Here is a 112987-nt window from a genome sequence, read left to right on the forward strand (position 1 = left end):
GGAGGCGAATTCTACAGCGTTACACGCTGCTGTCAACACCTCTTTTTCTCCGCTTTCGACCGAGAAGATCGAACCGTCAAAAGAGCCAAACATCACCGCTCTTTCAACTCCTTCCAGGCTTCGATGAACTGAAGCGAACCGCTGTCGAAATCTGCGTAACTCATTGAATCTCAAGGAGTTTTCCGTTTCGACTGCGCCGGAAGTGGGGCGAATTATAGACCTCCTGAATCTGCCGTCAACCGTTAATTTCAGTTTTATTGCAAAACCTGCTTTTTAGTCAGCAAGCGCGGAATTCGACGCGCAACGGCAGGCACTCGCAGCAGCAAAAGCGCTGCACCCACAAAGGCATAGATCACCCACTCCTTAAGATCAGCCCGCACAATCCATAACATGTGCAGCAATCCCAGCCCCAGAATCACGTACACCACCCGATGCAGTTTCTTCCAGCGCACACCCAAACGACGCTGACTATAACGATTGGAGGTTACTGCCAGTGCCAACAATCCTAGAAAACCCAGCGTACCCACAATAATGTACGGCCGCTTACGCAACTCCACGCCCAACTGTGACCAGTCGAAACCAAGGATGAACGCCATATAGCTGAACAGGTGCAGAACCACATAAGTAAAACACCAGAGCCCCAACTGACGGCGAACCGCAATCCAGCCCGCCCACCCCGTCAATTTCTGCAACGGCGTCATGCTCAACGTGATCAGCAGCAATACCAGCGTCCCCAGTCCCAGTCGATCAACCAGAACCTTGCCGGGATCCGGACCGAGCAAATCGGCGAACGCCTGATAAAACCAGAGCAGTGGCCAGATCGCCGCCGCAATGAAAACGCCTACACGCCAAAACGGATATCGCATCAGTAGTTCTTCCGCAGATCGAGCCCTGTATATAAAGAAGCGACTTCATCCGAGTAGCCGTTGAACATCTGGGTATCACGTACATTCGGCTTGAACAAACTGTTCGGCAGACGCCGTTCTCTTGCCTGAGTCCAGCGCGGATGATCGACCGTCGGATTCACGTTGGCATAAAATCCGTATTCATCTGCCGCGATACTCTGCCAGGTAGTCTTGGGCTGCTCGCTAACGAGACTGATCCGCACAATGGACTTCACACTCTTGAAGCCATACTTCCACGGCACCACCAGGCGCAGCGGCGCGCCATTCTGATTGGGCAATTCGCGGCCATACATGCCAACCGCCAGAATCGCCAAGGGATTCATCGCCTCATCCAGACGCAAGCCCTCTACATACGGCCAGTCGATCAACGCGAAACCCGAGCGCTGCCCAGGCATGCTCTTGGGATCCTGCAAGGTTTCAAAGCGAATGTACTTGGCGTTAGAGGTCGGTTCGACCTGCTTGAGCAGTGCGGAAATCGGAAAACCAATCCAGGGGATGACCATCGACCACGCTTCAACACAGCGAAGACGATAGATACGCTCCTCCAACTGGTACGGTTTCATGAAGTCTTCGAGTGCGTAACGCCCAGGCTTACCCACCTCCCCATCGACGACCACACTCCACGGCTCGGTTTTCAGCGAGCCGGCATTGGCTGCGGGATCGCCCTTGTCGGTGCCGAACTCATAGAAGTTGTTGTAATGGGTCGCGTCTTTATAAGGCGTGATCGCCTCATCCTTGACGTTGACTGCTCCCCACTTGGTAGAAGAGAGCTTCTCGGCAAACCAGGCAGGCGTCTTGCCTGGCTCGACATCAGCATAGCGCGCCGCGTCCTCGGCACTGGCCCAACGCGGCAGGCTGCTCACGGCGATACCGGCCGCGGTAGCTCCGAGCAGTTGGCGACGGGAGAGATAAATGGACTCAGGCGTGACATCCGACTCATGGCAGTCGGACGCTTTGGGGATTTTGATCAGCATGACAACTCCGCAGCTTTGGAGGACAGATGCACCCATAGACTGCGGAGTATGCGGGAAATTACATCACTCGGCGTTTTTGTGCCGACGAAGATGCAACAGGTATTGCACCGGGCCGGAAGCCGCGTAGGCGAGGAACACCAGCAGCAAAATACGCGGTGGATCGCTGAACACCACAGCGAACACCAGCACCACGGCGAGGATCGCCACGAACGGCACGCGCCCCTTCAGATCCAGCTCCTTGAAGCTGTTGTACTTGATGTTGCTGACCATCAGCATGCCGGCAGCCGCCACCATCAGAGCGACCAGGAACGACATCTTCGACCCCTGAATACCGTAATCGCTGAACGCCCAGACAATCCCCGCCACCACGCCTGCCGCCGCCGGACTGGCCAGACCGATGAAGTAGCGCTTGTCAGCCGTACCAACCTGAGTATTGAAACGCGCCAGACGCAGCGCTGCACCGGCTACATAGATGAAGGCCACCATCCAGCCAACCTTGCCCATGTCGCCCAGCGCCCAGCCGAACGCCAGCAGCGCCGGTGCCACACCGAAAGCGACCATGTCGGACAGCGAGTCATACTCGGCACCGAAGGCACTTTGCGTATTGGTCATGCGCGCTACACGGCCATCAAGACCATCGAGCACCATGGCCACAAAAATCGCGATCGCGGCGAAGGCGAAATACTTGCTCGCATTCGCTGAATCCCCGGCGCTCAAGGCAGCCTGGGCACTCATCGAGTTGATGATGGAATAAAACCCTGCGAACAGGTTCGCAGTGGTGAAAAGGTTCGGCAGCAGATAGATACCACGATGCCGGACTTTACGACCTTCTGCGTCGTGCCCTTCTTCGACATGTTCATCGATGGGCAGCAGGCTTTCGGCGTCAGAAGCCTGGTTCGGCTCTTCGGGACGTTCGCTCATGGACATTACCTTGCAACGGTTTGGAAAGTTTCGACAGGTGCCTGTGACGACGGTTCGGCCACAAACGATGCAGCTTTATACCAGAACCATCGGTTTCAAACGAAAAAACGCGGCCGAGGCCGCGTTTTTCGTACAAGGATGACGACTTAGTTTTTGGCTTTGTCGACGATCTTGTTGGCACCGATCCACGGCATCATGGAGCGCAGTTGCTCGCCGATGATTTCGATACCGTGAGCGGCGTTGTTACGACGCTTGGCGGTCATCGAAGGGTAGCCGGTTGCGCCTTCGCTGATGAACATTTTGGCGTATTCGCCGTCCTGAATACGTTTCAGGGCATTGCGCATGGCCTGACGGGATTCGGCGTTGATCACTTCCGGACCGGTCACGTACTCGCCGTATTCAGCGTTGTTGGAGATCGAGTAGTTCATGTTGGCGATACCGCCTTCGTACATGAGGTCAACGATCAGCTTCAGTTCGTGCAGGCACTCGAAGTAGGCCATTTCCGGCGCGTAGCCAGCTTCAACCAGCGTTTCGAAACCGGCTTTCACCAACTCAACGGTACCGCCGCACAGTACGGCTTGTTCGCCGAACAGGTCGGTTTCGGTCTCGTCCTTGAAGGTGGTTTCGATGATGCCGGTACGACCGCCACCGACGCCGGCGGCGTAGGACAGTGCAACGTTTTTGGCGTTGCCCGAAGCGTCCTGGTAGATCGCGATCAGGTCAGGGATACCGCCGCCCTTCACGAACTCGGAACGTACGGTGTGGCCCGGCGCTTTCGGCGCGATCATGATCACGTCGAGGTCGGCACGTGGAACAACCTGGTTGTAGTGGATCGCGAAGCCGTGGGAGAAGGCCAGGGTGGCGCCTTTCTTGATGTTCGGCTCGATTTCGTTCTTGTACAGCTGGGACTGGAATTCGTCCGGGGTCAGGATCATGACCAGGTCGGCGCCGGCAACAGCAGCAGCCACGTCGGTCACTTTCAGGCCATGGGCTTCGGCTTTGGCAACAGTGGCCGAACCTTTACGCAGACCGACGGTAACGTCGACACCGGAGTCTTTCAGGTTGCATGCCTGGGCGTGGCCCTGGGAACCGTAACCGATGATGGCAACTTTCTTACCCTGGATGATCGACAGGTCGCAGTCTTTATCGTAGAAAACTTTCATGAATTTCCCCTATATATCCAGGCCGTTCAGGCCATTCGCTAATTTGGTTTAGATGCTGAGTACTTTGTCGCCGCGGGCAATGCCGGTCACGCCGCTACGGACGGTTTCCAGAATCGATGCGGTGCCGATGGACTGAATGAAGCTGTCGAGTTTGTCGCTGGTACCGGTCAATTGAACGGTATACACGCTGGCACTGACGTCGACGATCTGTCCACGGTAAATATCGGTGGTGCGTTTGATCTCGGCGCGCTGGGCGCCAGTGGCCTTGACCTTGACCAGCATCAGCTCGCGCTCGATGTGAGCGCTTTCCGACAGGTCCACCAGCTTGACCACTTCGATCAGCTTGTTCAGGTTTTTGGTGATCTGCTCGATGATTTCATCGTGGCCGACAGTGGTCAGCGTCAGACGCGACAGGGTCGGGTCTTCGGTTGGCGCCACTGTCAGGCTTTCAATGTTGTAGTTGCGCTGCGAGAACAGGCCGACTACGCGAGACAAAGCGCCGGGTTCGTTTTCCAGAAGCAGGGAAATAATGTGCCGCATGATTAAGTACGCTCCGTCTTGCTCAGCCACATATCGCGCATGGAGCCGTCTTTGATCTGCATCGGATAGACGTGCTCGCTGGTATCGACCGAAATATCGATCACCACCAGACGATCTTTCATGGCGAACGCCTCTTCCATCTTCGACTTCAAATCCTTCGAATCGGTGATGCGCACGCCGACGTGACCGTAGGCTTCAGCCAGTTTGACGAAGTCAGGCAGCGACTCCATATAAGAGTGCGAGTGACGGCTGCCATAGCTCATGTCCTGCCACTGACGAACCATCCCCAGAACACCGTTGTTCAGGATGACGATTTTCACCGGCAAGCCATATTGCAGGCAGGTCGACAGTTCCTGGATGTTCATCTGGATGCTGCCTTCGCCCGTGACACAGGCAACGTCGTCATCCGGGAAGCTCAGCTTGATGCCCATGGCCGCCGGGAAACCGAAGCCCATGGTGCCCAGGCCACCGGAGTTGATCCAGCGGTTAGGCTTGTTGAACTTGTAGTACTGCGCCGCGAACATCTGGTGCTGGCCCACGTCGGACGTGATGAAGGCATCGCCCTTGGTCACTTCGCACAGGGTCTCGATCACGGTCTGCGGCTTGATCAGGCTGCCGTCGCCCTTTTCATAAGGGAACAGGCCGCGATCACCGCGCCACTCATCGACTTGCTTCCACCAACTGGCCACGGACTCCTTGTTCGGGGTCTCGCCGATTTCCTTGAGGATCGCGACCATTTCGGTCAGGACACTCTCCACCGGACCAACGATTGGCACGTCGGCCTTGATGGTCTTGGAGATCGAAGCCGGGTCGATATCGATGTGGATGATCTTGGCGTTCGGGCAGAACTTCGCCGCGCCGTTGATCACACGGTCATCGAAACGTGCGCCAACAGCCAGGATCACGTCGGCATGGTGCATCGCCAGGTTGGCGGTGTAGCTGCCGTGCATGCCGAGCATGCCGATGAACTGACGATCAGTACCCGGGAAACCACCCAGGCCCATCAAGGTGTTGGTCACTGGCAGGTTGAGCATTTTCGCCAGTTCGGTCAGCGGTGCGGAACCGTTGCCCAGAATCACGCCGCCACCGGAATAGAGCACAGGACGCTTCGCCGCCAGGAGCATTTCTGCCGCCTTGCGGATTTGCCCGGAGTGACCGCGAACGGCCGGGCTGTAGGAGCGCAGCTTGGCTTTTTTTGGGAAAACGTATTCGAACTTCTCGGCCGGGTTGGTCATGTCTTTCGGGATATCGACCACGACCGGGCCCGGACGACCGGATTGCGCCAGGTAGAACGCCTTCTTCATGACTTCCGGGATTTCCGAGGCGTGCTTGATCATGAAGCTGTGCTTCACGATCGGCCGGGAGATACCGATCATGTCGGTTTCCTGGAACGCGTCGGTGCCGACCATGGTGCTTGGCACCTGACCGGAAATGATCACCATTGGAATCGAATCCATATAGGCGGTGGCAATACCGGTGATGGCGTTTGTGGCGCCTGGACCGGAAGTCACCAATACCACGCCGGCTTTACCGGTGGCACGGGCGTAGCCGTCAGCCATATGGGTCGCCGCTTGTTCGTGACGAACCAGGATGTGGGTCACTTCCGGTTCTTTGAACAGGGCATCGTAAACATGCAGGAGAGCACCACCCGGGTACCCGTAGATATATTTGACGCCTTCGTCACGCAAGAAGCGGACGAGCATCTCACCGCCAGATAAAAGCTCCACGTTGTTCACCTCTAAAACGCCAGAATACCGTCCACAAAAAGGGGCGGGTCTTAATAGGTTTACTTCTCGGCAGAGCATGAGCGACGGTGGTCGCCGACTACGTCAGCACTGACTGAGCAAGTATTGGGATCGTCCCAAGTGTTGCGGGCCTTTCCCACCCAGCGCGAGGTAACGCGTTGCGGGTGTAACAGGTCGACGCGGATATGCGCCTCATGATCTGCCGAGTGGGTCTGCTTCTGGCAGTCCCTCTACAGCGGACTTTGGATTCTTCTGTTTCGCCCTCTCCAAGTCAAGCCGTCAATGTGCTTAATTGTGGGTAAGCACATGAGAACGCAAGAAAAAACCTGAAAACAGCTACTCTGTTAGCGTCAATTGCGCAATTTTGCCAAGGAATCAGCATGCGAACGCTTCTGTTAACTCTGCTGATCGGCCTCAGCCCCTGGTGCTCGGCCGCTCAGATCTACAAATGGGTCGACGCCCAAGGCGTCACGCACTTCGATGCGCAGCCGCCGCAAGGGCAACCGGCCAGCACCGTGCAGACGCCCTCCTCGCCCCCAACGAAACCTGCCGCCATGCCTGGCAGTGGTGCGCTGGGCGATCAGAAAGCCATCGACGACAAGGTGAAGAAACAGGTGGCGGAGCAGCAGGCGCAGCTCAAGGCATTTTGCGAGCAGGCACGGACGAACCTGGCGCAATTGCAGAACAATCCGCGATTGAGGGAGGAAGTGGAGGGGCAGCTACGGCGGCTGGATGATGCGCAACGTCAGGAGCGCATTATCGAAGCACAGAAACAGATTGCGCAGAACTGCGAATAAGCACCTGTAGGAACTGGCGAAAGCTTCGATCTTTTGATTCTGTTTTTAAAAGCAAGATCAAAAGATCGCAGCCTGCGGCAGCTCCTACAGTGGCTTAGCGGGAGGCGGTGATCAGCAGATCGAATTCTTTGAGCAGCACCTGCAACTGGCGATCCTTGCCCTGCAGATTGCGTTGGGCAAAGACCATCTCCGCCATTTCCTGAATGCCCGAAGCGTTGGGCAACGCCAGGTCCTGCTCAAGGATCATCTTCATTCGTGGCAGGAAGATCCATTGCAGCCATTGTTCGAAATCCAGCGTATCGACCGAAAACGGCTCGACACTACTAAGGGCTTCGGCCGATGGCTGCACTTCATCCCACCAACCTTGCGCGCGCAGCTCACGCTCGATCAGCAGCAACTGGTCGGCGATTTTCGGGAAACGGGTGTCCATCAGAGCGAAACCTTGGCCTTTTGACGAGCCAGTGCAGCGCCGGCGGAGTCGCCCTGTTTCTCACGGGACTGCGCGATGATTTCCCACAGGTTGGCTTGCAGATCCGGACGGCCGTTGGCCATGGTCAGCGCGCGACGGGCGAACTGTTCCGCCTGCGGCGCATCACCTTGGGCCATGCGCACCTGCGCCAGACGGTAGAGCACTTGCGGCTCACGCGGAGCTACACGCTGAGCGCGCTCCAGACTGGAGGATGCACCGTTGAGGTCGCCGCCGGCCTGCTGCTGTTGCGCAGTGGTCAGCAAGGCGAGTACCGGACCATCCAGTTGCTCATCCGCCGACAGACCTCCGCCACTGCTGGCCGAAGGAATGCCGCTCGGCGTCGAAGGCATGCTGTAGCTGCCGGTGTTGATCGGTGCCGACTCGACCGGCGAAGGATTGTACGGACCCGCCGTAATCCCACCGGACGCCGGACCAGGAACGATCGGCGCCGATGTCACAGCACCGCCACCCGGCACCATCACCACCACACCAGTATCGCCTTGCGGAATGGCCTGGGATTGCGCCTGCCCCTGCACTGGACGTTTGACCGTCGTCTTGCGGAAACCGCCATTGGCCGACAGACGTTCGCTATTGGACACGGCTGTGCCGGAATCCACCACCGGGATCGAACCACGCTGTACGGTAGAGCAGCCGCTGAGCAAAGCCACGGCGGTCACCGCTGGAATCAACCACTTGTTCACTTGAAACCCTCTTTGCTTAATTCATCCAGCCCTTGACCCAATCCATCACCGACTCCGGCGAAGCAGGCGTTTCGCTTGCACACGCGGCACCGGGTGGCGGTTCGCTGCCGCGAATATACGGCATCTGCACGGCTCCGGGACAGTTGGCATCCGAGCCTTGTCCGGTACGCGAATCGACCCACGCCTGAACGATGTTGTCCGGCTGCGGCATATCCAGCGGCAGCGGATCGGCCTTGCGCATGAAACTGGTCCAGACCTGCAGCGCACCGGTCGCCCCGGTGAACGGGGTCTTGCCGTTGTCGTCACGACCGAGCCAGACCACCGCCAGCAGATCCTGACTGAAACCGGCGAACCAACTGTCGCGCGAGTCGTTACTGGTACCGGTCTTGCCGGCCAGCGTCAGGGTCTTGGGCAGCACGTTGTAAACCGAGCTGCCGGTACCTTCACGCATCACCCGCTGCATGGCGTTCTGGATCAGGTAGATGGACGCCGGATCGAAACGCTGCTCGATCTGGAACGGATAACGCTTGAGCGGTTCGCCCTCAGCAGTCAGCACACTGCGAATCCCGCGCATCGGCGTATTGAAACCACCGTTGGCGAGGGTCTGGTACATGGTCGCCACTTCGATCGGGGTCATGCCGCCAGCCCCGAGCAACATCGACGGGAACGCCGGGAATTCCCGGGTTACCCCCAGACGCGCAAGGGTCTTGAGCACATTCGGCACACCGACTTCCAGACCCAGACGCGAGGTCGACAGGTTGTAGGAATGCGCCAGCCCTTGATAGAGAAACACCGTGCCGTGGGAGCGACGGTCATAGTTCTGCGGTTTCCACACCTGGCCGTCCGCGCCTTTGATCGACAGCGGATCATCCGACAGCCAACTGGTCAGCGTGTAATGGCTCGGCTTCTCCAGCGCAGTCAGATAGACAGCCGGTTTTACCAGCGAACCGATTGGCCGCACGGCGTCCAGCGCCCGGTTGAAACCGGCGTAACTGGCCTGACGGCTACCAATCATCGCCTGCACTTCGCCGGTCTCCGGGTTGGTCACGACCATCGCCGCTTCCACATCATCGGAGCCCTTGCGTCCAGCCAGACGTTTAAAGGTGTCGTTAACCGACGCTTCGGCCTTCATCTGCAGAATCGGGTCGAAACTGGTGAAGATCCGCAGGCCTTCTTCGGTCAAGTCCTCGTCACGATAATCTTCACGCAACTGGCGTTTGACCAGATCGATAAAGCCCGGGAACGAGCTGTCGGCGAGCTTGCCGCGGGTGGTCACGCCCAATGGCATTTTCTTCGCCGCTTCGACCTGCTCGGCCGTCGCCACGCCTTGCTGCTCAAGCACATCAAGTACCAGATTACGGCGCTCCAGCGCGCGCTCCGGGTTGCGCCGCGGGTTGTAGTAGGACGGACCCTTGACCATGCCGACCAGCAGTGCAACCTGATGCAGCTTCAGCTCGGACAAAGGCTGACCGAAGAAGAACTGGCTGGCCAGACCGAAACCATGCACGGCACGCTGACCGTCCTGCCCGACGAAGACTTCGTTGAGGTAGGCCTCAAGAATTTCCTTCTTGTCGTAGTGCAGCTCCAGCAGCATCGCCATCATCGCTTCGGTGAGCTTGCGGCTCAGGCTGCGCTCGTTGGTGAGGTAGAAGTTCTTCACCAACTGCTGGGTCAGCGTACTGCCGCCCTGGGTCATCTTGCCGCCAGAGGTGTTGACCCAGATCGCCCGGGCAATCGATTTCGGCGACACGCCCCAGTGGCTGTAGTAGTCGCGATCTTCAACGGCGACCAAAGTATCGAGCAAATACGGCGGCACCTGATCGAGCTTGATCAGAATGCGGTCTTCAAGGTTTTTCGGGTAAATGCCGCCGATCATCAGTGGTTCGAGCCGCACCACGGACAATTTTCCACCATTGAGCCCCGAGAGTTCGGCCACATAGTCGCCGGAGAAGCGCACGCGTACTGGCTGAGGTTTCTCCAGGCCTTCATAGAACTGGAAGCCGCGGGTATTCAGATCAACGGTATTGCCGTTGACGGCGGCAGCGCCGGGGCCATTGCTCACGGCTTCGCGGCGATAGCCCAAGGCGTCGAGTTCGGTGAGGAAATCGTCCTTGCTCAGTTTTTGTCCGACGAACAGCTCGAGCGGACGCGCGTACACCTTGGCCGGGATGGTCCAGCGCTTGCCGGAGAATTTCTCCTGCACCACGGCATCGAGGTAAACGGCGAAGCCGGCCAGCACCACAAGGCCGACCAGACTGAGTTTAATGGCCCACCCCAGCCACGGCCGCAGGCCCTTGGCAGGTGGTTTTTTCTTGGTACGGGGGGATCGAGTTCGAGTCATGGCGGCGGATTATACGCACTTTATTCATCCTCAACAGGAGCGCTCCGAGGTTTGCGTCAGGCTGGCGAGCGGCCATAATGGCGACCTCGAATTTCCCAGTCTCTGAAGGATCGCCCGTGAGCCAGTCACTGATCGCTGCCCTGCAAAACCCGGCCCTCTACCCGCACCCCGTCGACGGGTTCCAGGTCATCGAAACCCATATCTCGTGGGTGATCCTCACCGGGTCGTTTGCTTATAAAGTGAAGAAGCCGGTGAATTTCGGCTTTCTCGACTTCACCAGCCTCCAAGCGCGCGAGCACTTCTGCGCTGAAGAACTGCGTTTGAATCAGCGCCTGACCGAAGATTTGTATCTGGACGTGTTGCCGGTGACCGGCAGCGTCGAAGCGCCGCAACTGGGAGGCGACGGCCCGGTGATCGAATATGTGCTGAAAATGCGTCAATTCCCGCAGACCGGCCTGCTCAGCACCCTGCAGGCCAACGGTGAGCTGACCACCCAGCACATTGATGAAATGGCCGAGCAGATCGCCAGATTCCACCTCAGCGCGCCAAAAGTCCCGGCCGAACACGAGGCGGGGACCCCGGACAGCGTAATGGCCCCGGTGCGCCAGAACTTCGAACAGATCCTGCCATTCCTCAGCGACAAAAACGATCTGCTGCAACTCGAGGCCCTGCAAGCCTGGGCCGAGAGCAGCTTCGACCGTCTCAAGGCACTGTTCAGCCAGCGCAAGGCCGAGGGTTTCACTCGCGAATGCCACGGCGACATTCACTTGGGCAACGCCACTGTGATCAATGGCAAAGTAGTGATCTTCGACTGCATCGAGTTCAACGAGCCGTTCCGCTTCACCGACGTCTGGGCCGACACCGGTTTCCTGGCGATGGACCTTGAAGACCGTGGTCTGAAATCCCTGGCCCGCCGCTTCATCAGCCAATACCTGGAATTGACCGGCGACTATCAAGGCCTGGAAGTGCTGAACTTCTACAAAGCCTACCGAGCACTGGTTCGCGCCAAAGTTGCACTGTTCAGCATGCCGGCGGACGCCACCCCGGTGCAGCGCGCCACTACCCTGCGCCAGTACCGTAACTACGCCAATCTGGCGGAAAGCTACAGCACCATCCCTTCGCGCTTCATGGCGATCACCCACGGAGTATCGGCCGTCGGCAAGAGCCACGTGGCGATGCGCCTGGTCGAAGCATTGGGCGCGATCCGCCTGCGTTCCGATGTCGAGCGCAAGCGTCTGTTCGGCGAGCAAACCGTGGCCAACGACGTGCAGGCCGGGATTTACAGCGCCGACGCCAGCGCTGCCACCTACGCCCGCTTGCATGAGATTGCCGGAGTCATTCTGCACGCCGGTTTCCCGGTCGTCATCGATGCGACCTACCTCAAGCGCGAGCAACGTGACAGCGCGGCGAAAGTCGCCGAGGCGACCGGCACGCCGTTCCTGATTCTCGACTGCAACGCTCCGCAAGCCGTGATCGAAAGCTGGCTGGCGATTCGCCAGGCCGACAAGAAGGATCCTTCCGACGCCACGCTGGCGGTCATCGAGGCCCAACAGGCCAGCCGCGAAGCGCTGACGCCAGAAGAAATTCTGCGCAGCAAACGCGTACAGACCAATGAAAGCGGGACCCTCGACACCGTCGTGGCGCAGATCCGCCAGCGTCTGCCAGGCCTGTAAGAAACTATTTCGACCGTGAAGCCCCCGCTGGCTTCACGGTCGTCAAATAGTGGCACTATACTGGCGTCATAAAACCAACAGGTGATGTGACATGAGCCAGCCGAAACTTCTCGACACCCCGCTTTATGCCCTGCTGCACAAAGACGACATCGCAGGCTTCAACAAGGAACGCCCGAACGACGGCCCGATCGACATGGTCGGTGGCGACTTCCGTGGGCTCGATCTGCGTGAACTGAACGCCGACGGCGTGGATTTCCGCGACGCCTACTTCCGCTCCGCCGATTTGCGCGGCATCGATTTCCGTAATTCCGCCCTGGAAGGCGCGAGCCTGGCCCATGCGCAGATTTCAGGTGCGTACTTCCCACCGGAACTGAGCGCCGACGAGATCCTGATGTCGATGAATTTTGGTACCCGCCTGCGCTATCGCACCCGCTGATATTTATCTTTCTCTGACCCGACGCCTTTCCCGCGTGGGAGCGGGCTTGCTCGCGAAGGCGTGGTGTCAGTCGATACATCTCGTGGCTGACAGGACGCCCTCGCGAGCAAGCTCGCTCCAACATGTGTTTCTTCTCTCCTTTCTGGGTTCGCAGCCCTTTCTTAGTAGCGTTTGCGTCTAATCCGACCAAACAACCACGCTTTTCCTACTGATGGCTACACTCCTGAGAAGATCGCCCACGCACCATTCGGCCGTCGCAAGGAGGCTTGATGAATGATGAACTGCAACACCTGAAGAATCTTGGCAAGACGTCGGCGCAATGGCTGCATGCCGTGGGCATCCACAGCGCCTCGGACTTGCGTCGCCTGGGGGCGGTGGACGCCTATCGGGCCGTGCGTACCCGCGGGTTTCGCGCATCGAAGGTGTTGTTGTACGCGATTGAAGGGGCGCTGATGGATGTGCACTGGAACGATATCCCGGCCGAACGCAAAGACGCCTTGAACAAGCAGCTCGAAGCCATCTCCTCGCGTCACAAGAACTGAACAGGCGCTGACGGCCATGTATCTGCTCGGGGAACAATCGGCACCAGTCGATAAGCTGATCAATCGTTTGCAGAGCTTGCCCGCGCACTGGCTGGAAGGGCTTGCGCCGTGCGGGCCTGCCTTTGAGCCGGAAATCTCTGATGACCTGATGGCGCAGCTCCCACACGATCAGCTGTTTCTGCTGACAGAAGGCGTGATCCACGGCTACATCGGCGGCCGCGCGTTGTTTTACTGGCAGGAAGGCGATCTGATCGGCCTGCAGCAAGGTGACGCCTGGGCCGATTGCCGACTGCGCAGCGACGGATTATTGCGCTTGTTGCCCTATCGGCGAACCGATCTGTTCCGACATTTGTACGCCGAGCCGGAACGGGCTGAGCAATGGCTGGAGTATCTGCTGGGGCAGATGGCGCTGCTGGCACACGCGGTGGCCGAACTAAAGCCACGGGAGTTTCGCAGCACCAATGGCTTTAAACGGGTCGAGAGCGGTGAAGTGTTGATCCAGCAGGGCGATGCTGCCGATCACGTCTTCGTGATCATCGATGGGCATGCCGAAGCGTTTGTTGATGGGCACAAGGTTGGCGACGTGCCCAAGGACGAGATTTTCGGCGCCATGGCAGTGTTCACAGGCGAGCCGCGAAACGCCACGGTCATTGCCCGCGAGCCAAGTACAGTGATGTTGATTCCCGGCGATCAGTTTCTGACCATGACCCGCAACAATCCGAAGATTGCCCAGAGCCTTATCGAGAGCATGGCCCGGCGCATTGGCCAGCTCAACCAGCAAATCACCCAACTGAGCGCGGTGAAAGCTGCGCGTTGAGTCCCCTGTTTCCGGGGCACTCCGGCCATTTGCACGACTAAATCACGCGAATGGAAAAACAGTGGTTGACTCGCTAATGAGAATCGCTATGATTATCACAACTGGTCGCGAGATCAGTCGATATTCTGAAAAGCCCTTGGTTCGGACTCTCAGATTATCTCCTCATCAGGCTAATCACGGTTATTTGACCCGGTTTTTACCGGGTCTTTTTTTTGCCTGTGGAAAAGTCATTGACCGAACTGTTTGCGCATCTGTGCGCAGTAATCCTGCGCAGGCGTGGCCGGGGTGTACCAGACGTAATCGGCCATCGCCGCGCTGACCTCAGCGCCCTGCTCGGCCAGCATCAGCACCGTGGGCGCCTGGGCTGCGCCAAGATCAAGCACATGCAGCGACACGCCAGCATCCTTGCGCGCATGCCAGGCGCCTGCCAACAACATGGCGGGGGTTGGTGCCGCCAGCAAACGTTCGGCCATGCGTCGATCGCGCTGTTGCTGAATCGCGAGCATCGCCGGCATCTGCGATTTGGGCAGCAGGCCGCAATGTGATGCGCTGATCTGCTCAAGCAGCGTGGCTTTTACCGCTGTCGCATTGCTGCGGATACCGCTCAGGGCTGGCGGCTGACGATAGAAAGCACGGATTTCGCTGTCGTCCAGATTGGCTGCCGACAGCGGATAGGTTTGTGTAAGGGCGAAGCGAACGATCGGCCCATAAAGCTTCCAGTCCCAGCCATCCTGCCAGTCCAGAGCAGTGGCAAGATCGGAGGGCGGCGTTGCTGCATGGCGAACCTGATCAACTTTCAGCTGTTGATCAGGCGTAAGCATCTCCAGCAGCAGACTGCCCTGAGGGCGTTGCTCACCCAGCGACTGCAACAGCCACAACTGCGCAGTGTGATGATCGGCATTGTCATGCTGCTCGCCAATGATCACGTGCTGCGCACCGGCCAGACGTGTCAGCAGTTCCTGCGCCGTCAGTACCTGACCGCTGTGCAGATCGCGTATCTCACCGCTGACCGGTGGCGGCGCAGCAACATGCTGACACCCTGCAAGCAGCAACACCGCCAACAACCAGATCCCGCGCATGCCATCACCTCGATGAGAAATCAGCGGGCGATGATCAGCGGATGCCCACGCTCCGGGTGCGGCTGCACCAATACTTCGAGTCCGAACACCGCTTTGAGCGAGTCCGGTCGCAAGACTTGCTGCGGCGTACCCAGCGCCACCGGGCGCCCGCCTTCAAGCAGCAACACCCGATCACAATAGCGCGCCGCCAGATTCAGATCATGCAGGATGACCAGCACCGCCGCGCCACGGTCGGCAAACTCACGTACTGCCTGCAGCGTGGTGTGTTGGTGCAAGGGATCGAGCATCGAGGTCGGCTCATCCAGCAACAGCGTTTGCCCGGCCTGCCCCGGCCATAACTGCGCCAGCACCCGCGCCAGATGCACGCGCTGGCGCTCGCCACCCGACAGCGCCAGATAACTGCGCCCGCTCAGGTGCCCGGCATCCGCAGCGTCCAGCGCTGCCGCGACGATCTCGTCGTCGCGCACCCGACCACTTTGATGCGGCAAGCGGCCCATGCCGACCACTTCCTCCACACGAAAGGCAAAATCCAGCGTCGAGACCTGCGGCAACACCGCCAGACGCTGGGCGCGTTGCGTACCTGTCCAGTGATTCAGTGCCTTGTCGTCGAGTAACACCTCGCCTTTACTCGCCGTCAGCTCACCGCACAAGGCACCGAGCAAGGTGCTTTTGCCGGCACCGTTTGGTCCGAGCACACCCAGCACCTCACCGGGCTCAAGTTGCAGGGTGACGTCGCTGAGGACGGTCTTGCGCCCGCGACGGATGTGCAGATTGTGCGCACGCAGCATCAGGCACGTCCTCGCAGCAGCAGATAAAGGAAGAATGGCGCGCCGATAAACGCCGTGACAATACCGATCGGCAACTCCGCCGGCGCCAGTGCCAGCCGCGCCACCAGATCCGCCAGCAACAGCAGGCTCGCCCCCGCCAGTACCGACGCTGGCAACAGCACGCGGTGATCGGGCCCGGCCAATAAACGCACCAGATGCGGCACCACCAGCCCGACGAAACCGATCATCCCCGCCGCCGCTACCGCTGCGCCAACACCCAACGCGGTGCAGAACACCAGTTCACGCTTGAGCCGTTCGACATCGATCCCCAGATGCCCTGCCTCGGACTCACCCAGCAACAACGCATTCAGCGCCTTGGCACGACGCGGCAACCACAGCGCAACACCGGCGCTGATGATCAGCAACGGCCACAAACGCGCGTAACTGGCACCATTGAGGCTGCCCAGATTCCAGAAAGTCAGCGTGCGCAGGGTCGCGTCATCCGCCAGATAGGTGAACAACCCGACTGCCGAGCTGGCCAGCGCCGTCAGGGCGATCCCAGCCAGCAGCATGGTCGCGACGTTAGTCTGGCCGTTGCGCCGTCCGAGCCGATAGACCAGCGCCGTTACCCCCAACCCGCCGAGAAACGCGCACGCCGACAACAGATACGGCCCGAACCACTCTGGCAAATCGCCAAAAAACGCACCGCCGACAATGGCTACAGCCGCACCAAGCGCCGCACCGCTGGAGACCCCGACCAACCCGGGATCGGCCAGCGGATTGCGAAACAAACCCTGCATCGCCACGCCGGACAGCGCCAGTACACCGCCGACGGCCAGGCCAAGCAAGGTACGCGGTAGCCGAATCTGCCCGAGAATCAGCTCAGCCTGCTCCAGACCGTCCGGCGCCAGCGGCACACCGAGCATGCGCAGAGCCGCGCGCAACGTATCGAACAGCGGCAGGCTCACCGGCCCCAGCGCCAACGACAGCCAGATGGCCAGCAAACACAGGAGCGTCAGCCCGATAAACAGGCTGCGTGGTTTGACCAGTGCGGTCATTGGCCGCTCGCAGTCGGGTAGAGGCCGTCAGACAAACCCTTCAACGCCGCCGGTAAACGCGGCCCGAGCCCGCCGACCAGCAGCGTCGGATCCAGCTCCAGCACCCGTCCGGCCTTGGCCGCACGGCTTGAATTGAGAATGGGGTTTTCCTTGAACAACGCCGCTTTTGCCGCCTCACCGCTCAACGCGCGATCCGCAAACACCAGCACTTCAGGATCAAGCCCGGCCAGCGACTCAACGGAGAACGGTTTGTAACCGGTATGCGTCGCCAGGTTATGTCCGCCAGCCCGTTGCAGCAGCCAGTCGGCGACAGTGTCCTTGCCGGCAATCAACGGTTTGCCGCCGGCATGCCCAATCAGCACCAGCACACCGGGCGCCTTGTGCCTGGTCTGCAATTCGGCGACTCGCGCCTTCTGCATGGCGAGCTGCTGTCGATAACTTGCCAGCAGCTGCGTCGCCTGGGCTTGCGCGCCGAGCAACTGCCCGAGATGCGTGAGGTTTTTTTCCAGCGTCGGCAGATCCGGCTGCGCCGAGAACAGTTTGACCTGCACCTTGGCGCTCCTTACTTGAGCGATCACCGGTGGCGGGCCCATTTCTTCGCTGCCGATAAGGATGTCCGGGCGCAGGCTGAGAATGCCCTCTGCCGACAGGCTGCGTTGATAGCCGATACTTGGCAGTTTCTTCAGCGACTCGGGATGCTGGCTGGTGGTGTCGACGCCGACCAGTTTCGACTCGCCGCCCAATGCACTGACCCACTCCGAAAGCGCGCCACCGGCACTGACCCAACGCTGTGGCAAGTCGGCAGCTGTCACCTGAAGGCTGGCGAACAGTCCGACACACAGCACAGCAACGTGGATAATCAGGCGCATACGCAGCTTTCCTTGAACAGTTTTCCCGGGCAGCGAACCGGCAGGCCAAGTATCCTTGGCGGCAGCCGCGCACAGTGGGCGAAGGCGGCCATTTGATAATTGTTTGCATTTAAACGTCAAGCTCGGACACTTCCTGAAACGAGCCGACAGTTGAGGATAGTCATGAAGTTTTTGTGCGCAGGTGCCGATCTCGCCGAGGCCGGCAGCCGTGGGTTCGACATCCACGGCAACAAACTGTTTGCCGTGCGCCGCAATGGACAGGCCTATGTTTATCTCAACCGTTGCCCGCATCGTGGCGTCGGCCTGGAATGGCACCCCGACCAGTTTCTCGACCCGAGCAACAGCCTGATCCAGTGCGCCACCCACGGCGCACTGTTCCTGATCGAGGACGGCGAATGCGTCGCCGGGCCCTGCGCCGGGCAATCCCTGACCGCCATCCCCTGCCGCGAAGACGCCCAAGGGGTGTGGATCGATGTTTAACCGTTGAGCAACACGTCCAGCCGCCGGTCGATCACCATTTCTTCGTTGTTCAAGCGCACGCCGTAAGCCAGCACTTCAACTCCGCATGCCACCGCCTCGCGCAGGGCATCGGCGTAGGCCGCATCGATTTCCTCGGCCGGACGCACTGCGTCAATCCCGCTGAGATTGACGCAATACAGCTGCACCGCCCGAATGCCGTCACGGGCCAGATGCGCCAGCTCACGCAGATGCTTGGCGCCGCGCTGGGTCACCGCATCGGGAAACGCCGCAACATTCGTTCCGTCGAACCCCAGCGTGACGCTTTTCACTTCCACGTAGGCCGGGCCACTCGGGTACTCGAGACGGAAATCAATGCGGCTCTTTTCCTGGCCGTACGCCACTTCACGTTTAAGCGCCGTAAAGCCGCTCAACTCGACGATGACTCCCGCCTGCAGCGCCTCTTCCACCAGTGCGTTGGCACGGCCGGTGTTCACGCAAAACAGCCGGCCCTGCGGAGTTTCGCCAATTTCCCAGGTGCCGGGCAGCTTGCGTTTCGGGTCGCTGGAGCGACTGAACCACACCTGTCCGCCCTCAACCTGGCAGTTGAGCATCGAACCGGTGTTCGGGCAGTGAAGGGTCAACAGCTCGCCATTGACCGTTTCAACATCAGCCAGAAAACGTTTATAGCGGCGAATCAGCCGCGCCTCTTCCAGAGCCGGATAAAAACGCATCAGGCTTGCCAGCTCTTCAAACCGCGAGCGATGCGTTCCACCGCTTCCTGTAAGCGAGGGAGGTTTTGCGTGTAGGCAAAACGCACATGATGGCCCGCTTGATAACGACCGAAGTCCAGCCCCGGGGTAAAGGCGACGTGCTCGGTTTCGAGGAAATGCCGGCAGAACGCGAAGGCATCGCCGCCGAACTGGCTGATATCGGCATACAAGTAGAACGCACCTTCAGGTTCGACGGCGATGTTGAAACCCAACTCGCGCAACGCCGGCAGGAGGAAGTCGCGACGGCGACCAAATTCGGCGCGGCGCTCTTCGAGAATGCTGATGGTGTCCGGCTCGAAACAGGCCAGTGCGGCGTGCTGCGCCATGCTCGGCGCGCTGATATAGAGATTCTGCGCGAGCTTTTCCAGCTCACTGACGGCCGCATCCGGTGCCACCAGCCAGCCGAGACGCCAACCGGTCATGCCGAAATATTTGGAGAAACTGTTGAGGACAAAGGCGTTGTCATCGACTTCCAGCACACTGGCGGCATCGGTGCCGTAAGTCAGGCCATGATAAATCTCGTCCACCACCAGATGGCCGTGCCGCGCCTTGATCGCTGTGGATAATCCGGCCAGTTCGTCGCGGGTCAGGAGGGTGCCGGTCGGGTTGGCCGGCGACGCCACCAACGCTCCCACGCTGTCGTGATCCCAGTGCCGCGCCACCAGATCCGGGGTCAATTGATACCGCACTTCCGGGCCGACCGGCACCAGTTGCGCCGCGCCTTCGACCAGTCGCAGAAAGTGCCGGTTGCACGGGTAGCCCGGATCCGCCAGCAGCCAGTGTTTGCCCGGATCGACCAGCAAGGCACTGGCCAGCAACAGCGCACCGGAGCCCCCCGGCGTGATCAGGATCCTTCGCGGATCAATGTTCAAACCGTAGCGCGATTGATAAAACCCGGAGATCGCTTCGCGCAACTCAGGAATGCCACGCGCCGCGGTGTAGCGAGTCTTGCCCGCCGTGAGCGCCGCTTGCCCGGCGCGGATGATCGGCTCGGCCGTGGTGAAGTCCGGCTCGCCGATTTCCAGGTGGATCACATCGTGACCTTCGGCCTGCAGTTCATTGGCCCGCGCCAGCAGCGCCATCACATGGAACGGTTCGATCGCGCGACTGCGCGCACTGTAGGGCTGAGCCATGGGTTTTCCTTCGACGGGGAAAAAGAGACGATTCTACCCATCTGCCGGAACGAGCGAGAACCCGTCGCGGTCACAGCCTCAAGAACGCTGGACTGTAACGATATGCGCGTACGCTCCAGGATTGACTAAAATCAGAGATTGATCAGGCCTCCATCACTGTCAGACATGACTTGCCAAACTTCTGCAAGCGCCACCCGCCGGGGCCTCGACATCCGGGAGTAGCGCAGGCCGAATTGATCTGGTAAGTTCGCCCGCTTGCAGCCGCAGGGCCGGCAGGTGTCGGTGATGGAGCAATCCTGCGCAATGGATTACAAGAGTAGAGGCGGTCCATTTCATGCCCACCCAAGCAAAGCAACAGCAGCAAGTGACGATCAGCGGCTTCGAACCTTACGTTCCGAAGGACGGCGAAGAGTACATGGGCGCCCCGATGCGCGCGCACTTCACCAAGATCCTGAACAAGTGGAAACAGGACTTGATGCAGGAAGTCGACCGTACTGTTGATCACATGAAAGACGAAGCGGCCAACTTCCCTGACCCGGCCGACCGTGCCAGCCAGGAAGAAGAATTCGCCCTTGAGCTGCGCGCCCGCGACCGCGAGCGCAAACTGATCAAGAAGATCGACAAGACTCTCGAACTGATCCAGGACGAAGAGTACGGCTGGTGCGAATCCTGCGGCATCGAAATCGGCGTCAAGCGCCTCGAGGCCCGTCCTACCGCCGATCTGTGCATCGACTGCAAGACCCTGGCGGAAATCAAGGAAAAGCAGGTCGGCAAGTAATCTCGACCTGAACGAAAAACGGAGCGTGCGAACGCTCCGTTTTTGTTTCTGCCTTTTGCCTTTTGCCCTTGTGGGAGCGAGCAGTCTCGATTCCACCCGTTGACCTGCGTATCGCCTGAAAAGTAGCTTCGTTTCCATGACAGCCAAAATCTCCCCCGCCTACATCGGCCGCTTCGCCCCCACCCCCAGTGGCCACCTGCACTTCGGCTCGCTGGTGGCTGCCCTCGCCTCCTACCTCGACGCGCGTGCAGTCGGTGGGCGTTGGCTGGTGCGCATGGAAGACCTCGATCCGCCCCGGGAAGAGCCCGGCGCGCAGGCGGCGATTCTCAAGGCGCTGGAAAGCTACGGCTTCGAATGGGACGGCGAGATGGTGCGCCAGAGTGAGCGCCACGCCGCCTACGCCGAAGTGCTCGACAGCCTGTTCAACCATGGTCTGGCCTACGCCTGCACCTGCTCGCGCAAGCAACTGGAGCCGTATCACGGGATTTATCCGGGCTTGTGCCGCAATGCCGGTCATGAACAGCAAGATGCGGCAATCCGCCTGCGTGTGCCGGAACTGGAATATCACTTCATCGATCGGGTGCAGGGCGAGTTCCGCCAGCATCTGGGGCGCGAGGTCGGCGATTTCGTGATTCGCCGCCGCGACGGCCTCTACGCCTATCAACTGGCGGTGGTGCTGGATGACGCCTGGCAAGGCATCACCGACATCGTGCGCGGCGCCGACCTGCTCGACTCCACGCCACGCCAGCTCTACCTGCAAGAACTGCTGGGCCTGCGTCAGCCGCGCTATCTGCACCTGCCACTGATCACGCAGCCGGACGGCAACAAGCTTGGCAAATCCTACCGTTCGCCGCCGCTTGAGGCCGATCAGGCCACGCCACTGCTACTGCGAGCCTTGCGTGCGTTGGGGCAAAACCCCGGTGCCGAACTGGCGCATGCCACCCCCGAGGAATTGCTCAAATGGGGCGCAGCCCACTGGGATGCATCGAAGATCCCGCGCACACTGACGTTGCCCGAGGCGCAACTGCAATGACGACACTTGCAGTGGCGCGCCCATCCGTTACCATCGCCGCACGTTTTCGGGCACGCGCATAAAAAAGAGAGGCCGGGATGTACATCTATCGCTTGGTCCTGCTTCTGGTCGTGGGAATCTATCTGTTTTCGCCAGCCATCATGGATTGGTGGATCGACGCCACGGGCGCCTGGTATCGGCCGTATCTGCTCTGGTTGATCCTGATTGTCGTGACCTTCATCCTGCAGAGCCAAAAAGATGCCGATGAGCTTTAGCCTGACCCAGATGATCCTGATCAGCGCCGCGTACCTGGCGGTGCTGTTCGGCGTTGCCTGGATCAGTGAACGGGGCATGATCCCGCGGGCGATCATTCGCCACCCGCTGACCTACACCTTGTCGCTGGGGGTTTACGCCAGTGCCTGGGCGTTCTACGGCACGGTGGGCCTGGCCTATCAGTATGGCTACGGCTTTCTGTCCAGTTACCTCGGGGTGTCTGGTGCTTTTCTGCTCGCACCGGTACTGCTGTATCCGATCCTGAAAATCACCCGCACCTATCAATTGTCGTCGCTGGCGGACCTGTTCGCGTTCCGCTTTCGCAGCACCTGGGCCGGCGCGCTGACCACGATCTTCATGTTGATCGGCGTGCTGCCGCTGCTGGCGCTGCAGATTCAGGCGGTGGCCGATTCCATCGGCATCCTCACTGGCGAGCCGATCCAGAGCCGCGTCGCGCTGGCGTTCTGTGCGCTGATCATTCTGTTCACGATTTTCTTCGGTTCCCGGCATATCGCCACTCGCGAGAAACATGAAGGGCTGGTGTTCGCGATTGCTTTCGAATCGGTGATCAAACTGATCGCCCTCGGCGGCGTCGGTCTGTATGCGCTGTACGGCGTTTTCGACGGCCCGCAACAACTCGAACTGTGGCTGCTGCAAAACCAGACCGCCCTCGCCGCCCTGCACACGCCCCTGCAGGAAGGACCATGGCGCACGCTGTTACTGGTGTTTTTCGCCTCGGCGATCGTGATGCCGCACATGTATCACATGACCTTCACCGAAAACCTCAACCCGCGCTCGCTGGTCAGCGCCAGCTGGGGCCTGCCGCTGTTCCTGCTGCTGATGAGCCTGGCAGTGCCGCTGATCCTCTGGGCTGGCCTGAAGCTCGGCGCCACCACCGACCCGGAATACTTCACCCTCGGCATCGGCATTGCCGCCAACAGTAAGCCGCTGGCCTTGCTGGCGTACGTCGGCGGGCTATCGGCGGCCAGTGGCCTGATCATCGTCACCACCCTGGCACTGTCGGGCATGGCGCTGAACCACCTGGTGCTGCCGCTCTATCAGCCGCCGGCCGAAGGCAACATCTATCGCTGGCTGAAGTGGACGCGTCGGGCGCTGATCGTCGCGATCATCATGGCCGGCTTCTGCTTCTACCTGATGCTCGGCGCCGGGCAGGATCTGGCCAACCTCGGCATCGTCGCTTTCGTCGCCACGCTGCAGTTCCTGCCCGGCGTGCTTTCGGTGCTGTACTGGCCGACCGCCAACCGGCGCGGCTTTATCGCCGGCCTGCTGGCGGGGATTGTGGTGTGGGTGGTGACCATGCTGTTGCCGCTGGTCGGCAATCTGCAGGGTTTTTACATCCCTCTGCTGAACATGATTTACGTGCTGGACGACACCAGTTGGCACATGGCGGCGATCGCCTCGCTGGCAGCCAACGTATTGATGTTCACCCTGATCTCGCTGTTCACCAACGCCAGCCCCGAAGAAGCCAGCGCCGCCGAAGCCTGCGCGGTGGATAACGTGCGGCGTCCGCAACGCCGTGAACTGCACGCGGCCTCGCCTCAGGAATTCGCCACGCAACTGGCCAAACCGCTGGGCGCCAAGGCGGCGCAGAAAGAAGTCGAGCAAGCCCTGCGCGACCTCTATCTGCCGTTCGACGAACGCCGTCCTTATGCCTTGCGCCGCTTGCGCGACCGCATCGAAGCCAACCTCTCCGGCCTGATGGGCCCGAGCGTGGCGCAGGACATGGTCGAAACCTTCCTGCCGTACAAGGCCGGCGGCGAAAACTATGTGACCGAAGACATCCACTTCATCGAAAGCCGTCTCGAGGATTACCACTCGCGCCTCACCGGGCTGGCCGCCGAACTCGACGCCCTGCGCCGCTACCACCGCCAGACCTTGCAGGAGCTGCCAATGGGCGTCTGCTCGCTGGCCAAGGATCAAGAGATCCTGATGTGGAACAAGGCCATGGAAGAACTCACCGGCATCGCCGCGCAACGGGTGGTCGGTTCGCGCCTGAGCACCATCGCCGATCCGTGGAAGCCATTGCTGCAAGGCTTCATCAACCTGCCCGACGAGCACTTGCACAAGCAGCACCTGGCTCTCGACGGCCAGACCCGCTGGCTCAATCTGCACAAAGCGGCGATCGACGAACCGTTGGCGCCGGGCAACAGTGGTCTGGTGCTGCTGGTGGAAGACCTGACCGAGACGCAGATGCTCGAAGACAAACTGGTGCACTCCGAGCGCCTGGCGAGTATCGGTCGACTGGCTGCGGGTGTGGCCCATGAAATCGGCAACCCGATCACTGGCATCGCCTGTCTGGCACAGAACCTGCGCGAAGAGCGCGAAGAAGACGGCGAACTGACGGAAATCAGCGGGCAGATTCTCGAACAGACCAAGCGCGTGTCGCGCATCGTGCAGTCGCTGATGAGCTTTGCCCACGCCGGCAGCCATCAGCACAGCGACGAACCGGTTTGTCTGGCCGAAGTCGCGCAGGACGCCATCGGTCTGCTGGCGCTGAACCGGCGCAACTTCGAAGTGCAGTTCTACAACCTGTGCGATCCGGATCACTGGGTCGAAGGCGATCCGCAGCGGCTCGCCCAAGTGCTGATCAATCTGCTCTCCAACGCCCGTGATGCCTCGCCTGCGGGCAGCGCCGTGCGGGTCAAGAGTGAAGCCGGCGAACACACGGTCGATCTGATCGTCGAAGACGAAGGCAGTGGTATTCCGCAGAACATCATGGACCGATTGTTCGAACCTTTCTTCACCACCAAGGACCCGGGTGAAGGTACCGGTCTGGGCCTTGCACTGGTCTATTCCATCGTTGAAGAGCATTATGGACAAATCACCATCGACAGCCCGGCTGATGTACAAAGCCAGCGCGGCACCCGTATCCGGGTGACCTTACCGCGCCATGTCGAAGCGACGTCCGCTGTGAACTGAGACCGTCGAGAGTATCGAATCAATGCCGCACATTTTGATCGTCGAAGACGAAACCATTATCCGCTCCGCCTTGCGCCGCCTGCTGGAACGCAACCAGTACCAGGTCAGCGAAGCCGGTTCAGTGCAGGAAGCACAAGAACGCTTCACTATTCCCACATTCGATCTGATCGTCAGCGACCTGCGCCTGCCTGGCGCCCCCGGCACCGAGCTGATCAAGCTCGGCCAGGGCAAGCCGGTGCTGATCATGACCAGCTACGCCAGCCTGCGCTCGGCGGTCGACTCGATGAAGATGGGCGCGGTGGACTACATCGCCAAACCTTTCGATCACGATGAAATGCTTCAGGCCGTCGCGCGGATCCTGCGTGATCACCAGTCTGCACCTGCCGCCGGCGAAGCGCTTGCCGGCAAACCGAGCAATGGTGGCGGCAAATCGTCTGTCGACAACAGCAATGGCGAGATCGGCATCATCGGCTCGTGCCCGCCGATGCAGGACCTGTACAGCAAGATCCGCAAAGTCGCGCCGACCGATTCCAATGTATTGATCCAGGGCGAGTCCGGCACCGGTAAAGAACTGGTGGCCCGCGCCCTGCACAACCTGTCCAAGCGTGCCAAGGCACCGATGATTTCGGTGAACTGCGCGGCCATCCCGGAAAGCCTGATCGAGTCCGAACTGTTCGGCCACGAAAAAGGCGCGTTCACTGGCGCCAGCGCCGGTCGCGCCGGTCTGGTGGAGGCGGCGGACGGCGGCACGCTGTTCCTCGACGAGATCGGCGAACTGCCGCTGGAAGCCCAGGCCCGTCTACTGCGCGTGCTGCAGGAAGGCGAGATTCGCCGCGTGGGTTCGGTGCAGTCGCAAAAGGTCGATGTGCGTTTGATCGCCGCGACCCACCGTGACCTCAAGAGCCTGGCGAAAATCGGCCAGTTCCGTGAAGACCTGTATTACCGTCTGCATGTGATTGCCCTGAAACTGCCGGCGTTGCGCGAACGTGGCGCCGACGTCAACGAAATCGCCACGGCGTTTCTCGCCCGCCAGAGTGCGCGCATCAACCGTACCGACCTGAAATTTGCCGCCGATGCCGAACAAGCCATCCGGCATTATTCCTGGCCGGGTAACGTGCGTGAGCTGGAAAACGCCGTGGAGCGCGCGGTGATCCTGAGCGAAAGCCCGGAAATCTCCGCCGACCTGCTGGGTATCGACATCGAGTTGAGCGACCTGGAAGACGACGAGTTCATCGGCTTGCCCGCGCAAACCGCGGGTAACACCAGCAACAGCAGCCATGAGCCGACGGAAGACCTGTCGCTGGAAGACTATTTCCAGCACTTTGTGCTTGAGCATCAGGATCACATGACCGAAACCGAACTGGCGCGCAAACTGGGCGTCAGCCGCAAGTGTCTGTGGGAACGTCGTCAGCGCCTGGGCATTCCACGGCGCAAGACCGGGGTCACCAGCGAGAGCTGAACGTTACCTGTCGAGTGTGCGGGTAACGCTTGAAGACGTGAAAAAACTGTTACCTCAGCTTTTTCACGTAACAGAAGCCGGGGTTATCGGTAACGAAACCCCGGCTTTTTTTCGCCCCGAGAAAACGGTTATATCGACCTAACCCCTTGTTTTATTGGGCTTCGCAAAAGTTGGCACGGCACCTGCTATATGTTTGGTACAAGAACAATAACAAGCAATGCACAAGACAATAAAAATAAGACGAATCGACTCACGCACAATAAAAACAAGACGGCGAGAGGCGCAGCTAACTGATTCTTTTGGAGAGGCGTTGTATTTGGGGCTAGCCCCACGACCAGGCCGAGAACAACAAAAACTGTCCTAAGACAGAGCCTGTACTGGTTGGATCGCAAGATCACTGCAACACAGCGACCAAAGCAATCCGTTTGCTCTTGGCTCCCGATTGGGAGGGTCATGAAGGAAAAGCTTCATGGCGAGGGCACTCAACAAAAACAAGAAGCCCGAATCAATAATAAAAAGAGCACGCAACTACTTCTTGGGGAGCTTCGGCTCCCCTTGTAGTTTCTGTCTTTCGGCAAAAACCTCCGTTTCGACCCTGCCCGATGCCTGTAGCCTGCGGCTTGCAGCGCAAATCTGCTGCGTCCTACACCATCCCCCGACTAAATGCTAGAATCTGCGCCCATCATGCGGTCATTCTTTGGTATGGCCGAACATTCCTTCAAACAGTGCATCCCATGCTGAAGAAGCTGTTCCAGTCATTCCGAACACCCGTGCGTCGTACGCAACACATCCGCAGCACTCCTGAAGTGCTCAACAGCGGCCAACATTCGCTGCAAAAGGGGCAATTCAGCCGCTATGCGGTGAATATCGTCGAACGCTTGCAGGGCGCCGGTTACCAGGCCTATCTGGTCGGCGGTTGCGTGCGTGACATGCTCCTGGGCATCACGCCCAAGGATTTCGACGTCGCCACCAGCGCCACCCCCGAGCAAGTCCGAGCCGAATTCCGCAATGCGCGGATCATCGGTCGCCGCTTCAAGCTGGTGCATATCCATTTCGGTCGCGAAATCATTGAAGTCGCGACCTTCCGCGCCAATCACCCGGTCAATGAAGACGACGAAGACAGCAACCAGTCTTCGCGTAACGAGAGCGGACGGATTCTGCGCGACAACGTCTACGGCACCCTGGAAGAAGACGCGCAACGTCGCGACTTCACCATCAACGCCCTGTATTACGATCCGGTCAGTGAGCGCATTCTCGATTACGCCAACGGCGTACACGACATCCGTAATCACCTGATCCGTTTGATCGGCGATCCGAAGCAGCGTTACCAGGAAGATCCGGTACGGATGCTGCGGGCCGTGCGTTTCGCCGCCAAGTTGAATTTCGGCATCGAGAAGCACACCGTGCAGCCGATCCGCGACCTGGCGCCGATGCTGCGCGAGATCCCGTCCGCTCGCCTGTTCGAGGAAGTGCTCAAGCTGTTCCTCTCCGGCCACGGCGCGATCACCTTCGAGATGCTGGTCGATCTGCAACTGTTTGCCCCACTGTTCCCGGCCAGTGCCGACGCCCTGGAATACAACCCGGAATACACCCACACGTTGATCAGCGAAGCGCTGACCAACACCGACCTGCGCATAAAACAGAACAAACCGGTCACACCGGCGTTCCTGTTTGCCGCCCTGCTGTGGCCTGCCCTGCCGGCCCGCGTATTGCGCCTGCAAGAGCGTGGCATGCCGCCGATTCCGGCCATGCAGGAAGCCGCGCATGAGCTGATCGCCGAACAGTGTCAGCGCATCGCCATTCCAAAGCGCTTCACCATGCCGATCCGCGAGATCTGGGACATGCAGGAACGTCTGCCACGCCGCAGCGGCAAACGCGCCGACCTGTTGCTGGACAATCCACGTTTCCGCGCCGGTTACGACTTCCTGCTGCTGCGTGAAAGCGCTGGCGAGGAAACCGACGGCCTGGGCGAATGGTGGACGGATTATCAGGACGCCAACGACAGCGAACGTCGCGACATGATCCGCGATCTCAGCGGCAAAGGTGATGACGCCAGCGGTGCGCCACGCAAACGTCGCCGCAGCAGTGGTTCCAAGCGCAAGCGCGCCGGGGCTTCAAGCTCGACGGGCGAATAAGGCATGGAACGCATCTATATCGGTCTGGGCAGCAACCTCGCTGACCCGGCCGAACAATTGCGCAGCGCGCTCAATGCGCTGGGGCAATTGCCGCAGACTTCCCTTGCTGGTGTTTCGGCGTTCTATCAGAGCGATTCACTGCTGCCGGGACAACCGCGTTACACCAACGCGGTCGCTGCCCTCGACAGTGATCTCGCGCCGCTCGACCTGCTCGATGCCCTGCAAGCCATCGAAAACGATCAAGGTCGGGAGCGCCTGGAGCGCTGGGGGCCGCGCACGCTGGATCTGGATATCCTGTTGTTCGGTGATCGCCTGATCGACGAGCCGCGACTGAAAGTCCCGCACTACCAGATTCAGGAGCGGGCATTCGTGCTCTATCCTCTGGCCGAACTGGCTCCCGCCGATCTGCGCCTGGCCGATGGCCGCACGTTGGCTGACCTGCTCGCCGCCTGCCCGTTCGTCGGCCTCGAACGCCTCTCCCACGCCTGACGCAAATCTCCCCCTGTGGATGGGGCCTCTGTGGCGAGGGGATTCATCCCCGATCGGCTGCGCAGCCGTCGCAAAACCGGCTAATACGGTGTGACTGATTAATGCGTACTACCATTTAAGGGCCGCTCCGCAGCCCATCGGGGATAAATCCCCTCGCCACAAAAACGATGTTCCGTGTTCGTTTTTTGTCGGACAAAAAACCTCCCGATCAGTCCCGCCGCACCGCTGAATCGCATCAGTAACGCCGGTAACACTCCCCTCGTAACAATGCGGTAACACACGCAATTGACTTCCTAGGTTCTCCTCACGACTATAGGCGTCCCGCTGCCGCCAACACGGCACATACGGGCGCAATCCAGGCCTTATAAGCACGACAAAAGACCGTGCGCCTGAGTAGACGAAGAATCACGCGCGTTACTCGCAGTAGTTTCCAGAGCGCCTGAACGAGGATTTTTTACATGCCAGCCATCACCCTGACCACGCTCCAGAGCCTCAAGCAGAAAGGTGAAAAGATCACCATGCTGACCTGCTATGACGCGACCTTCGCCCACGCCTGCAACGAGGCCGGTGTCGAAGTGCTGCTGGTGGGCGACTCCCTCGGCATGGTTCTGCAAGGGCACGACAGCACCTTGCCGGTGACCATCGCAGAAATGGCCTATCACACCGCTTGCGTCAAACGCGGCAACACCGACGCCCTGATCCTGGCTGACCTGCCGTTCATGGCCAACGCCACGATCGAGCAAACCCTGACCAACAGCGCCACGCTGATGCAGGCCGGCGCGCACATGATCAAGGTCGAAGGTGCGCTGTGGCTGGCGGAGTCGATCCGCCTGCTGGCCGAACGCGGTGTGCCGGTCTGCGCGCACATGGGCCTGACCCCACAGGCGGTGAACATTCTTGGCGGCTATAAAGTGCAGGGCCGCAACGAGAACCAGGCGCGGCAGATGCGTGCCGATGCGATCTCGCTGGAACAGGCTGGGGCCGCCATGCTGTTGCTCGAATGCGTGCCGAGCGAACTGGCGGCGGAAATCAGCCAGGCCGTGAAGATTCCGGTCATCGGGATTGGCGCCGGTAGCGATACCGACGGTCAGGTACTGGTGCTGCACGACATGCTCGGCCTGTCGATCACCGGTCGCGTGCCGAAATTCGTCAAGAACTTCATGCAGGGTCAGGACAGCATCCAGTCCGCCCTGAAGGCCTACGTCAACGAAGTCAAAGGCGTTACGTTCCCAGGCCTCGAACACGGATTCTCTGCATGAACACTGTCAAAACCGTACGCGAATTGCGTGCCGCCGTGGCCCGCGCCCGCAGTGAAGGCAAGCGCATCGGCTTCGTGCCGACCATGGGCAACCTGCACAGCGGTCACATTGCGTTGATCACCAAAGCCACACAGCGCGTGGACTTCGTGGTTGCCAGCATCTTCGTCAACCCGCTGCAGTTCGGCGCCGGCGAAGACCTCGACAAGTACCCGCGCACCCTGGCGGCGGATCAGGAAAAGCTGCTGCAAGCCGGCTGCCATTTGCTGTTCGCCCCGACAGTCGAAGAGATGTACCCCGACGGCATGACCGGGCAGACCCGGGTCAGCGTGCCGCAACTGTCTGAAGGCCTGTGTGGCGCCAGCCGTCCGGGGCACTTCGAAGGTGTGGCGACGGTGGTCAGCAAGCTGTTCAACATGGTGCAGCCGGACTTGGCGATCTTCGGTCAGAAGGATTTCCAGCAACTGGCGGTGATCCGCGCGCTGGTGCATGACTTGAACATGCCGATCCAGATCATCGGCGAACCGACCGTACGTGCCGCCGACGGCCTGGCGCTGTCATCGCGCAACGGTTTCCTCAGCGAAGACCAACGTGCGGTGGCCCCGGTGGTTTATCGGACCCTGAGCGCAATCGCCGAGTCGATCAAACAAGGCGAGCGCGACTACCCGGCGCTGATCGCCGCTCAGGTGCAACAGCTGGAGGCCGCCGGCCTGCGCCCGGACTATCTGGAAATCCGCCACGCCCTGACCTTGCGTCCGGCGACCGCTGAAGACCGCGATCTGGTGATTCTGGTGGCCGCGTTCCTCGGCACCACGCGGTTGATCGACAACCTGCACCTGAACCTCGATACCCCCGTTTAAAGCAAGATCAAAAGATCGCAGCCTGCGGCAGCTCCTACNAGGAGCTGCCGCAGGCTGCGATCTTTTGCGTTGTATTGCCGCCCCCAAAGCCTTCGGGCACACTGCCAGCCGTTCGCTTCCAACCCGGGAAATCCCTCATGCAAGCCATCATGCTCAAGGCCAAGCTGCACCGCGCCGAAGTCACTCATGCGGTACTCGATTACGAAGGTTCCTGCGCCATTGATGGCGAGTGGCTGGACTTGTCCGGCATCCGTGAATACGAGCAGATCCAGATTTACAACGTCGACAATGGCGAACGCTTCACCACCTACGCGATTCGTGGCGAAGAAGGTTCACGGATGATATCGGTGAACGGCGCAGCCGCGCATAAGGCCAAGGTCGGCGACCGCGTGATCATTTGCGCCTACGCCCATTACAGCGAAGCGGAACTGGTCAATTTCAAACCGCGCATGCTGTACATGGCCCCGGGCAATGAGCTGAGCCACACCAGCAACGCGATTCCGGTTCAGCTCGCCTGAGCCGCTTCGAGACGCCACTCCCCTTCCATTGGTCGGCCCGTTCCCGGTATTGATGTTAAAAAAGTACAGGGAACAGGTCAGAAGAAGTCAAGACAGATCGCAGCGCGAGGTTTACTGTATTCGCCCTGCGTTGAAAAATCGTGTCGACGCATTTGACCCTCGCCCAACCAGGGCGTATCGGTCTGTTCTGTGTTCAAAAGGCCGTTCAAGTAAAAAGGAAAACCGCAGCGATGGCGTACTACCGCACTCCTCATGACGTTACCGCTCTGCCTGCCTGGCAGGCGTTGAAAGATCACCGCCAAGCCATGCAGGATTTCAGCATGCGCGAGGCCTTCAACGCCGATCCGCAGCGCTTCAATCAATTCACGCTCAGCAGCTGCGGCCTGTTTCTCGATTATTCGAAGAACCTGATCAACGCCGAGACCCGCAACCTGCTGGTGGGCCTGGCCAATGAAGTCGATCTGAAAGGCGCGATCAAAGCGCTGTTCGACGGCGAAATCGTCAACGCCTCCGAAGGCCGCCCGGCGCTGCATACCGCCCTGCGCCGCCCGGTGGGCGACAAGCTGTCGGTCAATGGCGTCAACGTGATGCCGGAAGTGCACAAGGTGCTGAACCAGATCACCGATCTGGTTGGCCGCATCCACGACGGTCTGTGGCGTGGTTACACCGAGAAGCCGATCACTGACGTGGTCAACATCGGCATCGGTGGCTCGTTCCTCGGCCCTGAGCTGGTTTCCGAAGCATTGCTGTCCTATGCGCAGAAAGGCGTGCGTTGCCATTACCTGGCGAACATCGACGGCAGTGAGTTCCACGAGCTGACGCAGAAGCTGCGCGCCGAAACCACGCTGTTCATCGTTTCATCGAAATCCTTCAACACCCTCGAGACCCTGAAAAACGCTCAGGCCGCCCGCGCCTGGTATCTGGCTCAGGGTGGTTCGGAAGCCGAGCTGTATCGCCACTTCATCGCGGTATCGAGCAACAACGCGGCGGCCGTTGCGTTCGGCATTCGCGAAGAAAACATCTTCCCGATGTGGGACTGGGTCGGCGGTCGTTACTCGCTGTGGTCGGCCATCGGTCTGCCGATTGCCCTGGCCATCGGCATGTCCAACTTCAAGGAACTGCTGTCCGGTGCCTTCACCATGGACCAGCATTTCCAGAGCGCACCGTTTGAACAGAACATGCCGGTGCTGCTGGCCCTGCTCGGCGTGTGGTACGGCAACTTCTGGGGCGCGCAAAGCCACGCGATCCTGCCGTACGACCACTACCTGCGCAACATCACCAAGCACTTGCAACAGTTGGACATGGAATCCAACGGCAAGAGCGTGCGTCAGGACGGCACCTCGGTGTCGACCGATACCGGCCCGGTGATCTGGGGCGGCGTCGGCTGCAACGGTCAACACGCGTATCACCAGTTGCTGCACCAGGGCACCCAACTGATTCCGGCCGACTTCATCGTGCCGATCGTCAGCTTCAACCCAGTCTCCGATCACCATCAGTGGCTGTACGCCAACTGCCTGTCGCAGAGCCAGGCGCTGATGCTCGGCAAGACCCTGCCGGAAGCCGAGGCCGAACTGCGCGAAAAAGGCATGAGCGAAGAGCAGGTGCGCAAACTCGCGCCGCACAAGGTGATTCCGGGCAACCGCCCGAGCAACACCCTTGTGGTCGAGCGCATCAGCCCGCGTCGTCTTGGCGCGCTGGTCGCCATGTACGAGCACAAAGTGTTCGTGCAGAGCGTGGTCTGGGGCATCAACGCCTTCGACCAGTGGGGCGTGGAACTGGGCAAGGAATTGGGCAAAGGCGTTTACAACCGTCTGGTCGGCAGCGATGAAACCGTTGCTGACGATGCTTCCACCCAAGGCCTGATCAACTACTTCCGCGGTCGTCACCGCGGGTGAGGTGAATGGCTTGCCCACAAATCCTGTGGGCAAGCCATTTCCAATGTGGGAGCGAGCCTGCTCGCGAATTCGGTGTGTCATTCAGCATCTTTGTGGCTGATACAGCGCATTCGCGAGCAGGCTCGCTCCCACAGTTGTTTCAGGGATGACTTGAACCTCCAGGCCGCTCGGCGCATCTTTATTCCTGTCGCACAACAAGAATAAGGAACCGTCATGTTCGATATCAGCACGTTCCCCAAAGCCGATGCCGTCCGCCGGGCTGCGCAGTTGAGTCAGGACGACTACAAGCGCCTGTACCGCGAATCGATTGAACACCCCAGCACCTTCTGGGCCGAACAGGCCACGCGCTTCCTCGACTGGAGCACACCGTGGCAGACCGTTCAGCGCTACGACCTGAAAACCGGTGAAGCTGCCTGGTTTGCTGGCGGCCAACTGAACGTCAGCTACAACTGCATCGACCGCCACCTCGCACAACGCGGCGAGCAGACCGCGATTCTCTGGGAAGGCGACGACCCTGCCGAATCGACGCAGATCACTTACAAAAAACTCCACCATCATGTCTGCCGCCTGGCCAATGTGCTGAAAAGCCGTGGCGTGAAAAAAGGCGACCGGGTGTGCATCTACATGCCGATGATCCCCGAGGCGGCCTACGCGATGCTCGCCTGCGCGCGGATCGGCGCGATTCACTCGGTGGTGTTCGGTGGCTTCTCCCCGGACTCCTTGCGCGACCGCATCCTCGATGCCGACTGCCGCACGGTGATCACCGCCGACGAAGGCGTGCGCGGCGGCAAATTCGTACCGCTCAAGCAAAATGTCGACAAGGCCCTGCACAGTTGCCCGGACGTCAGCACCGTGGTCGTGGTCGAACGCACTCAAGGCAAGGTCGATTGGGTCGAGGGCCGTGACCTCTGGTATCACCAAGCCGTGCGTGACGTCAGCGACGACTGCCCGCCGGAGCCGATGGACGCCGAGGATCCGCTGTTCATCCTTTACACCTCCGGCAGCACCGGCAAACCCAAAGGTGTGCTGCACACCACCGGCGGCTACCTGCTGCAAGCGGCGATGACCTTCAAGTACGTGCTCGATTACCGCGAGGGCGAAGTGTTCTGGTGCACCGCCGACGTCGGCTGGGTCACCGGCCACAGCTACATCGTCTACGGCCCGCTGGCCAATGGCGCGACCACGCTGATTTTCGAAGGCGTGCCGAGCTACCCGAGCACTTCACGCTTCTGGCAGGTGATCGACAAACACCACGTCAACATCTTCTACACCGCGCCGACTGCCCTGCGCGCGTTGATGCGCGAAGGTGCCGGGCCATTGCAGGAAACGTCGCGCCAAAGCCTCAGACTGCTCGGCAGTGTCGGTGAGCCGATCAACCCGGAGGCGTGGGAATGGTACTTCAACGTGGTCGGCGAGCAGCGCTGCCCGATTGTCGATACCTGGTGGCAGACCGAAACCGGCGGCATCATGCTCAGCCCGTTGGTGAGTGCCCAGCGGATCAAACCGGGTTGCGCCACGCAGCCGATGTTCGGCGTGCAACCGGTGCTGCTCGACGAGCACGGCAAGGAAATCAAAGGCGCCGGCAGCGGCGTGCTGGCGATCAAGTCGAGTTGGCCGGCGCAGATCCGCAGCGTCTACGGCGACCCGCAACGGATGGTCGACACTTACTTCAAGCCCTACCCCGGCTATTACTTCACCGGCGATGGCGCACGCCGCGACGAGGACGGCGATTACTGGATCACCGGGCGCATCGATGACGTGATCAATGTCTCCGGCCACCGCATCGGCACCGCCGAAGTGGAAAGTGCGCTGGTGCTGCACGACAGCATCGCCGAGGCCGCCGTGGTCGGTTACCCGCACGACGTCAAAGGCCAGGGCATCTACGCCTTCGTCACCCCCATGAACGGCTTCGAGCCGAGCGATGAGCTGAAGAAAGAGTTGCTCGCCCACGTCAGCAATGAAATCGGCAGCTTCGCCAAACCGGACCTGATCCAGTGGGCGCCGGCCTTGCCGAAAACCCGCTCGGGCAAGATCATGCGGCGCATCTTGCGCAAGATCGCCTGCAACGAACTCGACAGCCTCGGTGACACCTCGACCCTGGCCGATCCGAGCGTGGTGCAAGGTTTGATCGACAAGCGCCTCAATCAGTAACATCCGTGGCGCGGTCACCCGGCCGCGCCCGTTCATCACCTATGAGTTGTCATGGAATTCCTTCGCAGCCGTATCGAAAACCAACTCATGAGCCTGACCGGGCTGTCCCTCGGTCAGCTTGATCTGGAAAACCCCAAGGGCGATCCCGGGCTGTTCGGGCCGGACTCGATCAGTTGGCAGGTACACGGCGATTTCAGCAGCATGCTGATCGGCGGCATCAGCGCGTTGTTGCTGCAAGCCCTGCATCCGCTGGCGCTGGCCGGGGTCTGGGATCATTCCAACTTTCGCCAGGACATGCTCGGGCGTTTGCGCCGCACCAGTCAGTTTGTCTCCGGCACCACGTTCGGCTCGCGCCGCGACGCCGAATGGCTGATCGACAAAGTGCGCACCATTCACCTGCAAGTGGTCGGTACCGCGCCGGACGGCCGGCCGTATGCGGCCAGCGATCCGGACCTGCTGACGTGGGTGCATGTGGCCGAGGTCAGCCATTTTCTTGCCGCGCATTTGCGTTACCGCAACCCGCAATTGTCGGGGGCGGATCAGGATCGCTACTACGCAGAAATCGCCGTGGTCGCCGAGCGCCTGGGTGCGCGGGACGTGCCGAAGTCGCGGCAGGCCGTGGCCGACTATCTGCAACACATGCGCCCGCAACTGCTCTGTGATGAGCGCAGCCGCGAAGTCCTGCGCCTGCTGCTCGACGCCCCGGCCCCAAGCGTGCTGGCCCGACCTTTTGGCGACCTGATGATGAAGGCCGGCATCGATCTGTTGCCGGACTGGGCCAGCGCCATGTTCGGCATACGGCAGAATCCGCTGCAACGCCAGCTGATCCGCGCCAGCGTCAAGCGCAGTGCACCGATGCTGCGCTGGGCGATGCGCAATGGTTCGGTGCAGCGAGCCAAACGACGGATGGGTTTGTTGATCTGATCTATACACAGAACCTGTGGCGAGGGAGCTTGCTCCCGCTGGGTTGCGCAGCGANAGCGCTTCGCACTCGAGCGGGAGCAAGCTCCCTCGCCACAGGTCTGAGCAATGGCTCAGGGCATCTGTAGCTGCACAATGCTAAACTCCCGCGCCCACATTCTCACCAGCAAGGCGCACGCATGTCTTCCTTGAATCAGGCGCTGCGCGCCGCCCTCGATAAACGCCAGGACCTGCTCGCTGAGCTGCACAGCCAGGGCACCGATTGCTATCGGCTGTTCCACGGCAGCCAGGAAGGCGCCGGTGGCCTGACCGTCGACCGCTACGGTCCGCAATTGCTGGTGCAGAGCTTTCACCAGACGCTGGAACGCGACGACCTGCTGCAACTGCACGCCATGGCCAACCAGACGCTGGGGTTTGACACCCTGCTGGTCTACAACGACCGCTCCCGCGGCAACTCGCGGATCGACCGCGAAGACAATGTCTACAAAGCCGATGACGCCGCGCTGGCGGATCTGGTCGGTCACGAATGGGGCCTGAACTATCGCGTGCGCGGGCGGCATGCCGGCCAGGATCCGCTGCTGTTCCTCGACCTGCGCAACACTCGCGGCTGGGTCAAGGATCACGCCAAGGGTAAAAGTGTGCTCAACCTCTTTGCCTACACCTGTGGCGTCGGCCTGAGTGCCGCTGCCGGTGGTGCGCGCGAGGTGTGTAACCTCGACTTCGCCGAAGGCAATCTGGCAGTCGGCCGAGAAAACGGCCTGCTCAACCCGCAATTGCCCGAGATGCAATTTATCCAGTCCGATTATTTCCCGGCGATCCGTCAGCTCGCCGGCCTGCCGATCAGCCAGCGACGCGGGCAGAAGCTGCCGAGCTATCAGCGCCTCGACCAGCGCCAATACGATCTGGTGCTGCTCGACCCGCCTGCTTGGGCCAAGAGCGCCTTCGGCACCGTCGACCTGCTGCGCGACTATCAAAGCCTGCTCAAACCGGCGCTGCTGACCACCGCCGACAACGGCGTGCTGATCTGCTGCAACAACCTGGCGAAAGTCAGCATGGACGACTGGCGTGAGCAGGTGCTGCGCTGCGCCGAGAAGGCCGGCCGCCCGGTCCGCGACTGGAGCGTGATGACCCCGGGCGCCGACTTCCCATCGCTGGATCAACAGCCACCGCTGAAAACCCTGATCCTGCAGTTGTAACCCTCCTCTGCGGCTAACAGCTGCCCACTGTGGGAGCGAGCCTGCTCGCGAAAGCGGTGTATCAGCCACCAGACAGGGTGACTGATAGAACGCCTTCGCGAGCAGGCTCGCTCCCACAGGGTTTTGTGTTGCTACAGAACAATCTGAACAATCCTGTCCCCCACGATGTACTTCGGAACCAGAATCGCGTGCCATACTCCAAGGCACTCCGATTCAGACAGATGAAGCCGCACATGCCCAAAGGATTGATCCGCGCGATTGGCGCCCTGTTGACTGCTCTGGCCCTCTACAGCCTGCTGGGATTTCTGATTTTGCCGGGCATTGCCCTGCGCATTGCCAACCAGCAACTGGCGAACTACGCCACGGTGCCTGCGCACATCCAGCGCATCGAGCTCAATCCGTTCAGCCTTGAAGTCACCCTGTGGGGCCTGGTCGTCGGTGAGCCGGGCAAGGAGCAGGTCGGCTTCGAGCGGCTGTACGCCAACCTGCAACTCGACAGCCTGTGGACCAAAGCGCTGCACTTGGCCGATATCGAGCTGGACAAGCCCAAGACCGAAATCCTCTTCGCCAAGGACGGCCAGCTCAATCTGCTGGGCCTGTTCAAGATTCCCGCCAGCGAACCGACCCCGGCCGATCCGAATGCCAAGCCGTTCCCGCTGCGCATCGATCGCATCCAGCTGGCCGGCGGCAACGTGCATTTCGAGGACGCGCGGCCGAGCGAGCCCATCGAGTTCCTTTACGACAAACTCGACTTCGAACTGAAAAACCTCAGCACCCTCCCCGAAGACAATGCCGACATGACCCTGGTGGCTGCCGGCCCGGCCGGTGGGCAGATCGACTGGAAAGGCAACTTCAGCCTGATCCCGTTCACCTCTGAAGGCACCTTGAAAGTCACCGACGGCAAGATGAAATCCTTCTGGCCCTATGTGCGTGACGCGCTGCCGCTGGTGCTCGAAGACGGCGTGATCAACCTCAGCACCGAGTACAAACTGAATCTGTCGAAAGAAACCGAACTGCTGCTGAACAACGTCGCGGTGAATATTGCGCCGTTCGCAATCAAGGCGCCGGACGGACGTCCGCTGGCCAGACTCGAACGCCTTGATGTCAGCGAGACCTCGCTGGACCTGGCCAAACAGCAGGTAGTGGTCGGCAAGATCCGCAGCAACAAACTGGAAACCTGGGCCGCGCTCGAAGCCGATGGCCAGCTCGATTGGCAGAAACTGTTCGCCAGTCAGCCGTCAAAACCTGCCGCCAAGGCCGCCGCCGAACCCAAGACCACTCCGGCCGCCGCCGACTCGCCGAAAGAGCCGGCCGCGCCGAGCAAGCCCTGGCAGGTGCTGCTCAAGGATGTGCAACTGCGCAACTACACCGTGCATCTCGCCGACCGTTCGGCCAACCCGCCGGTGGCGCTGGATGTGACGCCGCTGAATATCGACCTGCAGGATTTCGACAGCCTCAACGGTTCGCCCTTCAAGGTCAGGCTCGACAGCGGTCTGGGCAAACAAGGCAAGATCAACGCCGACGGCGTGGTCAACCTCGCACCGGTTACCGCCCAGCTCAACGTGAAGACCCAGGACATCGACCTGCGTGTCGCGCAGTCCTACATCAATCCGTTCATTCGCCTGGAATTGCGCAGCGGCATGCTCGGCAGTGACCTCAAGGTCAACCTCAAGAGCACCGAGCCACTGGCACTCAGCGTTACCGGGCGCGCGCAGATCGATCAACTACACACCCTCGACACCCTGAAAACCCGCGACTTCCTCAAATGGCAGCAAGTGGTGGTTGAAGGCATCAACTATCAACACGGTGACAGTGTGTCGATCGACAAGGTCAACCTGTTCCAGCCGTATGTGCGGTTCATGATCAACGATGACCGCACCACCAACATTGATGATTTGCTGATCCCGCAACCTGCCGATTCCGGGGCGAAAACGGCAGCAGCCAAACCCGCCAGTAACTCGAAACCGCTGGGCATTCACATTGGCGGTATCGCGATCAATGACGGCTCGGCCAACTTCGCCGACTTCAGCCTGACCCCTAACTTCGCCACGGCAATCCAGCAACTCAACGGCCAGATCGGCACCATCGACAGCCGTCAGGCGAAACCGGCCAGCGTCGACGTCAAGGGCAAGGTCGACCGCTATGCGCCGGTGACCATCAAAGGTGCGGTCAATCCGTTCGACCCGATGGCCAGCCTCGATATCGCTACCAGTTTCAAACGCGTCGAACTGACCACGCTCACCCCGTATTCCGGCAAATTCGCCGGCTACCGCATCCGCAAGGGTCGGCTCAATCTCGACCTGCACTACCTGATCACCAAGGGCCAGTTGAAGGCTGAAAACAAAGTGGTGGTCGAGCAGCTGCAACTCGGCGAGAAAGTCGACAGCCCGGATGCCGTGAGCCTGCCGTTGAAACTGGCTATTGCCCTGCTCAAGGACGTCGATGGCAAGATTTCCATCGAATTGCCGGTCACCGGCGACCTCAACAACCCGCAATTCAGCGTAATGCCGATCGTCTGGCAGACCCTGCGCAATCTGATCGTCAAAGCGGCTGCCGCGCCGTTCAAGCTGATTGGCGGACTGGTCAGTGGCGGCGGCTCTGAAGACCTCGGCACCGTGTCCTTTGCCCCAGGTTCGAGCGACCTGAGCAAAGACGCCGAATCAGCGCTGGACAAACTGTCCCAGGCGCTCAAGGAACGTCCGACCCTGCGCCTGGAGATCGAAGGCACCGCCGCGCAAAGCAGCGACGGTCCGCTGCTGGCCGAACAGCGTCTGGAACGCGAATACCAGTACAACTACTACAAGATGCTCCAGCGCCGTGGCGACAAGGTGCCAGCCCAGGCTTCCCTGCTGCAAGTGCCGGAGAACGAGAAAGGCCCGTTGCTCGAAGGCATCTACCGCACGCGTCTGAAAACCCAGCCGCCGGCCGAATGGAAGGATCTGGGCAAGGAAGAACGCACGGCGAAAATGCGTGACGGCGTGATCAAGTTCTGGAGCTCCAGCGATGTCCTGCTGCGGCAGTTGGGTCAGGAACGCGCCAGCAGCATCAAGGACTATCTGGTCGACAAAGGCCAGTTGGCAGATGATCGCGTGTACTTCATCGACGCTAACCTTGGCGAGGCCGAAAGCGATGGTCGGGTCGTGACGCAAATGCATCTGGACGCCGAATGATGAAGCGCAAATGGCTGGCTGCGTTGACGCTGCTGCTCGCCGGCAGCCCTGCGCTGGCCTCTGACACGCTGCGTTGCGGCAGCCAGTTGGTCAGTCTCGGCGACCGTGCCAGCGAAGTGCTGCAGAAATGCGGCGAACCGGTCAGCCGCGATGTCCTCGGCTACAAACGCAGCGCCAACCGGCGCGAAGAATTTCAGGTCGAGGAATGGACCTACGGCCCGAACAACGGCATGTATCAATACCTGCGCTTTGAAGGCAGTCGCCTGCGGCAGATCAACAGCAAGCGCGGTAACTGAAAGATCAAAAGATCGCAGCCTCCGGCAGCGCCTACAGGGAAATGCATTCCACTGTAGAAGCTGCCGGAGGCTGCGATCTTTTGCTTCTACCCAATAGAACAGGCCCCGACACAAGTGCCGGGGCCCGTAATGGTCACATCCGTGTGACCGTTCGCATGAACTCTAAAGTTGCGGCAGACGTATTGCTCGGCCCGTCTGTCGCGTCTTCTCCCGGTCCAGGCGAGAAGTCATGCCTTACTCGGCTTTCAGGCCGTCAGCGGAGACCGCTTTGACGCCTTTGATTTTCTTGGTGATGTTCACAGCGGTGGTTTTCTGAGCTTCGGTGACAGCGACGTCAGAAGACAGGGAAACCACACCTTTGTTGGTTTCGACTTTGATGTCGGTACCAGGAATGCCTTTTTCGGTTACCAGGTCGCTTTTGACTTTGGTAGTGATCCAAGTATCGGAAGTAGCTTCTTTAGCCTTGGTCATTTCACCAGCAGCCAGAGTCATTGGAGCCTGAGTAGCCTGGGTGGATTGTGCGAAAGCACCGGAAGCCATGGTCAGGGTCAGCGCGGTAGCAGCAGCGGCAGTGATAGCGAACTTCTTCATACGAGTAACTCCTGTTTTTCTGGAAAGTCTGCTGGTTGTCTTGTCAGCAGGGTTACTGGGTATATTGCGAAGGCTGTGCCAACTTTTCGAAAGACAATAAATCTTTATAAATCAATTAGTTATGAATTAGACAAATTTTCGGAATCATGCAATTTGCATGACGTGTGGATTATCGACATGCAAGTTGCGGTTTTTTGGAAAGTTCCTAAATGGCTGAAATTATTGAAGCTTTTTTTACTGCTCTGGAAATGAAAATGCCCCGAAGATCGGGGCATTTGCCATTCAGGCCCTCGCATCAAGTGCCGCTGGCAGTGCAACCTTTTGGCGAGTAGTCAGGGTTGACGGTGGTTGCGCAGGTCCACACGCCAGAGGTGCTGCCCGTTGCAGCGCCTGAACGGGTGAGCGTGATCGTCTTACCCAATACCGGACCCGGTGCGTTCACCAGTGTGCACGTGATGGTGCCGGCACCGGTCGAGGCCGTCCCAGAGGCCGCCAGTGTGCAGTTCGACGTGGTCGCGGAAGCGCCGCCCGCCACCAGTGTCAGCGTCGGATCCGTACCTTGATTGATGGTGTCTTCAAACGGCACTTTGAGCGCGCTGATTTCTGCCAGACCTGCTGTCACTTTCGAACGGGCCTGGTATTTGGAGTATTGCGGCAGGGCGATGGTCGCCAGAATGCCGATGATCGCCACCACGATCAGCAGCTCGATCAGAGTGAAACCCTTTTGTTTGTTCATAGACAGGCTCTCCATGCATGAGTCGGAATCTCATGATCTGCAAAGGGCTCAGCATAGGCCGTGCCAACCGCTTGCAGACCCCGCACGCTCGGCATAAAGGTGCCGAGTCGCGCTTTCCTACAACCCGTAACCGCACTATCTGACACTTTTTGTCACCTGCACCGAGGGTGTTTGGCGCTGTCACTTGACTAGGCTATAAGTCATGAACTGTCAGCTTCCGGAACTCCCATGAATGACATCGCTCTGAGCGGTCTGGCCAAGCAGTTGGTACAGGCCGAACTGCTCACGGAAAAAAGCGCCCAGCAGGCCTGGCAACAGGCGCAGCGCAATCGGCTGTCGCTGGTCAGCTACCTGGTACAGAACAAACTGGTGAAGAGCTCACAGGTGGCCGAGATCGCTTCAGAGCATTTCGGCATGGCCTTCATGGACCTCAATTGCCTGGACAAGGAAACCCAGCCCAAAGGCCTGGTCAGTGAAAAACTGGTGCGCCAGCACCACGCCCTGCCCTTGTGGCGCCGTGGCAATAAACTGTTCGTGGGCATTTCCGACCCGAGCAATCATCAAGCGATCAATGACATTCAGTTCAGCACCGGGCTGAGCACCGAAGCCATTCTGGTGGAGGACGACAAGCTCACCGAGGCCATCGAGAAATTCTTCGACACCCACGCCAGCGGTCTGGAGGACATGGCCGACGTCGATCTCGACGGCATGGATGTCGAGTCCGTCGACGACAGCCGCCAGGACGCCATCGGCGGGCTCGACGCCGATGACGCGCCGGTCGTGCGCTTCGTGCACAAGATGCTGCTCGACGCGATCAAGAGTGGCTCCTCCGACCTGCACTTCGAACCCTACGAGAAAAACTTCCGGGTGCGGGTGCGCACCGACGGTATCCTGCGCGAGGTGGCCAAACCGCCGATTCAACTGGCCGGGCGGATCGCCGCACGCCTGAAAGTCATGGCCAGCCTCGACATCTCGGAGCGGCGCAAACCGCAGGACGGGCGGATCAAGATGCGCCTGTCGAAGACCAAGTCGATCGACTTCCGGGTCAACACTTTGCCGACCCTGTGGGGCGAAAAAGTGGTGATCCGGATTCTCGACCCGTCCAGCGCGCAGATCGGCATCGATGCATTGGGTTACGAACCGGCGCAGAAAGACCTGTACATGGCGGCGCTCAAGCAGCCGCAGGGCATGATTCTGGTGACCGGGCCGACCGGTTCGGGGAAAACCGTGTCGCTGTACACCGGCCTGAATATTCTCAACACCGTCGACATCAACATTTCCACCGCCGAAGACCCGGTGGAAATCAACATGGAAGGCATCAACCAGGTCAACGTCAATCCGAAACAGGGTCTGGATTTTGCCCAGGCCCTGCGTTCGTTTCTGCGGCAGGACCCGGACGTGATCATGGTCGGCGAGATCCGCGACCTGGAAACTGCCGAAATCGCGATCAAGGCCGCACAGACCGGCCACCTGGTGCTGTCCACGCTGCACACCAACAGCGCCGCCGAAACCCTGACCCGCCTGCACAACATGGGTATTCCCGGGTTCAACATCGCCACCTCGGTAAGCCTGATCATCGCCCAGCGCCTGGCGCGCAAGCTGTGCAACCACTGCAAGAAACCGATCGAAATCCCCCGCGAAACGCTGGTCAAGGAAGGTTTCCCGCCGGAACAGATCGGCAATTTCACGATCTACGAGCCGGTCGGTTGCGATCACTGCAACGGCGGCTACAAGGGACGCGTGGGGATTTATGAAGTGGTGAAAAACACTTCCGAGCTGCAGCGGCTGATCATGGCCGAAGGCAACTCGCTCGAAATCGACAGCCAGATGCGTCGCGACGGCTTCGACGACCTGCGCACCTCGGGCCTGCACAAGGCCATGCAAGGCATCACCAGCCTGGAAGAAATCAACCGGGTCACCAAGGACTGAACATGGCGGTCAAGGCAGCAAAAATCAGCATCTACGCCTGGGAAGGCACTGATCGCAAAGGCAGCAAGGTCACGGGCGAGTTGAGCGGGCAGAACCCTGCGCTGATCAAGGCCCAGCTGCGCAAACAAGGCATCAACCCGGGCAAGGTGCGCAAGAAATCCACCTCCTTGCTCAGCCTCGGCAAACGCATCAAGGCCCAGGACATCGCCCTGTTCACCCGGCAGATGGCAACCATGATGAAGGCTGGCGTGCCGTTGTTGCAGTCGTTCGACATCATTGGCGAAGGCTTCGACAACCCGGCGATGCGCAAACTGGTGGACGAAGTGAAGCAAGAGGTGGCGGCCGGCAACAGCTTCGCCGCCGCCCTGCGCAAGAAGCCGCAGTATTTCGATGAGCTGTATTGCAACCTGGTGGATGCCGGCGAGCAATCCGGTGCACTCGATACGTTGCTCGAACGGGTCGCAACCTATAAGGAAAAAAGCGAAGCGCTCAAGGCCAAGATCAAGAAAGCCATGACTTACCCCACAGCCGTGGTGCTGGTGGCGATGGTGGTCACGGGGATTTTGCTGGTGAAAGTGGTGCCGCAGTTTCAGGCGGTATTTTCCGGTTTTGGCGCTGAACTGCCGGCCTTCACGCTGATGGTGATCAGCATCTCCGAGTTCATGCAGCAATGGTGGTGGGCGGTGCTCGGCGCCCTGATTGCAGCGGTGTTCGGCATCCGTCATGCGCTGAAAAAATCCCAGGCATTGCGCGACCGCAAGGACACCTGGCTGCTGAAGCTGCCGCTGGTGGGCACGCTGATGTACAAATCGGCGGTGGCGCGATTCGCCCGCACCTTGTCGACCACCTTCGCCGCTGGCGTACCGCTGGTGGAGGCACTGGATTCGGTGGCCGGCGCCACCGGCAACGTGGTGTTCAAGCGTGCCGTGCTGCGTATCCGCCAGGACGTCGCCACCGGCATGCAGCTGAATTTTTCCATGCGCAGCACCGGGGTGTTCCCGAACATGGCGGTACAGATGACCGCGATCGGTGAGGAATCGGGCGCGCTGGATGACATGCTCGACAAGGTCGCCGGTTTTTATGAGGACGAAGTGGATAACATGGTCGACAACCTCACCAGCCTGATGGAGCCGTTCATCATGGTGGTGCTCGGGGTCATCGTCGGCGGGTTGGTCGTGGCCATGTACCTGCCGATTTTCCAGCTCGGCTCAGCGATCTGACATGCCTATCGACCAACTCTTCAGTCTGTATCCGCTGGCCTTTGTGTGCACCGCCCTGCTGCTGGGTCTGGTGGTGGGCAGTTTCCTCAACGTGCTGGTCTGGCGTCTGCCGAAAATGCTCGAGCGCGATTGGCGCCAGCAGGCGCAGGACGTCCTCGGCCTGCCGAGCGAAACGCCACTGCCGACCTACAACCTGATGCTGCCGCACTCCCAGTGTCCGCAATGCGGCCACCGGATTCGGCCGTGGGAAAACATTCCGCTGCTCAGCTATCTGTTGCTGCGTGGACGCTGTTCGGCGTGTGCCGCCCCGATCAGCAAACGTTATCCCCTGACCGAACTGGCTTGCGGCCTGCTCTCGGCATTCGTCGCCTGGCATCTGGGGTTCGGCTGGCCGGCCGCCTTGTTGATCGTCCTCACCTGGGGCCTTCTGGCGATGAGCCTGATCGACACCGAACATCAACTGCTGCCCGATGTGCTGGTGTTGCCATTGTTGTGGCTGGGGCTGATCGTCAACAGTTTCGGGCTGTTCGTCTCGCTGCACGCGGCGTTGTGGGGTGCGGTGGCCGGTTACATGGCGCTGTGGTCAGTGTTCTGGCTGTTCAAGCTGCTGACCGGCAAGGACGGCATCGGCCACGGCGATTTCAAGCTGCTGGCGCTGCTCGGGGCCTGGGGCGGCTGGCAGATTCTGCCGCTGACGATTCTGCTGTCGTCGCTGGTGGGAGCGATTGTCGGGGTGATTCTGCTGCGGCTGCGTGAGCAGAAAACCTCGACGCCGATCCCCTTCGGCCCGTATCTGGCAATTGCCGGCTGGATTGCCTTGCTCTGGGGTGGTCAAATAACCGACTTCTATTGGCAGTTTGTCGGTTTGAAATGAATACCCCTGTGGAAAAACCCTGGATTCTCGGCCTGACCGGCGGCATCGGCAGCGGCAAAAGCGCCGCGGCCCAGCACTTCATCGATCTCGGGATCCATGTGGTCGACGCCGATCACGCAGCGCGCTGGGTGGTCGAGCCGGGGCGTCCGGCGCTGGCGAAGATTGCCGAACACTTCGGGCCCGGCGTCCTGCAAGCCGATGGCACGCTGGACCGTGCGGCCCTGCGCAAGTTGATCTTTGAAGTGCCGGAAGAACGCCGCTGGCTCGAAGCCCTGCTGCATCCGTTGATCGCCGAGGAAATCGCTCACCATCTGGCGCTGGCAAAATCGCCTTATGCGATTCTGGTGTCGCCGCTGCTGATCGAATCCGGGCAATACGCGATGACCCAACGCATTCTGGTGATCGACGCCCCGCAACAATTGCAGATCGAACGCACCTTGCAGCGCGACCAGACCAGCGAACAGCAGGTCCAGGCGATCCTCAAGGCCCAGTCGAGCCGCGAAGACCGCCTGAGCCGTGCCGACGATGTGGTGGTCAACGACCGCGACCTCGCCTGGCTGCACAGCGAAGTCGAGCGCCTGCATCACTTTTACCTGACTTTATCCGGAGGCCAAGCATGAGCCCAATCCCAACCGTTGACTGCCCAACCTGCGGCGCCCCCGTGGAATTCACCCCAGAGAACAAATTCCGCCCGTTCTGCTCCGATCGCTGCAAGCTGATCGACCTCGGCGCCTGGGCGTCCGAAGAGCACAAGATTCCGGTCGCTCCGGATGCCGAAGACGAAATGTTCTCCGGTGATTTCGACCCGCGTCACTGATCGCGATCAGGGCCGCATGAAGCCGTAGTCCTGATCGTCGTCGAGGTTTTCCGCGAGAAAGCGCAATTCGTCGGCAAGGTCTTCGGCGTTGCGCACCGTCTTGCTCTGTTGCACCACCGCGCTGAGCAAGGCGCGCAAACTCAGGCCCGGATCGAAGCCGACCTCCAGCGCCATCTCCAGACTCTGCCGCGTTTCCTGCCTCGCCCACTCGTAAACACTCATGCCGCTGCTCCTGAAAGGATTTGATTGAGCATGAAATGCCGCGAGGCTGACGGATTTGATGTGGATCAAGACTTGGGATCGTCGTCCTTCCACGGCGCCGAAAGGTAGCGGGTGCGATTGAAGGTCTCCAGCCACTCGGGACTGAACACCACCAGCGCGCTGATCACCATGCCGTTGATGAAGGCTTCTGGAAAGATCAGCAGCCACAGGTAGCCGATGAAGTCTTCCAGCCATTCCGGCATGGCAAACAGACCGTCGTACCACAGCAGGCTAAGGCTTAACGTCAGGCACAACAAGGCCGACAACGCCGCGGCAAAGAATCCGGAACAGAAGATATACACGAACGGATTTCGCGGCTGGGCACGCTCGACGATGATCGCCACGCACTCAGTGATCAACACCGGCAACAGGATCAGCAACGTACCGTTGACCCCGACTGCCAGCAGATCCTGACGCCCGAGCAACACCAACCCGATCTGCGCCACCAGCCCGCCGACAATCGCCAGCGGCCAGTCCAGCAAAAGTGTCACCGCGGTCATGCCGATGAAGTGATAAGAAACCCCGGTGTCGAAATCCCTGCGCACCATCCACAGCAAAAACACGGCGAACACGGTGCCGAACAGCAGGTGCTGACGGCGACTGTCACTGAACAACTCGACCCACGGCGCACGACAGATCGCCCAGATAAGCACCGGCAGATAGATCAGCCAGCCGACCGTCAGGCTTTGCGGTGACAGCAACTCGGCGCCGATCATGGGCGGGCCTTCTCCAGTGCCTCGTGCAGTTGGGCCGCGTCGGTGTACTCATGCTGCTCGAGCAGTCGGCCGTCCTTGAGTTGCAGCCACAGCACCGAGCCTTCCGCGCCGGGATAACGCGACGCCACCCTGCCTTCACGATCAAGCATGACCCGGTAGCTGTAGTCACGCATCGCCGGAACCGCGAACATCTTCGCGATCAGTGCCGGCATGCGCTGGATGTCAGCGACAAACACGGCGTGACGCGCCTCCAGATAGCCTTTTGGCTGGTCTTTCAACACCTGCTTGATCAGCTTGGCGCCGTCCATGTCGCGCGCCACCAACAGCGTCGTGGTGCGGTTATCGAGGGTGAACGGCTGATCGTATTGATCCAGCAACGTCCAGGGCGCCAGCCGCTCACCGATTTCAAGCGCCTGGGCCCACAGCGGAATCACAGCCAACACCAGCAGCCAGCGAAATTTCACGTTCATCCCCTCGATTTGGCATTAATGGACGGTTTTCCTCAGTCTACACCGCCCATTGCAACCGCCCACTGACACACATTGCCGCGTGGTGCTTTCAGCTTGTCGCAATTGAACGCTAAGCTTGGGCTTATGGATGACTCAGATTATTTACGCCTGCTGACCATCGCGGCCGAGCAAGCCAACGCGTTCCTGTCCAATGCCCGCAAATGGGAGCGTGAGCGTTGGGTCTGCCAGCGCCTGCTGCAAGGCTTGAACATTCCCTACCGCGCCGATGAGTTTGCCCCTGCTGGCGAGCCGCCGGACGTGCTGTTTCGCGATGCCAATTTCGAAGTGTTTTTCGTGCTCGACGAAGGCCGCCGACTCAACGATGAATGGCGCGACGAACTGCAACGCCGGCGCAGTGCATTTTCCCTCAGCCAACTGGTGCGCCGTGAAGCCAAGCCACGGCGGATCCCGGCCAATGAATTCTTGCTGCGGCTGGCGCCGACCTTGCGCAAAAAAGCGCACAACTACAAGGAACGCGGCATGGATCTGGGCGAACTGGACATCATCGCCTTCGCCAGCCTGAAGCGCGAAGTGCTGGACCTCAACAGCCACTTTCCACCGCCCACCGAGTATCTGCGCCAGGGCTGGCGCTCGCTGTCGCTGGTCGGGCCGACCTTCGCCCGGGTGCTGTTCGCGCATCCTGATGCACCGGATTTCCTGCGCAGCAACCTCGGCCGCAGCATCGTCTTCGATGTCGGGATCAGCCTGTGACGCCGCTGCAGCAGTTGATTGCCGACGTCCCGCAGACCGGGCGCGTGCGCTGGATCGGCGTGCGCCCCGAGTCTCGCGGGCCGATGATCGAACTCGACGCGGTGGAAGCACGACTGGAGGCCGGACTGACTGGCGATCACGCCCGCCCGGGTGTGCGCAACGCACGGCAAGTGACGTTGATCCAGTTCGAACACCTGGCCGTGATCAGCACGTTGATGGGCCGGTCACAGGATCATCCGGTCAAGCCTGAAGACCTGCGGCGCAATCTGGTCATCAGCGGTATCAATCTGTTTAGTCTCAAGGGTCGGCGCTTTCGCATCGGTCAGGCAATATTCGAGACCACTGGCTGGTGTCAGCCCTGCGCGCGCCTGCAAAACAACCTCGGCCCCGGCACCTTTCAAGCGGTGCGCGGGCATGGCGGAATTACCGCCCGGGTGTTACAAAGCGGGATCATCCGCCTCGACGACGGTGTTTCTGTCGAACCGGTTCCGGCCAGTGGCTATGCTGCGTTCAACCCGGGATAAAAACCGCTGTAGCGTCTCCACCTTCAGCAACGTCTACCTGACGAGGCCTTTATGACCAGCCGCCTGAACCCCGAAGACCAGAAGCATGTCGAAGAGTACCTGCAGTTGTCCCAACACCGTGTCGAGCGCCGGCCTTTCCGCCCGTGGATGCTCCTGGTGCTGGTGCTGGCAGTGACCATTGGTCTGGGCTTGCTGAGCCGACTTATCAGTTACCTGACGCTATGAGCTGCCTGGCGCTCGCTCGGGTAACCGCACCGATTTCCTTTAAAAACCTTGCGAGTTATCCCTATGTCCCATCGTATTGTCATTGTCGGCGGCGGCGCCGGCGGTCTGGAGCTGGCTACCCGTCTGGGTAAGACTCTGGGCAAGCGCGGCACGGCCAGCGTGATGCTGGTCGACGCGAACCTGACGCACATCTGGAAACCCCTGCTGCACGAAGTGGCCGCCGGATCGCTGAACTCTTCCGAAGACGAACTCAACTATGTTGCCCAGGCGAAATGGAACCACTTCGAGTTCCAGCTGGGGCGCATGAGCGGGCTTGATCGGGCGCAGAAGAAAATCCAGCTGGCCGCCACCTACGACGAGAACGGCGTGGAACTGGTACCGGCGCGTGAAGTGCCTTACGACACGCTGGTGATCAGCGTCGGCAGCACCACCAACGATTTCGGCACCCAGGGCGCGGCGCAGCACTGCCTGTTCCTCGACACCCGCAAACAGGCCGAGCGTTTCCACCAGCAACTGCTCAACCACTATCTGCGCGCGCATGCCGGACAGACCGATGTGGTCGAGCAGATCAGCGTGGCCATCGTCGGGGCCGGCGCCACGGGTGTCGAGCTGGCGGCAGAGCTGCACAACGCGGCGCATGAACTGGCAGCTTATGGTCTGGACCGGATCAAACCGGAGAACATGCACATCACCCTGATCGAAGCCGGCCCGCGAGTGCTGCCAGCCCTGCCCGAACGCATCAGCGCCCCGGTGCACAAGACCCTGGAGAAACTCGGGGTCAATGTGATGACCAATGCGGCGGTCAGCGAAGTGACCGCCGACAGCCTGATCACCGCCGATGGCAACGTGATCAAGGCCAGCCTGAAAGTCTGGGCCGCGGGGATTCGCGCACCGGGTTTCCTCAAGGACATTGACGGTCTGGAAACCAACCGCATCAATCAGCTGCAAGTGCTGCCGACGTTGCAGACCACCCGCGACGAAAACATTTTCGCCTTCGGTGACTGTGCCGCGTGCCCGCAACCGGGTTCGGATCGCAACGTGCCGCCGCGTGCACAAGCCGCACACCAACAGGCATCGTTGCTGGCCAAGTCGCTGAAGCTGCGTATCGAGGGCAAAACCCTGCCGGAGTACAAGTACACCGACTACGGCTCGCTGATCTCGCTGTCGCGTTTTTCCGCTGTGGGTAACTTGATGGGCAACCTGACCGGCAGCGTGATGCTCGAAGGCTGGCTGGCGCGGATGTTCTACGTGTCGCTGTACCGCATGCACCAGATGGCGCTGTACGGACCGTTCCGCACGGCGATGCTGATGCTGGGCAGCAAGATCGGTCGCGGTACCGAGCCACGCCTGAAACTGCACTAAAACCAAAATTTGTGGGAGCTGGCTTGCCAGCGGTAGCGGTCGCTCAGTCGGCGATGATGTCGACTGATCCGCCGCTATCGCGGGCAAGCCACGCTCCCATATTGTTTTGTGCAGCTCACAAAATCAGCAGGCTCATTCCTGCAATCGATCACCGCTCATCAGAGCTGGAAGCGGCGCACCATGCCTTGCAGTGCGTTGGCCAATTGCGACAGTTCTTGGCTCGACGCACGGGTCTGATCGGCACCCGTCGCCGAACGGACCGACAGGTCGCGAATGTTCACCAGATTACGATCCACTTCCCGCGCGACTTGCGCCTGCTCTTCGGCGGCACTGGCGATCACCAGATTACGCTCATGGATCTCATGCACCGAAGCGGTGATGGTTTCCAGCGCTTCCCCGGCGCGCTCGGCCAATGCCAGTGTGGTCGTGGCCCGTGCAGCGCTGGCCTGCATTGAGTCCAGCGCCAGGCTTGAACCACTGCGCATGCCCTGCACCATCTGCTCGATCTCTTGCGTCGATTGCTGGGTGCGATAGGCCAGCGCCCGCACTTCGTCGGCGACCACCGCAAAACCTCGTCCACTTTCCCCTGCACGGGCCGCCTCGATGGCGGCGTTGAGCGCAAGCAGGTTGGTCTGCTCGGCAATGGCACGGATCACATCCAGCACTTTGCCGATGTCCTGTGACTGGTTGGCCAACGATTGCACCAACTCGCCGGTGTGCTGCACGTCGCTGGCCAGCGCATTGATGGCCGATGCGGTATCACTGACCCGCGCCTGCCCCAGTTGCGCCGACTCACTGGATTGGCGGGTGGCATCGGATGTCGACACGGCATTGCGAGCGACTTCTTCAACGGCCGTGGTCATTTCATTGACCGCCGTCGCCGCCTGTTCGATTTCGTTGTTCTGCTGCTGCAGGCCTTGTGTGCTGTCGAGCGTCACCGCGTTGAGCTCATCGGCAGCGGTGGCCAATTGCGTGGCCGAACCGCTGATGCCTTGCAGCGTTTCCCGCAGGTTCTGCTGCATGCTTGCCAGCGCCTTGAGCAAACGGCTGACTTCATCGTTACCGTGGGTTTCGATCGGTCGGGTCAGGTCGCCTTGGGCCACACTTTCGGCAGCGCTGACGGCCGTGCTCAAAGGACGAATGATGCTGCGGGTGAGCAACATCGCCAGCGCCACGGTGGCCAGCGCCGCCAGCGCGATGAACAGACTGACGATGGTGCGTGAGGTCTGGTAGTGGTCAGCGGATTTCTGGCTCTCCGCAGCAACCTGTTTGGCGAACAGATCCGCCAAGTCATTGAGCTGCTTGCCGGAGCCGTCGACCACGGTCTTCATATCAACCAGCAACAGTTTGGTCAGCTCGTCACGCTTGCCTTGATCGGCCAGGGTGAAGGATTGCGCGATGCCGGTGCGATACGCGGCGAAGGTTTTTTTGAACTGGTCATACAGCTGCTGGCCTTCCGGCGTGGTGACCAGTTTGTCGTAGGCGGCGATCTTCTCGCTCAGCTCCTTGTCGCGGGTATCCATCTGGCTGCGGTAAGTCGCGATGTTCTGCGGATCCTGATCAAGGGCCATGCGCAGGGAAATCGTGCGGATCCGCAACATCAGCTCGCGAATCTCGTCACCGCCGCGAATGCTCGGCAACCACTGGCTCTCTACCGCGACCTCACTGTCACGGATGCTCGACATCTGCCCCAAGGCGAATACCCCAAGCAGCGCCACCAGGACCGCGATCAGGGCAAAACCCAATGCGGCACGGGGAGCAATATTCAACTGACGAAGCAACATGACGAACGCCCTTATTCTTGTATTGGCCAGATTGAAGGGGCGAACAGCGGCAGTCCCCTCTCGTTAGCGGGCTATCGGCAAGTTGTACGATGACTTGAAGGGAATTGTCTTTCGCGAGGACAAAAAAAATCCCCGTATCTTTCGATACGAGGATTTTTAATATGGTCGGGGTAAGGGGATTCGAACTCCTGACATCCTGCTCCCAAAGCAGGCGCGCTACCGGACTGCGCTATACCCCGGTAAAAAAAAGGCGACCTTTCAAAGATCGCCTTCTTCGATCAGCGCTTTTGGCCTCTGATCTTAAGATTCGATCCCAGTGTTACCTGGTTTCAAAAATGGTGGGTCGTGTGGGATTCGAACCTACGACCAATTGGTTAAAAGCCAACTGCTCTACCAACTGAGCTAACGACCCAAAAATGGTCGGGGTAAGGGGATTCGAACTCCTGACATCCTGCTCCCAAAGCAGGCGCGCTACCGGACTGCGCTATACCCCGGCTTGAAATTGGCTCCGTGACCAGGACTCGAACCTGGGACCCAATGATTAACAGTCATTTGCTCTACCGACTGAGCTATCACGGAACTACATATTTCAATTTACAACGGTGAAACTTACAGCTCTTAGACGTCGTTCGCATCGCTGCGTTCGTGTGTCTGAGGCGCGCTATTCTACAACCTAGAACACCTCTGTCAACCCCCTAAATCGCTTTCAAGTTAATGATTTGCAACTTATTTCAGATTTCAGCTCAGTGAGCTGAGATGCTGCGGGTGACTGACTGCGGGGCGCACTTTACAAGCCTTTTCCTTAGAGTTCAACAGCCTAACGAAAAAAAGGCCTCGCAAAGCGAGGCCTTCCTTATTTCACTGGCTTTACCGCTCAGTCGAAAACGATTTCGTCGTTCACGACCTTGCCGGTTGCCGTGTCGCCCGGCAGGAAATGCCCTGACAGGATCAACTGCGCCAACGGGTTTTCGATCCAGCGCTGGATCGCACGTTTGAGCGGACGTGCGCCATACACCGGGTCGTAACCCACGGCAATCAGCTTGTCCATCGCTTCCGGGCTCAGTTCCAGCTTCAGCTCGCGCTCGACCAGACGACTGCGCAGACGGCCCAGCTGGATCTCGGTAATGCCGGCGATCTGATCCCGCGCCAATGGCTCGAAGATCACCACTTCGTCGACCCGGTTGATGAACTCGGGACGGAAGTGACTGGTCAGCGCGTCCATCACCGCTGCACGCTGCGCCTCACGGTCACCGACCAGTTCCTGGATCTGCGACGAGCCGAGGTTCGAGGTCATGACAATCACGGTATTACGGAAATCCACCGTACGTCCGTGGCTGTCGGTCAGGCGTCCATCCTCCAGCACTTGCAGCAGGATGTTGAACACGTCCGGGTGCGCCTTCTCGACCTCATCCAGCAGGATCACCGAGTAAGGCTTGCGACGTACCGCTTCGGTCAGGTAACCGCCCTCCTCGTAACCTACGTAGCCTGGTGGTGCCCCGATCAGCCGCGCCACGGAATGTTTCTCCATGAACTCGGACATGTCGATCCGCACCATTGCCTCTTCCGTGTCGAAGAGGAATTCGGCCAGCGCCTTGCACAGCTCGGTTTTACCGACCCCGGTCGGGCCGAGGAACATGAACGAACCGCTCGGACGATTCGGATCCGCCAGCCCGGCACGCGAGCGCCGTACGGCGTTGGCCACCGCGACCACCGCTTCGTCCTGACCGATCACGCGCTGGTGCAACAGGCTTTCCATCTTCATCAGCTTGTCGCGCTCGCCTTCGAGCATTTTCGACACCGGAATACCGGTCCACTTCGAAACGACTTCGGCGATTTCCTCTTCGGTCACCTTGCTGCGCAGCAACTGGTTCTCGCTCTTGCCGTGCTGGTCGACCATTTGCAGGCTGCGCTCCAGATCCGGGATCACCCCGTACTGCAATTCGGCCATGCGGTTGAGGTCGCCTTTACGGCGCGCGGCTTCCAGTTCCTGACGCGATTGCTCGATCTTTTGCTGAATCTGTGCCGAACCCTGTACCTCGGCTTTTTCCGAGTTCCAGATTTCTTCCAGATCCGAGTACTCACGTTCGAGGCGGACAATTTCTTCCTGGAGTTTTTCCAGGCGCTTCATCGCCGCTTCATCGCTTTCTTTCTTCAGTGCCTGGGATTCAACCTTGAGCTGAATCAACCGACGCTCCAGACGATCGAGCACTTCCGGCTTGGAGTCGATCTCCATGCGGATGCGGCTGGCAGCCTCGTCGATCAGGTCGATGGCCTTGTCCGGCAACTGCCGATCAGTGATGTAGCGATGGCTGAGCTTGGCGGCCGCGATGATCGCACCGTCAGTGATCGCCACCTTATGGTGAACCTCATAACGCTCCTTGAGGCCACGCAGGATGGCGATGGTGTCTTCTTCGCTCGGCTCGTCCACCAGCACTTTCTGGAAGCGCCGTTCGAGGGCGGCATCCTTCTCTATATATTGGCGGTACTCGTTGAGCGTGGTTGCGCCGACGCAATGCAACTCGCCGCGAGCCAATGCCGGTTTGAGCATGTTGCCGGCATCCATCGAGCCTTCGCCCTTACCGGCGCCGACCATGGTGTGCAGCTCGTCGATGAACAGAATGATCTGCCCTTCCTGCTTCGACAGTTCGTTGAGCAGTGCTTTGAGGCGCTCTTCGAACTCACCGCGATACTTGGCACCGGCAATCAGCGCGCCCATGTCCAGCGACAACAGGCGTTTGCCCTTGAGCCCGTCCGGCACTTCGCCGTTGATGATGCGCTGGGCCAGACCTTCGGCAATCGCGGTCTTACCCACACCAGGCTCACCGATCAGCACCGGGTTGTTCTTGGTGCGACGTTGCAGCACCTGAATGGTACGGCGGATTTCGTCGTCACGGCCGATCACCGGATCAAGCTTGCCGTCTTCGGCGCGCTTGGTCAGGTCGACGGTGTATTTGTCCAGTGCCTGACGCGACTCTTCGTGGTTGGCGTCATTCACCGCCTCACCACCGCGCAGGTTGTTGATTGCGTTCTCCAGGGCTTTCTTGCTCACGCCCTGGCCGAGCAGCAGTTTGCCGAGCTTGCTGTTTTCGTCCATCGCGGCGAGCAGCACCAGCTCGCTGGAAATGAACTGGTCGCCCTTCTGCTGGGCCAGACGATCAGCCTGATTGAGCAGGCGCGCCAGATCCTGCGACATGTTGACGTCGCCGGTCGGGTTCTGGATTTTCGGCAATTGATCGAGCTCTTTGGTCAGCTCTTTGCGCAGGCTGTTGACGTCGAAGCCCACTTGCATGAGCAGGGGTTTGATCGAACCACCCTGCTGTTCAAGCATGGCTTGCATCAAGTGCGCCGGCTCGATGGCCGGATGATCGTGGCCAACGGCCAGGGATTGGGCGTCGGACAACGCCAACTGTAATTTGCTGGTTAAACGGTCTATACGCATGGGGTCACCTTCCTTTTGAGCAGGTCGGACCTAAAAACCATCCTGAATAAAGAAACCTGCCAGATACCACTGTAGATGCGGTCGATTCTGGGAGATTCAAGCGTCGGGAGATTGATGTAGATCAGACAAGCTTAGCGGGTGAGCCAGACAAGTGAGGCAAAGCGCCCCGTGCGCGACGCACGGCGGTAAGAAAAGAAGCGCGGATCGGTCACCGTGCAGAAACCGCCACCATAAACCGCCGTGACACCTTTGGCCGCCAGACGCAGGCGCGCCAGCAGATAGATGTCAGCCATGAACTTGCCAGCATTGCGGCTGGGCACGAAGGCGGCTGCCGCTTCCGGCAGTTGCTTGACGAAGACTTCGCGTACTTCCGGGCCGACCTCAAAGGCTTTCGGGCCGATGGCCGGGCCGAGCCAGACCAGCACGTCCGCCGCAGCGGTGTCGAGATGATCGAGGGTGGCTTCCAGTACGCCGGCCGCCAACCCGCGCCAACCGGCGTGAGCCGCCGCGACGCGAGTGCCGGCACGGTTGCAGAACAATGCCGGCAGACAATCTGCGGTCATCGCCGTGCAGGCAATCCCGGGAGTTGCCGTCCAACTGGCATCGGCGGTGGCCACCACGTCCGGCTCAGCATGAGCCACGACAATGCCGTGCACTTGCTGCAACCAGGCAGGCTTTATAGAGAAATGTTCGGTCAGACGCCGACGATTCTCGGCGACTGCGTCCGGGCGATCATCGACATGATCGCCCAGATTGAGGCTGTCAAACGGCGCCTCGCTGACACCTCCCTCGCGGGTGGTGACACAGGCCCTGACGCTGGCCGGCGCAGGCCAGTCCGGCGTCAGCCAGTTCATCCGACGAAGGCCTCGCGATCCTGCTTGAGCAAGGTCAGCAGCCAGACGAAATCTTCCGGCAACGGCGATTCCCAGCTCATGCGTTCACCGGTGGTCGGATGATCCAGCTCAAGGAAACGCGCGTGCAGCGCCTGACGCGGGAAGTGCTTGAGCGACTCGACCATGGTCGGGTTCGCCGCCGGCGGAATGCGGAAACGCCCGCCGTACGCCGGGTCGCCGACCAACGGGAAGTTGATGTGCGCCATGTGCACACGGATCTGGTGGGTCCGGCCGGTTTCCAGCTTGACCCGCACGTGCGTGTGGGACCGGAAACGCTCCAGCACGCGGTAGTGACTGACAGCCGGCTTGCCGCCCTCCATCACCGCCATGCGCTGGCGCTGCTGACCATGGCGACCGATCGGGGCGTTGATCTTGCCCCCGGCGGTCACCACACCGATCACGATGCACTCGTAGATCCGGCTGACGCTGCGGCTCTGCAGCTGGGCAACGAGCTTGGTCTGCGCCTGAATGGTCTTGGCCACCACCATCAGACCGGTGGTGTCCTTGTCCAGCCGATGCACGATACCGGCACGCGGGACATTGATGATGTCCGGCACGTGGTGCAGCAAGGCATTGAGCAAGGTGCCATCGGCGTGGCCGGCAGCCGGGTGCACCACCAGGCCCGCAGGCTTGTTGATCACCAGGATGTCGTCGTCTTCATAGACGATGTCGAGCTCGATGTCCTGGGCGATCCACTCGCCCTGGGCTTCCTGCTCGGCAGTCAGCTCAAGGACGGCACCGCCATGCACGATGTCGCGCGGGCGGATGACCGCCCCGTCCACAGTCAGGCGACCTTCTTTGATCCAGGCGGAAAGGCGCGAGCGTGAGTGCTCAGCGAAGAGTTGGGCGGCGACTTGATCGAGGCGTTGGCCGCCCAAATCGGACGGCACCTCTGCGCGAAGTTCAATTTTATCGGACATGCTCTGACTGGGCGTCGGCACAGCCTTTGGTTTCGGCTGCGCGCTTGTGGTTAAATACGGCGTCTTTTGCCCCGAGGCTTTTCAACGGGGCGCTCATCATAACAGGACGGCCCCGCCCAAGACAGCGGCCGTCATAGGGACGCAAGCCGCCATGCAAGTGAAACACCTGCTGCTGATCGCCATCCTCGCATTGACCGCTGCTTGCTCATCGAAGGAAGTCGTCGACGAAAACCTGAGCGAAGCCGAGCTGTACCAGCAGGCTCAGACCGACCTGGACAACAACAGCTACACCAGCGCCACGGCCAAGCTGAAGGCTCTGGAGTCGCGTTATCCGTTCGGTCGCTACGCGGATCAGGCACAGCTTGAACTGATTTATGCCAACTATAAAAACGCCGAGCCGGAAGCTGCCAAGTCCGCCGCCGAACGTTTTATCCGTTTGCACCCACAGCACCCGAACGTGGACTATGCCTATTACCTCAAGGGCCTGACCTCGTTCGACCAGGACGTCGGCCTGCTGGCGCGCTTCCTGCCGCTGGACATGACCAAGCGTGACCCTGGCGCTGCCCGCGACTCGTACAACGAGTTCGCCCAACTGACCAGCCGCTACCCGAACAGCCGCTACGCGCCGGACGCCAAGCAGCGCATGATCTACCTGCGCAACCTGCTGGCCGCCTACGAAATCCACGTAGCCGACTACTACCTGACCCGTCAGGCCTACGTCGCTGCCGCCAACCGTGGCCGTTATGTAGTGGAAAACTTCCAGGAAACTCCATCGGTCGGCGACGGCCTGGCGGTGATGACCGAGGCTTACCAGCGTCTGCACCTGGACGAACTGGCCGCTACCAGTCTGGAAACCCTGAAACTCAACTACCCGAATCATCCGAGTCTGCAGGACGGTCAGTTCGTGCCATCGGTTGCCGAAGCCGACAACCGCTCGTTCCTGAGCAAGGCGACTTTGGGCCTGATCGAGTCGCGTCCACCGCTGCCGCCGGGAGAAACCCGCGCCAACCAGGACGTGCAGAAACAGTTCCAGGACGCGAAAGACGCGATCCCGAACGAGCTCAAGCCTAAAGACGAAAACGGCGACGTGATCGAGGAAGAGCGTCATGAAGCCGAAGGCAACAACGAAGATCGTTCGTGGTTCAGCTACATGACCTTCGGCGTGTTCGACTGATCACATCGGTTACATGAAAAGGGAGATCTGCGGATCTCCCTTTTTTGTGGCGGCGCGTTAATAGTCTGTGCGCCTGCCGGCTCCTTGGCTAAACTGCCGAATCATTAGCCGAAAAGCCGCCCATCATGCTTCGTTTACTGTTCTGGATTGTCCTGATTTTCGCCGCGGTATGGCTGTGGCGCAAATTCAAGGCGCCCGCCTCGTCTGCTCAATCGCCCCGCGAGCAAGACGCCGCACCGATGGTGCGCTGCGCCCACTGCGGCGTGCATCTGCCCCGCGACCGCGCGCTGAACCTTCAGCAACAATGGTATTGCAGCCAGGCTCATCTTGAGCAAGGCCCGGGTGCCAGTGATCGCTGAGGCCGCCAACGCCGACCGTAAACAGGCGCAGCGCCTGCTGCGCCTTTATCATCTTTACCGTTTGAGTGTCGGCATCACGCTGGTGCTGCTGATCTCCAGCAATATGGACAATCGCCTGCTGACGTCGGCCGACGACGATCTGCTGCGCAGTGGCAGCTGGTTGTATCTGGTGCTGAACATCCTGCTGGTGGTGTTTCTGGAAAATACCCGGCGGCCCTCGCAGTTGTTCAGTCTGGCGCTGGTGGATGTGCTGCTGTTGTGCGGTTTGTTCTACGCGGCGGGCGGGGTGGCCAGCGCGATCGGCAACCTGCTGATTGTCTCGGTGGCGATCAGCAACACCTTGCTGCGCCGGCGCATTGGCCTGCTGATTGCCGCCATCGGCGCACTTGGCATTGTCGGCTCAAGCTTCCTGCTGAGCTTGAGCCATCCCCTGAGCGCCAATGACTATCTGCAAGCCGGAACCTTGGGCGCCTTGTGTTTTGCCGCATCGCTGCTGGTCCAGGGCCTGATCCGGCGCCTGGAAGTCAGCGAAAATCTCGCCGAACAGCGCGCCAGCGAAGTCACCAGCCTTGAAGCCCTCAACGCTCTGATTCTGCAACGCATGCGTACCGGCATTCTGGTGCTCGACGAGCAGCGCCGGGTACAGCTGGCCAACCACAGTGCGAAGACGCTGTTGGCCCAGTCGCATCTTGAAGGCCATTTGATCAGCGACTATTCGCCGGCATTGGTCGAGCGCCTGCAACTGTGGCTGAGCAACCCGACCCTGCGCCCGCAGAGTCTGAAGATTCCCGGCAACGGCCTGGAACTGCAACCGAACTTCATCGCCCTCGATCAGAGCCCCAACCAGCAAACCCTGGTGTTCCTCGAAGATCTGGCGCAAGTCGCGCAGCAGGCCCAGCAACTCAAGCTCGCCGCGCTCGGGCGCCTGACCGCCGGCATCTCCCATGAAATCCGCAATCCACTGGGCGCCATCAGTCACGCCGCGCAGCTGCTGGGCGAGTCCGAGGAACTCGATGGTGCGGATCGGCGTCTGACGCAGATCATTCAAGACCACTCCCAGCGCATGAACCGAGTCATCGAAAACGTCCTGCAACTGTCGCGCCGCCAGCAGAGCGCCCCTCAGCGCCTGGATCTCAAGCCATGGCTGGAGCACTTCGTTGCCGAGAGCCGCGAACAGGCGAGCGAGCGGCAGTCGATTCATTTGCGGATCAATTCCGGGGACTTCATCACGTTGATGGATCCGGATCAGCTCACGCAGATTCTCGACAATCTGTTACGTAACGGCTGGCGCCACAGCGCCCTGCTGCACGAGCAGGCCGAGGTCTGGCTGGCGCTGTTCATCGACCCCGAGAGCCAGCTGGCGGTGCTTGAAGTCCAGGACAATGGCCCCGGTGTGCCGCTTGATCAACAACCGCATCTGTTCGAACCCTTCTTCACCACCAGCAGCCAGGGCACCGGTCTTGGGCTTTATCTGTCCCGTGAGCTGTGCGAAAGCAATCAGGCGCGCCTAGACTTCAAACCACGCCAAGGCGGCGGCTGCTTTCGCATCACCTTTGCTCACGGACGGAAACAAAGTTGAACACGAGCCCACGGCAAAAAATCCTCATCGTCGACGACGAGCCGGATATCCGCGAACTCCTGGAAATCACCCTGGGACGGATGAAACTCGACACCTTCAGTGCTCGCAACCTCGGCGAAGCCCAGGCGCTGTTGCAATGCAATGCGTTCGACCTGTGCCTGACCGACATGCGCCTGCCCGACGGCACGGGGCTGGACCTGGTGCAGCACATCCAGCAACGTCATCCACAACTGCCGGTGGCGATGATCACCGCGTATGGCAGCCTGGAAACCGCGATCAATGCGTTGAAGGCCGGCGCCTTCGACTTCCTCACCAAGCCGGTTGATCTGACGCGCTTGCGTGAACTGGTCAGCACCGCGTTGCGCATGCCGGCGGTGGGCGGCGCCGGCACGTCGATAGATCGGCGCCTGCTCGGCGACTCGCTGCCCATGCGCGATCTGCGCAAACAGATCGACAAGCTGGCGCGCAGTCAGGCGCCGGTCTACATCAGCGGAGAGTCGGGCAGCGGCAAAGAACTGGTCGCACGGCTGATCCACGAACAGGGACCGCGCGCCAGCAAGCCATTTGTGCCGGTCAATTGCGGGGCGATTCCGTCCGAGCTGATGGAAAGCGAGTTTTTCGGCCATCGCAAGGGCAGCTTCACCGGCGCGGTCGAGGACAAACCCGGGCTGTTCCAGGCCGCCCACGGCGGCACCCTGTTTCTCGACGAGGTGGCGGACCTGCCGCTGGCGATGCAGGTCAAACTGCTGCGGGCGATTCAAGAGAAAGCCGTGCGCAGTGTCGGCGGCCAGCAGGAAGCGGTGGTCGATGTGCGCATTCTCTGTGCTACCCACAAGGATCTCGAGGCCGAGGTCGCCGCCGGGCGCTTTCGCCAGGACCTGTATTACCGCTTGAACGTGATCGAACTGCGCGTGCCGTCCCTGCGCGAACGGCGCGATGACATTCAGGTATTGGCTGCGCACATGCTCCAGCGTCTGGCGGCAGGCAGCGGTCGAGCGGCGGCCCGCCTGCACCCACAGGCGCTTGAGGCGCTGAAGAGTTACCGCTTCCCGGGGAATGTGCGAGAGCTGGAAAACGTCCTCGAACGGGCGCACACGCTGTGTGAAAACCAGTTGATAGAGGCGGCAGACTTACGCCTCAGCGAAGGTAATTGCGCGGTCGAGGGCGGCATCGCCGATCTTACCCGGATCGACAACCTTGAGGATTATCTGGAGAACGTCGAGCGCAAGCTGATCCTGCAGGCGTTGGAGGAAACCCGCTGGAATCGCACGGCAGCGGCGCAGCGCTTGAGTCTGTCATTTCGCTCGATGCGCTATCGGCTGAAGAAACTCGGTCTGGATTGATTCGTTAAAAGATCGCAGCCTGCGGCAGCTCCTACAGGAAATGCATTCCAATGCAGGAGCTGCCGCAGGCTGCGATCTTTTGCTTTTGCCTTAAATGCGACCTTCAGGCGCATACGGCGCAGGATCGATAATCGGCGTACGCCCGAGCATCACATCGGCAAACAACTGACACGACGCCGGCGCCAGCACCAGGCCGTTGCGGTAATGCCCGCAGTTCAGCCACAAACCGTCAAACCCCGGCACCCGGCCGATATACGGAATACCCTCCGGCGAGCCCGGGCGCAAACCGGCCCAATGCCCCACCACTTCGGCCTCCGCCAGCGCCGGCAGCAACTCGACTGCCGAAGCCTTGAGGCTCTCCAGCGCGACCTCGGTCGGGGTCTTGTCGAAGCCTTCGTGCTCCAGCGTGCTGCCGATCAGAATGTGCCCGTCGCGACGCGGAATCGCATAACGTCCCTTGGCCAGCACCATGCTCGGCAGGAAATCCGCTGCACACTTGTAGAGAATCATCTGGCCCTTGACCGGCTCGACCGGGAGCGTCAGATCCAATGTCTTGAGCAGATCACCGCTCCATGCCCCGGCCGTCAGCACGATCTGCTCGCCGCGGATCAGGCCCTTGGAGGTCTCGACGCCAATCACTCGCTCGCCTTCGCGAACAAACCCGCTGACTTCGCATTGCTCGTGAATCGTCACGTTCGGTAGCGCCAGCAAAGCGGCTTTCAGCGACTTCACCAGCCGTGGGTTACGCACGTTGGCCACATCGGCCATGTAGATCGCCCGGGCGAACCCGCCACCCAGCACCGGCACCGCGTCGTGCACTGCCGAGATATCCACAGCCCGCAGCGGACGGTTTTCCCGCTCGGCCCAGGCCAGTGCTTCGGTTTCATCTTCCAGATCCAGCCAGTACAGGCCGGTGGTGTGCACTTCGGGATCAACTCCGGTATCGGCAAACAGCCGCTCGCCCAGCTGTGGATAAAAATCCTGTGACCAATGCGCCAGCGCAGTGACGGCCGGGCTGTAGCGCCACGGGTACAGCGGGGAAACGATGCCGCCACCGGCCCAGGACGATTCCTGGCCGACGTTCGAGCGATCCAGCAGCACCACGCTGCGCACTTCGGAGGCGAGGTTGTAGGCGGTCAGCAGGCCAATCACCCCGCCACCGACAATCACCACTTGCTGTTGCCTGGTCATGTTTGATCCAACCGTAATAAAGACAGCGGGCGCAAAGAGGCGCCCGTAAGAAGTTACCTCAGCGGCCCCAGCAATCCTTGGTGGTCAGCCCGGTGGTAGCGTTGTTCATGCTTCTGACGCCGGTGTTGGTCAGGGTGAAATCACCGCACTTGTCGGTCGCCATGGTCGTACCGGCCTTGCGGGTGGCGGTCAGCAGGAAGGTCTGGTCAGCGATCGTCGGGGTGATGGTGTAGAAATCATTGCCCGTGCTCAGACCGGTGATGCCGGTGTAGACGTTGTTTTTGGTGTAAAAGCGCTCGAGGATCTGCGCCTGTTCCGAAAGCAGCGACACCACTTCGGCGCGCCGGCCCTTTTTCAGGTACTCGGTGTAGCTCGGTGCGGCGATGGTGATGATGATCCCGATGATCGCAATCACGATCATGATTTCGATCAGGGTGAAGCCCCGGTTGAATCTGCGCATGCCTCAAACTCTCACTTACTGTATTTGTCGCCACATGATACGACGGCTGCCGCCACCGGGTTTTTCCACCAGCGTGGTCACGGTGCCACTGGAATCGTTGACGATCTTGCGCGTCGCGCCATTGACGATAGCGTTCAGGGTCGGAATCCCGCCGGTGAACACTACGCCACTGGAGATCGTGTCGTTGCTGTCGACCACGCCATCGGAACTGGTGTCGAGCACCGCGTAGTTGAGCATCTTACCGCTGAACGCATCGAGTTCGACCAGTTTGCCGGTACCGAAACTGGCACAAGGGTCCGTGGTGTCGACACTGGCGGTGGTAAACACGATGCGTCCGAGCACCAGACTGGCCTGATTGATCACCCGCTCGCCAGTCAGCACATTGTTGTACACCAAAGGCAGATACCAGCCCTTCTCCCCCGGATAGGTCGTGTCGTTCTGGCTGGTAGTGATGAACTGCCCGGTGCTGCCGGAGAACACGCCGGTCACCGCCTGCGCCTGCAGACTGCTGACCGTCAACTGTCCGGAACCGCCGTCGGCATCCCACACCGAGTAGAACGCCTGCAAATCCTTGTTGGTCTTGTCGGCGGTCTCGTTGAATTTTCCGGTGCCGACGAAGATCTGTTTGCCCCCCAGCGAATTGTCCGCCAGCAGCGGCTGCGCGGTGATCGGCTGAGTCGCCCCGCCCGCCGTGGTGAACAGTGGTTTGCCGGAAAACGCCACGCCCCAGCTGTCGGTCGACGTCGCGCTCAGATCGAATTTCCACAGGTGCCCTTTCAAATCACCGCCATAGGCGGCCTGCACCACGTTCGAAGAATTGACCTTGAGCTTGACCGACGACAGACCATTGGTGGTCTCGGTGCTGTCGATAACGATCTTCCTGATCAACGAACCGTCACGCACATCCAGCACATACAAAGCCGCCACTCCGGAGTTGCTGCCATAACCATTGGCAATGAACGCCGCCCAGCGACCATCGGCCAAGCGTGCCACTTCCGGCCGCGCGTAGGCATAACCCAGATCATTAAATGCGTTGGCTGTGTTCGCTGTGGCGGGTGCGCTGACTTCCCACAAGGCATTGAGCACATTGCCCGCAGACGCGTCGAACAGTTGCAGCGCGTAGAAAGTCTTGCCGCCAGCACCGGTGCCGCCGATGGCCAGGGTTTTCCAGGCGCTGTTGATTTGCGCGTCATACACACCGACCTGACCGTCCACCAGAAACTTGTGGCTGACACCATTGATGTACGCCGGATCGGCAATCAGCCGTAGCGACGACAACACGCTGGACGGCATGTAGGCATAACGTCGAGTGCCGTTGGCCGAGTTGATCACGTTGACGAACCCGTCGTTGGCATTCACCACCAGACTCGAATTCATGTTCGCTGCTTTGGTGGTCAGGTACGTGGTGTAAGTGGTGTCGCCCGACAGGTCGGAGGCGGTTTTATCACTGGGCGAAGCCAGCACCAGTGGCGAGTTGATGATGTCGCCGAGCAATACGCTGCGCACCTTGAGCCCGGTCTTGTTGGTGCCCTTGCTCCACTCCACCAGATCGCTGCCGCTGATGCCGGTGGGCAGGCTCTGACTGAGCGCCGTCTGTTGGGTCGCGGAAAAGTTGCCGTAGGCCAGCGTCACGGCGGCGTTGCTGCTGGTGTTCCACGATTGATAGGTCGGTGCGGTCGCGCCCGGGACGATAGTGGTATCGGTGGTCCACAGGGCCGCCGAGGTGTTCACCGCGCCCGCCGAAGTGAAGCCGAATGACTTGATCGTGCCACGCCAGTCCTTGGGGTCGTAGCTGGTCTGGAAATAACTGGTGCCACTGGCCAGCGTGGTGCCGCTGGTGACTCCCGCGCCGCCGGAACCGGCCTTGGAGGTGATATCGCTCAACGCCGAAGACAACGCGGTGTTGAGACCGGTGCTGTCGGTCGCCTGGTAATAGCGGCCCTGCCCGTAGCTGGCAGCGTCCGAGAGCATGTCGTTGTCGGCGGTAAAACCGACGGTGTAGGTATTCATGTTCTGCTTGGGAAAATCCACCGCGTTCCAGCTTTTGCCGGCAGCGTCGGTCCCCGTCGAACGCATGTCGATGTCGAAGGCGAATTTGGCAATGTCATCCAGATACAGCGTGTCACCCTCGTTATCGCCATTGAGGTTGTTGCCGTCATTGTTGATGCCGTCCCAGTTCGGCAGACGACTGCCACCCAAAGGATCATTGCTCGGGAAGGTGCGGTCGTAAGTCGGCAAACCGTCGGTGATGACCACGCCGTAGTTTTTCTGGCAGCGGTACTGGATCGGACTGGTGTAAGTCGTCGGCGTGCTGTTGTAGTACGGCGCCATGCCGCGCATGTAGCGGGTGATTTCGTAGTAGGTTTCCGCGAGCGGCGTGTTGGCCACGGCACCTAAAGCGTTAATCGAGGAAATCAGCGCGTTGTAGTTGGTGTCGGCCTGCGCCTGGGTCACGCTGCCGGACACCGGAGACAGGTCGCTGATGGAGCGGGCGATGTAGCCACCATTCCCCGGATTGTTGTTGGTGACCGGGTTGAAGGTCGACAGGCCCATGCGCAAGTTACGGTTGCTGGTGACCAGGGCGGTGGACACGTTACGCGCAACGTTGATCCGGTAGTCGTTGGGAATCGCCCCGGTGGTGAAGTCGCGGGTGCCACTGTTGATCGCCAGACTGACCACATAAGAAATGTAATCCCCCGTGTAGCGCGTATTGCCGCCGCCTACCGGATCAGGCAGTTTCAGGCACAGCGGTGCAATGCTGTTGTTGTAGAAGGCGAAGGCGCCGCCGGAACAACCGGATGTCGGCAGGTTCGATAAAAACACCGGATCGCCGGTAATCGCGGGCGCATTCAATGCCGAACACAGGCCAAGGAACGCATTGCACTGCCGGGCCGGGGTGCGCGTGACGTTCGGGTCGAATCCTGCAGCGTAAATGATGCTGTTCATACTGCCGGAATCGTCGATCAGCAACATCACGTTGGGCGGCACCGCCGCTGCGCTCAAGAGTGGCGAATCGGACGGCGTGAACGCATACGCCGGCGCCGCCAGATACAAGCCCAGCAGCATGCCCGTCAACAGTGTCCGGCAGCGCTCAATACTTCGCATAGACACTCTCCACCACACTGCGCGACGTACCGGCAATGCCGACTGCCGTAACCCGATACAGGGTCGCTGACGTGTTGCTCGGCACGTTGACCGCCGTCAGAGTGGTACCGATGTTCTGTACACCATAAAAGCCGTTACCGGCTGCGACCCACGTTACGCCGGAAGTCGAATTGAGCCCCGCCGCACTGACCACCGAGGACTCTGCTGGCGGCGCACACTGCGTGGTATTGGCACACACCGCCAGCGAGTAACTGTCGAGCTGCACCGCACTCTCGCCGATACGCAGCGCAGCCTCGGCGGTCTGGAACGACTGATTGCGCAGGCTGACGCTGCCGGCCATTTTCTCCTGCAGGTTGGCGCTCTGCATCGAGGACAGCCCGATCAAGGTCAACAGCAACAGGAACACCAGACTGACCAGCAGCGCCATTCCGCGCTGGTTTTGCCGCTGGTTGAATGCAACGTTCATCAGCCCGGCCCTCACTGCAAGCGGTTGCGCAACGCGGCAACCACGTTGAAGGTTTGATTGGCCACCCGATTGTTCGGGTCGGTGAGGGTCAGGCTCAGGCGCACACTGCGAATACGCGCCGGATCGCTGGGGTTGGCGCTGTAGGAGGAAGCCGCGACGTCGGTGGCGGACGCGGCCAGGCCGAAGGTCACATTAAAGGCACTGACGTTATTCACCAGGACCTGTTGGGTCGGGGTGCCGCTGCCGGTGCCCATGAGAATCTGGTTGTTGCTGAAGCTGTAGATCAAGCGGCGGATCGGAAAAGCGATCTGCCCGCTCGCCGCCGCCCGCAACCCGGTATAGGCCGTGGCGCTGTTGCGGCAATCGGAGAGCACCGTCCAGGTCGGTGTGCCGCCACTGCCGCCAACATCGGCGGTGACCAGGGTCAGCTTGAGGTTGCTGTTGTCCCAGTTGATCGGCGTAACCTGCGCCGCGTAGAAATCCCCTGCCGAACTCGCGTCAGTAATCGTGCCCAGGCAGCCAAACATGCCGACCATGCGCAGTTCCTGGATCATCTTGCTCAGGACAAAACGCGCGTCTTCCTGCATCGCAGCGGCGGTGTTCTGGCTGACGTAAGTGTTTTTGGCTGCAAGGAACGTCTGCACCACCCCCAGTACGATGATCAGCCCAAGCGCCAACGCGATGAGCATTTCGATCAGGCCGAACCCCCGCTGATCATGCTTCATGGCGTGGCCACCGGGTCGACCGTGGCGCGACTGGTCAGGACGAAGCTGCGTGTGGTGCCGGTGGCATTCGCGGCCCGCGAGTCATTCCAGTTGATGGTGATGGTGTACACCCGCTGATTGAGGGTGATCGTGCCCGTGGCGGTGGGCCCGCCGAAATTGACGATGTTGGTGGTGAAGTCGTAAAGATCCTGATCGCGGGCTACACCGAGATTGCCCGAGGTCGGCGGCGTCACCGTGTAGTCGGCGGCAGCGTTGGCGCGGATGCGGTCCATCATGTCGTAGGCGATAAAACTGGCCTGACTGGTCATCCGTGAACTGTCAGTGTATTTCAGCGCATTGAGTTGCACGGCGGCTGCGCCCAATATCCCGACCGTCAGAATCAGCAACGCGACCAGCACTTCGATCAGCGACATGCCTTCCTGTGCCTGTGTGCTCCCTGCCCTCATCCGCAACTTCCACCCGATTGAATTCGTCCGTTCAGACACACGTTCAGCGTCCTGCTTTGCGTTCCCAGCACGTAACTGATGACCACCGCTGTCGACGGCGCCGCCAGGCCACCCAGATTATTGAAATCCAGTGCGGACACTCCTGAGGGTAGCGTCAGAGTCGCGCCGCTGCTCATCGCTGGAACAACCCGCAATACATTGGCCGCAGTGCCAGTACCGTCGTAGACCGACAATTCGCCGGTCCACACGCTGCCGCCGGCGCTCGGGCGCAAGCGTGTGGTCACGCCGCGATCAATCGCCTCCAGCCGCGCGAAGTTGATGGCACGCTGCAGGTCGCCCATTTCCGTATCGGCCTTGCTGCTCTGGATCGAGCGGGTGAAACCCGGCACCGCCAGGGTGATGAGGATCACCAACACGGCGACCGCAGCCAACAACTCGGGCAGCGTGAAACCTTTTGTACGATGATCCATCGATGCCCTCCGTTGCCGTCGGCTATACCTGCTTCTACAAACTAGAACATTCAACCGGCCTGCGTCGGTTGATTTGCCCTGCGCGGCGAAAAGGATCGTGCCGGGCTTCATGCTCCACGGAGGGAGTCGTCATGCCGCAACAGGGTTTCAGCCTGATCGAATTGCTTATGGGACTGGCGATTGGCGCAATTGTTCTGTCACTGGTCAGTCCGGCGTTCGCCGCGTTCACCGAGGCGACTCATCGCGAGCAGGCAGCGCGGTCGCTGCTCGAGGGCATTCGCAACGCCCGCACCCTGGCCATCACCCGCAATCAGAGTGTGGTAATCCATGGCATCGGTGGCGACTGGAGTCAGGGCTGGCGGATCATCCTGGATCTCAACGGCAAGGGGCCGCAGGACAGCAGCAATCCGCTGCTGGTGGAACAGGCGAGTGACGGACGAATACCGATCGTCGGCAATTGGGCGGTCAGTCGTTATGTGCGTTTCAGCAGTCTGGGACAACCGCTGATGCCCGGGCGGGCGTTTCAGGCGGGGACGCTACATATCTGCTCGGCACGCGAGCCGGTCAGCCAGCTCCAGGTGGTGCTGGCGGCAACCGGTCGGGTGCGCCTGACCAGCGCAAAGGCTGAGCAGGCGCTGTGCCTGAAGACGAAGAACGTCAGATCGAGCGGACGCGCAGCTCTTTCGGCATCGAGAAGGTGATGTTCTCTTCGCGGCCGGCCAGCTCATCGGCACCCGTCGCGCCCCATGCCTGCAACTGCTGGATCACGCCGCGAACCAACACTTCCGGCGCGGAGGCTCCGGCGGTGATGCCGATGCGCTCAACGCCATCGAACCAGCTTTTCTGCAGGTCTTCGGCGCCGTCGATCAGGTAGGCCGGCGTGGCCATGCGTTCGGCCAGTTCACGCAGGCGATTGGAGTTGGAGCTGTTCGGGCTGCCCACCACCAATACCACGTCGCATTCGTCAGCCAGTTGCTTGACCGCATCCTGACGGTTTTGCGTGGCGTAGCAGATGTCGTCCTTGCGCGGACCACCGATGGCCGGGAAACGTGTGCGCAAGGCATCGATCACGCGACTGGTGTCGTCCATCGACAGGGTGGTCTGGGTCACGAACGCCAGTTTTTCCGGGTTACGCACCTGCAGTTCGGCCACGTCTTTTTCGTCTTCGACGAGGTAGATCGCGCCGCCATTGCTGGCGTCGTACTGGCCCATGGTGCCTTCGACTTCCGGGTGGCCGGCGTGGCCGATCAGGATGCATTCACGACCGTCGCGGCTGTATTTGGCGACTTCGATGTGCACCTTGGTCACCAGCGGGCATGTGGCGTCGAATACCTTCAGGCCACGGCCGGCGGCTTCATTGCGCACGGCCTGGGAAACGCCGTGGGCACTGAAGATCACGATGACGTCGTCCGGCACTTGATCCAGTTCTTCGACGAAGATCGCGCCACGGTTGCGCAGGTCTTCGACGACGAACTTGTTGTGCACCACTTCATGACGCACATAGATCGGCGGCCCGAAGACTTCCAGGGCGCGGTTGACGATTTCGATCGCCCGGTCCACGCCGGCGCAGAAGCCACGGGGGTTGGCGAGTTTGATTTGCATGCTGTGCCTCGTGTCTTGCGCGCAAGAAATAGCGAAAACGGTTGAAAACATTGTGGGAGCGAGCCTGTTGTGGCGAGGGGATTTATCCCCGATCGATTGCGAAGCAATCGTCAAAACAGTCAACGCTTTCCGGCTCTGGATCGCGGTGATCGGATTCGGGGGCGCTTCGCACCCCATCGGGGATAAATCCCCTCACCACAAAAGCCCACTCCCACAGTGGTTCTGCTGTGTACTCAGATCGCTTTGACGTTGATGATCTCGACGTCAAAGGTCAGCGTCTTGCCTGAGAGCGGATGGTTGAAGTCGATGGTCACCTGCGCGTCGTCGAACGCTTTCACCACACCCGGCAACTCAGTATTGGCCGCATCATTGAAGATCACCAGCAAACCCGGCGACAGTTCCATGTCGACGAACTGCGAACGCGGAATGATCTGTACGTTTTGCGGGTTCGGCTGGCCGAAGGCGTTTTCCGGCTCGACGGTCAGCGTACGCTTGTCGCCGGCCTTGAAGCCGAACAATGCCGCTTCGAAACCCGGCAGCAGGTTGCCGTCGCCGACCTTGAAAGTCGCCGGGGCTTTGTCGAATGTGCTGTCGACCGTGTCGCCGTTCTCCAGGCGCAATGCAAAGTGCAAAGTGACTTCCGTGTTCTGGCCGATGCGTTGCTCAGCCAATACCTGTTCAGTCATGAACGGCTTCTCCGGTTTTCTTACTTTTGAACATGTCCAGTGCCAGCATCACCGCACCGACGGTGATGGCGCTGTCGGCGAAATTGAACGCCGGGAAGTACCAGCGGTTTTGCCAGTGCACCAGAATGAAGTCGATCACATGGCCCAGGGCAATGCGGTCATACAGATTGCCCAGCGCGCCACCCAGCACCAGCGCCAAGGCGACGGCCAGCCAGGTATCGTTGCGGCCCAGACGCTTGAGCCAGACCACCAGCACCGCACTGACCACGATCGCGATCAAGGCGAACAGCCAGCGCTGCCAGCCGGAGCTGTCAGCCAGGAAGCTGAACGCCGCGCCGGTGTTGTAGGCCAGGGTCCAGCTGAAGTAATCGGGAATGATCACGATCTGCTGGAACATTTCGAGCTTGCCTTCGAAGTAGAACTTGCTGGCCTGGTCGATGACCAGAACCAGCAAGCTCAACCAGAGCCAGCTCAGCCGTCCGAAACGGCCAACGGCGTTAGGCATAGTGACGAACCTCGCCAGCGCCATCGATGTTGTCCACGCAACGGCCGCAGATTTCCGGATGCTCCGGGTTCACGCCAACGTCTTCGCGGCAGTGCCAGCAACGGGCGCATTTCGGGAAGGCCGATTTGACGATCTTCAGTTTCAGGCCGCTGACTTCGGTGGCTACCGCGTCCGCAGGTGCCTGAACGAAAGGTGCCACGCTGGCAGTCGAGGTGATCAATACAAAGCGCAGCTCGTTGCTCAGCTTGGCCAGGTCGGCGCTCAGCGCGTCTTCGGCGAACAGCGTCACTTCCGCTTGCAGGTTGCCACCGACGGCTTTGGCCGCACGCTGGATTTCCATCTCTTTGTTGACCGCTACCTTCACTTCCATGATGCGATCCCAGTACGCGCGACCCAGCTCGAAGCCTTCCGGCAGTTCGGTCAGACCTTCGTACCAGGTGTTGAGCATCACCGATTCGTTGCGCTCGCCCGGCAGGTACTGCCACAGCTCGTCGGCGGTGAACGCCAGGATCGGCGCGATCCAGCGCACCAGCGCTTCGGAGATGTGGAACAGCGCGGTCTGGCACGAGCGGCGTGCCTTGCTGTCGGCACCGGTGGTGTACTGGCGGTCCTTGATGATGTCGAGGTAGAAACCACCCAGCTCCTGCACGCAGAAGTTGTGGATCTTCGAGTAAACGTTCCAGAAACGGTATTCGCCGTAGTGCTCTTGCAATTCGCGTTGCAGCAGCAGCGTGCGATCCACCGCCCAGCGATCCAGTGCGAGCATGTCTTCAGCCGGCAGCAGGTCGGTGGCCGGGTTGAAACCGGTCAGGTTGGAAAGCAGGAAGCGCGCGGTGTTACGGATGCGACGATAGGCGTCCGCGCTGCGCTGCAGGATCTGCTCGGACACGGCCATTTCGCCGGAGTAGTCGGTCGACGCGACCCACAGACGCATGATGTCGGCGCCCAGGGTGTCGTTGACTTTCTGCGGCGCGATCACGTTGCCCAGCGATTTGGACATCTTGCGCCCGGACTCATCGACGGTGAAGCCGTGGGTCAGCAGTTCGCGGTACGGCGCGTGGTTGTCGATGGCGCAACCGGTCAACAGCGACGAGTGGAACCAGCCGCGGTGCTGGTCGGAACCTTCGAGGTACAGGTCGGCGCGCGGGCCGGTCTCGTGGCCCATCGGGTGCGAACCGCGCAGGACGTGCCAATGCGTGGTGCCCGAGTCGAACCAGACATCGAGGGTGTCGCTGATCTTGTCGTATTGCGGCGCTTCATCGCCCAGCAGTTCGGCAGCGTCGAGTTTGAACCAGGCTTCGATGCCTTCGACTTCGACGCGCTTGGCGACTTCTTCCATCAGCTCCACGGTACGTGGGTGCAATTCGCCGCTTTCCTTGTTCAGGAAGAACGGGATCGGCACGCCCCAGTTGCGCTGACGGGAGATGCACCAGTCCGGGCGGTTGGCGATCATCGAGTGCAGGCGCGCCTGGCCCCAGGCCGGCACGAATTTGGTGTCTTCGATGGCTTTGAGCGAGCGCTGACGCAGGGTGTCGCCGCTGACTGGCTCTTTATCCATGCCGATGAACCACTGCGCGGTGGCGCGGTAGATCAGCGGGGTCTTGTGGCGCCAGCAGTGCATGTAGCTGTGTTCGATGACGGTGGTGTGCAGCAGCGCACCGACTTCGGTCAGTTTTTCGACGATGGCCGGGTTGGCCTTCCAGATGAACTGGCCGCCGAAGAATTCCAGCGACGGCACGTACACGCCGTTGCTTTGCACCGGGTTGAGGATGTCATCGTTGACCATGCCGTATTTCTTGCAGGTCACGAAGTCGTCCACACCGTAGGCCGGAGCGGAGTGAACCACACCGGTGCCGGCGCCCAGTTCGACGTAGTCGGCCAGGTACACCGGCGACAGGCGGTCGTAGAACGGGTGGCGGAAGTTGATCAGTTCCAGCTCTTTACCGGTGGTGGTCGCGATGACCGAGCCTTCAACGCCGTAACGCGACAAGCAGGACTCAACCAGCTCTTCAGCCAGGACTAGCAGCTTGTCGCCGATATCAACCAGCGCGTAGTTGAATTCCGGGTGAACGTTCAGTGCCTGGTTGGCCGGGATGGTCCACGGGGTGGTGGTCCAGATCACGATCGAAGCGGGTTTGCTCAGCGATGGAAGACCGAACGCGGCGGCCAGTTTGGCTTCGTCGGCGATCGGGAACGCCACGTCGATGGTCGAGGACTTCTTGTTCTCGTACTCGACTTCGGCTTCGGCCAGCGCCGAACCGCAATCGAAGCACCAGTTCACCGGCTTGAGGCCCTTGAACACGAAACCGCCCTTGACGATTTCGGCGAGGGCGCGGATTTCACCGGCCTCGTTCTTGAAGTCCATGGTTTTGTATGGGTTGGCGAAGTCGCCGAGCACGCCGAGGCGGATGAACTCGGTCTTCTGCCCTTCGATCTGCTCGGTGGCGTAGGCACGGCACAGCTCGCGGGTCTTGTCCGCGCCCAGGTTCTTGCCGTGGGTCACTTCAACCTTGTGCTCGATCGGCAGGCCATGGCAGTCCCAGCCCGGAACATACGGCGCGTCGAAACCCGACAGGGTTTTCGAGCGGATGATCATGTCCTTGAGAATCTTGTTCAGTGCGTGACCGATGTGGATCGTGCCGTTGGCGTACGGAGGGCCGTCGTGCAGGACGAACTTCGGACGATCCTTGCCAATCTCGCGCAACTTTCCGTACAGGCCAATACTGTCCCAGCGCTGCAGAATCTGCGGTTCGCGCTGTGGCAGGCCGGCCTTCATTGGGAAGGCGGTGTCCGGAAGGTTTAGCGTGGCTTTATAGTCGGTCATTTAAGGCTCTTCATTAGCGATGGGCGCTAGGTGCGGCTAGTGCACGGGCGGCGGCGACATCCGCGTTGATCGCCGTTTTCAGTGCCTCCAGGGAGGCGAAACGCTGCTCTTCACGCAGCTTTTGGTGGAAAACCACCGTCAGACGCCGGTCATACAGATCGCCGGCAAAATCCAGTAGATGAACTTCAAGGTGGGCTTTGCCGTCACCTTGGACCGTGGGCCGCACGCCGATATTGGCGACGCCAGGCCAGGTCTTGCCGTCGATGTCCACATCCACCAGGTAAACCCCGGTGAACGGCACACGACGACGCTTGAGTTGAATGTTGGCAGTGGGCGTACCCAGTTGCCGGGCCAATTTCTGGCCGTGCAGCACGCGACCGGCGATCCGGTACGGGCGGCCGAGCAAGCGTTCAGCCAAGGCAAAATCGGCGGCGGCCAACGCATTGCGCACCTGGGTGCTGCTGACGCGAATGCCGTCCAGCTCAACGGTTTGTGCGGCTTCCACGGTAAAACCGTGAACTTGGCCGGCCTGCAGCAGAAAATCGAAATCGCCAAGGCGATCGCAGCCAAAGCGGAAATCGTCGCCGACTTCCAGATGCTGCACGCCGAGGCCGTCCACCAGGATGGTATCGACGAACTCACTGGCGCTGAGCTTGCTCAGGCGCTGGTTGAATGCCAGGCACAACACCCGGTCGACACCTTCGGCAGCCAGCAGCTGCAATTTGTCGCGCAAGCGGGCCAGACGTGCCGGCGCGGTCTCCGGGGCAAAGAACTCCCGGGGCTGCGGCTCGAAAATCACCACGCAGCTGGGTACGCCCAACTCAAGCGCACGCTCACGCAGCCGGGCCAGGATAGCCTGGTGACCACGGTGAACACCGTCAAAGTTGCCAATAGTGGCGACGCAGCCCCGATGCTGGGGGCGCAAGTTGTGGAGGCCTCGAACCAGCTGCATAACGCGCTTCTTGCTCATAAAGTGGTCGATTATAACCACACCCGACGGTCGACGACAGGCAACACCGTAACGCAAAGTGATCGAGCCGACAAAACTGCCGGCCCGTGCCCGGTTATAAAGGCTGAAACCTCAGCTCAAAGCCTTGCGATTGAAGTCGCGCAGACGGAAACCGAGCAGCAGCAACATACCGAAATACGCCACCACACCAGCAACCACCAGCGCCCCCAGACGCAGAAAGCGCTCCAGCATGTGCCCCTGATCCCAAGCCGGCATGAAATGCATGCCCAGCAGCAATACCGCCGACATCACCGCCACTGCCACCACCAGTTTGAAGCCAAATGTGTACCAGCCTGGTTGCGGCTGATACATCTTTTGCTTGCGCAGTTGATAGAACAACAGCCCGGCATTCAGACAGGCACCGGCACTGATCGCCAGCGCCAGACCGGCGTGAGCCAGCGGGCCGATCAGTATCAGGTTGAACAACTGCGTGCACACCAGCGTGAAAATTGCGATTTTTACCGGGGTGCGGATGTTCTGTTGCGCATAAAAGCCCGGCGCCAGCACCTTGATCACGATAATCCCAAGCAGACCGACAGAATAGGCAATCAGCGCACGCTGGGTCATGGACGCATCAAACGCGCTGAATTGACCGTACTGGAACAATGAGACGGTCAGTGGCTCGGCGAGAATTCCCAGAGCCAGTGCACACGGCAGCACCAGCACAAAGCACAGGCGCAGGCCCCAGTCGAGGATCCGCGAATACTCGTGGCGATCCTTGCTCGCGTAGGTCTTGGCCAATGTCGGCAGCAGAATCGTGCCCAGCGCCACACCGAGCACGCCGGACGGCAGCTCCATCAAACGGTCAGCGTAATACATCCACGACACCGACCCGGCCACCAGAAACGAAGCGAAAATGGTGTTGATGATCAGCGAAATCTGACTCACCGAGACGCCAATGATCGCCGGCAACATCTGTTTCATCACTCGCCAGACACCGGTATCACGCAGGTTCAGGCGTGGCAGCACCAGCATGCCGATCTTTTTCAGGTGCGGCAGTTGATAGAGCAACTGCGCCAGACCACCGACCAGCACCGCCCAGCCCAACGCCATGACCGGCGGGTTGAAATACGGCGTCAGGAATAGCGAAAACACGATCATGCTGACATTAAGCAGGGTCGGCACGAAGGCCGGCACCGAAAAACGGTTCCAGGTATTGAGGATCGCCCCGGCCAGCGAGGACAGGGAGATCAGCAATATATAAGGGAACGTCACCCGCAACAGATCAGAGGTGAGCTGGAATTTTTCCGGCGTGTCGGTAAAACCCGGAGCCGTGGCCCAGATCACCCACGGTGCAGCGATCATCCCCAGCGCGGTAACCAGCGCCAGCACCAGGGTCAGCAAACCGGAAACGTAAGCGATAAAGGTGCGAGTCGCCTCTTCGCCCTTTTGGCTTTTGTATTCGGCCAGAATCGGCACGAAGGCCTGCGAGAACGCACCCTCGGCGAAGATTCGTCGCAGCAGGTTGGGCAATTTGAAGGCAATGAAAAAGGCGTCCGTCGCCATTCCGGCGCCGAAGGTGCGAGCGATGAGCGTGTCACGGACGAACCCCAGAATCCGGGAAAGCATCGTGATAGAGCTGACAGCGGCCAACGATTTGAGCAGATTCATTGAGGAAATTAGTGCCTGTCGATAAACAGCAGGCGAACAATGCGCCCACTTGTGCGATACTCCGCGCCGCAACAGCACAGAGCCAAAGCTCGCGAGTTTACAGGTCAAGCGCCGGAAATAAATATCCCGCCTCTTTATACCTACCACTTAGCGGAACGTTTCAAGCGCCCTTGACAAGACTTCTCTTCATCGGCATGATTCGCGGCCTATTTTGTTTGCTATTTCCTAAAAAGTCTTTCGAGGAGCTCGACGGTGGCCAACTCACCTTCCGCCAAAAAACGTGCAAAACAGGCTGAGAAGCGTCGCAGCCACAACGCCAGCCTGCGTTCCATGGTTCGTACCTACATCAAGAATGTAGTTAAAGCCATCGACGCAAAAGACGCTGAAAAAGCTCAAGCTGCATACGTTCTGGCTGTGCCAGTTATCGACCGCATGGCCGATAAAGGCATCATCCACAAGAACAAGGCTGCTCGTCATAAGAGCCGTCTGAATGGCCACGTCAAAGCACTGAAAGAAGCTGCTTAATCGACGTAGTCATTAAAAAACCGACCTTAGGGTCGGTTTTTTATTGCCTGCAATTTGATAAACGCAGAGCAAAAAAATGCAGGAGCGAGCAAGCTCACCCCTGCAATTGGTTTTGTGCTGTTACTGCTGGACCGGCACCCACGGCACGATCGGAATTGCGGTTACCGCATTCTGCGGACTCCCTTCGATCACGCGATCGCTGTAGACCAGGTACACCAGCGTATTGCGCTTCTTGTCGAGGAAACGCACCACCTGCATGGTCTTGAACACCAGCGACGTACGCTCCTTGAACACCTCATCACCATCCTTCAGCTCGCCCTTGAACTTGATCGGACCAACCTGGCGACAGGCAATCGACGCTTCAGCGCGATCCTCAGCCAGACCCAGACCACCCTTCACCCCACCCGTTTTGGCGCGAGACAGGTAGCAGGTCACGCCGTCGACTTTCGGATCATCGAAAGCTTCAACCACGATCCGGTCATTCGGGCTGACGAACTTGAATACCGTCGACACCTGACCGATTTCCTCCGCCGAAGCCAGTAATGGCAACGCCATCAGCAGCCCCAACAATCCTTTTGCCATGCGCATGCGTAATTTCCCTTAGACCAGAATCAGGTTGTCACGGTGAACCAGTTCCGGCTCAGCCATGTAGCCCAGCACGCCGACAATCGCATCCGACGACTGACCGATGATTTTTTGCGCCTCAAGCGCACTGTAGTTGGCCAGGCCACGGGCAATCTCGCGACCATCAGGTGCCACGCAGACCACCATTTCGCCCCGGCGAAAACTGCCCTGGACCAGTTTCACACCGACCGGCAACAGACTCTTGTGGCCCTGGGACAATGCCGACACCGCACCTTCGTCCAGCACCAGCGTACCGCGAGTTTGCAGATGCCCGGCCAGCCACTGTTTGCGCGCCGCCAGCATGCCGCGTTCAGGCGACAGCAGCGTACCGATGCGCTCACCCGCCTTCAAACGATCAAGCACTCGCTCCAGACGCCCACCGACGATGATGGTATGCGCCCCGGAACGCGCCGCCAGACGCGCCGCACGCAGCTTGGTCTGCATGCCGCCACGCCCCAGCGCACCACCGGTGCCGCCCGCCACTGCATCCAGGGTCGGATCATCGGCACGCGCTTCGTAAATCAATTGCGCATCAGGGTTATTGCGCGGATCAGCATCGAACATGCCGTCGCGATCGGTGAGGATCACCAGCAGATCAGCCTCGACCAGGTTGGCCACCAGCGCTGCAAGCGTGTCGTTGTCGCCGAAACGGATTTCGTCGGTGACCACCGTGTCGTTTTCGTTGATCACCGGGATGACTTTCAGCTCGACCAGTGCACGCAGGGTGCTGCGGGCGTTCAGGTAGCGCTTGCGGTCGGACAAGTCATCGTGAGTCAGGAGAATCTGCGCGGTGTGCCGGCCATGCTCGGCAAAGCTCGATTCCCAGGCCTGCACCAGCCCCATCTGACCGATTGCCGCGGCAGCCTGGAGCTCGTGCATCGCACTGGGTCGTGCAGTCCAGCCGAGACGGCTCATGCCGGCAGCCACAGCACCGGAAGACACCAGCACCAGCTCGACACCCGCCTCATGCAAGGCCACCATCTGCTCGACCCAGACACTCATTGCCGCGCGATCCAGCCCTTTGCCATCAGCTGTCAGCAAAGCGCTGCCGATCTTCACGACCCAACGCTGCGCACCTGTCACCTTGCTCCGCATCATCTTCAACCTTAGCTTGAGGGCAGCGCGACCCAGCGCCGCCCATGTCGTTATTTGTGACTTGCGATTTCCAGATACTAAAACGCCGCTCGATTGAGCGGCGCTTAAGTTTACTGCAACGAATCAGTCGCGCACGTAAATGATTTCCGGACCGTCTTCATCATCCACATCTTCTTCGTCCCAGTCATCATCGCCGATGTCATGGACCGACTTCACGCCACTGCGACGCAGGGCACGCTTGTCGTCCAGTGCCTGCAACTGAGCACGAGCCTCGTCTTCGATGCGCTGATCGAGATCGGCCAGCTCTTCCTTGTACGCCGGGTCGTTAGCCAGACGATCGGCACGATCTTCCAGGTAACGCATGATGTCGCGCGTCAGACGCTCAGTGCCTTCTTTGGCGATGGCCGAGATCACGTAGACCGGACCTTCCCACTGCAGGCGATCGACGATTTCCTTGACGCGCTCTTCATGCTCTTCTTCAAGGATCTGGTCGCATTTGTTCAGCACCAGCCAACGATCACGCTCAGCCAGCGAAGGACTGAATTTGACCAGCTCATTGACGATCACTTCGGCTGCGTCTGGCGCACTGCTGTCATCCAACGGCGCCATGTCGACAAGATGCAGCAACAGACGCGTACGCGCCAGGTGCTTGAGGAAGCGAATGCCCAGACCGGCACCGTCGGAAGCGCCTTCGATCAGACCCGGAATGTCGGCGATGACGAAGCTTTTCCAGCGGTCGACGCTGACCACACCCAGGTTCGGCACCAGCGTGGTGAACGGGTAGTCGGCGACTTTCGGCTTGGCCGCCGACACCGAACGGATAAAGGTACTTTTACCGGCGTTCGGCAAGCCCAGCAGACCCACGTCGGCCAGCACTTTCATTTCCAGTTTCAGGTCGCGCTGCTCACCCGGTTTGCCCGGCGTAGTCTGGCGCGGCGCACGGTTGGTACTGGATTTGAAACGCGTATTGCCCAGACCGTGCCAACCGCCCTGCACTACCATCAGTTTCTGGCCAGCCTTGGTCAGGTCGCCAATCACTTCCTGGGTGGCCGAGTCGATCACGGTGGTACCGACCGGCACGCGCAGGATCAGGTCTTCACCCTTCTTGCCGGTGCAATCGGTGCTGCCGCCGTTGGAGCCACGCTCGGCATCGAAGTGCCGGGTGTAACGGTAGTCGACCAGGGTGTTGAGGTTTTCGTCGGCCATCATGTAGATGGAACCGCCGTCACCGCCGTCACCACCGTTCGGGCCGCCGTTCTCAATGAATTTTTCCCGACGGAAACTCATGCAGCCATTGCCGCCGTCGCCAGCTTTTACGCGGATCGATACTTCGTCTACAAACTTCATAACTCAACGCCTCTCGCCATACGGACGAGCCGAAAAACAATCAAGACATAAGACTCTTGCAAAAATGAGCGCAGCGACCCCAAACCACGACCTGCATCGCACGCCGACAGCCCATACAAACAGTTTTGCAAGAGACTCACCCCACAAACGAAAAAGCCCCGTCGCAAGACAGGGCTCTTCCAGCGATCTCGCGATTAAGCCGCGACAACGCTCACGTAACGACGACCGAAGGCGCCTTTTACTTCAAACTTGATCACGCCTTCGATTTTCGCGAACAGGGTGTGATCTTTACCCATGCCAACGCCGTAGCCAGCGTGGAATTGGGTGCCGCGCTGACGCACGATGATGTTGCCGGCCTTGATGACCTGGCCGCCATACATCTTCACGCCAAGGCGTTTGGCTTCTGAGTCGCGACCGTTACGGGTACTACCACCAGCTTTTTTGTGTGCCATGAGTTCAATTCTCCTAGTGAGGAATTAGGCTGTAATTAAGCCTGAATACCGGTGATTTTGATCTCGGTGAACCACTGGCGGTGGCCCATACGCTTCATGTGGTGCTTACGGCGACGGAACTTGATGATGCGGACTTTATCGTGACGACCTTGGGAGATCACTTCAGCCTTGACGGTTGCGCCAGCAACAACAGGTGCGCCGATGTTCACGTCGTCGCCATTGGCGACCAGCAGAACGCGGTCAAAAGTCACGGATTCGCCAGTAGCGACTTCCAGTTTTTCGATCTTCAGGTATTCACCTTCAGCGACCTTGTATTGCTTACCGCCGGTAACGATTACTGCGTACATGGTATTTCTCCGATAATCCTGCTCACCCAGCTCTTTATAAGAAGAGGTATTGGCTGGCATGGCTGCATGGGGCTGGAACGGCCCAAGTGCAATTGCGTAAGGCAGGTGCTGCCCAGGAAGTTCAGGGTGCGCGATTGTACGCAAGCATCGAGAGTCACGCAAGAGGCCGTCCATCGCGCCTTGACAGGCCCCGGTGGGGGTCCTAGCATGCCGCGCAACCCTTCTGGAGCAACTGTCGCTGATGCAACCCCAAGCTTTCTACCGCGCGGTGGCGGACGATTTTAACGCCGTCGACGGCATCATCAAGAAGCAGCTGACTTCCCGAGTGCCGCTGGTATCGAAAATCGGCGATTACATCACCTCGGCCGGCGGCAAACGCCTGCGTCCTTTATTGGTGCTGCTGTGCGGCAAGGCCTTGGGTCGCGAAGGCGACGACCTGCGTCTGCTGGCCGCCACCATCGAATTCCTGCACACCGCGACCCTGCTGCATGACGACGTGGTCGACATGTCCGGCATGCGCCGTGGCCGCTCGACCGCCAACGCCATGTGGGGCAACGCTCCGAGCGTGCTGGTCGGCGATTTCCTGTACTCGCGCTCGTTCGAAATGATGGTCGAACTGGGCTCGATGCCGGTGATGAAGATCCTGTCCCAGGCCACGCGCATCATCGCCGAAGGCGAAGTGCTGCAACTGTCCAAGGTGCGCGACGCCAGCACCACCGAAGAAACCTACATGGAAGTCATCCGCGGCAAGACCGCGATGCTCTTCGAAGCCTCGACCCACAGCGCTGCCGCACTGGCCGGTGCCACCGCCGAGCAGAGCGAAGCCCTGCGCACCTTCGGCGATCACCTCGGCGTGGCATTCCAACTGGTTGACGACTTGCTGGACTACAAGGGTGACGCCGAGACCCTGGGCAAGAACGTCGGTGACGATCTGGCCGAAGGCAAGCCAACCCTGCCGCTGATCTTTACCATGCGCGAAGGCACGCCGGAACAGGCTGCCCTGGTACGCCAGGCGATCCAGAAAGGCGGAATCGAAGACCTCGAAAGCATCCGCATCGCCGTGGAAGCCTCGGGTTCGCTGGAGTACACCGCGCAACTGGCCCGTGACTACGTGGCCCGTGCGATCAAGTGCCTCGACGCGCTGCCGGCCAGCGAATACCGCGATGCACTGGTAGAACTGAGCGAGTTTGCGGTCGCCCGCACGCACTGATATCGCTGAAGCAAGATCAAAAGATCGCAGCCTGCGGCAGCCCCTGCACAATCATCTGTAGGAGCTGCCGAAGGCTGCGATCTTCTGCTTTTGGCTCCATCAAAGGCTAAAACCTTATACAATGTGCGACTTTTAGCGATCCACATCCCAAGGAGCCTTAGTGAGCACGTTGCCACCCTGCCCGAAATGCAATTCCGAATACACCTACGAAGACGGTGCCCAACTGATCTGCCCTGAGTGCGCCCACGAGTGGTCGGCCAACGGCGAAACCGAAGTGGCGTCCGATGATGCCGTGAAGAAAGATTCGGTCGGCAACGTCCTGCAGGACGGCGACACCATCACCGTGATCAAGGACCTGAAGGTCAAGGGCACCTCGCTGGTGGTCAAGGTCGGCACCAAGGTCAAGAACATCCGCCTGTGCGATGGCGACCACGACATCGACTGCAAGATCGACGGCATCGGCCCGATGAAACTCAAGTCCGAGTTTGTCAGAAAGGTCTGATCCTGCTGTCAGCCATCCCACGCCCGGCGTGGGATGGAGCTCCGCCCTCTCCCGCTTTGCTCCCGCATACTCGCGTAATAGCCAGACGCCAGCCGTTTTGACCTTACGCAATCTTTACCCGGAAAAAATCGCATTGCGCCAATAGGCACTTGCTATTTGACGAATAAGAATTATTCTCATTGAAACCTTTCAAGGAGATGAGACCCATGACTTATTTGATCGATGCCTGGCTGGATCGCCCACACCCGTACCTCAGGATCCTGCATCGGGAAACCGGGGAAGTCTGTGCGGTTCTGGAAGAAGAAGCCCTGCATGAGCTGCAGGATCAGGGCGATCTGGACGTCAGCAGCCTGAATTCCAGCGAGCCGCTGGTGCTCAAGGAGCTGGTGCGCAATCTGTTCCTGTTCTGCTATGCCCGGGCCTTGCGCCCGACCCATGAGCTGCATCACAAGATCGAAATATGAAAAGCAACCCAAAACCTGTGGGAGCGAGCTTGCTCGCGAAGGCAGCAACGCGATTGCAGATTTGAACCGGATCGCCTGCATTCGCGAGCAAGCTTGCTCCCACAAAGGTTTTACAGAACGTCCAGCAGCTCGACGTCGAACACCAGAACGCTGTGCGGCGGGATGCTGCCAACGCCTTGAGCGCCGTAAGCCAGTTCGCTCGGCACGTACAGGCGCCATTTGCTGCCGGCGTTCATCAGTTGCAGGGCTTCGGTCCAGCCGGCGATCACGCCGCCCACCGGAAATTCTGCTGGCTGGCCACGATCGTAGGAACTGTCAAACACGGTGCCGTCGATCAGCATGCCGTGGTAGTGAGTACGCACGGTGTCTTCACGGGATGGCTTGGCGCCTTCGCCTTGGGTCAGCACTTCGAATTGCAGACCGGAAGCCAGAGTAGTGATGCCTTCTTTCTTGGCGTTTTCAGCCAGGAACGCACGGCCTTCACCGGCAGCCGCTTCAGCTTTGGCGGCGGCTTCGGCTTGCATGATCTCGCGGATCACCTTGAAGCTGGCGGACATGGCTTCCTGATCGACACGGCTTGGCTTGCCGGCGAATGCGTCGGTCAGACCGGCCAGGATGGCGTCCAGGCTGACACCCGGTGGCGGGTTGTCGCGCAGCTGGTCACCCAGCTGACGGCCAATGCCGTAGCTGACGCGGGTTTCGTCGGTGGACAGATTTACTTCGGACATGACACTGCTCCGCTGTGCGGACGGCCGCAAGACTTGCCGTGCGTGCACAGCGCGTCCCGGCGCGCCCGGAACCTAAAAGGGCGAGCAGACTAGCACAGATGCCCAGCAATGGCGCGCAACGCCTACAGGGCCGAGCGCCACGCCAGCGGCACTTTCAGGCTTTCCTCGTCACTGACGCCCAGGCCGCACATTTCGTCGTGCACCGAGGTATGGACGAGGTTGAACGGCAGCACCGGAAAGTTATGCAGCAAATCCCGCGCGTGCTCCACCGAACGCAGCTGCAGCATCTCGCCCTTGAGATCACTCAGCGGATACGCCGCCCCGTGCATCCGCGCTTCGAGCAGATAAATCCCGCCCTCCATGGAGATCAGGTTCAGCTCATCGACCTTTCTGGCGATGGCAAACGCATTCAACTCTTGCAGGTTCATGAAGGCACCTCGTGCGATGGCGAGCCAGGACCTTTACAGGGATATGCCCGCGCGCACCAAAGCACAAGCCGCAAACGACACCGCCCGTCTGTTTCGCAACAGACGGGCGGTGTTTTTGCAGCGATCAAACAATAATCAGTGCTTGGTGAGCTTGTCCAGGTAACCCATCGCGAACGCCGAAATCACGAAGGTCATGTGGATGATCACGTACCACATCAGGTGCTCGGGATCGACGTTCTTGGCATCCATGAAGATCCGCAGCAGATGGATCGAGGAAATCGCCACGATCGACGCCGCCACTTTCATCTTCAGCGACGAGGAGTCCATGGTGCCCAGCCAGCTGAGCTTCTCTTTGCCTTCGTCGATGTTCAGCTCGGACACGAAGTTCTCGTAGCCGGAAATCATCACCATCACCAGCAAGCCGCCCACCAGCGCCATGTCGATCAGCGACAGCAGCACCAGGATCAGATCCGATTCGGCCATGGAGAACACGTTGGGAATGACATGAAACACTTCCTGGAAGAATTTCAATGCCAGCGCCAGCAGCCCGAGGGACAGCCCGATATAGATCGGCGCCAGCAGCCAGCGCGTGGCGTACATTGCATTTTCGATAAAGCGTTCCATTGACTCTCACACAATAAGGATTGAAATCGGCGGCGAGTATACCAGCCGACCGTGACAGCCAGAAACGGCCCGCCCCGCACCTCCAATCAGCGCAACCTGCGTGTGTGTATGATTTTTTTTCTGCTACTGTCCAAACCATTGACCGCCTAGCGAAAGTGGACAGGACGACTGGAAATGGATGTGCGATTGCCGTTGAAAACTGCCGGGATTTGCCTCGCTCTGCTGCTGGGCGGCTGCTCTCCCGGCGAAGAGAAAAAACCCTCGGTCAGCCTCGACGCGAAGACGGCAACCTTCGAACATTCACTGGACGCCATCACCGATCCGAAGCTCAAGGATGCCGTGACCGAACTCGGCGGTTCGCTGCTGTTGCTCGAACGCGCGCAACTCAAGCTCGACAGCACACCCCTGAAAACCGTCTACGGCGAAGACTCCCTCGGCATCCTCAAGCACTACCCTTCGCCGCAGGCGCTGGTCGATACATTCATCAACGGACTGTTCGTATTGCACAAGGACGCCAGCTCCGACTACCTCACCGACCTGCAGCCGGTGTTCCCCTTCAATCTGAACATTCCCGGCGGTTTCCTGTTCCCGCATGGCGTGGAATGGCAGTCGGTGACCCTGAGCAACAAGCGCGTGATCGCTTATCAGCCGGAGTGGTCGGAAACCGATCCCGGCATCCAGTTGAGCCCGTCCAGCTCCAACGTCACCAACCCCGATGACCTGACCGTGACCTACCCTTTCATCGAGGGGCTGGACGTCGACAAGAAGACACAACCGCAGCCAGTGAGCCTGCAGGGCAACGTCGAAGTCATCACGCCGCGCCGCCTGTTCAGCTTCAACCTGAGTCAGAAGGATGTCGGCCAGACCCGCACCGATGACAACCTCAGCGTCACCCTGCTGAAGCTTGCGAAAAACTACGCCGAAGTCGAATTCAGCAACAGCCTGCCATTGGCCCCCGAGGTCGAGGGTGCACAGCTCAATCCGTTGATCGTTCAGGCCCGCGACACCACCGGGCAATACCTGGTGCGCGCCGGCTCAATCAATGAGAGCCCGGCACAAGTCGCCTTCTACGAGAAACAACTGGCGCATCTGCAACAGCAGAAAACCTGGAGCGAGGCGCTGGAAAAACAGCTTGAGGACGAACAGCAGGCCTTCGCACAGCAGCATCCGCGCCGCTATAACAAGGTCTACTTCAACGGCCCCGTCGACACCCTCGAAGTCAGCGTGCTGGATTTTTCATCGGCGACCGTGACCCGCAAGGCGCTGGACCTGCCGGTGCGCACCTTCAGTCAGCACACCACCGAAAAAGCCATCCAGCCGCTGGACCCGGCGGTAGTCGTCTATGACGACCTGGCGCCGAACTGGCTCAAGGGCGCGAGCCTCACCGAGGAAGCGTTAAAGGCCGGCATCCGCATCCATCAGTCCGTGGAAGATCCGAGCGCTGCACGCATCGAGTTCTCTCACCGTCGAACCTTCAACGATGAGCTGCTCGGCGATGACTTCAGCCCCGGCGAGAGTCCCGTGACCTTCTTCACCGAGAAACGCAGCGGCAAACTCGATGAGCCGATCGAACTGCCGCCCGAGGCGTATCAGGTCGATCCGCTGCAAGCGACGATCACTTACGATTTGAACCTGTTTCCGGAAACCCCGGCGATTGCCGTGGGCTCGATGCCATTGTTTCTCGCGACCGTCGACCAGCAAACCTACGACGCCAAGGCCCTGCCCAAAGGCCTGGAGATCAAGAACAACACACTGGTGGTGGACCTGAAACGGTTCCCGGCCAACGCTTGGCGTTTCTTCGTCAAGGACGACAGCGGCAACTACCTGAAACAGATTCTCTCGGTCAGCCACGACGCGAGTGCGCAAGGCCCGGCGCTGTTCGGCGTGCATTACTTCTATGGCCGTCCAACGCAGGTGGAGACCTATCAGCGAACTGAACTCAATACCGTGCAATACGGCTTTGAGGTCAAGCTCGACAAGGCGCCGTTGCCCGACACGGCGCGGTGATTACACCTAATGGTCGAACACACCGACCGGACGTCCACGGCCACCGTTGATCTGGCGCAGCTGCGCCTGCAGGTGCAGGCTCCAGATCTGCGGATCATTGGCCAGCTCGTAGCCGTGCATCGTCAGGCTTTCCACAATGGTGTCGAGAATCGACTCGGCGGCGACCGGCCCATGAAACGGGCCCTGAGCCTTGATGGCGGAGGGTTGTTCGCCGGCCATGCCGGCAGCGAAGAGCAAGGTCCACATGCCGTTATCGCCGGCCAGGGGTTTGATGGCGCATTCGATACGGGTCACAAGACCCAGGCATTGACGGGTGAGGCAGAGGTTGCGCGACATGGCGGCGACCCTCGGTAAAACCTGTATTCAGCCTTCACGCGAAGGCTGTTTCGATCCAGTGATACTGTCGATGTCCTTGAGCTGAGAATAGAAGAAAAGTCCGCCGCGCAAGCCGGATAGAACCAGAAGGCGCCGAATGGTCATTGTGTGAATTCTGACGCCAGAGTAGTGGCACTTTTCCCGAAGATCAGCGCAAAAATCAATCTGGAAAAACACTGTGGGAGCGAGCCCCCTCGCGAATGCGGAGTGTCAGGCGACTCATTCGTCGTCCGATACACCGCTTTCGCGAGCAGGCTCGCTCCCACAGATGTAATGCATGAAGTCTCAGGCGGGTTTGGCCTCGGCCAACGCCTCCTGCGCCAACTCCTTCTCGGCCTCTTTCAGATCCTCTTCACTGATCATCTCGGCAATCACCCGAAGACGCTCGACCACGCGCGCATTGACGCTGCCTTCAGGGAACTGACCGTCAGCATCCGGCTCACCGGCCGGCTCGCCGACCAACAGGCTCAGCGCCTCATCGGCCTGACGCACCGCGTACACATGGAACTGCCCGGCGCGCACGGCCGCCAGCACCTTCTCGTCGAGCATCAGCGTGGCGACGTTGGCCTGCGGAATGATCGCGCCCTGCTCACCCGTCAGCCCACGTGCTTCGCAGAGACGGAAGAAGCCCTCGATTTTCTCGTTGACCCCGCCGACCGCCTGCACTTCACCGAACTGGTTGATGGAACCAGTGATCGCGAAGCACTGCTTGAGCGGGGTTTTCGACAGCGCCGAAATCAACGTGCAAGCCTCGCCCAGCGACGCACTGTCGCCATCGACGTAACCGTAGGATTGCTCGAGCGCAATGCTCGCGGAAATCGCCAGCGGGAATTCCTGGGCGTAACGGCTGCCCAGGTACCCGGTGAGGATCATCACGCCCTTGGAGTGGATCGGCTGACCCAGGTTGACCTCGCGTTCGATGTCGACGATGCCGCTGCCGCCCGGGTACACCGTGGCGGAAATCCGCGCCGGTACACCGAACGCCGAATCGCCGACTTCCAGCACGGTCAGCCCGTTGCACTTGCCGACCGCAGCGCCGTCGGTGTCGATCAGGATGATCCCGGCGAGCATGTCGTCGAGAATCCGCGCCGATACGCGGCCAGTGCGAGTAGCTTTGGCTTTCAGCGCACGCTCGATGTGCCCGGCGTCGGTCATTTCATCACCGGCCAGATGACGAATGAAGTCCGCCTCGCTGACCAGTTGGAACAGGTCGCCGATACGCGCCGACAAACGCCCCTGATGTTCGGCCAGACGTGCGCTATAAGTCGCCAGACGCGCCACCGCATCGGCGGTCAGCGGCGCCATGCCTTCTTCCGAAGTGCGGGTTTTCAGCAACTGGGCGAACTGCTCCAGGCTTTCGTCGACCATCGGGATGTCTTCGTCGAAGTCGACCAGCACGCGGAACATCTCCTGGAAGTCCGGATCGAGGTCCTGCAGCGTGTAATACAACTGCCGCGCACCGATGATCACCACTTTGACCTGCAACGGAATGTGCTGCGGATTCAGGGTCACGGTGGCGAAACGGCCCATCTCGCCCAGCGGCGATTCCATCTTCAGTTTGCGCGATTGCAGGGCGCGCTTGAGTGCGTCCCACACGAACGGCTCACTGAGCATTTTTTCCGCTTCAAGAATCAGGAAGCCGCCATTGGCGCGATGCAATGCGCCCGGGCGCAACTGGCGATAAGTGGTGTAAAGCGCGCCCTGATCGGTGGTGTATTCAATGCGGCCGAACAGGTTTTCGTAGGTCGGATGCGGTTCGAACACCACCGGCGCACCGCCACTGTGCGGATGACCGACCACCAGGCTCGGCGCGTATTGCTCTTCCAGCAGCTTGCGCGCCACGGCATCGGTCTTGCTGTCGTCGACCAGTTGCTCGACCACGGTTTTCAGCAGATACACCTGCATCGCTTGCAGGTAACCGCAGACCGCGGCGTTCTCCGCGTACTTTTCCGACAGCGGCGACAGCAACGGCTGCAAGGCCAGGGTGATGGTTTCTTCGTTGAGCTGGCGCAACTGATTGTTCGACTCGCGCTTCCACTGCGGCAGGCTCGCAAGCTCTTCATTCAGCCGCTCTTCGAGACCGGAAATATCTTCGTGGAAACGCTCGCGCTCGGCTTCCGGCAATTGCGAAAACTCGGCTTCATCCAGCGCCTTGCCTTCGAGCATCGGGGTGAAGGCGATGTTGCTGCTGTCGCGGTACAGGGCGACGTCTTTTTCCAGGGCCAGACGTTCGATGACGTCCAGTGCCTTGTCGTAGCGCTGGTTGAAGGCGCGGTCGATGGCACTTTTTTTCTGCTGGTAGGACGGGTGTTCGAACACCGCCGGAAACGTCGCCAGCAGGTTGTCGATCAAGCCGTTGATGTCGCCGATGAACGCAGCGGCCGTTCCCGAAGGCAGTTCCAGTGCGCGGGGTTCGCGCGGCTCATCGAAGTTGTTGACGTAGACCCAGTCCGCCGGGGTCTGCAGGCGTTTGCCTTCGGCCTTCAGGTAGCGTTTGACGAATGAGAAGCGACCGGTGCCCGGTTCGCCCATGACAAAGACGTTGTAACCGGGGCGTGGCATGGCCACACCGAACTGCAAGGCTTCGACCGCACGTTCCTGGCCAAGCACACCGCGAAAGGGCTCCAGATCATTGGTGGTAGTGAAGCTGAACTGTTCAGCGGAAAACGGACGGGTCAGCGCTTCGGGCGCTAGACGCAAGCTGGCAGCAACAGGATCAGGCATCGGGCTTCCTTAACAATCAGGCGGGGCAGATAGCGGCATTCTGGCGCTGCCCGTGCCCCACTGGCAAGGCGCGCCATGCGACAAAGCATAGACAAGCGCCGAGCCGCGCGGCCCGCCCCGTGATTCCGGGGATTTCAACGAATAATCAGCAAAAAATCACGGAACCACGGGAACGTGCCTAAACTCCAAACTGCGCGGCTGGAACTAATAACCGGCCCACTGGCTTCAAAAGGGTCTGTCTAGGCAGCACTTGGGGGGCCAGAACCCTGTCCATTGGTATGCACACAAAGAGAACAAAGCTATGAAACGGATTCTTCTCGGTACTCTCTTCACCGTTGTTTCCCTCAATGCCATGGCGCAAGCGCCAGGCGGTCCGGATTGCGGTTGGGGCAACATGCTGTTCGAAGGTCAGCGTGGCACCCCGGCCCACTTCCTCGCATCCACCACCAACGGCACTTCCGGTAACGCTACGTTCGGTATGACTTCCGGCACCAACGGTTGCTCGACCAACGCGTCGCTGACCTACGGCGGTAAATCCTGGTTCGCCATGAATGGCATGATGAACGAGCTGTCCGAAGACATGGCAAAAGGCAACGGCGAAGCGCTGACGACTTACGCTGTGGTACTGGGCGTGGCGCCGGAAGACCGTGCGCATTTCGCCGCTGTCACTCACGAGCACTTCCAGCAAATCTTCAGCAAGGCTGACGTGACCGCCGAAGACGTGCATACCAACACCCTGGCTGTACTGAAATCAGACCCACGTCTGGCCAAGTACGCCACTCAGGCTTAAGCTCGACCCCACCCGCTTCTTTCGGGAAGCGGGTTTTGTTTTTTATGGCCCACCCTTTTTGAGCAATGCAAGTCAGTTGTGACATGCGCTGAACCCTGTGGCGAGGGAGCTTGCTCCCGCTGGAGTGCGCAGCGCTCCCGGTTTTTTATAAGCGGGGCCGCTGCGCGTCCCAGCGGGAGCAAGCTCCCTCGCCACAGGGTTGGTGCGGGTTTGACTGGTCGGCATTTATGCTTGGGGTCTTTGTTTTTCTTTTCGACTTAAGTTGCCACTTATGCTCAAACGCCTTGCCTGGCTGGCGCTCTGTGTCTGCGCCCCGCTGTCCGCCGCGCCTCACATCGACCCTCAACGTTTGCAGCAACTGGCCAACGACCGCTTCTGGATTTCCCTCGGTCATTACGAAACCGCCAAGCTCGGCGGCTGGCGCAGCTATGTCAGCGACAGGAAATTCTTTCTCGCGCCTGATGGCAACGAACACCCCGACCATGAGTTGGCCGCCACCGTGCAAGCGCTGTACGCCCCGGCCAGTCTCGGCGAGCAGCACGCGCAGTGCGTCTATCCGGCCCGCACCCGCTGGCTGAAAGCGCAGCTCAACCTGACCGATCTGCCCGCCCCCGATTGCGCCGAATTCAAGAAATGGTTCAAGGACGTCTCGCCGCACAGCGCGGTGATGATCTTCCCGGCGGCGTACCTCAACAGTCCGTCGTCGATGTTCGGCCACACCCTGCTGCGCATCGATCAGGCCGATGTGCAGGCCGACAAGACTTCGCTGTTGAGTTACGCGATCAACTTCGGCGCCTACATCGAAGGCTCCGACAACAGCATCCTCTACGCCTGGAAAGGCTTGATGGGCGGCTACCCGGGGCTGTTCGCGCTGGTGCCGTATCAGGAAAAACTCTCCGAGTACCGCAGCCTGGAAAACCGCGACCTGTGGGAATACCGGCTGAACCTGACGCAAGCAGAAACCGCACGTATGGTCGAACATGTGTGGGAACTGAAGCAGATCCAGTTCGACTATTTCTTCTTCGACGAAAACTGCTCCTATCGCCTGCTCGAACTGCTGCAGGTGGCGCGTCCAAGCCTGCGCCTGACCGAGCAATTCCCGCTGACCGCCATCCCTACCGACACGGTCAAAGCCGTGAAGGAAGCCGGACTGGTGGAAAGTATCGAATATCGCCCGTCCCGCGAACGTGAGTTGCTCAGCCGTGCCCAGCCGTTGAGCAGTGACGAACAGCAATGGGTGCTGAAAGTCAGCGCCGATCAGCAAGTGTTGCAAGACCCGACCTTCAAGGGTCTGCCCCGGGATCGACAGGCGCTGATCATCGATGCTGCGTATCGCCTGGAACGCTACCGCGCCAACGGTCAGGAACGTGATCCGCAACGCGCACAGCGCAGCTTCGAACTGCTGCGGGCGATCAACAAGAACCCGGCGCCGGAGCTGCAGATCCCCCAACCGGGCCTGCCCGAAGACGGCCACGAATCACGCACCTGGCAGGCCGGCATCGGCACCCGGGGCGACCGTGCGTTCGGCGAGTACGGTTTGCGCATGGCCTATCACGACCTCAACGACAACGCCGAAAGCTTCCCCCTCGGCGCACAGATCGAAATCCTGCAAATGAAGCTGCGCCAGTACGAAGGCAACCAATGGCAATTCCAGCAACTGGATCTGGCGACCATTCGCTCGCTGACCCCGCGCAATGAGTTGCTGCAGCCGCTGTCGTGGCAAGTCACTGGCGGCCTTGAGCGCGTACCGGGCAAACACGATGACGAAAACCTGGTCAGCCACGTCAACGGCGGCGGTGGCGGCACCTGGCAACTGGGCGAAGACACGCTCGGTTTTGCCCTTGGCACGGTGCGCATCGAACACAACAATGACTTCGCCGAATTCGTCTCCCCGGCCGGCGGTTTCAATACCGGTGTGCTATGGAAAAACCCGCTGGGCAATCTCAGCCTGGAAGCCAAGGGCGATTACTTCTTCAATGGTGAAGTGCGCCGTAGCCTGAGCCTGAACCAGCAGTGGGAATTGTCGCGCAACCTCGGTTTGCGCCTGAGTGCGCAGCGTGAGTTCAGTCATGTGGCGACGCCGGAAAACGAAGTGATGCTCGAAGTGAAGTGGTATCACTATTAAAAGATCGCAGCCTGCGGCAGCTCCTACAGTGGGAATGCATTTTTCCTGTAGGAGCTGCCGCAGGCTGCGATCTTTTGATCTTCCTTTCACACCCCATCAACGAATCCCCTTCTAGACTTTCCCTATCAGCTGAGAATCGGCGCAGGAGAGTGCAATGTGGCGGTGTGCGGGACTGTTGGGTGTTTTGCTGTTGCTCGGGGGTTGCCAGACCACCCATGAAGACTTGATCGCCAAAGGTTATCCACCGGCCTTCGCCGACGGTTTCGATGACGGTTGCGTCAGTGGCCGGCAAGCCGCCGGCTCGATCAGTGGCGAGTTTCGCAAGAACGTGCCGCGCTACCTCAAAGACAAGCAATACGCCGAAGGCTGGACCGACGGCTTTCGCCAGTGTCAGGCGATGCTCGAGAACAAGGATCGCGAAGAGTATCGCAACGAACACTGGGACGAGCGCGAGCGCGCCTGGCAACAACAGAAGGATCAGGACGCCGGACGGGCCTATCGCTCGCAATAGGTCGTTTCCAGACATCCAGTGAAACCAAATGCCGGCGACCATGGCCCAAACTCTATGCAGAGGAGGACAGCATGAGCCGCGCTTTCGTCAACGAAGACAATGCCGCCGCGCAAGCCGATCAGCCCGTCGAACGGCAGGTCAGCGCGCAGCCCAATTACGTCACACCGCAGGGGCTGGCACAGCTGCAGGCCAAAGTCGCCGAGCTGCAAGCCCTGCACGCCGAACAATCGGCCAAGGGCGAACAAGCCGACAAGCAGCGCCTGGCCGATCTCGAAAGGGATTTGCGCTACTTCAACCAACGCCTCACCAGCGCGCAGGTCGTTGCCCCCGCGACCTCTACCGAAAAAGTGCAGATTGGCAGTTGGGTGACCTTTGCCGACGAGCACGACACCGAAAGTCGGGTGCAACTGGTCGGCGAAGATCAGGCCGACGCCAGTCAGGGCCTGATCAACTGGGGCTCGCCGCTGGGCCGGGCGCTGCTCGGCGCCCGGCTCAATGACGAGGTGCTGTGGCAGCGCCCCGCTGGCGATCAGGTGATTGAAGTGATTCGCATCGAACCGGCTTAAACCACGCCCTGGGCCAACATCGCATCGGCGACTTTGACGAAGCCGGCGATGTTCGCGCCTTTGACGTAGTTGATCCGCCCGTTCTCTTCGCCGTAATGCACGCAAGCGTGGTGGATCGACTGCATGATCGCGTGCAACTTGCTGTCCACCTCGCCAGCGGTCCACAGCAGGCGCATGGCGTTCTGCGACATCTCCAGCCCGCTGACCGCGACCCCGCCGGCGTTCGACGCCTTGCCCGGGGCGAACAGAATGCCGGCCTCGATAAAGATATCCACAGCCTCCAGCGTGGTCGGCATGTTTGCGCCCTCGGCGACGCACACGCAGCCGTTGCGCAGCAGTGTGCGCGCGGCGTTGGCGTCGAGTTCGTTCTGCGTGGCGCACGGCAACGCGATGTCGCACGGCAGCGACCACGGCAACTGCCCGGCGCGGAACTCCAGACCGAACGCCGTGGCCAATTCGCTGATGCGTCCGCGTTTGACGTTTTTCAGTTCCAGCAGCGCCAGCCACTGTTCTTCGCTCAGGCCCGATTCGCAGTACAACGTGCCTTCGGAGTCGGACAGGGAAATCACCTTGCCGCCCAGGTTCATGACCTTGCGCGCCGCGTACTGGGCGACATTGCCGGAACCGGAGATCGCCACGCGTTTGCCTTCGACGGCCTGTCCGCGGCGCTTGAGCATTTCTTCGGCGAAGTACACGCAACCGAAACCGGTGGCTTCCGGGCGAATCAGGCTGCCGCCGTAGGTCATGCCTTTGCCGGTCAACACGCTGGTGAACTGGTTGCTCAGGCGTTTGTACTGGCCGAACAGAAAGCCGATCTCCCGCGCCCCGACACCGATGTCGCCAGCCGGCACATCGACGTCCGCGCCGATGTGGCGGTACAGCTCGCTCATGAACGCCTGACAAAAACGCATCACTTCGGCGTCGCTTTTGCCTTTCGGATCGAAGTCCGAACCGCCCTTGCCGCCGCCCATGGGCAATGAGGTCAGGGAGTTCTTGAAGGTCTGTTCGAAGGCGAGAAACTTCAGCACGCCCAGGTTCACCGAAGGATGGAAGCGCAAGCCGCCCTTGTACGGGCCGATGGCGCTGTTCATCTGGATGCGGAAACCGCGATTGACCTGGACCTTGCCCTGATCGTCGACCCACGACACGCGAAACACAATCGCCCGCTCCGGCTCGCAGATACGCTCCAGAATCCCTGAGGTCAGGTAATGCGGATTGGCTTCGAGAAACGGCCACAGACTGCGCAGGACTTCTTCGACGGCCTGGTGGAATTCGGGTTGATCCGGGTCGCGTTTTTTCAGTCGGGCGAGGAAGGATTCGACGGATTCGATCATGGGAAAAGTCTCGGCAAATTTATTGTCGTTGGAAGCGATTGAGCCGGACTGTAACAAACGATTTGCGCACAGGAACAGCGCAAAATGTCGCAGTTATGAAATTAAATGGTGCACAGGATATAAATCAGAGGGCTTTTTGGACTGATATTGCACCTGAATGGGGAGTTCAAATTGAAGTGATGCACCAGCAGTTACACCGCTATCGCTGGCAAGCCAGCTCCCACAGTTTTCGTGGCGCTCACACAATCCAGGTACAACAAAAATCCTGTGGGAGCTGGCTTGCCAGCGATGAACGCAACCCGGTATTGCTGAAGAAACCCAGGCAAAAAAAACGGAGCCCGAAGGCTCCGCTTTTTCATCCAACCAACCCGAATCAGGCCAGTTTCTTGTGGCGTACCCGGTGTGGCTGGGCCGCCGCTTCGCCAAGACGCTTTTTGCGGTCGGCTTCGTACTCGGTGTAGTTGCCTTCGAAGAACACCGCTTGCGAGTCGTCTTCGTACGCCAGGATGTGGGTCGCGACGCGGTCCAGGAACCAGCGATCGTGAGAGATCACAATGGCGGCGCCCGGGAAGTCCAGCAAGGCTTCTTCCAGGGAACGCAGGGTTTCAACGTCGAGGTCGTTGGACGGTTCGTCGAGCAGCAGGACGTTGCCGCCCTCCTTCAAGGTCAGCGCCAGGTGCAGACGACCGCGCTCACCACCGGACAGGTCCTTGACGAACTTCTGCTGGTCGCCGCCCTTGAAGTTGAAGCGACCGACGTAGGTGCGCGACGGGATCTCGTAGTTGCCGATGCGGATCTGGTCGGAACCGTCGGAGATCTGCTGGAACACGGTCTTGCTGCCGTCGAGGTCTTCACGGCTCTGGTCAACGCAGGCCAGTTGCACGGTTTCGCCGATTTCGATGCTGCCCGAATCCGGCGTTTCCTTGCCCATCAGCATGCGGAACAGGGTCGATTTACCGGCACCGTTACCACCGATCACGCCCACAATGGCGCCCTTCGGCATGGAGAACGACAGGTTGTCGATCAGGACGCGATCGCCGTAGCCCTTGGTGACGTTCTTGAATTCGATGACCTTGTCGCCCAGACGCGGACCGGCCGGGATGTAGATCTCGTTGGTTTCCGAACGCTTCTGGAATTCCTGCGATTGCATTTCTTCGAAGCGTTGCAGACGTGCCTTGGATTTCGACTGGCGGGCCTTGGCGCCTTTGCGCACCCACTCCAGTTCTTCCTTCATGGCTTTTTCGTGAGCCGACTGTTGCTTGGATTCCTGGGCCAGACGATCGGACTTGGCTTCCAGCCAACCCGAATAGTTGCCCTCGTAAGGAATGCCCGCGCCGCGGTCGAGTTCGAGAATCCAGCCAGCAACGTTATCCAGGAAGTAACGGTCGTGCGTGATCGCGACCACGGTGCCCGGGAAGTCGTGCAGGAAGTGCTCCAGCCACGCCACGGAGTCAGCGTCCAGGTGGTTGGTCGGTTCGTCGAGCAGCAGCATGTCCGGGGCGGACAGCAGCAGACGACACAGGGCCACACGACGCTTTTCACCACCGGACAGGTGTTCGACCTTGGCATCCCACGCCGGCAGACGCAGCGCATCGGCGGCGACTTCCAGTTGACGCTCCAGGTTGTGACCATCGCTGGCCTGCAGGATTGCTTCGAGCTTGGCCTGCTCGGCAGCCAGCTTGTCGAAGTCGGCATCCGGGTCAGCGTAAGCGGCGTAGACCTCGTCCAGACGCGCTTGCGCGTCCTTGATCACGCTGACGGCTTCCTCGACCACTTCACGCACGGTCTTGGTCGGATCAAGTTGTGGTTCTTGCGGCAGATAACCGATGTTCAGGTCCGGCATCGGACGGGCTTCGCCCTCGAACTCGGTGTCGACGCCGGCCATGATTTTCAGCAGCGTGGACTTACCCGAACCGTTGAGGCCGAGTACGCCGATCTTGGCGCCGGGGAAGAACGACAGCGAAATGTTTTTCAGGATTTCCCGCTTCGGCGGAACAACTTTGCCCAGCCGATGCATGGTGAAGACGTATTGAGCCATGGAGAACCTTGGGTCAGTGACAGATGAATGATTGGAGCGCAGGCGATGCCCGGCCAGACCGATGCGCGTCGTTCACTTGATGGTCATCAATGCGTGCGCGCTGAAAAAGTCTGAGTCTAGGAGCTGGAACGCTCCCGCGTAACCGGCAAAGCTACCTGAATGACGGAAGGCAGTCCAGCCGAGTGGGGCTGGCACTTCGCCACAACTCAAGGCATGCTAGCCGCCCTTCGGGCGTCCGGCTTATAGTGCACGTCGCGCCAGTCCAGCCAAACCGCAGGATTTCAGCTTGTCCAACGTTACCCCGCCAGCTTCTGTGAGCGCGTCCAACCCGGGGACCGGCTCGCCCCTGCGCGGAACATTGAAGGGTGCCTTGGCGACGCTGGTACTTTTGCTGCTGGCATTGCTGTTCTGGCAGTTGCTCGACCAATTGCGCGAGACCCAGAAAAACCAGCGCCAGTACACCATCGACTACACCGCCGACCTCGCCTCACAGGTCAGCCTGAACATGTCGCTGAATGCGCAAATCGCCCTCAACCTGCTACCGATCGTCGAACAACCGCAGTCGTCCGACGAACAGCAGGCGCTGCTGCGCAAGCTCCAGCAATCGCTGCCGGACGTACGCAGCCTGGCCCTGCTCAGCCCGTCCGGGAAAATCCTCAACGACAGCGCCAGCGACAGCCACGACGCCGATTACCTCGCTGAACTGGTGCGCCGCAGCCGCGCCCAGGCGCATTACTTCAGCAACGCCGACGACGGCTCGGTGGTGCATCTGTTATTGCATCAAGCCAGCGGCAGCACGCGCGGTTACTGGGTGTTGCGCCTGACCCCGACCTTCTTCGACTCGCTGACCCAGCAGGGCGAAACCGGCATCCGCCCGTTGTGGCTGGTGGAAAACCGCCTCAACCACCAGATCATCAGCCGCGACGAAGCGCTGTCTTCAGCCAGGCCCGGCGTGCTGAGCCCCGACGACCTGGCCAACACTGTTTTAACCGTGCCGCTGAGCAGCAGCGACTGGCAGTTGCGCGGGCTGTTCGACCGTCAGCGGGTGCTCGAAGAACTGTTGCCAGCGTTTATCGGCAAATGCCTGCTGGGTCTGGCGTTCTCGATGCTGCCAGTGATCGCGCTGCTGAACATGCGTCGCCGCCAGCGCCAGTTGCATGAAGGCCGCCGGCGTTATCAGGACATCTTTGAAGGCACTGGCGTTGCGTTGTGTGTGCTCGATCTGTCCGGCCTCAAGCAGGTGTTCGACAAAGCACAGATCCAGACCAGCGACCAGCTCAAAGCCTGGCTCGACCAACCGGTCCAGCGCCAGCAACTGCTGCAAGAACTGCGCGTTACCGAGGTCAATCAGGTCGCGCTGCAGCTGCTCAATGTCAATTCCTGCGAGCACGCCTGGCAACTGCTGATCGACGGCCAGCCGCACAGCCAGTGCGCCATCGGCAACCAGGTGCTCGACGCCGTTCTGCAGCAACAGAATCAACTGGAACTGGAAATCAGACTGCCGGATATCAATGGCCGCGATCAGCACCTGTGGATGGTTCTGCGCCTGCCTGAAGAGCTGCACGACTATAAAGCGGTGATTCTGAGCATCAACGACATCACCAGCCGCAAGCTGATCGAACTGTCGCTGCTGGAGCGCGAAGGTTTCTGGTCGGACGTGGTGCGCACGGTGCCGGATCATCTGTATGTGCAGGACGTGATCAGCCAGCGGATGATCTTCAGCAACCATCACCTCGGCCAGACCCTCGGTTACAACCGCTCCGAGCTGCACCAGATGGGCGAGTACTTCTGGGAAATCCTCCTGCACCCGGAAGACGCCGACTATTACCACCGCTCACGGCAGATGCAGCGGCACGCCGGTTACAGTCAGTTGCTGCAATGTCAGCTGCGCTTCCGCCATCGTGACGGCAAGTGGCGGCGCTTCGACATTCGTGAGCAAGCGCTGGCCCGCGACAAACACGATCAGGTTACGCGGATCATCGGCGTGGCCAAGGACATCACCGAGCAGATCGAGGCCAGTGAATCGCTGCGTGACAGCGAACAGCGCTACCGCATGCTCGCCGAAAGCATCAGCGACGTGATTTTCTCCACCGACAGCAAGCTGTCGTTGAACTACGTCAGCCCGTCGGTGCAGGCGGTGCTGGGTTACGACGCCGAGTGGATTTTCCAGAACGGCTGGCAATCGACCATCGCCAACCCGCAACAGCTGAGCGGCATCTATTCCCTGATGGACCGGGTCAGCAAAGCGCTCGACAAGCCTGAGCAACTCGCACAGCTGCGAAGCCAGGTGCAGACGCAGATGTTCCTGTTCGACTGCCTGCGCGCCGACGGTCGCAAGATTCCGATCGAGCTGCGCCTGGTGCTGGTGTGGGACGAACACGGCGCGTTCGAAGGCGTGCTAGGCGTCGGCCGCGACATCAGCCAGCAGCGCCGCGCCGAAAAAGACCTGCGTATGGCGGCCACGGTATTCGAGCACTCGACTTCGGCGATCCTGATCACCGACCCCGCCGGTTACATCGTGCAGGCCAACGAAGCCTTCAGCCGGGTCAGCGGTTATGCCGTCTCGGAAGTGCTCGATCAGTTGCCGAACATGCTCACCGTCGACGAACAACAGGACGCACACCTGCGTTACGTGCTCAAGCAACTGCATCAGCACAGCACCTGGGAAGGCGAAGTCTGGCTCAAGCGTCGTAACGGCGAGCATTACCCGGCGTGGGTCGGCATCACCGCGGTACTCGACGATGAAGGCGACCTCGCCAGTTACGTGTGTTTCTTCAGCGACATCAGCGAGCGCAAGGCCAGCGAACAACGCATTCATCGCCTCGCCTACTACGACGCCCTGACCCACCTGCCGAACCGCACGCTGTTCCAGGATCGCCTGCACACCGCGCTGCAATCGGCCGAACGGCAGAAGTCGTGGGTGGTGCTGATGTTCCTCGACCTCGACCGCTTCAAGCCGATCAACGACTCCCTCGGCCACGCCGCCGGCGACCGCATGTTGAAAGACATGGCCACGCGCCTGCTGGCCTGCGTCGACGAAGACGACACCGTGGCGCGCATGGGCGGCGACGAGTTCACCCTGCTCCTGCAACACCGCTCCAGCCGCGAAATGGCGCTGAACCGGGCGATTCATGTGGCCGAGCAGATCCTTGCCAGCCTGGTGAAACCGTTCGTGCTGGAAGGCCGCGAGTTCTTCGTCACCGCCAGTATCGGCATCGCTTTGAGTCCGCAGGACGGCAACGAACTCAGCCAGTTGATGAAGAACGCCGATACCGCGATGTACCACGCCAAGGAGCGTGGCAAGAACAACTTCCAGTTCTATCAGGCCGACATGAACGCCAGTGCGCTGGAGCGTCTTGAGCTGGAAAGCGATCTGCGCCATGCGCTGGAACAGAACGAATTCGTCCTGTATTACCAGCCGCAGTTCAGCGGCGACGGCAAACGCCTGACCGGTGCCGAAGCGCTGCTGCGCTGGCGCCATCCGCGTCGCGGGCTGGTGCCGCCGGGGGATTTCATTCCGGTGCTGGAAGAGCTCGGTCTGGTGGTCGACGTTGGCGACTGGGTCATCAGCGAAGCCTGCCGCCAGCTCAAGACCTGGCACCAGAACCGGGTTCGCGTGCCGAAGGTGTCGGTGAACATCTCGGCGCGGCAGTTCTCCGATGGCCAGCTCGGTACACGCATCGCCACCATCCTGCGGGAAACCGGGCTGCCACCGGCGTGCCTGGAACTGGAGCTGACCGAAAGTATCCTGATGCGCGAAGTCAGCGAGGCCATGCAGATTCTCGCCGGGCTGAAAAACCTTGGTCTGAGTATCGCGGTCGACGATTTCGGCACCGGTTATTCATCGCTGAACTACCTCAAGCAGTTCCCGATCGACGTGCTGAAGATCGACCGTACCTTCGTCGACGGCCTGCCGTCCGGCGAGCAGGACGCGCAGATCGCCCGCGCGATCATCGCCATGGCCCACAGCCTCAATCTGGCGGTGATCGCCGAGGGCGTGGAAACCCATGAGCAACTGGACTTCCTGCGCGAGCACGGCTGCGATGAAGTGCAGGGCTATCTGTTCGGCCGGCCGATGCCGGCGAGCCGGTTTGAAGCGCAGTTCAGCAATGATGCGCTGTTCATGTTCGACTGAACATCGGCGGCGCGCCTTTCGCGAGCAGGCTCGCTCCCACAGGGATTGATGTCGATCACAAAATCGCAGGCCTGCCTCGATTACTGTGGGAGCGAGCCTGCTCGCGAAGAGGCCTTCAAAAGCACCGCACATCTGTCATGAACGCCACTTGTCTGCGACATGATGTCGTTTCATATGCCATCCAAAACCCATTGGGTTAGAATGCCCCCCTTTTCTGCCCCCGATCCTTGAGGACCGCCATGTTCAGCCGTGATTTGACTATTGCCAAGTACGACGCCGATCTCTTTGCCGCCATGGAGCAAGAAGCTCAGCGCCAGGAAGAGCACATTGAGCTGATCGCTTCGGAAAACTACACCAGCCCTGCGGTGATGGAAGCTCAAGGCTCGGTACTGACCAACAAATACGCCGAAGGCTATCCGGGCAAGCGCTACTACGGTGGTTGCGAGTACGTTGACGTCGTTGAACAACTGGCCATCGACCGCGCCAAAGAGTTGTTCGGCGCCGATTACGCCAACGTTCAGCCGCACGCTGGTTCGCAAGCCAACGCCGCGGTTTACCTGGCCCTGCTGCAAGGTGGCGACACCATTCTGGGCATGAGCCTGGCCCACGGTGGTCACCTGACCCACGGCGCCAGCGTTTCCTCCTCCGGCAAGCTGTACAACGCCGTGCAGTACGGCATCGACGCCAATGGCCTGATCGACTACGACGAAGTCGAGCGTCTGGCCGTTGAGCACAAGCCGAAAATGATCGTGGCCGGTTTCTCTGCCTACTCGCAGATTCTGGACTTCCCGCGCTTCCGCGCCATCGCGGACAAAGTCGGTGCCTACCTGTTCGTCGACATGGCTCACGTGGCCGGTCTGGTCGCCGCTGGCGTCTACCCGAACCCGGTACCTTTCGCTGACGTCGTGACCACCACCACGCACAAGACCCTGCGCGGTCCACGTGGCGGTCTGATCCTGGCGCGCGCCAACGCCGACATCGAGAAGAAGCTGAACTCTGCGGTATTCCCGGGCGCCCAGGGTGGCCCGCTGGAGCACGTGATCGCTGCTAAAGCGATCTGCTTCAAGGAAGCGCTGCAGCCTGAGTTCAAGGCTTACCAGGAACAAGTGGTGAAGAACGCCCAGGCCATGGCCGAAGTGTTCATCGAGCGCGGTTTCGACGTGGTTTCCGGCGGTACCAAGAACCACCTGTTCCTGCTGTCGCTGATCAAGCAGGACATCTCGGGTAAAGACGCCGACGCCGCGCTGGGCAAAGCGTTCATCACCGTGAACAAGAACTCCGTGCCAAACGACCCACGCTCGCCGTTCGTCACTTCCGGCCTGCGCTTCGGTACTCCGGCTGTGACCACTCGTGGCTTCAAAGAGGCAGAGTGCAAAGAGCTGGCCGGCTGGATCTGCGACATCCTGGCTGACCTGAACAACGAAGCGGTGATCGACGCCGTTCGTGAGAAAGTCAAAGCCATCTGCAAGAAACTGCCGGTATACGGCGCTTGATGCGACGTTAAATCAGCAGCATGAAAAACCGGCCAAGTGATTGGCCGGTTTTTTTTCGTCTGCTTGAAAGTCGCTGCCGCCTCACTTAAAACTTGAAACAACAACTTCAAAGAAAAACAGGACATCAACAAAACTTAGCTGTTAGTGTTAAAGACAGAACACGCAACAGCAACTAAAAATCCACACACAACAAAGAAACACCCATCAAAAACTCAAGGAAGAGTTCATGACAACAAACAGACAAAAGTCATTTATCGCAACACTAACACTGGACCAGCACCATCTGAACGTCCTGGGCGCGCTTTATGAAAACCCAGTCTTGCGTTATGACCATTCATTTTCCGGTGGTTTTTATACAGGCGCCCCCAAAACGATCGATGATGCCCATCTATTGGGTTGCCGCCCCCAAAGGGAAGTAAAGAATGTTCAACTCATGAACATTTATTTCCGCTGCACTGATGACTATTACCACCTTTACATCCGCGACCACGCCACACACACCGGCTATTGCTTGAGCAAGGGTCGCGCCGGGGTGTTAGGGGCTTTTCTGCCGGCGGGCAGCGATACCACCTCTTTCAACTTGCTGAGCCACGATAACCGGATCATCACCTTGCAGGACATGGGCGGTGATCGTCAGCGAGTGCGGCTCAAGGCACGCAACGCCGGCCAGATAACAGCGCTGCGTCGACGAGGCGCGCCCTACAACTACCTGGCCGAGACGGATAACACAGGCCTGCCGTTCACACTGAACATCATCGAGCGCAATGCATCGTTTCTCAGTGATCCCGACGAAATCTGACATCAACGATCAAACATTCAATATTTACGCCATTGAACAGTCCGCTGTTTATTTATCAGCACTCAAATAATCGAGTAATACCATGAGCACCAATCAGGAAAAATCCTTTATTGCAACATTGAGCACTCGCTATGGCTACCCGCACTTCCCCAAGTTGACGTATGGCAGAAAGGTCACGACTCCGCGTCCTGATTATGAAGCTTTTACGTTCTCCCACCACCTGGATGTTTCAAACTATCTCTTTCTCAAGCCGGATGTTGCACCGGACGCACTGACTCTTTACTTCCGCTGCCTTGACGACTACTACACTATCTATATTTTCACGCCAGGCGAGTACTACTACAGAACCATCAGCCGTGAAGAAAAAGACTTCTTAAACTCTTATGCAACCGAAGATGGAGACCAGACTACGTTCAACTTGCTCAATGCCAAGGGCAATATCATCACGCTGGATCAGATCGAAACGGATACGCCCACCGTCAGAATCCAGACCCGAAGCGGCGCGCTGTTGTGCGCCGGGCAAAGTCGCAACAAGCATGACCCCAGAGTCGGCACGTTCGTACGCACCAACTCGAACCGCAGCGCCGGTGTTCTCGACTTCAAGCTCAATATCCTGAAGCGCAACGTGCCTTACTGAGCAGATTGAAATCCGCCAGCGTCAGCACAAACCAGCCCGGCCGAACATCGCCGGGCTTTTTCGTTGCGAACGGGCTCCACGGCAACACCGTGCAAAGCACCACTGGTCAGACCGGTCATGCCAATTTCCGACCTCCCCCTTGTATTTCAAGAAATCCCGCGCGTAGACTGCGCCTGCACTGGACATACCGGTAAGACCACAATAATTAAGTCCTGAATCTGATGTGCTTCGCACACGGCAGCCAGGACACCGACCAGGATTCCTCCCATGCTCAGATGGTGCTCGCGTTCAATCTTCCTCCAAGTGGTTCTCGGACTGGTGCTCGGCATCATCTGCGGACTGACCCTTCCCGAATATTCCGCTCAGCTCAAACCCTTGGGCGACGGCTTCATCAAACTGATCAAGATGCTGATCGGCCTGATCGTGTTCTGCGTGGTGGTCAGCGGCATCAGCGGCGCAGGGGATCTGAAGAAGGTCGGGCGTATCGGCCTCAAATCGGTGATCTACTTTGAAGTACTGACCACCATTGCGTTGGTGATCGGTCTGGTGTTCGCGTTCAGCACCGGGATCGGCAGCGGCGCGAATATCCATCTGGAGCAGTTGTCCGCCGCTGACATGGGCGACATCGCCGAACGCGGCCAGCACATGCACACCACCACGCAGTTCCTGATGGACCTGATCCCGACTTCGGTGCTCGGTGCCTTTGCCGACAACAACATCCTGCAGGTGCTGCTGTTTTCGGTGCTGTTCGGCAGCGCACTGAATCTGGTGGGTGAAGCGGCCTCCGGGATCTCGCGACTGATCAACGAACTGAGCCACGTGATCTTCCGCATCATGGGCATGATCGTGCGTCTGGCGCCCATCGGTGTATTCGGCGCCATCGCCTTCACCACCAGCAAGTACGGCCTCGATTCGCTGCAGCACCTGGGCAGTCTGGTCGGCTTGTTCTACCTGACCTGCGTCGCGTTCGTCAGCGTGATCCTCGGTGTGGTGATGCGTGCCTCGGGCCTGCGCCTGTGGCCACTGCTCAAATATCTGCGTGAAGAGCTGCTGATCGTCATGGGCACCGCCTCCTCCGATGCCGTGCTGCCGCAGATCATGCGCAAACTCGAACATCTGGGCATCGGCAGCTCGACGGTCGGGCTGGTGATTCCCACCGGCTACTCGTTCAACCTCGACGGTTTTTCGATCTACCTGACGCTGGCCATTGTGTTCATCGCCAACGCCACCGGTACGCCATTGGCGATGACCGACCTGCTGACGATCCTGCTGGTGTCGCTGATCACCTCCAAGGGTGCCCACGGCATTCCCGGTTCGGCGCTGGTGATTCTGGCGGCGACACTGACAGCGATCCCGGCGATTCCGGTGGTCGGGCTGGTGCTGGTGCTGGCGGTGGACTGGTTCATGGGCATCGGCCGGGCGCTGACCAACCTGATCGGCAACTGTGTCGCCACCGTGGCCATCGCCCGCTGGGAAAAGGACATCGACGTACAACGCGCAAACAAAGTACTCAGCGGTCAGCAGGGCTACACCTTTCAACCGCGTAAAACCGGAACTCCGGCGCACCAGCAAGAGTTCTGATTTTCAACCCTGCAGGAGCTGCCGCAGGCTGCGATCTTTTGATCTTGTTTGCGGCATCCCCTATAGGCTTACGGAGCTAGACAAGTGATCACCACATCAACCGTCGTCAACTCAGTCGTAGAAAAACTGCGCGCCGCCCTCGCTCGTGGTCAGTGGCGCTCCGGCGACATGCTGCCGGGCCAGCGCGAACTGGCCGAACAACTGGGCATCAGCCGTCCGAGCCTGCGCGAAGCAGTGATCGTTCTGGAGACCCTGGGCCTGGTCCGTTCGATGCCGGGCAAAGGCGTGGTAGTGCTCGACGCCCAGCTCAGTGACAGCCAGAGCCACGACAGCGCGGTCGCCGGCGCCAGCCTCGAAGACGTGCTGCAACTGCGCTACACCCTTGAGCCGTTCATTGTTGGCCTGGTCGCGCAGTCGATCAGCAGCAAGGAAGTCGGTCAGTTGCGCCTGACCCTGATGGACATGCGCGAAGCCCTTGAAGCGGGCGACAGCGAAGCCGGCGTCAGCGCCTACATCGCCTTCCACGAAGAGCTGTTCACCCTGACCTCGAACCCGATTTTCCAGAGCGTGGTGCAGCAGACCAGCAATGCCCTCAAGCAAAGCGCCGAAGTGCTGCGCAATTCGCCTGAGCATCTGGCCGAGCGCCTGGAAGAAAACGAAGCGGTGGTGCGCGCGATCCGCAGCAAGAACAGCGCTCAGGCCAGCGCCGAAATGCGTCGGCACATCCTGCGCGAAGGCCAGCGGATGGGCATCGAACTGAATATCCCGGAAGACAACCTCAGCCACTGAAGAACTCACACTGGAGACCGGCCATGAACAGTCTTGCCACGTCGCCGCACACTCGTCAGATGTCGGCACCTCTGCCCTTCTCGCGCCTACGAGCGCCGGCAGATGCTCTGTACCCGCGGCTGTTCGAGGCGATTCTGGACCGGCGAATCGACCCGGCCAGCCGCTTCACCGAAGACAGTCTCAAGCAGATGTTTGGCGTCAGCCGCGCCGATGTACGCCGGGTACTGACGCAGTTGTCCCATGAGCAGGTGATTGTGCTGCGTGCCAATCATCGGCCGCGGGTCGCCGCACCGGATGCAGAACAGACCCGACAAACCCTGCACGCCCGGCGCCTGACCGAAGCGACGCTGGTACGTCTGGCTTGTCAGAATGCGTCAGCGGAGGGTTTGAAACGCTTGCGCACGCTGGTCGAACGCGAACGCCTGGCCGTGGTTCAGGAACGGCGTGCGGCGGCGATTCGCCTGTCCGGTGAGTTTCATCTGCAGTTGGCACAGATGGCGGGGAATGCACCGCTGGCGCATTTCCTTGGCAGCCTGGTGCCGTTGACGTCGCTGGCGATTGCGCGGTGTGATGGATCAACGCTCGGTTGCTGCGCGTGGCAGGAGCACCTGGCGATTATCGAGGCGGTGGAGCTGAGAGATGTTCCCAAGGCTGGTTTGTTGATGAATCAGCACCTGGATCATCTTGAGCAGACCCTGCTGGGTTCAGCCCTTGAGCATTGCGCTGTCGGTTAGATCGTCTTCGCGAGCAGGCTCGCTCCCACAGTGAACTGCATTCCTCCTGACAGAATGCGGATTACTGTGGGAGCGAGCCTGCTCGCGAAGAGGCCATCGCTGACAACCAGGATCCATCAGGCAGAAGTCACTCTGGCAAACCCCGCCCGAATTTTCTCTTCCGGCAAATCATCGGCAATAAACACGACCACACTTTCCCGCGCCTCACCCTCGGCCCACTCGGTGTCCCAGTCGAAACCGTAGAGTTTCAGCACGCCCTGGAACACCAGGCGCCGATCCTCGCCAGCGATGTTCAGCACTCCCTTGTAACGCAGCAATTGCTTGCCGTGCTCTTCCAGCAACTCATTCATGAATTCGCTGAGCCGATCGATATCCAGCGGCTGGTCCGTGCGCAGCACCAGGCTGGAGATGCGATCGATGGAAGGCGCCTTGCTGACCGGACGCAGGCTGACCCCGCCCCCCAGATCGGCGTTAAGGTTGAAACCACGCACATCAAGCAGTTCCGCCAGATCGATGTTGCCGTGCTCGACCACGCGGATTGGTGCACGGCGGTTGATTCGCGTCAGGCGTTCGCTCAGTGCATTGAACGTGGCCTCATCCACCAGATCAGTCTTGCTGACCAGCAAGCGGTCGGCGAAGCCGATCTGCGCCTGGGCGATGGTCTGGGTCAAATGCAGGTCGGCGTGGGCGGCGTCGACCAATGTGATGATGCCGTCGAGCAGATAGCGCTCACGCAGTTCTTCGTCGATGAAAAAGGTTTGCGCCACAGGCGCTGGATCGGCCAGCCCGGTGCATTCGATCACCAGCCGGTCGAAGGCGATTTCGCCGCTGTCCAGGCGTTCGAGCAGCAGGTACAGGGCCTTGGTCAGATCAGTGTGAATGGTGCAGCAGACGCAGCCGTTGGCCAGGGTCATGACTTGCACCGGTTCATCGCCGAGCAACTGGGTGTCGATGCCGGCGTCGCTGAATTCGTTCTCGATCACGGCGATTTTCAGACCGTGCTCGGCTTTCAGCAGATGGCGCAGCAAAGTGGTCTTGCCGGCACCGAGAAAACCACTGAGTACCGTTACGGGTATGGGAGAAGACAAAACAGATCCCCTTCACAAAATGAATGAACAACACAAAAACAAATGTGGGAGCGAGCCTGCTCGCGAATACGGTGTGTCAGTCAAATCATTCATCAACTGACACTCCGTATTCGCGAGCAGGCTCGCTCCCACAAGGGGGACTGCATCAACCGCAGGCTGTCAGCTCAACAGCACTTCGGCCCACCCTTGCCACCGTAACGCGCTTCCTGACGCTCGCGAAAGAACATCTCGTAGCTCATCACCGGCTTGTCCGGGTGTTTGGTTTGCATATGCTCGACGTAGGTGTCGTAGTCGGGCATGCCGACCATCAGGCGCGCGGCCTGACCGAGGTATTTACCGAGGCGACTCAGGTCATTGAACATGGTGCAATCCTCTGGTTACGCGTCCGGCAGGGCCTGGAATGGCGATTCTTTATCCGTACGCTCTTTTTTGCCCCAGGCGGCAATGCCGACCTTGAGCGCATAGAACAGGATGCTGAAGACCACGAACAGGAACAGCGCGGTGAGCGTTGCGTTGGTGTAGGCGTTGAAGATCACGTGCTGCATCTGCTCGATGCTCTTGGCCGGAGCAATGACCTGGCCGGCGGTCAGGGCATCGCTGTACTTCTTGGCCAGCGACAGGAAGCCGATCGCCGGGTTGGCGTCGAACAGCTTGATGAAGCCCGCAGTCGTGGTGCAGATCAGCAGCCAGGCGGCCGGCAGCAGGGTGACCCAGATGTAGCGCTGGCGCTTCATCTTGATCAGGACCACAGTGCCGAGCATCAGTGCGATACCCGCCAGCATCTGGTTGGAGATACCGAACAGCGGCCACAGGGTGTTGATGCCGCCCAGTGGATCGATCACGCCCTGATACAGCAACCAGCCCCACATCGCCACACAACCGGCGGTGGCGATCAGGTTGGCGGTCCAGGATTCGGTACGTTTCAGCGCCGGTACGAAGGAGCCGAGCAGATCCTGCAGCATGAAGCGCCCGGCACGGGTGCCGGCGTCCACGGCGGTCAGGATGAACAGTGCTTCGAACAGGATCGCGAAGTGGTACCAGAACGCCATGGTGTTTTCACCCGGCAGAACACTGTGCAGGATCTGCGCAATACCGACCGCCAGGGTCGGCGCACCGCCGGCACGGGCGAGGATGGTGGTTTCACCGATGTCATGGGCAACCGCTTGCAGCGCCTCAGGCGTGATCGCGAAGCCCCAACTGCTGACCATCTGCGCCACCGATGCCACGTCACCACCGACCACCGCAGCCGGGCTGTTCATGGCGAAGTACACGCCCGGCTCGATCACCGAAGCGGCAACCATCGCCATGATCGCCACAAACGATTCCATCAGCATGCCGCCGTAACCGATGTAACGGGCGTTGGTTTCGTTATCCAGCAGCTTCGGCGTGGTACCCGACGAGATCAGTGCGTGGAAACCGGATACTGCACCGCAAGCGATGGTGATGAAGAGGAACGGGAACAGACCGCCCTTCCACACCGGGCCCGTGCCGTCGACGAACTGGGTCAGCGCCGGCATTTTCAGCTCGGGCATGGTCACCAGAATACCGATCGCCAGAGCGATGATGGTGCCGATCTTGAGGAACGTCGACAGGTAGTCGCGTGGCGCGAGGATCAGCCATACCGGCAACACGGCGGCGACGAAGCCATAACCGATCAGCATCCAGGTGATTTGCACACCGGTGAAACTGAAAGCCTTGGCCCACACCGGATCAGCGGCAATCTGCCCACCGAGCCAGATCGAACCGAGCAGCAGCAACACGCCGATGACCGAGATTTCGCCAATGCGGCCTGGGCGGATGTAGCGCATGTAGATGCCCATGAACATTGCGATCGGGATGGTCGCCATCACGGTGAAGATGCCCCACGGGCTCTCGGCCAGGGCCTTGACCACGATCAGCGCCAGCACCGCAAGGATGATGATCATGATCAGGAAGCAGCCGAACAGGGCGATGGTGCCGGGGATGCGGCCCATTTCTTCACGGACCATGTCGCCCAGGGAACGGCCGTTGCGCCGGGTCGACATGAACAGGACCATGAAGTCCTGCACCGCACCCGCCAGCACCACCCCGGCAATCAGCCACAATGTGCCGGGCAGGTAGCCCATCTGCGCCGCCAATACCGGGCCGACCAGAGGTCCTGCGCCGGCAATCGCGGCGAAGTGGTGACCGAAAAGAATGTGTTTGTTGGTCGGCACGTAGTCCAGACCGTCGTTGTTGAGCACGGCGGGGGTGGCCCGACGCGGATCCAGTTGCATCACCTTGTTGGCGATGAACAGGCTGTAGTAACGGTACGCAACCAGATAGATGGCCACGGCCGCGACCACGATCCACAAGGCGTTGA

General features: G+C 60.1%; 104 protein-coding genes and 4 tRNA genes (1 of these 108 cut by a window edge). 52 read left to right on the forward strand and 56 right to left on the reverse strand.

The features are described from left to right. Nucleotides 1–254 precede the first annotated feature (254 nt). From msrQ to ACTJKS_RS04820, 6 genes are all read right to left on the reverse strand, one after another. Nucleotides 255–866, reverse strand: a complete 612-nt coding sequence (gene msrQ / locus ACTJKS_RS04795) for a protein-methionine-sulfoxide reductase heme-binding subunit MsrQ (RefSeq protein WP_108183806.1) — start codon at nucleotides 864–866, stop codon at nucleotides 255–257. Continuing rightward, nucleotides 866–1879, reverse strand: a complete 1014-nt coding sequence (msrP, locus tag ACTJKS_RS04800) for a protein-methionine-sulfoxide reductase catalytic subunit MsrP (RefSeq protein WP_041065469.1) — start codon at nucleotides 1877–1879, stop codon at nucleotides 866–868. The genes msrQ and msrP overlap by 1 nt, the downstream gene beginning before the upstream one ends. A 63-nt stretch (nucleotides 1880–1942) precedes the next feature. Next, the gene (gene pssA, locus ACTJKS_RS04805; RefSeq protein ID WP_003228213.1) at nucleotides 1943–2800 is read right to left on the reverse strand and encodes a CDP-diacylglycerol--serine O-phosphatidyltransferase; all 858 of its coding nucleotides are present in this window, start codon (nucleotides 2798–2800) and stop codon (nucleotides 1943–1945) included. Between the two features lie 146 nt (nucleotides 2801–2946). Next, nucleotides 2947–3963, reverse strand: a complete 1017-nt coding sequence (gene ilvC, locus ACTJKS_RS04810) for a ketol-acid reductoisomerase (RefSeq protein WP_007959661.1) — start codon at nucleotides 3961–3963, stop codon at nucleotides 2947–2949. A gap of 48 nt (nucleotides 3964–4011) precedes the next feature. Continuing rightward, nucleotides 4012–4503 carry an acetolactate synthase small subunit gene (gene ilvN / locus ACTJKS_RS04815; RefSeq protein WP_003205610.1) on the reverse strand — a complete coding sequence of 164 codons (492 nt, stop codon included), beginning with the start codon at nucleotides 4501–4503 and terminating at the stop codon, nucleotides 4012–4014. Between the two features lie 2 nt (nucleotides 4504–4505). Then, the gene (locus ACTJKS_RS04820; RefSeq protein ID WP_041065497.1) at nucleotides 4506–6230 is read right to left on the reverse strand and encodes an acetolactate synthase 3 large subunit; all 1725 of its coding nucleotides are present in this window, start codon (nucleotides 6228–6230) and stop codon (nucleotides 4506–4508) included. A 398-nt stretch (nucleotides 6231–6628) separates the two neighbouring features. Here ACTJKS_RS04820 and ACTJKS_RS04825 point away from each other — a divergent pair, with 398 nt between their 5' ends. Beyond that, nucleotides 6629–7045, forward strand: a complete 417-nt coding sequence (locus ACTJKS_RS04825; protein ID WP_108183807.1) for a DUF4124 domain-containing protein — start codon at nucleotides 6629–6631, stop codon at nucleotides 7043–7045. A 94-nt stretch (nucleotides 7046–7139) separates the two neighbouring features. Here ACTJKS_RS04825 and ACTJKS_RS04830 read toward each other — a convergent pair whose 3' ends face one another. From ACTJKS_RS04830 to mrcB, 3 genes are read right to left on the reverse strand one after another with little or no spacing between them, the layout of a single operon-like run. Then, a complete protein-coding gene (locus ACTJKS_RS04830) occupies nucleotides 7140–7475 on the reverse strand; it encodes a YqcC family protein (protein ID WP_041065457.1) in 336 nt (111 codons plus the stop codon). Continuing rightward, the gene (locus ACTJKS_RS04835; protein ID WP_108183808.1) at nucleotides 7475–8215 is read right to left on the reverse strand and encodes a hypothetical protein; all 741 of its coding nucleotides are present in this window, start codon (nucleotides 8213–8215) and stop codon (nucleotides 7475–7477) included. Before ACTJKS_RS04835 ends, ACTJKS_RS04830 begins: the two co-directional genes overlap by 1 nt. A gap of 16 nt (nucleotides 8216–8231) precedes the next feature. Continuing rightward, nucleotides 8232–10556: a penicillin-binding protein 1B gene (gene mrcB / locus ACTJKS_RS04840; RefSeq protein ID WP_108183809.1), complete on the reverse strand. Its 2325-nt coding sequence runs from the start codon at nucleotides 10554–10556 to the stop codon at nucleotides 8232–8234. Nucleotides 10557–10672: 116 nt separating this feature from the next. Between mrcB and ACTJKS_RS04845 the strand changes: the two genes are divergently transcribed. The 4 genes from ACTJKS_RS04845 (at nucleotide 10673) to ACTJKS_RS04860 (ending at nucleotide 14024) form a co-directional block, all read left to right on the forward strand. Beyond that, nucleotides 10673–12229 (forward strand): AAA family ATPase, encoded by a 1557-nt coding sequence (locus tag ACTJKS_RS04845; protein WP_108183810.1) that lies wholly within the window; start codon nucleotides 10673–10675, stop codon nucleotides 12227–12229. A gap of 91 nt (nucleotides 12230–12320) precedes the next feature. Continuing rightward, nucleotides 12321–12665: a pentapeptide repeat-containing protein gene (locus tag ACTJKS_RS04850; protein WP_041065444.1), complete on the forward strand. Its 345-nt coding sequence runs from the start codon at nucleotides 12321–12323 to the stop codon at nucleotides 12663–12665. Nucleotides 12666–12934: 269 nt separating this feature from the next. Further along, a complete protein-coding gene (locus ACTJKS_RS04855; protein WP_003228231.1) occupies nucleotides 12935–13207 on the forward strand; it encodes a TfoX/Sxy family protein in 273 nt (90 codons plus the stop codon). Between the two features lie 16 nt (nucleotides 13208–13223). Then, the gene (locus ACTJKS_RS04860; RefSeq protein ID WP_108183811.1) at nucleotides 13224–14024 is read left to right on the forward strand and encodes a Crp/Fnr family transcriptional regulator; all 801 of its coding nucleotides are present in this window, start codon (nucleotides 13224–13226) and stop codon (nucleotides 14022–14024) included. Nucleotides 14025–14251: 227 nt separating this feature from the next. On the opposite strand, the gene ACTJKS_RS04865 is transcribed toward ACTJKS_RS04860, so the two are convergent. The 4 genes from ACTJKS_RS04865 to ACTJKS_RS04880 are packed head-to-tail and all read right to left on the reverse strand — an operon-like array spanning nucleotide 14252 to nucleotide 17797. Beyond that, nucleotides 14252–15103: a ChaN family lipoprotein gene (locus ACTJKS_RS04865; protein WP_108183812.1), complete on the reverse strand. Its 852-nt coding sequence runs from the start codon at nucleotides 15101–15103 to the stop codon at nucleotides 14252–14254. 20 nt (nucleotides 15104–15123) lie between these two features. Further along, nucleotides 15124–15891, reverse strand: a complete 768-nt coding sequence (locus ACTJKS_RS04870) for a heme ABC transporter ATP-binding protein (RefSeq protein ID WP_108183813.1) — start codon at nucleotides 15889–15891, stop codon at nucleotides 15124–15126. Further along, nucleotides 15891–16874, reverse strand: a complete 984-nt coding sequence (locus tag ACTJKS_RS04875) for a FecCD family ABC transporter permease (protein ID WP_174377370.1) — start codon at nucleotides 16872–16874, stop codon at nucleotides 15891–15893. Before ACTJKS_RS04875 ends, ACTJKS_RS04870 begins: the two co-directional genes overlap by 1 nt. 50 nt (nucleotides 16875–16924) lie before the next feature. Beyond that, entirely contained in the window at nucleotides 16925–17797 is an 873-nt protein-coding gene (locus tag ACTJKS_RS04880) for a heme/hemin ABC transporter substrate-binding protein (protein WP_108183815.1), read from the reverse strand. A gap of 162 nt (nucleotides 17798–17959) precedes the next feature. Here ACTJKS_RS04880 and ACTJKS_RS04885 point away from each other — a divergent pair, with 162 nt between their 5' ends. Beyond that, nucleotides 17960–18277 carry a Rieske (2Fe-2S) protein gene (locus tag ACTJKS_RS04885; RefSeq protein ID WP_108183816.1) on the forward strand — a complete coding sequence of 106 codons (318 nt, stop codon included), beginning with the start codon at nucleotides 17960–17962 and terminating at the stop codon, nucleotides 18275–18277. Here ACTJKS_RS04885 and sfsA read toward each other — a convergent pair. After that, nucleotides 18274–18987 carry a DNA/RNA nuclease SfsA gene (sfsA, locus tag ACTJKS_RS04890; protein WP_108183817.1) on the reverse strand — a complete coding sequence of 238 codons (714 nt, stop codon included), beginning with the start codon at nucleotides 18985–18987 and terminating at the stop codon, nucleotides 18274–18276. The two genes, ACTJKS_RS04885 and sfsA, sit on opposite strands and share 4 nt — an antisense overlap. Next, complete coding sequence (locus ACTJKS_RS04895; protein WP_108183818.1) at nucleotides 18987–20159, reverse strand: pyridoxal phosphate-dependent aminotransferase; 1173 nt, start codon at nucleotides 20157–20159, stop codon at nucleotides 18987–18989. Before ACTJKS_RS04895 ends, sfsA begins: the two co-directional genes overlap by 1 nt. Nucleotides 20160–20493: 334 nt before the next feature. Here ACTJKS_RS04895 and dksA point away from each other — a divergent pair, with 334 nt between their 5' ends. The 16 genes from dksA to ACTJKS_RS04975 all read left to right on the forward strand — a co-directional run bounded on the left by dksA (nucleotide 20494) and on the right by ACTJKS_RS04975 (nucleotide 41508). Then, nucleotides 20494–20937, forward strand: coding sequence for an RNA polymerase-binding protein DksA (gene dksA, locus ACTJKS_RS04900; RefSeq protein WP_108183819.1), 444 nt, complete (start codon nucleotides 20494–20496; stop codon nucleotides 20935–20937). Nucleotides 20938–21073: 136 nt separating this feature from the next. Continuing rightward, the gene (gene gluQRS, locus ACTJKS_RS04905) at nucleotides 21074–21970 is read left to right on the forward strand and encodes a tRNA glutamyl-Q(34) synthetase GluQRS (RefSeq protein ID WP_108183820.1); all 897 of its coding nucleotides are present in this window, start codon (nucleotides 21074–21076) and stop codon (nucleotides 21968–21970) included. 77 nt (nucleotides 21971–22047) lie between these two features. Continuing rightward, nucleotides 22048–22224 carry a hypothetical protein gene (locus ACTJKS_RS04910; protein ID WP_003176118.1) on the forward strand — a complete coding sequence of 59 codons (177 nt, stop codon included), beginning with the start codon at nucleotides 22048–22050 and terminating at the stop codon, nucleotides 22222–22224. Next, entirely contained in the window at nucleotides 22208–25162 is a 2955-nt protein-coding gene (locus tag ACTJKS_RS04915) for a sensor histidine kinase (protein ID WP_161794896.1), read from the forward strand. The genes ACTJKS_RS04910 and ACTJKS_RS04915 overlap by 17 nt, the downstream gene beginning before the upstream one ends. Nucleotides 25163–25184: 22 nt before the next feature. Beyond that, nucleotides 25185–26621, forward strand: coding sequence for a sigma-54-dependent transcriptional regulator (locus tag ACTJKS_RS04920; RefSeq protein WP_041065407.1), 1437 nt, complete (start codon nucleotides 25185–25187; stop codon nucleotides 26619–26621). A gap of 734 nt (nucleotides 26622–27355) precedes the next feature. Next, on the forward strand, nucleotides 27356–28756 hold the full coding sequence (locus ACTJKS_RS04925; RefSeq protein WP_041065404.1) for a polynucleotide adenylyltransferase PcnB: 1401 nt from the start codon (nucleotides 27356–27358) through the stop codon (nucleotides 28754–28756). Between the two features lie 3 nt (nucleotides 28757–28759). Next, nucleotides 28760–29245 carry a 2-amino-4-hydroxy-6-hydroxymethyldihydropteridine diphosphokinase gene (gene folK, locus ACTJKS_RS04930; RefSeq protein WP_108183822.1) on the forward strand — a complete coding sequence of 162 codons (486 nt, stop codon included), beginning with the start codon at nucleotides 28760–28762 and terminating at the stop codon, nucleotides 29243–29245. A 458-nt stretch (nucleotides 29246–29703) separates the two neighbouring features. Beyond that, nucleotides 29704–30504 carry a 3-methyl-2-oxobutanoate hydroxymethyltransferase gene (gene panB, locus ACTJKS_RS04935; protein ID WP_041065398.1) on the forward strand — a complete coding sequence of 267 codons (801 nt, stop codon included), beginning with the start codon at nucleotides 29704–29706 and terminating at the stop codon, nucleotides 30502–30504. Then, nucleotides 30501–31361, forward strand: a complete 861-nt coding sequence (panC, locus tag ACTJKS_RS04940) for a pantoate--beta-alanine ligase (protein ID WP_108183824.1) — start codon at nucleotides 30501–30503, stop codon at nucleotides 31359–31361. The genes panB and panC overlap by 4 nt, the downstream gene beginning before the upstream one ends. Nucleotides 31362–31498: 137 nt before the next feature. Beyond that, entirely contained in the window at nucleotides 31499–31879 is a 381-nt protein-coding gene (panD, locus tag ACTJKS_RS04945) for an aspartate 1-decarboxylase (protein ID WP_041065393.1), read from the forward strand. Between the two features lie 230 nt (nucleotides 31880–32109). Next, the gene (gene pgi, locus ACTJKS_RS04950) at nucleotides 32110–33774 is read left to right on the forward strand and encodes a glucose-6-phosphate isomerase (RefSeq protein ID WP_047296605.1); all 1665 of its coding nucleotides are present in this window, start codon (nucleotides 32110–32112) and stop codon (nucleotides 33772–33774) included. A 213-nt stretch (nucleotides 33775–33987) separates the two neighbouring features. Then, entirely contained in the window at nucleotides 33988–35925 is a 1938-nt protein-coding gene (gene acs, locus ACTJKS_RS04955) for an acetate--CoA ligase (protein ID WP_108183825.1), read from the forward strand. A gap of 51 nt (nucleotides 35926–35976) precedes the next feature. After that, a complete protein-coding gene (locus ACTJKS_RS04960; protein ID WP_198758340.1) occupies nucleotides 35977–36849 on the forward strand; it encodes an oxygenase MpaB family protein in 873 nt (290 codons plus the stop codon). 176 nt (nucleotides 36850–37025) lie between these two features. Continuing rightward, nucleotides 37026–38042, forward strand: a complete 1017-nt coding sequence (locus ACTJKS_RS04965; protein WP_262948093.1) for a class I SAM-dependent rRNA methyltransferase — start codon at nucleotides 37026–37028, stop codon at nucleotides 38040–38042. Between the two features lie 221 nt (nucleotides 38043–38263). Further along, nucleotides 38264–41212, forward strand: a complete 2949-nt coding sequence (locus tag ACTJKS_RS04970; RefSeq protein WP_262948094.1) for a DUF748 domain-containing protein — start codon at nucleotides 38264–38266, stop codon at nucleotides 41210–41212. Beyond that, nucleotides 41212–41508: a DUF2845 domain-containing protein gene (locus tag ACTJKS_RS04975; RefSeq protein ID WP_108183829.1), complete on the forward strand. Its 297-nt coding sequence runs from the start codon at nucleotides 41212–41214 to the stop codon at nucleotides 41506–41508. The genes ACTJKS_RS04970 and ACTJKS_RS04975 overlap by 1 nt, the downstream gene beginning before the upstream one ends. Nucleotides 41509–41742: 234 nt before the next feature. On the opposite strand, the gene ACTJKS_RS04980 is transcribed toward ACTJKS_RS04975, so the two are convergent. Both ACTJKS_RS04980 and ACTJKS_RS04985 read right to left on the reverse strand, forming a co-directional pair. Further along, a complete protein-coding gene (locus tag ACTJKS_RS04980) occupies nucleotides 41743–42099 on the reverse strand; it encodes a BON domain-containing protein (RefSeq protein ID WP_007963876.1) in 357 nt (118 codons plus the stop codon). 295 nt (nucleotides 42100–42394) lie between these two features. After that, nucleotides 42395–42835, reverse strand: a complete 441-nt coding sequence (locus ACTJKS_RS04985; protein WP_108183830.1) for a pilin — start codon at nucleotides 42833–42835, stop codon at nucleotides 42395–42397. Between the two features lie 228 nt (nucleotides 42836–43063). Here ACTJKS_RS04985 and pilB point away from each other — a divergent pair, with 228 nt between their 5' ends. From pilB to yacG, 5 genes are read left to right on the forward strand one after another with little or no spacing between them, the layout of a single operon-like run. Then, nucleotides 43064–44764, forward strand: a complete 1701-nt coding sequence (gene pilB / locus ACTJKS_RS04990; RefSeq protein ID WP_086792840.1) for a type IV-A pilus assembly ATPase PilB — start codon at nucleotides 43064–43066, stop codon at nucleotides 44762–44764. A gap of 2 nt (nucleotides 44765–44766) precedes the next feature. Further along, complete coding sequence (locus ACTJKS_RS04995; RefSeq protein ID WP_047296619.1) at nucleotides 44767–45984, forward strand: type II secretion system F family protein; 1218 nt, start codon at nucleotides 44767–44769, stop codon at nucleotides 45982–45984. Nucleotide 45985: 1 nt separating this feature from the next. Continuing rightward, nucleotides 45986–46858, forward strand: coding sequence for a prepilin peptidase (locus ACTJKS_RS05000; protein ID WP_198758338.1), 873 nt, complete (start codon nucleotides 45986–45988; stop codon nucleotides 46856–46858). Next, nucleotides 46855–47478 (forward strand): dephospho-CoA kinase, encoded by a 624-nt coding sequence (gene coaE, locus ACTJKS_RS05005; protein ID WP_095668294.1) that lies wholly within the window; start codon nucleotides 46855–46857, stop codon nucleotides 47476–47478. Before ACTJKS_RS05000 ends, coaE begins: the two co-directional genes overlap by 4 nt. Beyond that, complete coding sequence (yacG, locus tag ACTJKS_RS05010; RefSeq protein WP_007963861.1) at nucleotides 47475–47675, forward strand: DNA gyrase inhibitor YacG; 201 nt, start codon at nucleotides 47475–47477, stop codon at nucleotides 47673–47675. The genes coaE and yacG overlap by 4 nt, the downstream gene beginning before the upstream one ends. A 6-nt stretch (nucleotides 47676–47681) precedes the next feature. Here the strand turns inward: yacG and ACTJKS_RS05015 are convergent, their stop codons facing one another. From ACTJKS_RS05015 to ACTJKS_RS05025, 3 genes are all read right to left on the reverse strand, one after another. Next, on the reverse strand, nucleotides 47682–47897 hold the full coding sequence (locus ACTJKS_RS05015; RefSeq protein WP_041065358.1) for a hypothetical protein: 216 nt from the start codon (nucleotides 47895–47897) through the stop codon (nucleotides 47682–47684). Between the two features lie 65 nt (nucleotides 47898–47962). Further along, a complete protein-coding gene (locus tag ACTJKS_RS05020; RefSeq protein ID WP_108183834.1) occupies nucleotides 47963–48652 on the reverse strand; it encodes an energy-coupling factor ABC transporter permease in 690 nt (229 codons plus the stop codon). Then, nucleotides 48649–49116 (reverse strand): FAD/FMN-containing dehydrogenase, encoded by a 468-nt coding sequence (locus tag ACTJKS_RS05025; protein ID WP_108184433.1) that lies wholly within the window; start codon nucleotides 49114–49116, stop codon nucleotides 48649–48651. Before ACTJKS_RS05025 ends, ACTJKS_RS05020 begins: the two co-directional genes overlap by 4 nt. A 129-nt stretch (nucleotides 49117–49245) precedes the next feature. Between ACTJKS_RS05025 and ACTJKS_RS05030 the strand changes: the two genes are divergently transcribed. The 4 genes from ACTJKS_RS05030 to ACTJKS_RS05045 all read left to right on the forward strand — a co-directional run bounded on the left by ACTJKS_RS05030 (nucleotide 49246) and on the right by ACTJKS_RS05045 (nucleotide 51983). Next, nucleotides 49246–49872, forward strand: coding sequence for a DUF1780 domain-containing protein (locus ACTJKS_RS05030; protein ID WP_003228301.1), 627 nt, complete (start codon nucleotides 49246–49248; stop codon nucleotides 49870–49872). Next, on the forward strand, nucleotides 49869–50396 hold the full coding sequence (locus tag ACTJKS_RS05035) for an MOSC domain-containing protein (RefSeq protein WP_108183835.1): 528 nt from the start codon (nucleotides 49869–49871) through the stop codon (nucleotides 50394–50396). Before ACTJKS_RS05030 ends, ACTJKS_RS05035 begins: the two co-directional genes overlap by 4 nt. Before the next feature lie 51 nt (nucleotides 50397–50447). Beyond that, nucleotides 50448–50621: a DUF3094 family protein gene (locus ACTJKS_RS05040; protein ID WP_003228304.1), complete on the forward strand. Its 174-nt coding sequence runs from the start codon at nucleotides 50448–50450 to the stop codon at nucleotides 50619–50621. A 63-nt stretch (nucleotides 50622–50684) separates the two neighbouring features. After that, nucleotides 50685–51983, forward strand: coding sequence for an NAD(P)/FAD-dependent oxidoreductase (locus ACTJKS_RS05045; protein WP_108183836.1), 1299 nt, complete (start codon nucleotides 50685–50687; stop codon nucleotides 51981–51983). 158 nt (nucleotides 51984–52141) lie between these two features. On the opposite strand, the gene ACTJKS_RS05050 is transcribed toward ACTJKS_RS05045, so the two are convergent. From ACTJKS_RS05050 to rluD, 8 genes are all read right to left on the reverse strand, one after another. Then, nucleotides 52142–53767, reverse strand: a complete 1626-nt coding sequence (locus tag ACTJKS_RS05050) for a methyl-accepting chemotaxis protein (protein ID WP_440828801.1) — start codon at nucleotides 53765–53767, stop codon at nucleotides 52142–52144. 162 nt (nucleotides 53768–53929) lie between these two features. Beyond that, nucleotides 53930–54006, reverse strand: a tRNA-Pro gene (locus ACTJKS_RS05055). 97 nt (nucleotides 54007–54103) lie between these two features. Further along, nucleotides 54104–54179 (reverse strand) — tRNA-Lys (locus ACTJKS_RS05060). Nucleotides 54180–54184: 5 nt separating this feature from the next. Next, nucleotides 54185–54261: transfer RNA gene (locus ACTJKS_RS05065), tRNA-Pro, on the reverse strand. Between the two features lie 9 nt (nucleotides 54262–54270). Continuing rightward, nucleotides 54271–54346, reverse strand: a tRNA-Asn gene (locus ACTJKS_RS05070). A gap of 295 nt (nucleotides 54347–54641) precedes the next feature. Beyond that, nucleotides 54642–57206, reverse strand: coding sequence for an ATP-dependent chaperone ClpB (gene clpB / locus ACTJKS_RS05075; RefSeq protein WP_108183838.1), 2565 nt, complete (start codon nucleotides 57204–57206; stop codon nucleotides 54642–54644). A gap of 131 nt (nucleotides 57207–57337) precedes the next feature. Then, nucleotides 57338–58060: a peptidoglycan editing factor PgeF gene (gene pgeF / locus ACTJKS_RS05080; protein ID WP_108183839.1), complete on the reverse strand. Its 723-nt coding sequence runs from the start codon at nucleotides 58058–58060 to the stop codon at nucleotides 57338–57340. Further along, nucleotides 58057–59019, reverse strand: a complete 963-nt coding sequence (gene rluD, locus ACTJKS_RS05085; RefSeq protein WP_047296633.1) for a 23S rRNA pseudouridine(1911/1915/1917) synthase RluD — start codon at nucleotides 59017–59019, stop codon at nucleotides 58057–58059. Before rluD ends, pgeF begins: the two co-directional genes overlap by 4 nt. Before the next feature lie 151 nt (nucleotides 59020–59170). On the opposite strand from rluD, the gene ACTJKS_RS05090 reads away from it, so the two are divergent. The 4 genes from ACTJKS_RS05090 to ACTJKS_RS05105 all read left to right on the forward strand — a co-directional run bounded on the left by ACTJKS_RS05090 (nucleotide 59171) and on the right by ACTJKS_RS05105 (nucleotide 63474). Next, nucleotides 59171–60193, forward strand: a complete 1023-nt coding sequence (locus ACTJKS_RS05090; RefSeq protein WP_041065336.1) for an outer membrane protein assembly factor BamD — start codon at nucleotides 59171–59173, stop codon at nucleotides 60191–60193. 125 nt (nucleotides 60194–60318) lie between these two features. Further along, a complete protein-coding gene (locus ACTJKS_RS05095; RefSeq protein WP_027612810.1) occupies nucleotides 60319–60552 on the forward strand; it encodes a PP0621 family protein in 234 nt (77 codons plus the stop codon). Then, a complete protein-coding gene (locus ACTJKS_RS05100) occupies nucleotides 60542–62131 on the forward strand; it encodes a sensor histidine kinase (protein WP_047296636.1) in 1590 nt (529 codons plus the stop codon). Before ACTJKS_RS05095 ends, ACTJKS_RS05100 begins: the two co-directional genes overlap by 11 nt. Next, nucleotides 62128–63474 carry a sigma-54-dependent transcriptional regulator gene (locus tag ACTJKS_RS05105; protein WP_262948096.1) on the forward strand — a complete coding sequence of 449 codons (1347 nt, stop codon included), beginning with the start codon at nucleotides 62128–62130 and terminating at the stop codon, nucleotides 63472–63474. The genes ACTJKS_RS05100 and ACTJKS_RS05105 overlap by 4 nt, the downstream gene beginning before the upstream one ends. A 90-nt stretch (nucleotides 63475–63564) precedes the next feature. Here ACTJKS_RS05105 and thiO read toward each other — a convergent pair whose 3' ends face one another. From thiO to ACTJKS_RS05140, 7 genes are read right to left on the reverse strand one after another with little or no spacing between them, the layout of a single operon-like run. Continuing rightward, nucleotides 63565–64665: a glycine oxidase ThiO gene (gene thiO, locus ACTJKS_RS05110; protein WP_262948097.1), complete on the reverse strand. Its 1101-nt coding sequence runs from the start codon at nucleotides 64663–64665 to the stop codon at nucleotides 63565–63567. A 58-nt stretch (nucleotides 64666–64723) separates the two neighbouring features. After that, nucleotides 64724–65125: a type IV pilin protein gene (locus tag ACTJKS_RS05115; protein ID WP_041065326.1), complete on the reverse strand. Its 402-nt coding sequence runs from the start codon at nucleotides 65123–65125 to the stop codon at nucleotides 64724–64726. Nucleotides 65126–65140: 15 nt separating this feature from the next. Further along, a complete protein-coding gene (locus ACTJKS_RS05120) occupies nucleotides 65141–68230 on the reverse strand; it encodes a pilus assembly protein (RefSeq protein ID WP_262948098.1) in 3090 nt (1029 codons plus the stop codon). Continuing rightward, the gene (locus ACTJKS_RS05125) at nucleotides 68217–68696 is read right to left on the reverse strand and encodes a pilus assembly PilX family protein (RefSeq protein WP_108183843.1); all 480 of its coding nucleotides are present in this window, start codon (nucleotides 68694–68696) and stop codon (nucleotides 68217–68219) included. The genes ACTJKS_RS05120 and ACTJKS_RS05125 overlap by 14 nt, the downstream gene beginning before the upstream one ends. A gap of 11 nt (nucleotides 68697–68707) precedes the next feature. Continuing rightward, nucleotides 68708–69421, reverse strand: coding sequence for a PilW family protein (locus ACTJKS_RS05130; protein ID WP_041065317.1), 714 nt, complete (start codon nucleotides 69419–69421; stop codon nucleotides 68708–68710). Then, the gene (gene pilV / locus ACTJKS_RS05135; RefSeq protein WP_041065314.1) at nucleotides 69418–69867 is read right to left on the reverse strand and encodes a type IV pilus modification protein PilV; all 450 of its coding nucleotides are present in this window, start codon (nucleotides 69865–69867) and stop codon (nucleotides 69418–69420) included. The genes ACTJKS_RS05130 and pilV overlap by 4 nt, the downstream gene beginning before the upstream one ends. After that, on the reverse strand, nucleotides 69864–70337 hold the full coding sequence (locus tag ACTJKS_RS05140) for a GspH/FimT family pseudopilin (RefSeq protein WP_041065311.1): 474 nt from the start codon (nucleotides 70335–70337) through the stop codon (nucleotides 69864–69866). The genes pilV and ACTJKS_RS05140 overlap by 4 nt, the downstream gene beginning before the upstream one ends. 131 nt (nucleotides 70338–70468) lie before the next feature. On the opposite strand from ACTJKS_RS05140, the gene ACTJKS_RS05145 reads away from it, so the two are divergent. After that, the gene (locus ACTJKS_RS05145; RefSeq protein WP_198758332.1) at nucleotides 70469–71038 is read left to right on the forward strand and encodes a GspH/FimT family pseudopilin; all 570 of its coding nucleotides are present in this window, start codon (nucleotides 70469–70471) and stop codon (nucleotides 71036–71038) included. Here the strand turns inward: ACTJKS_RS05145 and ispH are convergent. The 6 genes from ispH to murJ all read right to left on the reverse strand — a co-directional run bounded on the left by ispH (nucleotide 70995) and on the right by murJ (nucleotide 78574). Continuing rightward, nucleotides 70995–71939 carry a 4-hydroxy-3-methylbut-2-enyl diphosphate reductase gene (ispH, locus tag ACTJKS_RS05150; protein ID WP_086792860.1) on the reverse strand — a complete coding sequence of 315 codons (945 nt, stop codon included), beginning with the start codon at nucleotides 71937–71939 and terminating at the stop codon, nucleotides 70995–70997. The two genes, ACTJKS_RS05145 and ispH, sit on opposite strands and share 44 nt — an antisense overlap. 233 nt (nucleotides 71940–72172) lie before the next feature. Further along, nucleotides 72173–72610 (reverse strand): FKBP-type peptidyl-prolyl cis-trans isomerase, encoded by a 438-nt coding sequence (gene fkpB / locus ACTJKS_RS05155; RefSeq protein ID WP_198758350.1) that lies wholly within the window; start codon nucleotides 72608–72610, stop codon nucleotides 72173–72175. 7 nt (nucleotides 72611–72617) lie between these two features. Further along, nucleotides 72618–73130, reverse strand: a complete 513-nt coding sequence (gene lspA / locus ACTJKS_RS05160; protein ID WP_007963824.1) for a signal peptidase II — start codon at nucleotides 73128–73130, stop codon at nucleotides 72618–72620. Then, complete coding sequence (gene ileS / locus ACTJKS_RS05165; protein ID WP_262948099.1) at nucleotides 73123–75954, reverse strand: isoleucine--tRNA ligase; 2832 nt, start codon at nucleotides 75952–75954, stop codon at nucleotides 73123–73125. Before ileS ends, lspA begins: the two co-directional genes overlap by 8 nt. 13 nt (nucleotides 75955–75967) lie before the next feature. After that, nucleotides 75968–76906 (reverse strand): bifunctional riboflavin kinase/FAD synthetase, encoded by a 939-nt coding sequence (gene ribF, locus ACTJKS_RS05170; protein ID WP_003228347.1) that lies wholly within the window; start codon nucleotides 76904–76906, stop codon nucleotides 75968–75970. Between the two features lie 129 nt (nucleotides 76907–77035). After that, nucleotides 77036–78574 (reverse strand): murein biosynthesis integral membrane protein MurJ, encoded by a 1539-nt coding sequence (gene murJ / locus ACTJKS_RS05175; RefSeq protein ID WP_198758328.1) that lies wholly within the window; start codon nucleotides 78572–78574, stop codon nucleotides 77036–77038. A gap of 252 nt (nucleotides 78575–78826) precedes the next feature. On the opposite strand from murJ, the gene rpsT reads away from it, so the two are divergent. Further along, nucleotides 78827–79099, forward strand: coding sequence for a 30S ribosomal protein S20 (gene rpsT / locus ACTJKS_RS05180; RefSeq protein WP_003228351.1), 273 nt, complete (start codon nucleotides 78827–78829; stop codon nucleotides 79097–79099). Nucleotides 79100–79219: 120 nt separating this feature from the next. Here rpsT and ACTJKS_RS05185 read toward each other — a convergent pair whose 3' ends face one another. The 5 genes from ACTJKS_RS05185 to rplU form a co-directional block, all read right to left on the reverse strand. Next, nucleotides 79220–79687: a CreA family protein gene (locus tag ACTJKS_RS05185; RefSeq protein ID WP_262948100.1), complete on the reverse strand. Its 468-nt coding sequence runs from the start codon at nucleotides 79685–79687 to the stop codon at nucleotides 79220–79222. Nucleotides 79688–79699: 12 nt separating this feature from the next. Then, the gene (proB, locus tag ACTJKS_RS05190) at nucleotides 79700–80818 is read right to left on the reverse strand and encodes a glutamate 5-kinase (RefSeq protein ID WP_041065290.1); all 1119 of its coding nucleotides are present in this window, start codon (nucleotides 80816–80818) and stop codon (nucleotides 79700–79702) included. Between the two features lie 123 nt (nucleotides 80819–80941). After that, nucleotides 80942–82165, reverse strand: a complete 1224-nt coding sequence (gene cgtA / locus ACTJKS_RS05195; RefSeq protein WP_041065287.1) for an Obg family GTPase CgtA — start codon at nucleotides 82163–82165, stop codon at nucleotides 80942–80944. Between the two features lie 194 nt (nucleotides 82166–82359). Continuing rightward, complete coding sequence (gene rpmA, locus ACTJKS_RS05200; protein WP_003228360.1) at nucleotides 82360–82617, reverse strand: 50S ribosomal protein L27; 258 nt, start codon at nucleotides 82615–82617, stop codon at nucleotides 82360–82362. A gap of 35 nt (nucleotides 82618–82652) precedes the next feature. Beyond that, nucleotides 82653–82964 (reverse strand): 50S ribosomal protein L21, encoded by a 312-nt coding sequence (gene rplU / locus ACTJKS_RS05205; RefSeq protein WP_003228361.1) that lies wholly within the window; start codon nucleotides 82962–82964, stop codon nucleotides 82653–82655. A 241-nt stretch (nucleotides 82965–83205) separates the two neighbouring features. Between rplU and ACTJKS_RS05210 the strand changes: the two genes are divergently transcribed. The 3 genes from ACTJKS_RS05210 to ACTJKS_RS05220 all read left to right on the forward strand — a co-directional run bounded on the left by ACTJKS_RS05210 (nucleotide 83206) and on the right by ACTJKS_RS05220 (nucleotide 85140). Continuing rightward, complete coding sequence (locus ACTJKS_RS05210) at nucleotides 83206–84174, forward strand: polyprenyl synthetase family protein (RefSeq protein ID WP_108183848.1); 969 nt, start codon at nucleotides 83206–83208, stop codon at nucleotides 84172–84174. A 160-nt stretch (nucleotides 84175–84334) separates the two neighbouring features. Then, nucleotides 84335–84676, forward strand: coding sequence for a zinc ribbon domain-containing protein YjdM (locus ACTJKS_RS05215; protein ID WP_041065279.1), 342 nt, complete (start codon nucleotides 84335–84337; stop codon nucleotides 84674–84676). A 206-nt stretch (nucleotides 84677–84882) separates the two neighbouring features. Beyond that, a complete protein-coding gene (locus ACTJKS_RS05220; protein ID WP_008078558.1) occupies nucleotides 84883–85140 on the forward strand; it encodes a PA4570 family protein in 258 nt (85 codons plus the stop codon). 110 nt (nucleotides 85141–85250) lie between these two features. Here the strand turns inward: ACTJKS_RS05220 and ACTJKS_RS05225 are convergent, their stop codons facing one another. The 3 genes from ACTJKS_RS05225 to ACTJKS_RS05235 all read right to left on the reverse strand — a co-directional run bounded on the left by ACTJKS_RS05225 (nucleotide 85251) and on the right by ACTJKS_RS05235 (nucleotide 86920). Next, the gene (locus ACTJKS_RS05225; protein ID WP_003228367.1) at nucleotides 85251–85868 is read right to left on the reverse strand and encodes an FKBP-type peptidyl-prolyl cis-trans isomerase; all 618 of its coding nucleotides are present in this window, start codon (nucleotides 85866–85868) and stop codon (nucleotides 85251–85253) included. Between the two features lie 122 nt (nucleotides 85869–85990). Then, nucleotides 85991–86296, reverse strand: coding sequence for a DUF6482 family protein (locus ACTJKS_RS05230; RefSeq protein ID WP_096795239.1), 306 nt, complete (start codon nucleotides 86294–86296; stop codon nucleotides 85991–85993). A 135-nt stretch (nucleotides 86297–86431) separates the two neighbouring features. Further along, entirely contained in the window at nucleotides 86432–86920 is a 489-nt protein-coding gene (locus ACTJKS_RS05235; protein WP_007963798.1) for a TIGR00645 family protein, read from the reverse strand. A 174-nt stretch (nucleotides 86921–87094) separates the two neighbouring features. Between ACTJKS_RS05235 and ACTJKS_RS05240 the strand changes: the two genes are divergently transcribed. Further along, nucleotides 87095–88927: a hypothetical protein gene (locus ACTJKS_RS05240; RefSeq protein WP_108183850.1), complete on the forward strand. Its 1833-nt coding sequence runs from the start codon at nucleotides 87095–87097 to the stop codon at nucleotides 88925–88927. Between the two features lie 6 nt (nucleotides 88928–88933). On the opposite strand, the gene ACTJKS_RS05245 is transcribed toward ACTJKS_RS05240, so the two are convergent. Together ACTJKS_RS05245 and ACTJKS_RS05250 are read right to left on the reverse strand one after the other, a co-directional pair. Continuing rightward, nucleotides 88934–89263, reverse strand: coding sequence for a PA4575 family protein (locus ACTJKS_RS05245; protein WP_047296668.1), 330 nt, complete (start codon nucleotides 89261–89263; stop codon nucleotides 88934–88936). Nucleotides 89264–89587: 324 nt separating this feature from the next. Continuing rightward, nucleotides 89588–92026 (reverse strand): Lon protease family protein, encoded by a 2439-nt coding sequence (locus ACTJKS_RS05250; protein WP_086792869.1) that lies wholly within the window; start codon nucleotides 92024–92026, stop codon nucleotides 89588–89590. Nucleotides 92027–92327: 301 nt separating this feature from the next. Between ACTJKS_RS05250 and ACTJKS_RS05255 the strand changes: the two genes are divergently transcribed. The 4 genes from ACTJKS_RS05255 to ACTJKS_RS05270 all read left to right on the forward strand — a co-directional run bounded on the left by ACTJKS_RS05255 (nucleotide 92328) and on the right by ACTJKS_RS05270 (nucleotide 96018). After that, a complete protein-coding gene (locus ACTJKS_RS05255; protein WP_041065261.1) occupies nucleotides 92328–92816 on the forward strand; it encodes a DUF3015 domain-containing protein in 489 nt (162 codons plus the stop codon). A gap of 271 nt (nucleotides 92817–93087) precedes the next feature. Next, nucleotides 93088–94941 (forward strand): Lnb N-terminal periplasmic domain-containing protein, encoded by a 1854-nt coding sequence (locus tag ACTJKS_RS05260; RefSeq protein ID WP_262948101.1) that lies wholly within the window; start codon nucleotides 93088–93090, stop codon nucleotides 94939–94941. A 154-nt stretch (nucleotides 94942–95095) separates the two neighbouring features. Next, entirely contained in the window at nucleotides 95096–95452 is a 357-nt protein-coding gene (locus tag ACTJKS_RS05265) for a hypothetical protein (RefSeq protein WP_007963787.1), read from the forward strand. Between the two features lie 71 nt (nucleotides 95453–95523). After that, complete coding sequence (locus ACTJKS_RS05270) at nucleotides 95524–96018, forward strand: GreA/GreB family elongation factor (RefSeq protein WP_262948102.1); 495 nt, start codon at nucleotides 95524–95526, stop codon at nucleotides 96016–96018. Here the strand turns inward: ACTJKS_RS05270 and gdhA are convergent. Both gdhA and ettA read right to left on the reverse strand, forming a co-directional pair. Then, nucleotides 96015–97352, reverse strand: coding sequence for an NADP-specific glutamate dehydrogenase (gdhA, locus tag ACTJKS_RS05275; protein WP_262948103.1), 1338 nt, complete (start codon nucleotides 97350–97352; stop codon nucleotides 96015–96017). The genes ACTJKS_RS05270 and gdhA overlap by 4 nt on opposite strands. A 373-nt stretch (nucleotides 97353–97725) precedes the next feature. Next, a complete protein-coding gene (ettA, locus tag ACTJKS_RS05280; RefSeq protein ID WP_041065248.1) occupies nucleotides 97726–99390 on the reverse strand; it encodes an energy-dependent translational throttle protein EttA in 1665 nt (554 codons plus the stop codon). Nucleotides 99391–99676: 286 nt separating this feature from the next. Between ettA and ACTJKS_RS05285 the strand changes: the two genes are divergently transcribed. From ACTJKS_RS05285 to ACTJKS_RS05315, 7 genes are all read left to right on the forward strand, one after another. Further along, entirely contained in the window at nucleotides 99677–103525 is a 3849-nt protein-coding gene (locus tag ACTJKS_RS05285) for a sensor domain-containing protein (protein ID WP_041065245.1), read from the forward strand. 239 nt (nucleotides 103526–103764) lie between these two features. Continuing rightward, nucleotides 103765–105018, forward strand: a complete 1254-nt coding sequence (gene glyA / locus ACTJKS_RS05290; protein ID WP_103367280.1) for a serine hydroxymethyltransferase — start codon at nucleotides 103765–103767, stop codon at nucleotides 105016–105018. Between the two features lie 226 nt (nucleotides 105019–105244). Continuing rightward, nucleotides 105245–105817 (forward strand): hypothetical protein, encoded by a 573-nt coding sequence (locus ACTJKS_RS05295; RefSeq protein WP_198758323.1) that lies wholly within the window; start codon nucleotides 105245–105247, stop codon nucleotides 105815–105817. Nucleotides 105818–105899: 82 nt separating this feature from the next. Beyond that, the gene (locus ACTJKS_RS05300; protein ID WP_198758322.1) at nucleotides 105900–106454 is read left to right on the forward strand and encodes a hypothetical protein; all 555 of its coding nucleotides are present in this window, start codon (nucleotides 105900–105902) and stop codon (nucleotides 106452–106454) included. A 267-nt stretch (nucleotides 106455–106721) separates the two neighbouring features. Next, complete coding sequence (locus ACTJKS_RS05305) at nucleotides 106722–108035, forward strand: C4-dicarboxylate transporter DctA (protein WP_095668274.1); 1314 nt, start codon at nucleotides 106722–106724, stop codon at nucleotides 108033–108035. Between the two features lie 84 nt (nucleotides 108036–108119). Next, nucleotides 108120–108824 carry a FadR/GntR family transcriptional regulator gene (locus tag ACTJKS_RS05310; RefSeq protein ID WP_025108765.1) on the forward strand — a complete coding sequence of 235 codons (705 nt, stop codon included), beginning with the start codon at nucleotides 108120–108122 and terminating at the stop codon, nucleotides 108822–108824. A 23-nt stretch (nucleotides 108825–108847) separates the two neighbouring features. Next, the gene (locus tag ACTJKS_RS05315; RefSeq protein WP_262948104.1) at nucleotides 108848–109558 is read left to right on the forward strand and encodes a GntR family transcriptional regulator; all 711 of its coding nucleotides are present in this window, start codon (nucleotides 108848–108850) and stop codon (nucleotides 109556–109558) included. A 116-nt stretch (nucleotides 109559–109674) separates the two neighbouring features. Here the strand turns inward: ACTJKS_RS05315 and yjiA are convergent, their stop codons facing one another. The 3 genes from yjiA to ACTJKS_RS05330 all read right to left on the reverse strand — a co-directional run. After that, a complete protein-coding gene (yjiA, locus tag ACTJKS_RS05320; protein WP_108183859.1) occupies nucleotides 109675–110646 on the reverse strand; it encodes a GTPase in 972 nt (323 codons plus the stop codon). A gap of 164 nt (nucleotides 110647–110810) precedes the next feature. Beyond that, nucleotides 110811–111008, reverse strand: a complete 198-nt coding sequence (locus ACTJKS_RS05325) for a YbdD/YjiX family protein (protein ID WP_003228401.1) — start codon at nucleotides 111006–111008, stop codon at nucleotides 110811–110813. A 15-nt stretch (nucleotides 111009–111023) separates the two neighbouring features. Beyond that, nucleotides 111024–112987: the 3' portion of a carbon starvation CstA family protein gene (locus tag ACTJKS_RS05330; protein ID WP_262948105.1), read on the reverse strand. The gene runs 103 nt beyond the window's last position; only the last 1964 of its 2067 coding nucleotides appear in the window; its start codon lies off the right edge, out of view; the stop codon is at nucleotides 111024–111026.

Origin of the sequence: Pseudomonas sp. 22189, assembly GCF_052045635.1 — a bacterium.
Taxonomy (GTDB): domain Bacteria; phylum Pseudomonadota; class Gammaproteobacteria; order Pseudomonadales; family Pseudomonadaceae; genus Aquipseudomonas; species Aquipseudomonas parakoreensis.

What these genes read in the sequence shown, in the direction of transcription:
- ACTJKS_RS04975 (WP_108183829.1), top strand. Translation starts at nt 41,212, where the DNA reads ATGAAGCGCAAATGGCTGGCTGCGTTGACGCTGCTGCTCGCCGGCAGC.
- cgtA (WP_041065287.1), bottom strand. Translation starts at nt 82,165, where the DNA reads ATGAAGTTTGTAGACGAAGTATCGATCCGCGTAAAAGCTGGCGACGGC.
- glyA (WP_103367280.1), top strand. Translation starts at nt 103,765, where the DNA reads ATGTTCAGCCGTGATTTGACTATTGCCAAGTACGACGCCGATCTCTTT.
- thiO (WP_262948097.1), bottom strand. Translation starts at nt 64,665, where the DNA reads ATGACCAGGCAACAGCAAGTGGTGATTGTCGGTGGCGGGGTGATTGGC.
- rpmA (WP_003228360.1), bottom strand. Translation starts at nt 82,617, where the DNA reads ATGGCACACAAAAAAGCTGGTGGTAGTACCCGTAACGGTCGCGACTCA.
- ACTJKS_RS04985 (WP_108183830.1), bottom strand. Translation starts at nt 42,835, where the DNA reads ATGAACAAACAAAAGGGTTTCACTCTGATCGAGCTGCTGATCGTGGTG.
- ACTJKS_RS05255 (WP_041065261.1), top strand. Translation starts at nt 92,328, where the DNA reads ATGAAACGGATTCTTCTCGGTACTCTCTTCACCGTTGTTTCCCTCAAT.
- ACTJKS_RS05315 (WP_262948104.1), top strand. Translation starts at nt 108,848, where the DNA reads ATGAACAGTCTTGCCACGTCGCCGCACACTCGTCAGATGTCGGCACCT.
- ettA (WP_041065248.1), bottom strand. Translation starts at nt 99,390, where the DNA reads ATGGCTCAATACGTCTTCACCATGCATCGGCTGGGCAAAGTTGTTCCG.
- pgeF (WP_108183839.1), bottom strand. Translation starts at nt 58,060, where the DNA reads ATGAACTGGCTGACGCCGGACTGGCCTGCGCCGGCCAGCGTCAGGGCC.
- ACTJKS_RS05125 (WP_108183843.1), bottom strand. Translation starts at nt 68,696, where the DNA reads ATGAACGTTGCATTCAACCAGCGGCAAAACCAGCGCGGAATGGCGCTG.
- pilV (WP_041065314.1), bottom strand. Translation starts at nt 69,867, where the DNA reads ATGAGGGCAGGGAGCACACAGGCACAGGAAGGCATGTCGCTGATCGAA.
- pilB (WP_086792840.1), top strand. Translation starts at nt 43,064, where the DNA reads ATGAATGACATCGCTCTGAGCGGTCTGGCCAAGCAGTTGGTACAGGCC.
- pgi (WP_047296605.1), top strand. Translation starts at nt 32,110, where the DNA reads ATGGCGTACTACCGCACTCCTCATGACGTTACCGCTCTGCCTGCCTGG.
- ACTJKS_RS05235 (WP_007963798.1), bottom strand. Translation starts at nt 86,920, where the DNA reads ATGGAACGCTTTATCGAAAATGCAATGTACGCCACGCGCTGGCTGCTG.
- ACTJKS_RS05140 (WP_041065311.1), bottom strand. Translation starts at nt 70,337, where the DNA reads ATGGATCATCGTACAAAAGGTTTCACGCTGCCCGAGTTGTTGGCTGCG.
- ACTJKS_RS05115 (WP_041065326.1), bottom strand. Translation starts at nt 65,125, where the DNA reads ATGCGCAGATTCAACCGGGGCTTCACCCTGATCGAAATCATGATCGTG.
- ACTJKS_RS05030 (WP_003228301.1), top strand. Translation starts at nt 49,246, where the DNA reads ATGGATGACTCAGATTATTTACGCCTGCTGACCATCGCGGCCGAGCAA.
- ACTJKS_RS05295 (WP_198758323.1), top strand. Translation starts at nt 105,245, where the DNA reads ATGACAACAAACAGACAAAAGTCATTTATCGCAACACTAACACTGGAC.
- ACTJKS_RS05240 (WP_108183850.1), top strand. Translation starts at nt 87,095, where the DNA reads ATGGATGTGCGATTGCCGTTGAAAACTGCCGGGATTTGCCTCGCTCTG.
- acs (WP_108183825.1), top strand. Translation starts at nt 33,988, where the DNA reads ATGTTCGATATCAGCACGTTCCCCAAAGCCGATGCCGTCCGCCGGGCT.
- ACTJKS_RS05225 (WP_003228367.1), bottom strand. Translation starts at nt 85,868, where the DNA reads ATGTCCGAAGTAAATCTGTCCACCGACGAAACCCGCGTCAGCTACGGC.
- ACTJKS_RS05250 (WP_086792869.1), bottom strand. Translation starts at nt 92,026, where the DNA reads ATGCCTGATCCTGTTGCTGCCAGCTTGCGTCTAGCGCCCGAAGCGCTG.
- ACTJKS_RS04870 (WP_108183813.1), bottom strand. Translation starts at nt 15,891, where the DNA reads ATGCTGCGTGCGCACAATCTGCACATCCGTCGCGGGCGCAAGACCGTC.
- ACTJKS_RS04970 (WP_262948094.1), top strand. Translation starts at nt 38,264, where the DNA reads ATGAAGCCGCACATGCCCAAAGGATTGATCCGCGCGATTGGCGCCCTG.
- ACTJKS_RS04865 (WP_108183812.1), bottom strand. Translation starts at nt 15,103, where the DNA reads ATGCGCGGGATCTGGTTGTTGGCGGTGTTGCTGCTTGCAGGGTGTCAG.
- dksA (WP_108183819.1), top strand. Translation starts at nt 20,494, where the DNA reads ATGCCCACCCAAGCAAAGCAACAGCAGCAAGTGACGATCAGCGGCTTC.
- ACTJKS_RS05305 (WP_095668274.1), top strand. Translation starts at nt 106,722, where the DNA reads ATGCTCAGATGGTGCTCGCGTTCAATCTTCCTCCAAGTGGTTCTCGGA.
- ACTJKS_RS05230 (WP_096795239.1), bottom strand. Translation starts at nt 86,296, where the DNA reads ATGAACCTGCAAGAGTTGAATGCGTTTGCCATCGCCAGAAAGGTCGAT.
- proB (WP_041065290.1), bottom strand. Translation starts at nt 80,818, where the DNA reads ATGCGGAGCAAGGTGACAGGTGCGCAGCGTTGGGTCGTGAAGATCGGC.
- ACTJKS_RS05185 (WP_262948100.1), bottom strand. Translation starts at nt 79,687, where the DNA reads ATGCGCATGGCAAAAGGATTGTTGGGGCTGCTGATGGCGTTGCCATTA.
- panD (WP_041065393.1), top strand. Translation starts at nt 31,499, where the DNA reads ATGCAAGCCATCATGCTCAAGGCCAAGCTGCACCGCGCCGAAGTCACT.
- msrQ (WP_108183806.1), bottom strand. Translation starts at nt 866, where the DNA reads ATGCGATATCCGTTTTGGCGTGTAGGCGTTTTCATTGCGGCGGCGATC.
- ilvN (WP_003205610.1), bottom strand. Translation starts at nt 4,503, where the DNA reads ATGCGGCACATTATTTCCCTGCTTCTGGAAAACGAACCCGGCGCTTTG.
- ACTJKS_RS04995 (WP_047296619.1), top strand. Translation starts at nt 44,767, where the DNA reads ATGGCGGTCAAGGCAGCAAAAATCAGCATCTACGCCTGGGAAGGCACT.
- folK (WP_108183822.1), top strand. Translation starts at nt 28,760, where the DNA reads ATGGAACGCATCTATATCGGTCTGGGCAGCAACCTCGCTGACCCGGCC.
- ACTJKS_RS05145 (WP_198758332.1), top strand. Translation starts at nt 70,469, where the DNA reads ATGCCGCAACAGGGTTTCAGCCTGATCGAATTGCTTATGGGACTGGCG.
- ACTJKS_RS04965 (WP_262948093.1), top strand. Translation starts at nt 37,026, where the DNA reads ATGTCTTCCTTGAATCAGGCGCTGCGCGCCGCCCTCGATAAACGCCAG.
- ACTJKS_RS04855 (WP_003228231.1), top strand. Translation starts at nt 12,935, where the DNA reads ATGAATGATGAACTGCAACACCTGAAGAATCTTGGCAAGACGTCGGCG.
- ACTJKS_RS05050 (WP_440828801.1), bottom strand. Translation starts at nt 53,767, where the DNA reads ATGTTGCTTCGTCAGTTGAATATTGCTCCCCGTGCCGCATTGGGTTTT.
- ACTJKS_RS04920 (WP_041065407.1), top strand. Translation starts at nt 25,185, where the DNA reads ATGCCGCACATTTTGATCGTCGAAGACGAAACCATTATCCGCTCCGCC.
- ACTJKS_RS04825 (WP_108183807.1), top strand. Translation starts at nt 6,629, where the DNA reads ATGCGAACGCTTCTGTTAACTCTGCTGATCGGCCTCAGCCCCTGGTGC.
- lspA (WP_007963824.1), bottom strand. Translation starts at nt 73,130, where the DNA reads ATGCCTAACGCCGTTGGCCGTTTCGGACGGCTGAGCTGGCTCTGGTTG.
- ACTJKS_RS05260 (WP_262948101.1), top strand. Translation starts at nt 93,088, where the DNA reads ATGCTCAAACGCCTTGCCTGGCTGGCGCTCTGTGTCTGCGCCCCGCTG.
- ACTJKS_RS05220 (WP_008078558.1), top strand. Translation starts at nt 84,883, where the DNA reads ATGACTTATTTGATCGATGCCTGGCTGGATCGCCCACACCCGTACCTC.
- ACTJKS_RS04980 (WP_007963876.1), bottom strand. Translation starts at nt 42,099, where the DNA reads ATGAAGAAGTTCGCTATCACTGCCGCTGCTGCTACCGCGCTGACCCTG.
- ACTJKS_RS04925 (WP_041065404.1), top strand. Translation starts at nt 27,356, where the DNA reads ATGCTGAAGAAGCTGTTCCAGTCATTCCGAACACCCGTGCGTCGTACG.
- ACTJKS_RS04915 (WP_161794896.1), top strand. Translation starts at nt 22,208, where the DNA reads ATGCCGATGAGCTTTAGCCTGACCCAGATGATCCTGATCAGCGCCGCG.
- ispH (WP_086792860.1), bottom strand. Translation starts at nt 71,939, where the DNA reads ATGCAAATCAAACTCGCCAACCCCCGTGGCTTCTGCGCCGGCGTGGAC.
- mrcB (WP_108183809.1), bottom strand. Translation starts at nt 10,556, where the DNA reads ATGACTCGAACTCGATCCCCCCGTACCAAGAAAAAACCACCTGCCAAG.
- ACTJKS_RS04830 (WP_041065457.1), bottom strand. Translation starts at nt 7,475, where the DNA reads ATGGACACCCGTTTCCCGAAAATCGCCGACCAGTTGCTGCTGATCGAG.
- ACTJKS_RS05020 (WP_108183834.1), bottom strand. Translation starts at nt 48,652, where the DNA reads ATGATCGGCGCCGAGTTGCTGTCACCGCAAAGCCTGACGGTCGGCTGG.
- rluD (WP_047296633.1), bottom strand. Translation starts at nt 59,019, where the DNA reads ATGTCCGATAAAATTGAACTTCGCGCAGAGGTGCCGTCCGATTTGGGC.
- gdhA (WP_262948103.1), bottom strand. Translation starts at nt 97,352, where the DNA reads ATGATCGAATCCGTCGAATCCTTCCTCGCCCGACTGAAAAAACGCGAC.
- ACTJKS_RS04895 (WP_108183818.1), bottom strand. Translation starts at nt 20,159, where the DNA reads ATGGCTCAGCCCTACAGTGCGCGCAGTCGCGCGATCGAACCGTTCCAT.
- rplU (WP_003228361.1), bottom strand. Translation starts at nt 82,964, where the DNA reads ATGTACGCAGTAATCGTTACCGGCGGTAAGCAATACAAGGTCGCTGAA.
- ACTJKS_RS05090 (WP_041065336.1), top strand. Translation starts at nt 59,171, where the DNA reads ATGCAAGTGAAACACCTGCTGCTGATCGCCATCCTCGCATTGACCGCT.
- ACTJKS_RS05120 (WP_262948098.1), bottom strand. Translation starts at nt 68,230, where the DNA reads ATGCGAAGTATTGAGCGCTGCCGGACACTGTTGACGGGCATGCTGCTG.
- ACTJKS_RS04960 (WP_198758340.1), top strand. Translation starts at nt 35,977, where the DNA reads ATGGAATTCCTTCGCAGCCGTATCGAAAACCAACTCATGAGCCTGACC.
- sfsA (WP_108183817.1), bottom strand. Translation starts at nt 18,987, where the DNA reads ATGCGTTTTTATCCGGCTCTGGAAGAGGCGCGGCTGATTCGCCGCTAT.
- ileS (WP_262948099.1), bottom strand. Translation starts at nt 75,954, where the DNA reads ATGACCGACTATAAAGCCACGCTAAACCTTCCGGACACCGCCTTCCCA.
- ACTJKS_RS05045 (WP_108183836.1), top strand. Translation starts at nt 50,685, where the DNA reads ATGTCCCATCGTATTGTCATTGTCGGCGGCGGCGCCGGCGGTCTGGAG.
- msrP (WP_041065469.1), bottom strand. Translation starts at nt 1,879, where the DNA reads ATGCTGATCAAAATCCCCAAAGCGTCCGACTGCCATGAGTCGGATGTC.
- ACTJKS_RS05245 (WP_047296668.1), bottom strand. Translation starts at nt 89,263, where the DNA reads ATGTCGCGCAACCTCTGCCTCACCCGTCAATGCCTGGGTCTTGTGACC.
- ACTJKS_RS04880 (WP_108183815.1), bottom strand. Translation starts at nt 17,797, where the DNA reads ATGCGCCTGATTATCCACGTTGCTGTGCTGTGTGTCGGACTGTTCGCC.
- ACTJKS_RS04850 (WP_041065444.1), top strand. Translation starts at nt 12,321, where the DNA reads ATGAGCCAGCCGAAACTTCTCGACACCCCGCTTTATGCCCTGCTGCAC.
- gluQRS (WP_108183820.1), top strand. Translation starts at nt 21,074, where the DNA reads ATGACAGCCAAAATCTCCCCCGCCTACATCGGCCGCTTCGCCCCCACC.
- panB (WP_041065398.1), top strand. Translation starts at nt 29,704, where the DNA reads ATGCCAGCCATCACCCTGACCACGCTCCAGAGCCTCAAGCAGAAAGGT.
- ACTJKS_RS05130 (WP_041065317.1), bottom strand. Translation starts at nt 69,421, where the DNA reads ATGAAGCATGATCAGCGGGGGTTCGGCCTGATCGAAATGCTCATCGCG.
- pssA (WP_003228213.1), bottom strand. Translation starts at nt 2,800, where the DNA reads ATGAGCGAACGTCCCGAAGAGCCGAACCAGGCTTCTGACGCCGAAAGC.
- ACTJKS_RS04885 (WP_108183816.1), top strand. Translation starts at nt 17,960, where the DNA reads ATGAAGTTTTTGTGCGCAGGTGCCGATCTCGCCGAGGCCGGCAGCCGT.
- panC (WP_108183824.1), top strand. Translation starts at nt 30,501, where the DNA reads ATGAACACTGTCAAAACCGTACGCGAATTGCGTGCCGCCGTGGCCCGC.
- coaE (WP_095668294.1), top strand. Translation starts at nt 46,855, where the DNA reads ATGAATACCCCTGTGGAAAAACCCTGGATTCTCGGCCTGACCGGCGGC.
- ACTJKS_RS05040 (WP_003228304.1), top strand. Translation starts at nt 50,448, where the DNA reads ATGACCAGCCGCCTGAACCCCGAAGACCAGAAGCATGTCGAAGAGTAC.
- ACTJKS_RS05325 (WP_003228401.1), bottom strand. Translation starts at nt 111,008, where the DNA reads ATGTTCAATGACCTGAGTCGCCTCGGTAAATACCTCGGTCAGGCCGCG.
- ACTJKS_RS05300 (WP_198758322.1), top strand. Translation starts at nt 105,900, where the DNA reads ATGAGCACCAATCAGGAAAAATCCTTTATTGCAACATTGAGCACTCGC.
- ACTJKS_RS04860 (WP_108183811.1), top strand. Translation starts at nt 13,224, where the DNA reads ATGTATCTGCTCGGGGAACAATCGGCACCAGTCGATAAGCTGATCAAT.
- clpB (WP_108183838.1), bottom strand. Translation starts at nt 57,206, where the DNA reads ATGCGTATAGACCGTTTAACCAGCAAATTACAGTTGGCGTTGTCCGAC.
- ACTJKS_RS05015 (WP_041065358.1), bottom strand. Translation starts at nt 47,897, where the DNA reads ATGAGTGTTTACGAGTGGGCGAGGCAGGAAACGCGGCAGAGTCTGGAG.
- yacG (WP_007963861.1), top strand. Translation starts at nt 47,475, where the DNA reads ATGAGCCCAATCCCAACCGTTGACTGCCCAACCTGCGGCGCCCCCGTG.
- murJ (WP_198758328.1), bottom strand. Translation starts at nt 78,574, where the DNA reads ATGAATCTGCTCAAATCGTTGGCCGCTGTCAGCTCTATCACGATGCTT.
- ribF (WP_003228347.1), bottom strand. Translation starts at nt 76,906, where the DNA reads ATGCAGCTGGTTCGAGGCCTCCACAACTTGCGCCCCCAGCATCGGGGC.
- ACTJKS_RS05000 (WP_198758338.1), top strand. Translation starts at nt 45,986, where the DNA reads ATGCCTATCGACCAACTCTTCAGTCTGTATCCGCTGGCCTTTGTGTGC.
- ilvC (WP_007959661.1), bottom strand. Translation starts at nt 3,963, where the DNA reads ATGAAAGTTTTCTACGATAAAGACTGCGACCTGTCGATCATCCAGGGT.
- ACTJKS_RS05095 (WP_027612810.1), top strand. Translation starts at nt 60,319, where the DNA reads ATGCTTCGTTTACTGTTCTGGATTGTCCTGATTTTCGCCGCGGTATGG.
- ACTJKS_RS05210 (WP_108183848.1), top strand. Translation starts at nt 83,206, where the DNA reads ATGCAACCCCAAGCTTTCTACCGCGCGGTGGCGGACGATTTTAACGCC.
- ACTJKS_RS05270 (WP_262948102.1), top strand. Translation starts at nt 95,524, where the DNA reads ATGAGCCGCGCTTTCGTCAACGAAGACAATGCCGCCGCGCAAGCCGAT.
- ACTJKS_RS04910 (WP_003176118.1), top strand. Translation starts at nt 22,048, where the DNA reads ATGTACATCTATCGCTTGGTCCTGCTTCTGGTCGTGGGAATCTATCTG.
- ACTJKS_RS05265 (WP_007963787.1), top strand. Translation starts at nt 95,096, where the DNA reads ATGTGGCGGTGTGCGGGACTGTTGGGTGTTTTGCTGTTGCTCGGGGGT.